Origin of the sequence: Burkholderia sp. Ax-1720, from assembly GCF_011753035.1 — a bacterium.
GTDB lineage: Bacteria > Pseudomonadota > Gammaproteobacteria > Burkholderiales > Burkholderiaceae > Burkholderia > Burkholderia gladioli.
On record NZ_VWWK01000014.1, the window covers coordinates 1 to 85,829 of the forward strand.

The 85,829-nt window shown below is 65.5% G+C and carries 77 protein-coding genes and 3 pseudogenes; 36 read left to right on the forward strand and 44 right to left on the reverse strand.

Annotated features, from left to right (window positions below; genetic code table 11):
* The coding region (locus tag F3J18_RS06815) for an MFS transporter (RefSeq protein WP_166912121.1) at positions 1–400 on the reverse strand (400 nt) is incomplete at its 3' end.
* Positions 401–529: 129 nt separating this feature from the next.
* Here F3J18_RS06815 and F3J18_RS06820 point away from each other — a divergent pair.
* A complete protein-coding gene (locus F3J18_RS06820; RefSeq protein WP_166912123.1) occupies positions 530–1,534 on the forward strand; it encodes a LysR family transcriptional regulator in 1,005 nt (334 codons plus the stop codon).
* Here F3J18_RS06820 and F3J18_RS06825 read toward each other — a convergent pair.
* From F3J18_RS06825 to F3J18_RS06845, 5 genes are all read right to left on the reverse strand, one after another.
* Positions 1,473–2,072 (reverse strand): GNAT family protein, encoded by a 600-nt coding sequence (locus F3J18_RS06825; RefSeq protein WP_166912125.1) that lies wholly within the window; start codon positions 2,070–2,072, stop codon positions 1,473–1,475. The two genes, F3J18_RS06820 and F3J18_RS06825, sit on opposite strands and share 62 nt — an antisense overlap.
* The gene (locus F3J18_RS06830; RefSeq protein ID WP_166912127.1) at positions 2,073–2,732 is read right to left on the reverse strand and encodes a hypothetical protein; all 660 of its coding nucleotides are present in this window, start codon (positions 2,730–2,732) and stop codon (positions 2,073–2,075) included.
* Positions 2,716–3,402: a signal peptidase I gene (gene lepB / locus F3J18_RS06835; RefSeq protein ID WP_166912129.1), complete on the reverse strand. Its 687-nt coding sequence runs from the start codon at positions 3,400–3,402 to the stop codon at positions 2,716–2,718. The genes F3J18_RS06830 and lepB overlap by 17 nt, the downstream gene beginning before the upstream one ends.
* Positions 3,403–3,527: 125 nt before the next feature.
* Positions 3,528–4,031 (reverse strand): DUF417 family protein, encoded by a 504-nt coding sequence (locus tag F3J18_RS06840; RefSeq protein ID WP_025097372.1) that lies wholly within the window; start codon positions 4,029–4,031, stop codon positions 3,528–3,530.
* A gap of 76 nt (positions 4,032–4,107) precedes the next feature.
* Positions 4,108–4,644 (reverse strand): carboxymuconolactone decarboxylase family protein, encoded by a 537-nt coding sequence (locus F3J18_RS06845; RefSeq protein WP_025097371.1) that lies wholly within the window; start codon positions 4,642–4,644, stop codon positions 4,108–4,110.
* Between the two features lie 113 nt (positions 4,645–4,757).
* Here F3J18_RS06845 and F3J18_RS06850 point away from each other — a divergent pair, with 113 nt between their 5' ends.
* The 6 genes from F3J18_RS06850 to F3J18_RS06875 all read left to right on the forward strand — a co-directional run bounded on the left by F3J18_RS06850 (position 4,758) and on the right by F3J18_RS06875 (position 11,744).
* The gene (locus tag F3J18_RS06850) at positions 4,758–5,738 is read left to right on the forward strand and encodes an AraC family transcriptional regulator (protein ID WP_166912131.1); all 981 of its coding nucleotides are present in this window, start codon (positions 4,758–4,760) and stop codon (positions 5,736–5,738) included.
* Positions 5,739–5,975: 237 nt separating this feature from the next.
* Complete coding sequence (gene fae, locus F3J18_RS06855; RefSeq protein ID WP_166912133.1) at positions 5,976–6,500, forward strand: formaldehyde-activating enzyme; 525 nt, start codon at positions 5,976–5,978, stop codon at positions 6,498–6,500.
* Between the two features lie 65 nt (positions 6,501–6,565).
* A complete protein-coding gene (locus tag F3J18_RS06860) occupies positions 6,566–7,612 on the forward strand; it encodes an aldo/keto reductase (protein ID WP_166912135.1) in 1,047 nt (348 codons plus the stop codon).
* 21 nt (positions 7,613–7,633) lie between these two features.
* Complete coding sequence (locus F3J18_RS06865; protein WP_166912137.1) at positions 7,634–9,082, forward strand: NAD-dependent succinate-semialdehyde dehydrogenase; 1,449 nt, start codon at positions 7,634–7,636, stop codon at positions 9,080–9,082.
* Between the two features lie 244 nt (positions 9,083–9,326).
* Entirely contained in the window at positions 9,327–10,664 is a 1,338-nt protein-coding gene (locus F3J18_RS06870; RefSeq protein WP_240154687.1) for an MFS transporter, read from the forward strand.
* A gap of 174 nt (positions 10,665–10,838) precedes the next feature.
* Positions 10,839–11,744, forward strand: a complete 906-nt coding sequence (locus F3J18_RS06875; protein ID WP_025097365.1) for a LysR family transcriptional regulator — start codon at positions 10,839–10,841, stop codon at positions 11,742–11,744.
* Here F3J18_RS06875 and F3J18_RS06880 read toward each other — a convergent pair.
* Positions 11,735–12,370, reverse strand: a complete 636-nt coding sequence (locus tag F3J18_RS06880; RefSeq protein ID WP_166912141.1) for a cupin domain-containing protein — start codon at positions 12,368–12,370, stop codon at positions 11,735–11,737. The genes F3J18_RS06875 and F3J18_RS06880 overlap by 10 nt on opposite strands.
* Positions 12,367–12,999 carry a glutathione S-transferase gene (locus tag F3J18_RS06885; RefSeq protein WP_166912143.1) on the reverse strand — a complete coding sequence of 211 codons (633 nt, stop codon included), beginning with the start codon at positions 12,997–12,999 and terminating at the stop codon, positions 12,367–12,369. Before F3J18_RS06885 ends, F3J18_RS06880 begins: the two co-directional genes overlap by 4 nt.
* A 294-nt stretch (positions 13,000–13,293) precedes the next feature.
* On the opposite strand from F3J18_RS06885, the gene F3J18_RS06890 reads away from it, so the two are divergent.
* Positions 13,294–13,995 carry an SDR family NAD(P)-dependent oxidoreductase gene (locus F3J18_RS06890; RefSeq protein WP_025097362.1) on the forward strand — a complete coding sequence of 234 codons (702 nt, stop codon included), beginning with the start codon at positions 13,294–13,296 and terminating at the stop codon, positions 13,993–13,995.
* A 65-nt stretch (positions 13,996–14,060) separates the two neighbouring features.
* Here the strand turns inward: F3J18_RS06890 and F3J18_RS06895 are convergent, their stop codons facing one another.
* Both F3J18_RS06895 and F3J18_RS06900 read right to left on the reverse strand, forming a co-directional pair.
* Positions 14,061–14,948 (reverse strand): LysR substrate-binding domain-containing protein, encoded by an 888-nt coding sequence (locus F3J18_RS06895; protein ID WP_166912145.1) that lies wholly within the window; start codon positions 14,946–14,948, stop codon positions 14,061–14,063.
* 374 nt (positions 14,949–15,322) lie between these two features.
* On the reverse strand, positions 15,323–16,069 hold the full coding sequence (locus tag F3J18_RS06900) for an SDR family oxidoreductase (protein ID WP_166912147.1): 747 nt from the start codon (positions 16,067–16,069) through the stop codon (positions 15,323–15,325).
* Positions 16,070–16,200: 131 nt separating this feature from the next.
* On the opposite strand from F3J18_RS06900, the gene F3J18_RS06905 reads away from it, so the two are divergent.
* The 7 genes from F3J18_RS06905 (at position 16,201) to F3J18_RS06935 (ending at position 22,785) form a co-directional block, all read left to right on the forward strand.
* Positions 16,201–16,749, forward strand: a complete 549-nt coding sequence (locus tag F3J18_RS06905) for a MarR family winged helix-turn-helix transcriptional regulator (RefSeq protein ID WP_166912149.1) — start codon at positions 16,201–16,203, stop codon at positions 16,747–16,749.
* 187 nt (positions 16,750–16,936) lie between these two features.
* Positions 16,937–17,332, forward strand: coding sequence for a tautomerase family protein (locus F3J18_RS06910; protein WP_166912151.1), 396 nt, complete (start codon positions 16,937–16,939; stop codon positions 17,330–17,332).
* Between the two features lie 219 nt (positions 17,333–17,551).
* On the forward strand, positions 17,552–18,886 hold the full coding sequence (locus tag F3J18_RS06915; protein WP_166912153.1) for an MFS transporter: 1,335 nt from the start codon (positions 17,552–17,554) through the stop codon (positions 18,884–18,886).
* 164 nt (positions 18,887–19,050) lie between these two features.
* The gene (locus F3J18_RS06920) at positions 19,051–19,566 is read left to right on the forward strand and encodes a thiamine pyrophosphate-binding protein (protein WP_166912155.1); all 516 of its coding nucleotides are present in this window, start codon (positions 19,051–19,053) and stop codon (positions 19,564–19,566) included.
* 8 nt (positions 19,567–19,574) lie between these two features.
* Complete coding sequence (locus F3J18_RS06925) at positions 19,575–20,180, forward strand: thiamine pyrophosphate-dependent enzyme (protein WP_166912157.1); 606 nt, start codon at positions 19,575–19,577, stop codon at positions 20,178–20,180.
* A gap of 200 nt (positions 20,181–20,380) precedes the next feature.
* Complete coding sequence (locus F3J18_RS06930) at positions 20,381–21,301, forward strand: LysR substrate-binding domain-containing protein (protein ID WP_025097349.1); 921 nt, start codon at positions 20,381–20,383, stop codon at positions 21,299–21,301.
* Between the two features lie 122 nt (positions 21,302–21,423).
* Positions 21,424–22,785 carry an MmgE/PrpD family protein gene (locus F3J18_RS06935; RefSeq protein ID WP_166912159.1) on the forward strand — a complete coding sequence of 454 codons (1,362 nt, stop codon included), beginning with the start codon at positions 21,424–21,426 and terminating at the stop codon, positions 22,783–22,785.
* 101 nt (positions 22,786–22,886) lie between these two features.
* Here F3J18_RS06935 and F3J18_RS06940 read toward each other — a convergent pair whose 3' ends face one another.
* A complete protein-coding gene (locus tag F3J18_RS06940) occupies positions 22,887–23,834 on the reverse strand; it encodes a GlxA family transcriptional regulator (RefSeq protein ID WP_025097347.1) in 948 nt (315 codons plus the stop codon).
* Between the two features lie 259 nt (positions 23,835–24,093).
* Here F3J18_RS06940 and F3J18_RS06945 point away from each other — a divergent pair, with 259 nt between their 5' ends.
* The 4 genes from F3J18_RS06945 (at position 24,094) to F3J18_RS06960 (ending at position 26,726) form a co-directional block, all read left to right on the forward strand.
* Positions 24,094–24,903 (forward strand): SDR family oxidoreductase, encoded by an 810-nt coding sequence (locus tag F3J18_RS06945; RefSeq protein ID WP_166912161.1) that lies wholly within the window; start codon positions 24,094–24,096, stop codon positions 24,901–24,903.
* Between the two features lie 30 nt (positions 24,904–24,933).
* Positions 24,934–25,803 (forward strand): type 1 glutamine amidotransferase domain-containing protein, encoded by an 870-nt coding sequence (locus tag F3J18_RS06950; RefSeq protein WP_166912163.1) that lies wholly within the window; start codon positions 24,934–24,936, stop codon positions 25,801–25,803.
* A 388-nt stretch (positions 25,804–26,191) separates the two neighbouring features.
* Entirely contained in the window at positions 26,192–26,437 is a 246-nt protein-coding gene (locus tag F3J18_RS06955) for a type II toxin-antitoxin system ParD family antitoxin (protein WP_096751910.1), read from the forward strand.
* Entirely contained in the window at positions 26,427–26,726 is a 300-nt protein-coding gene (locus F3J18_RS06960) for a type II toxin-antitoxin system RelE/ParE family toxin (RefSeq protein WP_166912165.1), read from the forward strand. Before F3J18_RS06955 ends, F3J18_RS06960 begins: the two co-directional genes overlap by 11 nt.
* 289 nt (positions 26,727–27,015) lie before the next feature.
* Here the strand turns inward: F3J18_RS06960 and glgX are convergent, their stop codons facing one another.
* Both glgX and F3J18_RS06970 read right to left on the reverse strand, forming a co-directional pair.
* Positions 27,016–29,271, reverse strand: a complete 2,256-nt coding sequence (gene glgX, locus F3J18_RS06965; RefSeq protein ID WP_205195337.1) for a glycogen debranching protein GlgX — start codon at positions 29,269–29,271, stop codon at positions 27,016–27,018.
* Positions 29,272–29,454: 183 nt separating this feature from the next.
* Complete coding sequence (locus F3J18_RS06970) at positions 29,455–30,141, reverse strand: hypothetical protein (protein WP_166912167.1); 687 nt, start codon at positions 30,139–30,141, stop codon at positions 29,455–29,457.
* Positions 30,142–30,165: 24 nt separating this feature from the next.
* On the opposite strand from F3J18_RS06970, the gene F3J18_RS06975 reads away from it, so the two are divergent.
* From F3J18_RS06975 to F3J18_RS07000, 6 genes are all read left to right on the forward strand, one after another.
* Positions 30,166–30,927, forward strand: coding sequence for a DUF892 family protein (locus F3J18_RS06975; protein WP_166912169.1), 762 nt, complete (start codon positions 30,166–30,168; stop codon positions 30,925–30,927).
* 205 nt (positions 30,928–31,132) lie between these two features.
* Positions 31,133–34,645: a response regulator gene (locus F3J18_RS06980; protein ID WP_166912171.1), complete on the forward strand. Its 3,513-nt coding sequence runs from the start codon at positions 31,133–31,135 to the stop codon at positions 34,643–34,645.
* A gap of 16 nt (positions 34,646–34,661) precedes the next feature.
* Positions 34,662–35,516, forward strand: a complete 855-nt coding sequence (locus F3J18_RS06985) for a CheR family methyltransferase (protein ID WP_166912172.1) — start codon at positions 34,662–34,664, stop codon at positions 35,514–35,516.
* A 5-nt stretch (positions 35,517–35,521) separates the two neighbouring features.
* Positions 35,522–36,142, forward strand: a complete 621-nt coding sequence (locus F3J18_RS06990; protein WP_166912174.1) for a chemotaxis protein CheB — start codon at positions 35,522–35,524, stop codon at positions 36,140–36,142.
* Entirely contained in the window at positions 36,142–37,269 is a 1,128-nt protein-coding gene (locus tag F3J18_RS06995) for a hybrid sensor histidine kinase/response regulator (protein WP_166912176.1), read from the forward strand. The genes F3J18_RS06990 and F3J18_RS06995 overlap by 1 nt, the downstream gene beginning before the upstream one ends.
* Positions 37,270–37,320: 51 nt before the next feature.
* The gene (locus F3J18_RS07000) at positions 37,321–39,714 is read left to right on the forward strand and encodes a PAS domain S-box protein (protein WP_240154503.1); all 2,394 of its coding nucleotides are present in this window, start codon (positions 37,321–37,323) and stop codon (positions 39,712–39,714) included.
* 25 nt (positions 39,715–39,739) lie between these two features.
* On the opposite strand, the gene F3J18_RS07005 is transcribed toward F3J18_RS07000, so the two are convergent.
* The gene (locus tag F3J18_RS07005; RefSeq protein WP_166912180.1) at positions 39,740–41,113 is read right to left on the reverse strand and encodes a sigma-54 dependent transcriptional regulator; all 1,374 of its coding nucleotides are present in this window, start codon (positions 41,111–41,113) and stop codon (positions 39,740–39,742) included.
* 359 nt (positions 41,114–41,472) lie between these two features.
* Here F3J18_RS07005 and F3J18_RS07010 point away from each other — a divergent pair, with 359 nt between their 5' ends.
* From F3J18_RS07010 to F3J18_RS07020, 3 genes are all read left to right on the forward strand, one after another.
* Positions 41,473–41,871 carry an FKBP-type peptidyl-prolyl cis-trans isomerase gene (locus tag F3J18_RS07010; protein WP_013691373.1) on the forward strand — a complete coding sequence of 133 codons (399 nt, stop codon included), beginning with the start codon at positions 41,473–41,475 and terminating at the stop codon, positions 41,869–41,871.
* A gap of 867 nt (positions 41,872–42,738) precedes the next feature.
* The gene (locus F3J18_RS07015; RefSeq protein ID WP_166912182.1) at positions 42,739–44,094 is read left to right on the forward strand and encodes a hypothetical protein; all 1,356 of its coding nucleotides are present in this window, start codon (positions 42,739–42,741) and stop codon (positions 44,092–44,094) included.
* Complete coding sequence (locus F3J18_RS07020) at positions 44,091–45,200, forward strand: hypothetical protein (protein WP_166912184.1); 1,110 nt, start codon at positions 44,091–44,093, stop codon at positions 45,198–45,200. The genes F3J18_RS07015 and F3J18_RS07020 overlap by 4 nt, the downstream gene beginning before the upstream one ends.
* Before the next feature lie 324 nt (positions 45,201–45,524).
* Here the strand turns inward: F3J18_RS07020 and F3J18_RS07025 are convergent, their stop codons facing one another.
* The 3 genes from F3J18_RS07025 to F3J18_RS07035 form a co-directional block, all read right to left on the reverse strand.
* Positions 45,525–46,262, reverse strand: coding sequence for a DUF5677 domain-containing protein (locus tag F3J18_RS07025; protein ID WP_166912185.1), 738 nt, complete (start codon positions 46,260–46,262; stop codon positions 45,525–45,527).
* A gap of 20 nt (positions 46,263–46,282) precedes the next feature.
* Positions 46,283–47,047: a hypothetical protein gene (locus tag F3J18_RS07030; protein ID WP_166912187.1), complete on the reverse strand. Its 765-nt coding sequence runs from the start codon at positions 47,045–47,047 to the stop codon at positions 46,283–46,285.
* 316 nt (positions 47,048–47,363) lie between these two features.
* Positions 47,364–47,942, reverse strand: a complete 579-nt coding sequence (locus F3J18_RS07035) for a TetR/AcrR family transcriptional regulator (RefSeq protein WP_166912189.1) — start codon at positions 47,940–47,942, stop codon at positions 47,364–47,366.
* A gap of 247 nt (positions 47,943–48,189) precedes the next feature.
* On the opposite strand from F3J18_RS07035, the gene F3J18_RS07040 reads away from it, so the two are divergent.
* From F3J18_RS07040 to F3J18_RS07050, 3 genes are all read left to right on the forward strand, one after another.
* Positions 48,190–49,242: an alpha/beta hydrolase gene (locus F3J18_RS07040; protein ID WP_166912191.1), complete on the forward strand. Its 1,053-nt coding sequence runs from the start codon at positions 48,190–48,192 to the stop codon at positions 49,240–49,242.
* Between the two features lie 216 nt (positions 49,243–49,458).
* Entirely contained in the window at positions 49,459–50,088 is a 630-nt protein-coding gene (locus F3J18_RS07045) for a cysteine hydrolase family protein (RefSeq protein WP_025097330.1), read from the forward strand.
* Positions 50,089–50,553: 465 nt separating this feature from the next.
* Positions 50,554–51,963 carry an amidase gene (locus tag F3J18_RS07050; RefSeq protein ID WP_166912193.1) on the forward strand — a complete coding sequence of 470 codons (1,410 nt, stop codon included), beginning with the start codon at positions 50,554–50,556 and terminating at the stop codon, positions 51,961–51,963.
* A gap of 91 nt (positions 51,964–52,054) precedes the next feature.
* Here F3J18_RS07050 and F3J18_RS07055 read toward each other — a convergent pair whose 3' ends face one another.
* The 10 genes and pseudogenes from F3J18_RS07055 to F3J18_RS07095 all read right to left on the reverse strand — a co-directional run bounded on the left by F3J18_RS07055 (position 52,055) and on the right by F3J18_RS07095 (position 61,065).
* The gene (locus tag F3J18_RS07055) at positions 52,055–53,755 is read right to left on the reverse strand and encodes an amidase (protein WP_240154504.1); all 1,701 of its coding nucleotides are present in this window, start codon (positions 53,753–53,755) and stop codon (positions 52,055–52,057) included.
* A 600-nt stretch (positions 53,756–54,355) separates the two neighbouring features.
* Complete coding sequence (locus F3J18_RS07060; protein ID WP_166912195.1) at positions 54,356–54,607, reverse strand: PAAR domain-containing protein; 252 nt, start codon at positions 54,605–54,607, stop codon at positions 54,356–54,358.
* 21 nt (positions 54,608–54,628) lie between these two features.
* Complete coding sequence (locus F3J18_RS07065) at positions 54,629–55,159, reverse strand: hypothetical protein (RefSeq protein WP_240154505.1); 531 nt, start codon at positions 55,157–55,159, stop codon at positions 54,629–54,631.
* 185 nt (positions 55,160–55,344) lie between these two features.
* The gene (locus F3J18_RS07070; protein ID WP_166912197.1) at positions 55,345–55,689 is read right to left on the reverse strand and encodes a hypothetical protein; all 345 of its coding nucleotides are present in this window, start codon (positions 55,687–55,689) and stop codon (positions 55,345–55,347) included.
* Between the two features lie 277 nt (positions 55,690–55,966).
* Positions 55,967–56,107 (reverse strand): annotated as a pseudogene (locus F3J18_RS07075) (PAAR domain-containing protein); the annotation flags it as partial.
* A gap of 61 nt (positions 56,108–56,168) precedes the next feature.
* Positions 56,169–56,750, reverse strand: a complete 582-nt coding sequence (locus F3J18_RS07080) for a hypothetical protein (RefSeq protein WP_166912199.1) — start codon at positions 56,748–56,750, stop codon at positions 56,169–56,171.
* Positions 56,722–57,675: pseudogene (locus tag F3J18_RS07085) on the reverse strand (cell wall hydrolase); the annotation flags it as partial. The pseudogene F3J18_RS07085 and the gene F3J18_RS07080, both read right to left, overlap by 29 nt.
* A complete protein-coding gene (locus F3J18_RS38090; RefSeq protein ID WP_240154506.1) occupies positions 57,560–58,018 on the reverse strand; it encodes a hypothetical protein in 459 nt (152 codons plus the stop codon). The pseudogene F3J18_RS07085 and the gene F3J18_RS38090, both read right to left, overlap by 116 nt.
* A gap of 52 nt (positions 58,019–58,070) precedes the next feature.
* Positions 58,071–60,578 carry a type VI secretion system Vgr family protein gene (locus tag F3J18_RS07090; protein WP_166912201.1) on the reverse strand — a complete coding sequence of 836 codons (2,508 nt, stop codon included), beginning with the start codon at positions 60,576–60,578 and terminating at the stop codon, positions 58,071–58,073.
* 334 nt (positions 60,579–60,912) lie between these two features.
* The gene (locus F3J18_RS07095; protein ID WP_166912203.1) at positions 60,913–61,065 is read right to left on the reverse strand and encodes a hypothetical protein; all 153 of its coding nucleotides are present in this window, start codon (positions 61,063–61,065) and stop codon (positions 60,913–60,915) included.
* Positions 61,066–61,537: 472 nt separating this feature from the next.
* Between F3J18_RS07095 and F3J18_RS07100 the strand changes: the two genes are divergently transcribed.
* Positions 61,538–62,071, forward strand: a complete 534-nt coding sequence (locus tag F3J18_RS07100; protein ID WP_166912205.1) for a heme-binding protein — start codon at positions 61,538–61,540, stop codon at positions 62,069–62,071.
* Between the two features lie 206 nt (positions 62,072–62,277).
* Positions 62,278–63,195, forward strand: coding sequence for a LysR family transcriptional regulator (locus F3J18_RS07105; RefSeq protein WP_166912207.1), 918 nt, complete (start codon positions 62,278–62,280; stop codon positions 63,193–63,195).
* Positions 63,196–63,320: 125 nt separating this feature from the next.
* Here the strand turns inward: F3J18_RS07105 and F3J18_RS07110 are convergent, their stop codons facing one another.
* Entirely contained in the window at positions 63,321–64,067 is a 747-nt protein-coding gene (locus tag F3J18_RS07110; RefSeq protein ID WP_166912209.1) for an SDR family oxidoreductase, read from the reverse strand.
* A gap of 493 nt (positions 64,068–64,560) precedes the next feature.
* Here F3J18_RS07110 and F3J18_RS07115 point away from each other — a divergent pair, with 493 nt between their 5' ends.
* Positions 64,561–64,917, forward strand: a complete 357-nt coding sequence (locus F3J18_RS07115) for an antibiotic biosynthesis monooxygenase (protein WP_098151269.1) — start codon at positions 64,561–64,563, stop codon at positions 64,915–64,917.
* A gap of 37 nt (positions 64,918–64,954) precedes the next feature.
* On the opposite strand, the gene F3J18_RS07120 is transcribed toward F3J18_RS07115, so the two are convergent.
* The 6 genes from F3J18_RS07120 to F3J18_RS07145 form a co-directional block, all read right to left on the reverse strand.
* Positions 64,955–65,980: an oligopeptide/dipeptide ABC transporter ATP-binding protein gene (locus tag F3J18_RS07120; protein ID WP_166912211.1), complete on the reverse strand. Its 1,026-nt coding sequence runs from the start codon at positions 65,978–65,980 to the stop codon at positions 64,955–64,957.
* Positions 65,977–66,966, reverse strand: a complete 990-nt coding sequence (locus tag F3J18_RS07125; protein WP_166912213.1) for an ABC transporter ATP-binding protein — start codon at positions 66,964–66,966, stop codon at positions 65,977–65,979. Before F3J18_RS07125 ends, F3J18_RS07120 begins: the two co-directional genes overlap by 4 nt.
* A gap of 1 nt (position 66,967) precedes the next feature.
* Positions 66,968–67,867, reverse strand: a complete 900-nt coding sequence (locus tag F3J18_RS07130; RefSeq protein ID WP_025097319.1) for an ABC transporter permease subunit — start codon at positions 67,865–67,867, stop codon at positions 66,968–66,970.
* Between the two features lie 13 nt (positions 67,868–67,880).
* Positions 67,881–68,819 (reverse strand): ABC transporter permease subunit, encoded by a 939-nt coding sequence (locus F3J18_RS07135; RefSeq protein WP_166912215.1) that lies wholly within the window; start codon positions 68,817–68,819, stop codon positions 67,881–67,883.
* Between the two features lie 13 nt (positions 68,820–68,832).
* A complete protein-coding gene (locus F3J18_RS07140; RefSeq protein ID WP_025097318.1) occupies positions 68,833–70,449 on the reverse strand; it encodes a peptide ABC transporter substrate-binding protein in 1,617 nt (538 codons plus the stop codon).
* Positions 70,450–70,845: 396 nt separating this feature from the next.
* A complete protein-coding gene (locus F3J18_RS07145) occupies positions 70,846–71,058 on the reverse strand; it encodes a helix-turn-helix domain-containing protein (protein ID WP_166912217.1) in 213 nt (70 codons plus the stop codon).
* Positions 71,059–71,076: 18 nt separating this feature from the next.
* Here F3J18_RS07145 and F3J18_RS38095 point away from each other — a divergent pair.
* Positions 71,077–71,193: pseudogene (locus tag F3J18_RS38095) on the forward strand (SDR family oxidoreductase); the annotation flags it as partial.
* 37 nt (positions 71,194–71,230) lie between these two features.
* Here the strand turns inward: F3J18_RS38095 and F3J18_RS07155 are convergent.
* The 3 genes from F3J18_RS07155 to F3J18_RS07165 all read right to left on the reverse strand — a co-directional run bounded on the left by F3J18_RS07155 (position 71,231) and on the right by F3J18_RS07165 (position 74,561).
* Entirely contained in the window at positions 71,231–72,787 is a 1,557-nt protein-coding gene (locus F3J18_RS07155; RefSeq protein ID WP_166912221.1) for an FAD-dependent monooxygenase, read from the reverse strand.
* 268 nt (positions 72,788–73,055) lie between these two features.
* Positions 73,056–73,688, reverse strand: a complete 633-nt coding sequence (locus F3J18_RS07160; RefSeq protein ID WP_166912223.1) for an NAD(P)H-binding protein — start codon at positions 73,686–73,688, stop codon at positions 73,056–73,058.
* Between the two features lie 42 nt (positions 73,689–73,730).
* Positions 73,731–74,561, reverse strand: coding sequence for an SDR family NAD(P)-dependent oxidoreductase (locus F3J18_RS07165; RefSeq protein ID WP_166912225.1), 831 nt, complete (start codon positions 74,559–74,561; stop codon positions 73,731–73,733).
* A 95-nt stretch (positions 74,562–74,656) separates the two neighbouring features.
* On the opposite strand from F3J18_RS07165, the gene F3J18_RS07170 reads away from it, so the two are divergent.
* On the forward strand, positions 74,657–75,277 hold the full coding sequence (locus F3J18_RS07170; RefSeq protein ID WP_166912227.1) for a TetR/AcrR family transcriptional regulator: 621 nt from the start codon (positions 74,657–74,659) through the stop codon (positions 75,275–75,277).
* An 82-nt stretch (positions 75,278–75,359) separates the two neighbouring features.
* Here the strand turns inward: F3J18_RS07170 and F3J18_RS07175 are convergent, their stop codons facing one another.
* From F3J18_RS07175 to F3J18_RS07205, 7 genes are all read right to left on the reverse strand, one after another.
* A complete protein-coding gene (locus F3J18_RS07175; protein WP_025097309.1) occupies positions 75,360–75,581 on the reverse strand; it encodes a YXWGXW repeat-containing protein in 222 nt (73 codons plus the stop codon).
* Positions 75,582–75,657: 76 nt separating this feature from the next.
* Positions 75,658–76,809 carry a DUF1501 domain-containing protein gene (locus F3J18_RS07180; protein ID WP_166912229.1) on the reverse strand — a complete coding sequence of 384 codons (1,152 nt, stop codon included), beginning with the start codon at positions 76,807–76,809 and terminating at the stop codon, positions 75,658–75,660.
* A gap of 2 nt (positions 76,810–76,811) precedes the next feature.
* Positions 76,812–78,302 (reverse strand): DUF1800 domain-containing protein, encoded by a 1,491-nt coding sequence (locus F3J18_RS07185; protein ID WP_166912231.1) that lies wholly within the window; start codon positions 78,300–78,302, stop codon positions 76,812–76,814.
* 178 nt (positions 78,303–78,480) lie between these two features.
* Positions 78,481–78,810, reverse strand: a complete 330-nt coding sequence (locus F3J18_RS07190; RefSeq protein WP_013691346.1) for an H-NS histone family protein — start codon at positions 78,808–78,810, stop codon at positions 78,481–78,483.
* Positions 78,811–79,090: 280 nt separating this feature from the next.
* Entirely contained in the window at positions 79,091–81,301 is a 2,211-nt protein-coding gene (locus F3J18_RS07195) for a glycoside hydrolase family 3 C-terminal domain-containing protein (RefSeq protein WP_025101624.1), read from the reverse strand.
* A 413-nt stretch (positions 81,302–81,714) separates the two neighbouring features.
* Complete coding sequence (locus F3J18_RS07200) at positions 81,715–84,600, reverse strand: GH92 family glycosyl hydrolase (RefSeq protein ID WP_240154735.1); 2,886 nt, start codon at positions 84,598–84,600, stop codon at positions 81,715–81,717.
* Between the two features lie 544 nt (positions 84,601–85,144).
* On the reverse strand, positions 85,145–85,591 hold the full coding sequence (locus F3J18_RS07205; protein WP_345892518.1) for a periplasmic heavy metal sensor: 447 nt from the start codon (positions 85,589–85,591) through the stop codon (positions 85,145–85,147).
* Positions 85,592–85,829 lie beyond the last annotated feature (238 nt).

The following is an 85,829-nucleotide window of genomic DNA, read 5'->3' on the forward strand; positions in this document are numbered from 1 at the left end:
GTGCCCGCGCGTCGGGGAAGGCCGCGCCGAGCAGGGCCAGCGAGGGCGGCACGCACAGCGCGGCGCCCACGCCCTGCAGCACGCGCGAGGCGATCAGCAGGGCCGGCCCGTTGGCCACCCCGCAGCCGATCGAGGCGCAGGTGAACACGGCGAAGCCGGCCACGAACACGCGGCGCGCGCCGAAGCGGTCGGCCAGCGCGCCGGCGCTGAGCAGCAGGCTCGCGAAGGCCAGCGTATAGGCGTTGACGATCCATTCGAGCCCGGCCGCGTCGATCGACAGGGCGTCGCGCAGGCGCGCGAGCGCGACGTTCACCACCGTGACGTCGATACAGACGATGACGAAACCGAGGCTGGTGGCGAGCAGCGCCAGGCGCGGCGAGCGATGCGGGGAAGCGGGCATGAGACGGAATCCGGGGTGAGCGTGCCAGGGCGGATCGGTTGATCCACGGGGTTCGGCGCCCACTGTATTCCCTAAGCAAAACTGGATAAATGGGCCAATCCTTGCAAGAGAATCCACTAATATTGCGCAATGGACCTACTCAAAGCGATGACCGTCTTCGTGCGCGTGGTCGAGAGCGGCAGCCTCAGCGCGGCCGCGCTCGCCTGCGACCTGTCGCCGACCATGGTCGGCAACCATCTCCAGGCGCTGGAGGCGCGGCTCGGCACGCGGCTGCTCCATCGCACCACGCGCAAGCAGCAGCTCAGCGCGTTCGGCCAGGCCTATTACGAGCGCTGCATCGAGATCCTCGGCCTGGTCGACGATTCGGAGCGCCTCGCGCTCGATCATCTGGCGACGCCGCGCGGGCGGCTGCGCGTGACCGCGCCGGTGGTGTTCAGCAACGAATGCCTGATTCCCTCGCTGGCCGATTATTACGCGCGTTATCCCGAGGTCAGGCTCGACGTGGTCGCCACCGATGCGCTGACCAACCTGATCGACGACGGCTTCGAGGCGGCGATCCGCGTCGGCGCGCCTGGCAGCGAGGATGTGGTGGCGCGGCCGCTCGCGCCGTACCGGCTGATGCTGTGCGCCTCGAAGGCCTATCTGAAGGCGCACGGCGTGCCGGCGACGCCGGCGGACCTGGCCGCGCATCAATGCCTGAGCTATGCCTATCCGCCGCGCTCGGAATGGTACGCGGCCAAGGCCGAGTGGCTGCTGGACGGGCCCGGCGGGCAGGCGGGCGTGCCGATCGAGGGCCGGTTGCGGATCGACAATTCGGAGGCGCTGCGGCGCGCCGTGCTGGGCGGGCTGGGGATCGCCATGCTGCCGTCCGTGCTGGTCGGCGACGATATCCGCGCCAAGCGCCTGGTGGAAGTGCTGCCCGATTACCCCGCGCCCGAGCGCGCGCTGAACCTGCTCTACCTGCCGGAGCGGCAGATCTCGCCGAAGCTGCGCAGCTTCATCGATTTCATCGTCGAGCGCTTCGGCGCCGATGCGATCACCCGGCTGGAATCGGTGTATCGGCGCGCGAGCCTCAAGCCTTCGCCAGCAGCCGCTCCAGATGCTCGCGGGTCGCGGGCCACTCGTCGTCGATGATGCTGAAGCGCACCGAGTCGCGCTTGCGCCCGTCCGGCATGATGCGCTCGTGGCGCACGATGCCTTCCTGCCTGGCGCCGATGCGCAGGATCGCGGCGCGCGACTTCTCGTTGAGCACGTCGGTGGTGAACTGCACGCGCACGCAGCCGAGCACCTCGAAGGCATGCATCAGCAGCAGGTACTTGCATTCGGTGTTGGCGCCGGAGCGCTGCATCGAGGCGCCCAGCCAGGTGTGGCCGATCTCGAGCTTGCGGTTGGCGCGGTCGATCTTCCAGAAGCGCGTGCTGCCCACCACGCGGCCGGTCTCGCGATGGACGATCGCGAAGGGCATCACGGTGCCGGCACGCTCGCCCTCGAAGGCCTTCGCCAGATAAGCCTCGACCGTGTCCGGCCCGGGCACGTTGGTGACCTTCAGGTTCCAGAGTTCGCCGTCCGCGGCGGCGGCCAGCAGTTGCTCCGCACCGACGGAACTCAGGGGGCGCAGCTCGACCAGCCGGCCGGTCAGGGTGGGGGTGTCGATCATCGTGGATTCAATCATTCAATGCTTCGGGCGCCACGCGTCGAAGCTCACGGGCCGTTGGCGATCGGCCTTGATCACGCTGGCCTGGTCGGGCAGCAGCGCGTCGGCGTCGGGGCGGGGATCGGGATTCAGCTCGCTGCTGTGGACGATTTCCTGGTGGAACAGCCAGCCGCGCCGAGCCGCATCGTAGTGGAACGTGATGTTGTCGCTCCAGTGGTTCGGGCCGGCGGCCACGCCGTTCTGGACCGAGAAATAGCGGTGCTTGATCGCGAGGCCGTTGTCGTCCAGATCGAGGTAGGGGTCGCCCGACACGCCGCCCTGGTCGGCGCGCATCACCACGAAATCATTGCGGGCCGCCAGCGCGTAGCGGCCGTCGGCGCCCTGCGTGATCAGCAGCAGCGGGCGCGCGGAAGGGCGTGCTTCGGTATCGGGGATCCGGTGCACCACCACCAGGTAGTCGGTGCGTCCCGCGTCGGTCAGCGAGCCGGCCAGGTGATCGAGCACTTCATAGCCGGCGGGGACCAGCTTCTGTACGGCGGCCGGCAGTTCGGGATTGTCTGGGCAGCGCGAGGGTGCCGTATCGCAGGCGGCCCGGGCCGCCGCGCTGAACAGCGTGGCGGCCGCGGCGAGCCCCGCCCATGCCGCGTGCCGGCGGCGCGCCTCAGCCCAGCGGCGCATCGAGGCGGCGGCCGAAGCGATCGAGGCGAGGCAGGTAATCGCGGCTCGGGTCGAGCGAGAAGGCCACGCGCCGCGCGCGGCCCATGATCTCGTCGCGCGGGAAGAAGCCGAAGTAGCGCGAGTCGGCGCTGTTGTCGCGATTGTCGCCGAGCATCAGGTACTGGCCCGGCGGCACCACGATCGGGCCGAAGGATTCGCGCGGGCTCGGCGCCTCGGGCGAGAGGCGCACCGTGTGCGGCGCGCCGCCGATCCGCTCGGCCAGGTACTCGCCCGGCGAATCGGCATCGCTGCGCAGCAGGTTGCTGCCGATCGGGCGGTAGTCGGCGCGCTTGCCGTTGATGGTCAGCACGTTGTCGTGCATCGCCACCGTGTCGCCGGGCAGGCCGATCAGGCGCTTGACCAGCAGCTCGTGCGCCGCCGCCGAGTCGATCGTGACGATGTCGCCGCGCTGCGGCTCGTGCAGCCGCGCGAGGCGCAGGTGGGTGAAGGGGATGCGGATGTCGTAGGCCATCTTGTCGACCAGGATCCGGTCGCCGATCCGGATGGTCGGCAGCATCGAGCCGCTGGGCACCACGTTCCAGTCGGCCACCGCGCTGCGGAAGACCACCATCAGGAACAGGAAGGCGATGAAGCCCTTGTTGGCTTTCCACAACCTGACAATCATGCGCATCTTGCTGTAAGCCGCCGGGCGGCCCGTGTTTCGTGTATGCGGACTATACCCGAAGCGCGCCGCCGGCAACGCGCGGCCGCCTCGCTGGCGGCCAGTCATGGCGGGCGCGCGGTGCCGGCCCGGAATCAGTCGACCCGATGCAGCGCGATGCGTACTGACTGGCGCCAGATGTCCTCGCGCAGCAGGTAGAACGAGGCGGCCAGCAGCACGATGTCCTTCATCAGGAAGGGAACGTTGCCGACCATGGCCGGGAAGCCGCCGGCCGACGCCGCCCAGCCGCCGGGCATGAACGGAATGATGGTGACGGTCGCCACGAAGGTACCGACCGAGCCCAGTGCGCCGAGGGCGCCGAGGCGCTTGTCGCGGAAGCCGGCCAGGATCAGCAGGCCGAAGCTCCATTCGCAGACGCCGAGAAACCAGCTCGCGCCGCGGATCCCGAACACGGGATAGAGCCAGCGGATCAGCGGCCCGTTGCTGATGTAGGGGATCAGTACCTGAGCCTCGTAGGCGAACCACTTCTGGTAGCCGAAGAAGAAAAACATCACGACCATCGACAGTCGGACGATCGGATAGGCGTAGTCCCGTTGAATCAGGTCGGAACGGGCAAGACGGTCAATGAGCGCATCCATGCGGGCAGGAAGGAGAGAAAGAGAGGAGGGCGGGGCGCGCCTCGCATGCCGCGGCGACGCGCCCGTTCGGATCGGCTTACTTCGACGGGAAGTCCAGGTCCGTGTCGTTGATCCGGTTGAAGGTGTTCGTGAACACGGTCAGGCCGATCGCTAGCGAGAGATCGGCAAGCTGGGCCTCGGTGTAGCCGGCGGCGCGAATCGTCTCGACTGCGGCCGGCTCCAGCGTGCCGCGCGTGCTCATCACGAGCTCGACGAAGTGCAGCAGGGCATCGAGCTTCGCGTTGCCGGTCGGCTCCTTGGCGCGGATGCGGCGCAGCGCGTCGGGCGCGAGGCCCGCCAGCCTGCCGAGCATCGCGTGCGCGGCGACGCAATAGTCGCAGCCGGTGAATTCACTGACGGCCAGCTTGACCGCCTCCAGCTCCTGGCGGCTCAGGCTGCCGCCGGCCAGCGCGGTTTCGGCCTGCAGCACGCTCTTCAGCGAAGCGGGCGCGAGATGACCGAGCGTGGCGAACAGGTTCGGCAAGCTGCCGCCGGCGAACTTGCGGACCGCGGCGTAAGCGTCGGCGGTGTCGCCCGTGGCGGTATCGACGGCGGGGAAGAGGATGCGGCTCATGGTGTGCTCCTGGGTTTCGTTGGTTGAGGAGCCCTCACTTTATCGATCGATAGTGAGCTTTACGATAACGAATAGGCTCAATAAAATGCTCCAAAGTATCAGGGGAGAGAACGATGTCGGTGTCGAAGGACTGGCTGAGCCGTCTGCTGGAAATCATGACTGTGAGGGGCGAACTGGAAATCCGCTGCGCCTATGGCGCGCCGTGGCGGATCGCCTACGAGCCGTCGCCGCCGGGCGAGATCCCGTTCCATGTGCTGCTGGCCGGCTCGGCGGTGCTCGACTGCCCGGGCGGCGAAACCCGGGCCCTGCATGCCGGCGACATCGTGCTGCTCTCGCACGGCTCGGCGCATCAGTTGCATGACGGCAGCGGCAAGCGGGCGCTCGCGGAACACCGCTACGAGGACGTCAACGTGGTGGTCAGCGAGAACGCCGGCACGCAGGCGCGGCTCGACATGCTGTGCGGCCGCTTCGCGATCGCGCCGCCGCACGACCGCCTGGTGCGTGAATACCTGCCGGCGGCGCTGGTCGTCAGCACGCGCGCCGGGACGGCGGCGTCGAGCGAGACCTCCGCGCAACTCGAAAGCCTGACGCGGCTGATGCGGATCGAGTCGGTCGGCGAGCGCCTCGGCGGCCATGCCATCCTCGATGCGCTCTCGTCGATGCTGTTCGCACTGACGATCCGGCTGGCCAGCGAGCAGGGCGACGCACCGGCCGGCCTGCTCGGCCTCGCGGCGTTGCCGCGCCTGGCACCGGCGGTGTCGGCGATGCTCAACGAGCCGGCCCGGCCCTGGACGGTGCCGGAGCTGGCCGAACGTTGCAGCATGTCGCGCGCGACCTTCCTGCGCCAGTTCCAGAAACGCCTCGGCCGCAGCGCGCATGAGCTGCTGCTCGACCTGCGCATGAGCCTGGCCGCGAATGCGCTGCGCGATCCGCAGGCCAGCACCGAGCGGATTGCCGAAGCGGTCGGTTACCAGTCCGTCGCGGCGTTCCGGCGCGCGTTTCGCGAACGCACGGGGGCCACCCCGGGCGCGGCGCGGCGCGGCCACGCCGGCACGGGCGGGACTGGCGCCGCCTCGCCCGGGATCGAGGGCTGAGGCTGCCGGCCCTCGCTTGCCGCCTCGTCCGGTTTATCCAACTTGCTGCTTCCTTCGCTCCCTCCATCCCCGCCGTCCTTGCCAGAAGCGCCTCCCGGCACTCGCATCCCTCGTCGCCTCGGTAGTCCTCCCGATATGACCCAATCTCATAGCCCCGATCAGGAAACATCGTTTCGTCGCTCGCAACGGCGCTGTCGATAATCGCCCCAACTCAAACCCGAACGACGAGACACCGCAATGACCGCAACTCCCCGCAAGTCGCTCTACATCGGCGAAGGCTTCGAAGGCCCCGGCGTGAACCTGGCGCACATCAACGTGCTGGTCGGGCCGCGCGAGGGCCCGGCGGGACAGGCGTTCTCCACCGCGCTGGCCACGCCCTCGGCCGGCCACGCGCCGTTCGTGGTGATCGCGCAGCCGGGCGTGCCGACCAAGCCGCTCACGCTCTACGTGAACAAGGCGCAGATCGCCAACGACTTCCACGGCAACGCCACCTGGGGCGCCTCGCAGGCCGGCATCGCCAAGGCCGTGGCCGAGGCGCTGGAAAGCGGCACGCTGCCGCCCGAGGCCGAGAACGACTGGGTGGTGGTGACGGCGAACTGGGTGAACCCGCAGACCGACGACCTCGACGCCGTGTTCGAGAACAACTACCGCGCCTGCCGCAACGCGATCGTCGCGGCGATGGAAGGCCTGCCGCTGCGCGACAAGGTGTTCGCGGCCGCGCGCGAAGTCTCGAACCCGTTCTACACGCCCAAGAAGAGCTGACCGGCGCGCCGCGCCGGCATCGACACGAACATGCCGCGGCCGAGCGAGCCGCGCCTGGAGGAAACATGGAATACGTCCGCCTCGGCCAATCCGGCCTGAAGGTCTCCCGCCTGTGCCTGGGCACCATGAACATGGGCACGCCGCAATGGAAGCCCTGGATCTTCGACGAAGCGCAGAGCGAGCCGATCGTGCGCCACGCGCTGGAGGCCGGCGTCAACTTCATCGACCTGGCCGATTTCTACTCGACCGGCGTGGGCGAGGAAGTGGTGGGCCGCATCCTCAAGCGCGCCGCGCGCCGCGAGGAAATCGTGGTGACCACCAAGGTCGGCTACGACATGGGCGCCTACCCGAACGCGGGCGGTCATTCGCGCAAGCACGTGCTGGACGGCATCGACGGCTCGCTCAAGCGCCTCGGCATGGACTACGTCGACATCTACATGCTGCACTACTTCGACGTGAACACGCCGGTCGAGGAAACCATGAGCGCGATGCACGACATCGTGCGCGCCGGCAAGGCCCGCTACATCGGCGTGTCGACCATGTACACCTGGCAGTTCGCCAAGATCATGCAGGCCTGCGAGCGCAACGGCTGGGACAAGCCGATCAACATGCAGCTGCAGCTGAACCTGGCCTATCGCGAGGAAGAGCGCGAGATGGTGCCCTACTGCATCGACCAGGGCGTGGGCGTCTCGGTATTCAGCCCGCTGGCGCGCGGCCTCTTGACCTGCGATGCGCAATCGACGCGCAACCAGACCGACTTCTTCACCGCGCAGATGTACGGCGATCCGGCCTCGCGCGCGATCGCCGAATCGGTGGCCGCGGTGGCGCGCCGTCGCGGCGTGGCGCCGGCGCAGATCGCGCAGGCCTGGGTGCTGGGCCGCCCCGGTGTGTCGAGCATGCTGGTGGGCGCCGACACGGTGGCGCAGTTCGACAGCGCGCTGGCCGCGCTGGGCACCAAGCTCGGCGAGGAGGAGCTGTTCGAACTCGAGCGCAACTACACGCCTTGCGACTTGATCAACGACTACACGGCCGGCCGCCGCATCGCGCGTGAAGCGCGCGCGGCGCAGGGCGAGTTCGTCGGCGATTTCCCGCCGGTGCCGGAAGCCGCCTGAGCACGACGCGAGGACATCGAAATGAGCGAATTCCTGAAGACGGGCCACTACATCGGTGGCGAATGGCATGAGCCGCGCGGCGGCGAGGCCACCTACGCGGTGCTGAACCCGGCCACCGGCGAGACTGTCGCCGAAGTCGCGCGCGGCGGCGCGGCCGAGACTCGGCACGCGATCACGGCGGCCGAGCGGGCCTGGCCCGCCTGGCGCGCGCTGACCGCCAAGGAGCGCGGCGCGCGCGTCAAGCGCTGGGGCGAGCTGATGCTCGAGCATCGCGACGCGCTGGCCGAGCTGCTCACGCGCGAGCAGGGCAAGCCGCTGGCCGAGGCCAAGGGTGAGGTGGGCTACGCGGCGAGCTTCTTCGAGTGGTTCGGCGAGGAAGCCAAGCGCATGTACGGCGACGTGATCCCGAGCCCGAAGCCGAACTCGCAGATCGTGGTGACCAAGGAGCCGGTGGGCGTGGTGGCGGCCATCACGCCCTGGAATTTCCCGCTCGCGATGATCACCCGCAAGGCCGGCCCCGCGCTGGCGGCCGGCTGCACCATGGTGCTCAAGCCGTCCGAGGAAACCCCGCTGTCGGCCTTCGCGCTGGCGGTGCTGGCCGAGCGCGCCGGGATTCCGGCCGGCGTGTTCAACATCGTGTCGGGCGACGCGGTGGCGATCGGCGGCGCGCTGACCGAATCGCCGGTGGTGCGCAAGCTCTCGTTCACCGGCTCGACGCGAGTCGGCAAGCTGCTCGCCAGGCAGTCGGCCGACACGCTCAAGAAGCTCTCGCTCGAACTGGGCGGCAACGCGCCCTTCATCGTGTTCGACGATGCCGATCTCGACGCGGCGGTGGAAGGCGCGATCGCCTCGAAATTCCGCAACACCGGCCAGACCTGCGTCTGCGTGAACCGCTTCCTGGTGCAGGACGGCGTCTACGAGGCCTTCACCGGCAAGCTGGCCGAGGCGGTGCGCAAGCTGCGGGTGGGCAACGCGCTGGCCGGCGAGGTCGACCAGGGCCCGCTGATCAACGCGGCCGCGCTCGACAAGGTGGAGCGCCACGTCGCCGACGCGACCGGCCACGGCGCGCGCGTGCTGACGGGCGGCCGGCGCCATGCGCTGGGCGGCACCTTCTACGAGCCGACCGTGCTGGCCGAGGTGGCCGCCGACGCGCTGATCGCCGAGGAGGAAACCTTCGGCCCGGTGGCGGCGTGCTTCCGCTTCTCGACCGAGGAACAGGCGATCGCCGCCGCCAACGACACGCCGTTCGGCCTGTCCGCCTACTTCTACACGCGCGACCTGGGCCGCGCCTGGCGCGTCGCCGGGGCGCTGGAGAGCGGCATGGTGGGCGTCAACGACGGGATCATCTCGACCGAGGTGGCGCCCTTCGGCGGCGTCAAGCAGTCGGGCCTGGGACGGGAGGGATCGAAGTACGGCATCGACGAATACGTCGAGCTGAAATACACGCTGATGGCCGGTCTCGGCCGATGAAGCCCGGAAGGGCGGCCGTGCCGGAAGGTGCGGCCGCCCTTTCGGCATGAAGCGCGCCGCGGGGGGATTCGCGGCGCGGGCCGCGCGCCCGGGCGACCGGGACGCGACGGCGGCGCAGGACGCAGGCGGCGGGCGGCACGCATCGAGGCGGCCCGGCGCGGCGCATGACGCACACAACCACAACAATGTTGGAGGCAGCTTGAATCAAGTCAATGTGCAAACCGGCGCGGTGCCTGCCGCCGCCATGCCGCTGGCGCGCGGCACCAGCACGCCGCAGAAACCGATGTCGCTCGACGACGTGCCGCTCAACGCCTTCCACCTGAAGATCGCCGGCCTGACCTTCGGCGCGCATCTCACCGAGGGCTACACGATCGGCACGATCGGCTACGCGCTCACCGCGCTCGGCCGGCAGATGCCGCTCGACGCGTTCTGGATGGGCGTGATCGGCAGCTCGGCGCTGATCGGCATCTTCCTCGGCAGCCTGATCTTCGGCTGGCTGTCCGATCGCATGGGCCGCCAGAAGATCTTCCTGACCAGCTTCGTGATCATTACGCTGGCCGCGGCCGCGCAATTCTTCGTCACCTCGCCGGCCGAGCTGGCGCTGCTGCGCATCGTGATCGGCATCGGCATGGGCGGCGACTTCACGGTCGGCCACGCGATCCTCGCCGAGTTCTCGCCGCGCAAGCATCGCGGCGCGCTGCTCGGCTCGTTCAGCGTGATCTGGACCGTCGGCTACGTGGTGGCCAACGTGCTGGGCCTGGTGTTCGCCGATGCCTCGCCGGGCGCCTGGCGCTGGCTGCTGGCCTCGGCCGCGGCGCCGGCCTTGATCGTGCTGCTGGCCCGGCTGGGCACGCCCGAATCGCCGCGCTGGCTGCTCGGCAAGGGCCGCGCCGCCGAGGCGCGCGCCATCGTGGCCAGGCATTTCGGCAGCCACGTGGTGCTCGACGGCAGCGGAGAGGCGCATGTGTCCCATGGTTATGCGCGCCTGTTCCGCCCCGACCTGATCCGCCGCACCCTCTTCAACTGCGCGTTCTTCGTCTGCCTGGTGATTCCGTACTTCGCGATCTACACCTTCCTGCCGACCATCCTCAAGACCATCGGCCTCTCGGAAGGCTTCGGCGCGGACCTGCTGCTCAACGGCCTGCTGGTGCTGGGCGCGGTGATCGGCATCTGGCTGACGATCCGCCTGTCGCGGCGCGGTTTCCTGATCGGCTCGTTCGCCGTGTGCTGCGCCTCGCTGGTCGCGCTGGCGGTGCTGCCGCATTCGGCGGCGCTGGGGATGATCGCCGCCTTCAGCCTGTTTACGCTGACCATGTCGGCCTTCAGCAACCTGGTGGGCGTGTTCCCGCCGGAATGCTTCCCGACCGAGGTACGCGCCTGCGGCGTGGGCCTGGCGATCGCCTGCAGCCGGCTGGGCTCGGCGGTCGGAACCTTCCTGCTGCCGGTCGGCATCGCCACCCTGGGTTTCCACGTCACCATGTTCGCGCTGGCCGGCGTGCTGCTGGCGGGCATGATCGTGTCGATCGCCTGGGCGCCGGAAACCAAGCACCTGACGCTCGACGAGGCCTCGGCCGGCCACTGAGCGGGGCGCGAAAACTGGAGAGCCTGGGAGCAACGAGCGGGCGGGACGCGCGGCGGCGCGTCCCGCCCGCCTCGCATGGCGCGCGCGCCGATATAATCCGGCCCATCGCGCTTCCCTCCGACCCAGACGGCGCCGCCTCGCGCGCCGTCGCCCGTCCTCACCGACCGCCGCGCCATGACCGATCTACGCAAGCTGAGCTTCGAGCAACTCCTGATCTACATCGCGGTGGTCGAGACCGGCTCGCTCACGCGCGCGGCCGAGCGGCTCGGCATCGGCAAGACCGCGGTCGGCAAGCACGTGCAGCGGCTCGAGGACGAACTCGGCACCACCCTGATCGCGCGCACCACGCGGCGCATCCACGTGACCGAGGCCGGCGCCTCCTTCTTCGAGGCGGCCCGGCGCCTGGCCGAGCTGGCCGACGAGGCAGTGTCCTCGGTCAACCCGGCCGCCGAGACGCTGCGCGGCACCTTGCGCGTGGCGGCCTCGGTCGAGTTCAGCGCGATCGTGCTCGCGCCGGTGCTGGCGGGAATGCGCGAAGCGCATCCGGAGCTGCGCATCGAGATGGTGTCGGGCGACCGCTTCATCGACATGCTGGCCGAGGGCGTCGACGTGGCGATCCGGCTCGGCGAGCTGGCCGATTCGAGCCTGCGCGCGGTGACCGTCGGCAAGTATGAAAAGTGGCTGGTGGCGAGCCCCGCCTGGCTCGCGCGGCATCGCCTGCCGGGCGACGTCGCCGAGGCGGCGAGGCTGCCCTTCGTCGGGCTCTCGGTGCTGGCGCATCCCTTGCGCTGCCAGTTGCGCAAGGCCGGCGGCGAAACCCTGGTGCTCGATTTCGCGCCGGGCCTGCTGGCCGACACCATGTACGCCTGCCGCGCCGCCGCGGCCGAAGGCGCCGGGCTGGCCTGGCTGCCCGATTTCGCGGTGCATGCCGATATCGCCGCGGGCCGGCTGGTGCGTGTCCATGCCGATTGGGCCGGCCCGGCGATGGCGATGCACGCGCTGCTGCCGCCGGGCCGGCACACGCCCCCGAAGGTCCGGGCGCTGATCGACCGTCTCAAGGCGCATCTCGCTCAGGGCTGATCCGGCTGCGCGAGCAGATGGCCGTGGCGCAGCAGGATCACGGCCGGCTGGTCGGCGAAGGGCTCGTGATGCGTGCCGGGATGCAGGCGCATCCAGGTGCCGGCCGTGAGCCGTTCCTCGCCATCGCGCAGCGTGCCGCTCAGCACGAAGATCTCCTCGCCCTGGGGATGCGTGTGATCGCGCGTGCGCGCGCCGGGCGCCCAGGCCACCAGGCTCAGGCGATGCCCCTCGCTCGGCAGCGGCACCACCTGCATGTGCGCGTGGCGGCCCGCGAGCCATTGCCGCTGCGCGGCGCGCTCGATCGCGGTGCCGCCGGGCGCGGCGCCGGCTTCGCGATAGACCAGCACTCGCGCGCCTTGCGGGCCGGCGCGCAGCGTGAGCGCCTCGCCCGCGTGCGTGACGAAATCGTCCCTGGCGAGCGGCTCGCCGGAAAGATCGGCGCTGCCGCGCAGCAGATAGAGGTCGTGTCGCGAGCCGCCATCGAGTTCGAGGCGCTGCGAAGGCGCGAGATCGACCACGCTGCTGCTGCGCGTGGCGCTCGCCTCGCTCAACTGGACGATCGCTCCTTCCTTGCCCGGCACGGCATCGAGCTCGATGCGCGCGCGTTCGATCAAGCCCGTGTTCATACCGCCTCCTGATCCGATGTCGGTGCGTCGAAGCCGATCGGCGAGCGCACGAAGGGCACGAAGCCCGGCAGCGCCTCGACCCGCTCCAGCCAGCGCGTCACGTTCCGGCAGTTCGAACGATCCACCTTGCCTTCGCCGGCACGCGCCACGTAGGCGTAGATCGCGACATCGGCGATGGTCGGCGCGTTGCCGGCGAGCCAGTCGCTGCCTGCCAGTTCCCGGTCGAGCGCGGCCAGGAAGGCCTCGCCCTTGGCGATCGCCTCGGCGGGATCGCGCGGCAGCTTGAACAACTGGATCGCGCGGGCCGCCGCGAGGCCGTGCGCCACCTCGCCCGAAGCCGCCGACAGCCAGCGCTGCACGCGTGCCGCGCCGCTCGCGTCCTCGGGCAGCCAGGACGGGCCGTGCTTGCGCGCCAGGTAGACCAGGATCGCGGTCGAATCGACGATCACCTGCTCGCCGTCGACCAGCGCCGGCACCTGGCCGAGCGGGTTGATGCGCAGGTACTCGGGCGATTTCTGCTGGCGCTGGCGCAGGTCGACCTCGTGGACCTCGTGCTCGACGCCGAGCAGCGAGAGGAATAGGCGAACGCGATGCGAGTGGCCGGAAAGTTGGAAGCTGTGCAGTTGCATGGGATGTCCTTGATCGGTTGGCTGGATGGTCTGGCGGTCGCTCGACCGTTGAAGCCATTCTCGACAAGGTCCGGGGCCCAATAAACGAGCCGGAAGGCGACTGAGTATCCGCGATTCGCGAACAATGCCGCCTGGCCGCCGCCGGGCGCGGCCCGGCCGGCGGGGCCGCCTGCAGCCGGCGGCGCGATCCACTATGCTCGGCGGACGGCCGGCAGGCGGCGCCGCCCAGGCGGGCGAGCCAGCGATGCGTTCCGATCGCGCCGGCGCCCTCGACACTCCATCCACGGTGACACCATGAGCGACATCCCCTATCGCAATGCCCTCATCATCGGCACGGGCCCCGGCATCAGCGCCTCGCTGGCGCGGCTGCTGCGCGAGGCCGGCCTGCAGGTCGCGATCGCCTCGCGGCATCCCGAGCGGCTCGCGCCGCTGGCCGCCGAAACCGGCGCGATCGCGCTGCCGGTCGACGCCAGCGACGCGGCCCAGGTCGAACGGCTGTTCGAGCAGGCCGAGGCGCGCATCGGCGCGCCCGAAATCGTCGTCTACAACGCCAGCGGGCGCCTGCGCGGGCCGATCGCCGAACTCGACGCGGCCCAGGTGGAGCAGGCACTGGCCGTCTCGGCGATGGGCGCCTTCCATGCCGTGCAGCAGGCGGCGCGGCGCATGCTGCCGGCCGGCAAGGGCGCGATCCTGTTGACCGGCGCCACCGCCGGGGTGAAGGGCTTCGCGCTGTCGGCGCCGTTCGCGATGGGCAAGTTCGCGCTGCGCGGGCTGGCGCAGAGCGCGGCGCGCGAGCTGACGCCCAAGGGCATCCACGTCGCGCATATCGTGGTGGACGGCATGGTGCGCTCGGAACAGCGCCCCGATCCGGCCGACGCGCCCGACAGCACGCTCGACCCCGACGCGATCGCGCGCGTCTACGCGGACCTGCTGCGCCAGCATCGCAGCGCCTGGTCCTGGGAGATCGAGGTGCGGCCCTGGACCGAGAAGTTCTGAACTCGGGCGTGATGACGTGATGACGTGATGGCGAAGGCGGCGCGGCGGCTCGCGCCGCGCGCCGTTCAGGCCTGGGCGGCCTGGCTGCCTGCCGCCTGCCCGCGCAGCCAGGCGACGAAGGCCCCGACGTGCTCGTCGTTGAGCCGCTCGGGCGCGATGTCGAGCCAGTAGCCGTAAGGGCCGATCGCCTCGACCGGCGAGAGCGGCACCAGGCTGCCCTCGGCAATCTCCTCCTCGATCATGCCCAGGTCGACCACCGCCAGCCCGGCGCCCTTGCGCGCCGCGTGGATCGCCTGTTCGAGCGTGGAGAATTCGATGCCGTCGCCGATCTGGGCCACCGGCACGCCGGCCTGGGCGCACCAGTCGGCCCATAGCGTGAGGCGCTTGCCCTCGTGCAGCACGTGCAGCGACGGCACCCGGCCGAACAGCGAATCGAGCGGCAGCCCGGCGTAGCGCGGCGCGCCGACCAGCGCGTGGCGCTCCATCATCAGCCGCTCCGAGAGCATGTCGGCCCGCGCCGCGCGGCCGAAGCGGATATGGCAATGGCAATCGTCGCCGGGCTCGGTGCGGATCGACAGGTCGACCTCGGGCAGCGTCTCGAACAGCGTGCCCAGGCGCGGCGAGAACCATTGGGTGGCGAAGGTGGGCGGCACCGAGACGGTCAGCCGGCGCTTGCGCCCGGGCTGCACGGCGGTGATCTCGAGCACGCCGCGCTCGATGGTGTCGAAGGCCTGCTCGATGAAGGGCAGCAGCAGCATGCCGGCGGCGGTCAGCTTGACGCCCTTGTGGTCGCGCTCGAACAGGCGCGCGCCGACGCTGTCCTCCAGCAGGCGGATCTGCCGGCTCACGGCGCCCTGGGTGACGCACAGCGAGGTGGCGGCGCGGTTGAAGCTCAGATGACGGGCGGTCTCCTCGAAAAAACGCAGGGCAATCAGCGAAGGCATCCGCCGCATGATTCATTCCTTTCTGTCGTCTCGCGCCGGCCCGTCCGGGCGATGTTCGCGCCGGAAAACACGGGCTGGCGGAGCTTTATGGCAGAAAAGCGGGAGCAGCGGCAGGCAGTGTAAACCCGAGCCTCTCACGGCGTTGACGCGGCGGCTTCGTGGGGCGATGGCGCGGCGGCCGGAAGGGCTTGCGGCGCGGGGTGATCGAGGGGCTTGCGCGGGCGATCCGCGGCTTGCCTGGCCCGTCGATCCGCGCACCGATTTCCGGACGCGACCGTGATCGCGTCGGACGGATCCGATGCGCGCGCCCGCCATTTCTCGGGCGCTCGGCGGCCGGCCGGGATAGGCGGCCTCACCGCCTTCGCGAAGGCGCCGCCGCGGCATCAGACCTGGGCGATGCCACCGTCGACGAAGATCTCGCTGCCCGTCACGAAGCTGGCCGCGTCGGAGGCGAGGAACGCGACCACGTTGGCCACCTCCTCGTCGCGGCCGGTGCGGGCCAGCGGCATGACGTTCGCCGCGTGCTCGAAGAACCCGCGCCGCTCGCTCTCGGTGGTGCCGGTCTTTTCATGGCCCGGCGTTTCGATGACGCCGGGGCTCACGGCGTTGACGCGAATGTCGCGGCCCCGCAGGTCCGCGGCCCAGGTGCGCGCGAACGAGCGGACCGCGGCCTTGCTCGCGCTGTAGACGCTCCAGTTGCCGAAGCCCTTGCTGGCCACGATCGAGGCGTTGAGGATGATCGAGCCGCCGGGGCGCATCAGCGGCAGCGCCTTCTGCACCGTCCAGATCACGCCCTTGACGTTGGTGTCCAGCAGCGCATCCACGTGCGCCTCGCTCAGTTCGCCGAGCGGCGCCAGCGTGGCGAAGCCTGCGTTGGCGAACACGATGTCGAGATGCCCGTGCCGCGCCCGCACCTGTTCGTAGAGCGCATCGACATCGGCCGGATTCGCCACGTCGCCCTGGATCGGCGTGGCGGCGTCGCCGAGCGCGGCCGCCGCCGCGGTGAGTTCCCCGGCACGACGGCCGGTGATGTAGACATGCGCGCCCTCGGCGATCAAGGCCCGGGCGCTGGCCAGGCCGATGCCCGAGCTGCCGCCCGTCACGATCGCGACTTTGCCTGCGAGTTTCATCTGAAAGATTCCCTTGGAGTGGAGGTGGCTCGTCAATAGCTTGAGCCCTCAATTAAATAATTGAGGGCTCAAGTATATGGCGATGACGATCGGGCTTGTCAAATGGTGCTGTACTCAACCATTCTCTCGACATGGGAAAAAAACTTGTCATCGCGCCGGCGCCCGAAGCCGGCGCCACCGCGGCGGCCCGGGATCTTCCCGAGCCGCCGGCCTGCATCAATACCGCGCTGCGGCGGGCCGCCCGCCGCCTGGGCAACCTCTACGACGACGCCTTCGACGCGCTGGGCCTGAAGGCGACCCAGGTGGGGCTGCTGGCCGAGATCGAGCGCCTCACGGCCGCGGGGGACGGCGTGCCGCCCGCGCTGCAGGATCTGGCGGCGCGCCTTTCGATCCAGGTCTCGGCGCTCACGCATGCGCTGCGGCCGCCGATCCGCGACGGGCTGGTCGAGCTGTGGCAGGACGAACGCGACGGGCGCACCAAGCGCGCCGCGCTGACGCCCGCCGGCCAGGCCTGCCTGCGCGAGGCTTACGCGCATTGGAGCGAGGTCAATCGGCGCGTCGAGGCCGTGTTGGGCAAGGAGCCGGCCGCGGCGCTGCGCGCCCTTGCCGACCATGTGGCTTCGGACGATTTCCTCGCCGCGTATCGCGAGGCCGAGGCGGAAGGCAGCGGAGCGGGCTAGACCGCCAGGCTGGCGCGGGCAGGGCGCCGCTGCCCGCGCCCCGGGGCGATCACGAGACGAAGAGCGGTATCGCCTGTCCCGAATCCTTGCGGATTCGACATGGAAGGCGCGCGGCGGCGGATGCAAGAATCGGCTGCTGGCACCGGCGCCGTGCCGGCGCGACATCTTTTTCAGGAGGCTCGAACCCATGCCCTATCTGCAACTCGACGTGAACGACGCTTATTCGGTGGAGCAGAAGCAGCGGCTCGCCGCCGAGATGAGCGAGACCTATGCCCGCATGATGGAGGTGGATATCCGGCGCATCAGCGTGGCGATCCGCGAACTGGGGGCAGGCGGCGTGTGGCGCGTCGCCGAGGCCGGCGAGGCGCCCGTGCCGGTGGCCGTGATGATGCTCGACATCCGCAAGGGCCGGCCGCCGGAGCAGCGCATGGCGGTGGCCAAGGCGCTGTGCGCGCATTGCGTCGAGATCCTCGGCTTGCGCGAGGACCGGCTCAATGTCGAGTTCACCCAGCATTCCGGCGACGAGATGTACCACCCGGCGCTCGGCGGCTACAGCCCCGAGTGGACGCCCGGCGAGCAGTGAGCCGGTAGGTCGATTCGAGCGACCCGCTCCGCGGCGCGAGGCCGCCGGAGCATCGATGGCGCCGCCCGCCGGGCGGCTTTCATCGACCCTTAAGCCCCCCTTCCAGAAAAGCGTATTGGTCGCGAGCCGCTTTGCGAACAGTATGGCGTGCAAGCCATCGGCCCGGGCGCCACGAACCCGGGCACGCGGGCACAAGCACAACGGACTGGAGACGAGCGCATGGCGGCGATACGCCCACCTTCCCGGGAAGCCCTTTCCGGGATGGGCCCGAGCACGGTTTCGACCGCCCGGCCCCTGGCTTACCGGCGGTCCTGGTGGATCCTCGCCACGGCCGGCATCGCGTACTACATCGACCTGTTCATGCGCTACAACATTCCGACCGTGATCCCGCTGCTGCGCGAGCGGTATCACTGGAATGCGGCGACGGTCGGCTGGATCGACGCGGCCTTCCTGATCGCCTACGCGGCCGGGCAATTGCCGTGGGGGATCGTCAGCGAGCGCTGGCTGGGGGCGCGCTGGACGGTCAGCATCGGCACCGCGATGATCGCCGCGGCGAGCATCGCCTTCGCGGTGCATATCGACAGCGTTGCCTTGGCGATCGTTGCGCGCGCAATGATCGGGTTGGGTGCCGCGGCCGTCTGGGTGCCCGTCAATCCGATGCTGGCCCGCTGGTTCGCGCCGCGCCTGCGCGGCATGCAGACCGGCCTGCTGGCGATGGGCGGCGCGCTCGGCACCGGCGCCGGCGGCGCGCTGATGCCGATCTTCCTGAGCGGCAACGCGGCGATCCTTGGGCTATCGGCCACGCAATCGGGCTTCATCCTGTCGGCGGTGCCGGGGCTGGTCATGATGGCGGTGATCCCGCTGGTGCTGCGTGATCGTCCCGAGGAAGTCGGGCTGGCCTCGCTCGACGCGGCACCGCGATCCGGGCCTTCGTCGACCGAGCCGGGCGCCGCGCGCATCACGTTCCGCCGGATCATGCGCGGCTCGCCCTATCCCTACGTGCTCACGATCTCCTATTCCGGCTTCATCGTCTGCAAGTATTTCGTGTGGACCTGGTTCGCGGCCTTCCTGTCCGCCGGCTATCACGTCGACGTGATCCACGCGGGGCTGCTGTGGGCCTTCATCGCGGCCGTTCCCGCCGCGCTGTGCCAGCCGCTGGCGGGCCTCGCCTCCGACCGCTTCGGCCGCTCGCGAACCTTGCGCGCCTCGCTCTGCGGCGTGGCCGCCTTATGCGGCTTGCTGGCCTTGTGTTCGATCGCGGGGCCGGGCCGGGTGCCCGTCTCGATGGTGATGCTGGTCGCGGTGCTGTTCTCGGTGTTCGTCAACATGTGGGTGCTCGTCTGGCCCTACACGACCACGCTGTTTCCCACCTCGGCCGCCGGGCCGATCGGCGGCTTCATGAATACCGTCGCGCAAGTCGCGGGATCGCTGGCGCCGATCGTCTCCGGCTATTTCATCGACATGACGGGCAGCTACACCAGCGTATTCGTCTGCGGCATCGGCTGTGCCCTGGTCGGCCTGGCCGCGGCGCGCCATCTGCCGAAGGACGCCTGATGCGGCGTCCACGTTAACTTGGGCTTAAGCGCCCGTTCGGCAATCGCGAATTGAGTTCGCCGGCGCGGCGCGTCACGCTCTCGTCATCCGGGAACCGCATCCGCTCCAGCCTCGATGCGCCCGACAACGACCTTCCACTCACGACACCACAGGTTCAGTCCACCATGTCAACACACTGGCCCGAAACCCTTTTCGAGCATTTCAAATCGTCCGACGTGCGCCAGGTCGCCTATGTGCCCGACGCCGGCCACAAGCGGCTGATCGAACTCTGCGAGGCCGACGACGGCATCCACGCGGTATCGCTGACCACCGAGGAAGAAGGCGTGGCGCTGGTGGGCGGCGCCTGGGCCGGCGGCCAGAAGGCGGTGCTGCTGCTGCAGTCGAGCGGCGTGGGCAACTGCATCAACATGCTGTCGCTGCAGCACGAGTGCCGCATGCCGATCCTGATGCTCGTCACCATGCGCGGCGAGTGGGGCGAGTTCAATCCCTGGCAGGTGGCGATGGGCAAGTCGACCCAGGACGCGCTCGAATCGGCAGGCGTCTACGTCTATCGCGCCGACCAGCCCGACGAGGTCGCGCCCACCGTGCAGGCCGCGCTGAACTTCGCCTTCCAGACTTCGCGCATGGTGGCCGTGTTGATCGGCCAGCGCGTGATCGGCACGAAAAACTTCAAAAAGTGAGCAGAACCATGACCCAAACCTCGAAGCCCCTGGATCGCCGTGCCGCGGTCCGGCGCATCCTGCGCGATCGCGCCGATCGCGTGCTGGCCGTGACGAGCCTCGGCAATCCGACTTTCGACGTGGCCGCGGCCGGCGACACCGCGCAGAACTTCTATCTGTGGGGCGCGATGGGCGGCGCGGTCGCCTTCGGGCTGGGCCTCGCGCGCGCGCAACCGTCCAGGCGCGTGATCGTGTTCGTCGGCGACGGCGAGATGATGATGGGGTTGGGCTCGCTCGCGACGGTGGGCGTGGATCATCCGGCCAACCTGTCGATCGTGGTGATCGACAACGGCCATTACGCCGAAACCGGCATGCAGCCGGCGCACGCGGGGCGCGGCGTCGACCTGACGGCGATCGCCCGGGCCGCCTGCATCGCCGAGGCGCGGACCGTCACCACCGAAGGCGAACTCGAGGACGCGGTGGAGAGCCTGCTGAACGGTGCCGGGCCGGTGCTCGCCACGGTCAAGGTCAGCACCGATCCGGCGCCGGTGCAGTTGCCGCCGCGCGATGGTCCTTACCTGCGCAGCCGCTTCCGCGAAGCGCTGCTCGGCGCCGCGGCGCACGCGAGCCAGTAGGGCGCGGCGTCGTTTTTTCCTGCCGCGCGATGCATGCCGTACCTCGGCGTGCATCGCACGGACAAGGGCTCGAAAAAAATCACTTGGCAGCCCTATCTTCGAGGCCGATCGCCGCCGGCCTGCATGGAATCACGCATGTTTCGCCCTTCCGTTTGTTGATAAGATCCGCGGATTCGTTTCGCGCCCGGGAAGGATGAACCATGGCCATGCATTTCGATCTGGTCGATCTGCGCCTGATGAGCAGCATCGCGGAAACCAACAGCCTGACGCGCGGCGCCGAACGTTCCTGCATGTCCGTGCCCGCGGCCAGCACGCGCATCAAGAATCTCGAAGAGAGCATGGGCACCAAGCTGCTGTTCCGCACCAGCCAGGGCGTCACCCTGACGCCGCCGGGGCAGGCCTTTCTCCATCACGCCAGGATGGTGCTGTCGCAGCTCGAGCAATTGCGCGGCGACATGCAGGAATACGCGCGCGGCATCAAGGGGCATATCCGGCTGTTCGCGAACACCACGGCCACCACGGAGTTCCTGCCCGCCGACCTGCGCGATTTCCTGGGCAGCCATCCCGATGTCAGCATCGGCATCAAGGAGCGGCTGAGCCCCGATATCGTGCGGGCCGTCAGCGAGGGATGGGCCGATGTCGGCATCGTGGCCGGCGACGGCCGCGCCGACTCGCTGATGACGCTGCCCTATCGACAGGACAAGCTGATCCTCGCCGTCAATCCCTCGCATCCGCTCGCCGCGCGCGCCTCGATTCCGTTCGCCGACGCGATGGGCTACGACTTCATCGGCATGCCCGAGGCCAGCGCGATCCACGGCTTCCTGAACCGCGTGGCCAGTGAGATGCACAAGAGCCTGCACGTGCGCATCGAGGTCGGCAATTTCGAGGCGCTGTGCCGGATGGTGGAGGCCGATATCGGCATCGGCGTGCTGCCGCTTTCGTCGGCGGTTCGTTATGTGCGCGCCATGGATGTGCGGCTGGTCGAGATCGAGGATGCCTGGTCGATCCGGAACCTGGTGATCTGCTTCCGCAGCCTCGAGCTGCTGCCGTCGTTCACGCGCGATCTCGTCAACCAACTGACGAGCCGCGCCGGTTCCGCGGATGCGCTGCCGCTCGCCTGAGCCTGAGCCGCTTGAACCAGGGGCTTAACGGCTCCTTAAATCCCCGTTTGCAAAGCACGAATTGTCGGCGGCCTTCGGCTGCGTCAGGCTAGCTGGTCTCCATTCCCGGCCTTCCGACATTCATGACCCACACCGAGATCCTCGCCAGCTTCGCCGCCGACCTGCGCTACGAGCAGATTCCCATCGAAGTCATCAGGAAAACCGAGGACCTGTTCCTCGACTGGTACGGTTCCGCGCTGGCGGGCCGCACGGGGCGCCCGGTCGAGGCGATCGAGCGGCTGGCCGCGAGGTTCGGCCCGGCGAGCGGACCCTGCGAGATCCTGCCGTTTCGCCGCTCGAGCAGCGCGCTGTTCGCCGCGCTGGTGAACGCGGCGGCCTCGCACTTCGCCGAACAGGACGACCTGCACAACAGCTCGGTGCTGCATCCGGCCACCGTGGTATTTCCGGCGGCCTGGGCCGCCGCCCAGGAGTTGGGGCGCAGCGGCCGCGAATTCCTGGCCGCCTGCGTGGCGGGTTACGAGGTCGGCATTCGCGTCGGCGAATTCCTCGGGCGCTCGCATTACCGGATCTTCCACACCACCGGCACGGTCGGCACGCTGGCGGCCGCCGCCGCGGTCGGCCATCTGCTCCGGCTCGACGGCGCGCGCATGCTGCATGCGTTCGGCTCGGCCGGCACGCAGGCAGCCGGCTTGTGGGAGTTCCTGAAGGACGCCGCCGATTCGAAGCAGTTGCATACCGCCAAGGCCGCCGTGAATGGCCTGCTGGCCGCCTACCTGGCAGCCGACGGCTTCACGGGTGCCGCGAACATCCTGGAAGGCGAGAAGGGGATGGGCGCGGGCATGTCGGAGCAGACCTTCCCGGCCCAGCTCGTCGATCGCCTGGGAACGCGCTGGGCGCTGGTCGAAACCTCGTTCAAGTTCCATGCCTCGTGCCGCCACACGCATCCCGCGGCGGATGCGCTGCTGCATGTGCTCGACCGGCATGCGCTGCAAGCGGAGGATATCGAGCGCGTGACGACGCACGTGCACCAGGCCGCGATCGACGTGCTGGGCCCGGTGACGCGGCCGCAAACCATCCACCAGGCGAAGTTCTCGATGGGTACCGTGCTGGGGCTGGTTGCGCGCTATCGGCATGCCGGCGTGCACGAATTCGACGAGCATTATCTCGATGCCGATATCGCGCGCTTTCGCGAGCTGGTCCACATGGAACTCGACGCCGAGGTCGATGCCGCCTATCCGTCGCGCTGGATCGGCAAGGTGACCGTCGAGACGCGGGATGGCCGGCGCTTCGAGGGGCGCGTCGACGAGCCGAAGGGCGATCCCGGCAATACCCTGTCGCGCGCGGAACTCGAACACAAGCTGCGCACGCTCGCGAGTTATGGGCAGGCCGCGAGCGAGGCGGAAATCGATGCGTCGATCGCGGCGATCTGGCGTCTCGCCGAGGCGGCTACGGTACCCAGGCTGCTGCCCGAAACGCGCGGATGAGCATGGCATCGCCGGGTCGGCCGGCGATGTGACGGTCTGCTGGCGGGGAGGGGCCGAGCGAAGCGATCCGGTGCTTCGCGCCGACCGAGCCTGCTCGAACTTCAGGCCGTGAGCGGCGCGTTGCCCGCGGCTCGCTGGATGGTCTGCGGTGCCTGGCCGAAGGCGCGCAGGAAGGCCTGGCGCATCCGCTCCCGATCGCCGAAGCCGGTTTCGCGCGCGATGACCTCGATCGGATGGCGGGTGGTTTCCATCATCAGGCGCGCGGCCTCCACGCGCAGCCGCTCGACCGCCTTGGCGGGCGATTGGCCGGTTTCCTCGCGGAACACGCGGCTGAACTGGCGCGGGCTCAAGTGTGCGGCTTCCGCCAGCCGCTCCACGGACAGATCGCTGGCGAGGTTTTCCTGCGCATAGGCGAGCGCCATCTGGACCCGATCGGATCGCGCATCCAGTTCGAGCAGGGCCGAGAACTGCGATTGCCCGCCGCCGCGCCGCTGGTACAGCACCAGCTTGCGGGCCACGCCGCGCGCCGTCTCCAGGCCAAGATCGCTCTCCACGATGGCGAGCGCGAGATCGACGCCCGCGCTCATGCCGGCCGAGGTCCAGATCTGCCCGTCCACCACGAAGATGCGGTCCTCGTCGAGCTGGACCCCTGGATACTGCTTCTTGAAGTTGCGTGCATGGAGCCAGTGCGTGGTCACGCGCTTGCCTTCCAGCAGGCCCGCTTCGGCCAGCACGAAGGCGCCCGTGCAGATCGAGGCCACCCGCCGCGAGTGCTGCGGCGCGCGGCGCGTGTAGTCGAGCAGCGCGGCCGAGGGAAGCCGGCATTCGTTGTCGCCGGCGACGATCAGCGTGTCGTAGCCCTCCTCGGCGAGCGGCTCGCTCTGCACCGAGAAACCCTGCGAGGAGGCCACCAGGCCGCCGTGCTCCGAGACGATGCGGAAGCGATAGACCTCGTCGCCGTGCAGCAGGTTCGCGTACTCGAACACGCTGGCCACGGCGAGCGCCAGCGACTGGAAATTGGGGTAGACGACGAGACCGACGGAATGCATGGCGTTTGACAGGGCGAATGTCCGGATTGATTGAATCTAGCACGATGCGGACATGATCGAGCGGGGTGCCCGTCGCGCTACTTTTCGTCGTTTCCCTTTCGATTCCCTGTCATTCGGCGTTCCTGCCGTCCATGCCGGCCTTCCTGCCAGCCATGTCCTAAATCATTGCATATCCGACATTGAGGATGGGCGCGGTCACGACCAGAATTCCCTTCACGAACCGGCACCCAGCCGGATCACCCCAACGAAAGGAAAAGACATGACTGCCTCGACGAAAGGAATCGCATTGATCACGGGCGCCTCGGCCGGCATCGGCGCCATCTACGCGGACCGCCTGGCCAAGCGCGGCTACGACCTGATCCTGGTGGCGCGCAACCAGGATCGCCTGGACGCCCTCGCCGGCCGCCTGGCGGCCGAAACGGGCCGCTCGGTCACGCCGCTGGCCGCCGACCTCAACGACCGCGCCTCGCTGGCGAAGGTCGAGAGCGTGCTGCGCGAGAACGCCGGCATCACGATGCTGGTGAACAACGCGGGCATCGGCTCGGTCGCCTCGGTCCTGAATGGCGATGTCGACGCCATGGAGGACATGATCAAGCTGAACATCACCGCGCTGACGCGGCTGACCTACGCGGTGGCGCCGGCCTTCGTGGCGCGCGGCGCCGGCACCATCGTCAACATCGGCTCGGTGGTGGGGATTGCCGTGGAAATGCTGAACGGCGTCTACAGCGCATCGAAATCCTATGTGCTGAGCTTCGGCCACGCGCTGCAGCGCGATCTGGCGGGCAAGGGCGTGCGCGTGCAGTCGGTGCTGCCCGCCGCGACCGCGACCGAGTTCTGGGACGTGGCCGGCTACGCGAAGCAGAAGGAAGCGGCCAGCACCATGACCGCCGAGGACCTGGTGGATGCCGCCCTGGTCGGGCTCGACGCGGGCGAACTGGTGACCATCCCGACCCTGCACGACGGCGAGGGCTGGACGCGCTGGGAAGCGGACCGCCGCGCGCTGGCACCGCAGTTCGCCAATGCCCAGGCCGCGCCGCGCTACGTGCTGGACGCCAAGGCCGGTGCCTGAATCGTTGCCCTTTCCTGAAGGATTCCCATCATGAAGAACCTGTTCAAGATCGGTGCCGCCCTGCTGACGGCGGCCACCACCTTCGCCGTTCCCCTTGGCGCTTCCGCGCAGTCGCGCGGCAAGGTGCTGGTGGTGATGTCGAGTGCCCATCAACTCGACCTGCGCGACGGCAAGAAGTACCCGACCGGCTACTACCTCAACGAATTCGTGGTGCCTTACCGCAAGCTGGTGGAGGCGGGCTACGAGCCGGTGATCGCCAATCCGAAGGGCGACATGCCGGCGATGGACGCGAATTCGAACAACAAGATGTTCTTCGGCGACGACGACGCGGCGCGTGCCGATGCGCTGAAGTACGCGCAAGGCATCGCGCAGCTCGAGCACCCGAAGACGCTGGCCTCGGTGGTGGCCGAAGGCACCGGCGGCTATGTCGGGCTGTTCATCCCGGGCGGCCACGCGCCGATGGTGGACCTGCTGGAAGACCGCAACCTCGGCAAGATCCTGCTGGGCTTCCATGACAGCGGCCGCCCCACCGGCATCATCTGCCACGGGCCGATCGTGCTGCTCGCCGCGCTGCGTGATCCGCATGCCTTCGTGCAGTCGATGATCGCCAACGACGGCAAGGCCAATGCCCTGGCGAGCGGCTGGCCGTATGCCGGCTATCGCCTGACGGTGTTCTCGACCGGCGAGGAACAGGCGCTCGAAGGGCCGAACGGGCTGGGCGGCAATGTGCAGTTCTATCCGGTGAATGCCCTGGCCGAAGCCGGCGCGCATGTCGACTCGGTGGCGAACTGGCACAGCAACGTGGTGGTCGATCGCGAACTGATCACGGGGCAGCAGCCGATGTCGGCGCCGGAGTTCGGCGATGTGCTGGTGGAGAAGTTGAACGCGCGGGTGCGCTGAGGGGGGAGGGGAGGGGGCTGGACGGGAGATGTCCGGCTGCCCTCGTGTTTGTGGCGATCGCGATATCACTTTGAGAGATCGACAGCCGCTCGCGGTTTCCCCCGATATCAGATCGGAACGCGAGCCTGATTGCGGTTCTGGACTTCCACTGGAAGGCCGGCGAGCAATCATGAGCCAGCGGCGTCTAGCATTCCCCGGGCAGTCCAAACTATCGCGCCGTCCAGATCTCTTTGAAGCGGGTTACAGGGGGTGTGTGTTTGGCGGCCGGTTAGGGCGAGGCAAACGTGGCTCACCTCATAACGATGCTTATCGCGGGTCCGACTGCGGACGCTGTCCCGAGTGATACCAAATTTTGGTATATGATTGAAACCTCATGAGGAGGTGCACGATGCCGCGGAATACATCGATCTCGCTGGGGGATCACCTGACCCAGTTCGTGGATACCCAGGTCGCGTCCGGGCGCTATGGCTCGGCCAGCGACGTGGTTCGGGCCGGTTTGCGGCTGCTCGAGACGCAGGAAACCGAGCTAAAGGCCTTGCAGGAAGCACTGCGCGCAGGTGAGGCATCCGGCGCGCCGGCGGCCTTCGACGGCAAGGCGTTCCTTGCGCGCATGCGCGTCAAGCATGTGGGCTAAGGCACGGGCGGTGCGACTGACGCCGTTGGCCGAGGCGGATCTCGAGGATATCTGGACCTACACGTTCGAGCAGTGGTCACTCGAGCAGGCCGAGCGCTACGTGGGCGACCTGGTTGAGGCATTCGAGCGCTTGGCACGCGGCGATTGGGTAGGGCGATCTAGCCGCGCGAGCGATGACTATCGGCGTTACCTGGTGGGGTCTCACGTGGTCTTCTATCGGGAAACGCAGGCTACCCTGGACGTGATTCGCGTGCTGCATCAGCGCATGGACGTCGACCGGCATTTGTAGCGGGACACGACCGAGCTTGCGGCTCGCGCTGGCTCGACGAGTCCCATGGGGAAACGGCTGGTCTGAGGAGGCCGAGCGTTCAAGACCTATATCGATCACTCGGGAGAGACCATGCAATGCGATGCATCGGTCGAATTCGAACGACTCCAGGCCGCCGTCGAGGCCTTGGAGGCGGCCAATCCCGTTCAGGTCGTGCAAGTGCTGCTCGGGCCAATCATGACAAATCAAGACGTCATGAATTATATGGAACCCGTTTCCCCTGCGCGCTTCCTCGGCCGATAGGCCGGCTTCACTCGGCGTTGTCGGTCAGCGCCGTCTCCAGGCGATCGAACACACGCTGCGTCGCGGCGCTCGGCGCCTCGAGCGCGAACAGCAGCAGCGAGCGTCCCGTCACCTGGTAGACGTCGCCGCTGCGCAGTTCGGGCAGCGCGTCGCGCACGGGCACATTGGTGTCGAGCAGGCAGGTCCAGTGCTCGCCTTCCGGGATCTCGGGCAGGGTGAAATCCACCACGTCGAAATGCGCGTTGAACACCAGCAGCAAGGTCGCGTCGGACGCCGCCTTCACGATACCGCTGGCCTGCGCGCGCCCGTCGATCACCAGCCCGAAGCAGCGCATCGAGGCATCGTCCCATTGCGCCTGCGTGAGGTCCTCGCCCGCCGGTGAGAGCCAGCGCGCATCCGTCACGTCGAGCGCCGGGTTGTGCTCGCCGGTCAGGAAGCGCCCGCGACGCAGCACCGGCAGGCGCTGGCGCAAGGTGGTCAGCTTGCGCACGAAGTCGGCCAGCGCGCGGCCGTCCTCGTCGATGCCGGGCCAGTCGATCCAGCTGATCTCGTTGTCCTGGCAATAGGCGTTGTTGTTGCCGCGCTGGCTGCGGCCGAACTCGTCGCCGCCCAGCAGCATCGGCGTGCCCTGCGAGAGCAGCAGCGTCGCCAGCATGTTGCGTTTCTGGCGTTCGCGCTGCTCGCGGATGTCCGGATCGTCGCTGGGGCCTTCCACGCCCATGTTCCAGGAGCGGTTGTCCGAGTGGCCGTCGCGGTTGTCCTCGCCGTTGGCCTCGTTGTGCTTGTCGTTGTACGAGACCAGGTCGTTCAGCGTGAAGCCGTCGTGCGCGGCGATGAAGTTCACGCTGGCCCAGGGGCGCCGCCCGCGATGGTTGAACTTGTCGCCGGAGGCAGTGATCCGCCGGGCAAGCTCGGGCGCCATCGCCTCGTCGCCCTTCCAGAAGGCGCGCACCGTGTCGCGGAAGGTGTCGTTCCATTCCGACCAGCCCGGCGGGAACCCGCCCACCTGATAACCGCCGGGCCCGCAATCCCAGGGCTCGGCGATCAGCCGCACGCTGGCGAGCAGCGGATCCTGGCGGCAGGCGTCGAGGAAGCCGCCGCCCTCGTCGAAGCCATGCGGCTCGCGGCCGAGGATGGTGGCGAGATCGAACCGGAAGCCGTCCACCTTCATTTCCGCCACCCAGTAGCGCAGGCTGTCGGTGACCATCTGCAGCACGCGCGGGCAGGACAGGTTGAAGGTGTTCCCGGTGCCGGTGTCGTTGATGTAGTAGCGCGGCTGGTCGGGCATCAGCCGGTAATACGATGCGTTGTCGATCCCCTTGAACGACAGCGTCGGCCCGCGCTCGTTGCCTTCCGCCGTGTGGTTGTACACCACGTCGAGGATCACCTCGAGGCCGGCGTGATGGTAGCGGTCCACCATCTCCTTGAATTCGGCCAGCGAGGCCTGCTTGTCGGCGAAATAGCGCGGGTCGGCGGCGAAGAAACCGATCGTGTTGTAGCCCCAGTAGTTCGTCAGGCCCTTGTCGAGCAGGTGGCTGTCGTTGACGAAGGTGTGGACCGGCAGCAGCTCGACCGTGGTGACGCCGAGCCCCTTCAGGTAGTCGATCACCTGCTCGTGCGCGAAGCCGGCGAAGGTGCCGCGTGCCGCCTCGGGCACCTCCGGGTGCATCTTCGTGAAACCGCGCACGTGCGCCTCGTAGACGATCACGCGATCGGGCGCCAGGCCGTTGCGATCGGGATGGGTCCACGAGAAGGTCGAGTCGACCACCTTGCATTTCGGCACGAAGGGCGCGCTGTCGCGTTCGTCGAAGGACAGGTCGCCGTCGGGCGAATCGAGCGTGTAGCCGAAGATCTCGGGGCACCAGACCAGCTCGCCGACATGCACCTTCGCATACGGATCGAGCAGCAGCTTGTTGGGATTGAAGCGATGGCCGCGCTCGGGTTCGTAGGGGCCGTGCACGCGATAGCCATACACGGCGCCCGGCGCCAGGCCCGGCACGAACACATGGAACACCTCGTCGGTGTATTCGGGCAGCTCGATGCGTTCCAGCTCGGTCTTGCCGTCCTCGTCGAACAGGCAAAGCTCCACCTTGGTGGCGTGGGCGGAGAACAGCGCGAAATTCACGCCTTGCCCGTTCCACGTCGCGCCGAGCGGGAAGGGCTGTCCTTCCTGGATGGCGCGGGCGAAGCGGCCCTCGCGGGAAGCGGGCGGCGTCGCTCGTTCAGCGGTGGTGGACTGCGGGATATCGAAGGCGGTGGACATGGCAAGGCTCCTGAAGGGTGCAGGAGCCGAGCAAAAACCGGGCCGCGAATGGCATCGACGCGATCCTCGCGCCGGGCGGCGCCGGCTTGGCCGATTCCGTCGGCGCGCCGTGTACGAAATACAAGAGCACGGCACCGAACGCGGTGCCGTGCTCGCGGCCCGGGCGCTGCCGCGTCGAGCGGATCAGGCCGTGCCGTGCGCGCCCGGCATGCCGCCGTCGGCCAGCGGGCGTTCGCAAGCCGCGGCCGCGTCGAGCGCCGGCAGGCGCGCCGGGTAGGGATCGTTGCGGCGCTCGGCCCCGTTCGCCTTGCCGGCGGCCGGGCGAGGCCGGATCAGCTCGCTCGCGGTGGGCATCGGCATCATCGTCATCGAGCTGATCGCCAGGATCCGCGCGGCCGCGAGGGTCGGCGCGGCGACCTGGCCCTGGCTGCGGCCCGTTTCCATGTCGACGATGTCGTAGCGCGGCATGTCGCCGAGGTTCGCCACGCTGGCCCGATGCACGATCCAGGTCCGGCCCAGGCATTCGAACGGCCTGGCGATCGATCCCGGGTTGCCCCCGGCGGCCTGACGTTCCGAGGGCGCGCCGCCCAGGACTTGCGCCAGGCCGAACAGGCTGCCTTCACCATGCTTTTCGTTCATATCCGATCCCGAATAAACCGATCCGACAAAGGGCGCTGCGATCTTGCCGAGGTCGCCGCGAAGCGGCAGCCGCTCGGCGCCGATGCCGCATCGGCCGCCGCCGGCCGAGCCTTCGTGTTGAAAATTGTTCATCGCTATTCCGGTTTTTGGCAAAAACTGCAAAGTCATCGCTATCCGCCGCCCGCGTTTTCGTGCGAGCAGCCGGGGGTAACTGGCGGTGTTTCGGTGCATGCCGAAACATAGGATGCGTGATACATGCGAGATCCGTGCCAGGTGGGAAGGGCTTGTCCGGGCGATGCCGATTTCCATCGGGGAGGCGAGGGCAGGGGCGGACGGTTCGCGCGCCCTGGTCCGGCGGGCGCGAAACCCGGTGGCACGACGATTGCTTTAAGTATGCGTCGCCGTTTAACCAACGAGCTCATCATGGCGCCCATCAGAACCATCGACCTACTTTTATTGCGCACCTTGTCGAAGTTTCACCACGCCGAGAAGCAGGCCGCCAGGCTGTTTTCGACGCTCTCGCGGCTGGCCGCCGATCCGGCGCTCGCCACCTGCCTGCAAGCCCGCCGCGAGGCGACGCTGCGGCGCCTGGCGCTCATCGAGATGCTGGCCGCGCAGTGCGCGATCGACTTGAATTCGACCAAATGCCTGGCCATGGAAGGCCTGGCCGAGGAAATCGCGGAGCTGATCGAGGCGGCCCGGCCCGGCGAGGTGCTGGACGCCGGGATGCGCATCATGGCGCGGCGGGTGATGCGCGGCGAGCAGGAAATGCTCGCCGATGCGCGCATGCTGGCCAGCCTGGCGGGCCGCTCGGACGTGCTGCGCTGGCTCGACCAGCCGGGCGAGGGCCAGGGAGAAGGCGAACGGGAGCCGCAAACGGCTGCCGACGGGAAGATCGGCCCGATCGCCGGCGGTCTCGCGGCCCTGGGCGGCGCCCCTGACGACGCGATGGACGATGCCGCCGTCGCGCGGAGGGCGGCACCGATGTCGGATGAAATACCGATGCGGATCCAGTAGCCCGCGAATACGTTTTCGAATAACAACGCGCCCGAAGGGAAACCCGCCCTTATCGCGGTGATTGTTTCGCGGATCGGTCGAGGCCTGTACAGTTCGACCTCTTGTGGGACGACGTGTGCCGGCCGGATCGACCAGTCTGCGCCACGCGGGGACGAAATCGGCTTGAAAGCCGATTCGAATGGGGTGAATCGATGAAAAGGCATACATGACCGACGCTATCGACCAGCGTTCCTTCCGCAGGATCATTCAGCGCAACATCGCGCTCCCGCTCGTGATGGGCCTGGTGAATGTCGCGGTGTTCATCGGCCTGGTGGTGTACCTGGTCTCGACCATGAGCTGGGTGGAGCATTCCGAGCGAGTCATCGGCGACGCCAACGAGATGATGCGGCTGGCCGTCGAGCGCCAGTCGTCGAGCCGGGGCTTTTTCATCACGGGCGACGAGCGCTTCCTGTCCCAGTACGAGGTCGGTGAGCGCCAGTTCCAGGCGGAGCTCGATTCCCTGGTGAAGCTGGTGCAGGACAATCCCCCCCAGGTCGAGACGCTCAAGCGTATCCAGGCGATCCATGCGCTGTGGAACCGCTCGATCGACGAGGTCATCGAGCTGCGGCGCAAGGGCGCCGACTACAGCGGCGCGATCCAGGCGGGCAAGGGGCAGCGCGAATTCGACGAGACGCGCCGCGAATTCACCTCCTTCCTGGACGTCGAGCTGGCCTTGCGCCAGCAGCGCAGCGCCGCCGCGCGCAGCCTGACGGCGGTGGTGGTCGGCACCTTCCTGCTGTTCAGCCTGCTGGTGAGCGGCGTGCTCGCCTGGCGCGGCCGCCGCGAGCTGCTGGAACTCTCCGGCACCTACGACGACGCGCTGCGGCAGGAGCTCGAACATACCGAGGTGCTGAAGCGGCAGGTCTGGGTGCGTTCGGGCCAGCGCCTGCTGGCCGAGAAGATGGTCGGGCAGAGCAGCCTGGCCTCGGTGGGGCAGGCCACGCTCGATTTCCTCGCCAACTATCTCGACGCGCTGGTTTCCGCCCTGTACGTGCGCGATGCCGCGGCCGGCGACCTGCGCCGGGTGGCGACGCACGGCTTCAGCCACGAGCAGGCGAGCGGCGGCAGCTTCCGGGATTCGGAGGGCCTGGTCGGCCAGGCCGCCTCGTCGCGGCGCACGGCCGTGCTGAAGGACATCCCCGCCACCTACCTCACGGTGACGTCCGGGCTGGGCAGCGGGGTGCCGCGCAATCTCGTGGTGCTGCCGGTGGTCAATGACGACGTGGTGAACGGCGTCATCGAGCTGGCCTTCATGCGCGACGTCCAGGACCGCGATCTCGAACTGCTGGAGCTGATCGCGAACAGCGCGGGCGGCTTCATCGCCGCCGCGCAATATCGCGAGCGCCTGCAGGAAACCCTGGCCGAGGCGCAGCAGCTCAACGAGGAAATGCAGGTCCAGCAGGAGGAACTGCGCGTCGCCAACGAGGGGCTGGAGGAACGGGGGCGCGCGCTGATCGATTCGCAGGCGCGGCTGCAATCCCACCAGGCCGAACTCGAGCAGACCAATACGCAGCTCGAGGAATACGCGCAGCGCCTGGAGCGGCAGAAGGCGGAACTGGTGAGCGCCCAGCAATCGCTCTCGGCCAACGCGGCGCGGCTCGAACAGACCAGCCGCTACAAGTCCGAGTTCCTGGCCAACATGTCCCACGAACTGCGCACGCCCTTGAACAGCTCGCTGATCCTGGCCCGCCTGCTGCAGGAAAACCGCGGCGGCAACCTGACCGACGAGCAGGTCCACTACGCGCAGACGATCCACAGCTCGAACAGCGACCTGCTGAACCTGATCAACGACATCCTCGATCTGTCGAAGGTCGAGGCCGGGCACATCGTGATGGAGCCCGAGACGGTCGTGCTGGATACCGTCATGCAGTCGATGCGGGAAATGTTCTCGCCGATCGCCGAGGGCAAGGCGCTGACGCTGAGCGTCACGCGCGCGCCGGGCACGCCCGGCACGATCGTGACCGATCACCAGCGGCTGGTGCAGATCCTGCGCAACCTGCTCTCCAATGCGCTGAAGTTCACCGAGCGCGGCGAGGTCGCCCTGGGCATCTCGGTGGATGGCGCGGGCGAGATCCGCTTCGAGGTTCGCGATTCGGGGATCGGCATCGCCGCGGACAAGCTCGAGATGATCTTCGAGGCGTTCCAGCAGGCCGACGGCTCGACCAGCCGCCATTACGGCGGCAGCGGCCTGGGCCTGTCGATCTCGCGCAAGTTCGCCGAGCTGCTGGGCGGGCGCATCGACGTGGTCAGCGAACCGGGCGCGGGCAGCGTGTTCACGCTGCGCCTGCCGCTGGACCTGGCCATGCCGGCCGCCGCGCTGGACCCGGCGCGCGCCGCGCAGCAGGCCGACGTCGTGGCCGCGCCGCAGGACGCGCGCGAGACGCTGCGCGCCACCGGCGTCGCGCCGGTCGCCGCGAGCCCCGTCGTCCAGCCCAACGCGGGCGGCCAGGGCGCGATGCTCGCGAAGCCCATCGCCGACGATCGCGACAACCGGCATCGCCCTGGGCGCCTGATCCTCGCCATCGAGGACGACCTGGTATTCGCGGGCATCCTGCGCGACCTGGTGCACGAACTCGACTTCGACTTCGTGCACGCGGCCGACGGCAGCTCGGGCGTCGCGCTGGTGCGCGACATGCAGCCCACGGCGGTCCTGCTCGACGTCGGGCTGCCGGATCGCTCCGGGCTCACCGTGCTCGAATGGCTGAAGAGCGATCCGCTCACGCGCCATATCCCGATCCATATCGTGGCCGCCACCGACCATATCGCGAAGGCCCTGCACCTGGGCGCCGCCGGCTACACGCTCAAGCCCGCCGCGCGCGCGACGCTGGAGGACGCGATCCGGCGCCTCGAGGGGCGCCTGCAGCATCGTCTCAAGCGCGTGCTGGTGATCGAGGACGACACGGCGATGCGCGAGGGCATCCGCGACCTGCTCACCAACGAGACCACCGAGATCGTGGCGGTGGACACGCTGGCGAGCGCCGTGGAGAACCTCAGCCTGATCGACTTCGATTGCGTGGTGACGGATCTCGCGCTGCCCGACGGCACCGGTTACGACCTGCTCGAAACGCTGGCGGCCGATCCGGCGCGCGCGCTGTTGCCGGTGATCGTCTACACGGGCCGCGCGCTGTCGGCCGACGAGGAGCACCGCCTGCGGCGCTATTCCAAGTCGATCATCATCAAGGGCGCCCGCTCGCCCGAGCGCCTGCTGGACGAGGTCACGCTGTTCCTGCACAGCGTCGAGTCCACCCTCGCGCCGGAACAGCAGCGCATGCTGCGCACCGTGCGCCAGCGCGACGACATCTTCGAGGGCTGCTCGATCCTGCTGGCGGAAGACGACGCGCGCAACATCTTCGCGCTCTCGCACGTGATCGAGCCGCTCGGCGCCAAGCTGTTCATCGCGCGCAACGGGCGCGAGGTGCTGGAGCTGCTCGAACAGGGGCACAAGATCGACCTGATCCTGATGGACGTGATGATGCCGGAGATGGACGGCCTGGCCGCGACGGCGGCGATCCGGAAGGACGCGCGCTTCATGCGCCTGCCGATCATCGCGCTGACCGCGAAGGCGATGGAGCACGACCGCATCCGCTGCATCGAGGCGGGCGCCGACGACTATATTTCGAAGCCGATCGATATCGACAAGCTGGTGTCGCTGTGTCGTGTCTGGCTGCGGCAGCGCTAGGATGGAGACCGCCGGCATGGAATCGCAATACCGTGACGACGAAGTCGAAGCGCTGCGCATGGATAACTTCGACATCGAGCTCAAGCTGCTGCTCGATGCGATCTACCTGAAATACCAGCACGATTTTCGCCACTACTCGCTGCCCTCGCTGCGCCGGCGCCTGACGCAGGCGCTGGCGGAATTCGGCCATCCGACGCTGTCGCAACTGCAGGACCGCATCCTCCGCCACGAGGACGAGTTCACGCGCCTGTTCCAGTACCTGACGGTGCAGGTCAGCGAGATGTTTCGGGATCCCGCCTATTTCCGGGCGCTGCGCGAGCAGGTGCTGCCGGTGCTCGGCACCTATCCTTCCATCAAGGTGTGGGTGGCGGGGTGCAGCAATGGCGAGGAGCTCTGGTCGCTGAAGATCCTGTTCGACGAGGAGGGGCTGACGGATCGCACGATGTTCTACGCGACCGACATCAATCCCGACGCACTGGCGCGTGCCGAGGCCGGCATCTACGCCGCCGACCGCATTCCGGGCTTCTCGCGGAACTATCTGGAGGCGGGCGGCAAGCGGTCCTTGTCGGATTACTACCATGCCGCTTACGGCGGGGCGCGCATCGCGTCCCGGTTGCGCGAGCGGGTGGTGTTCGCCGACCACAGCCTCGCGACCGACGAGGTGTTTCTCGAGGCGCACCTGGTGTCGTGCCGCAACGTGCTGATCTACTTCGAGCGCGAGCTGCAGGATCGGGCGCTGGCCCTGTTCGAGCGCAGCCTGGTGCGGCGCGGTTTCCTCGGCCTGGGGATCAAGGAGAGCCTGCGTTTCTCGGGCCAGCATCCGGCCTTCGAGGATTTCCGCGGGCGTGAACGCATCTACCGGAAACGCTGACGGCCATGTCGCTATCTGCTTCGTCTCCACCCGGCGCGCTGCCTGCTCCCGCCCGGCCGCCCTACGAGGCGGTCGCGATCGGCGCGTCGGCCGGCGGCATCGAAGTGCTGGCCGTCCTGCTCGGCGCGCTGCCCGCCGCGTTTCCCGCGATCGTGATGGTGGTGGTGCACCTGCCCACCGATGCGCCGAGCCATCTGGCCCAGGCGCTCGCGCGGTATTGCCTGCTTCCCGTGCAGGAGCCCGATGCCGGCGAGCCGCTGGCTGCCGGTCACGTTTACGTGGCGCCGCCCGATTATCATCTGCTGGTCGCCGACGACCTGACGGTGGCCCTGTCGGTGGATGCCCGCGTGGCCTTTTCCCGTCCCTCGATCGACGTGCTGTTCGAATCGGCGGCCCGTCGCTTTCGCCGCCGCTTGCTGGGCGTGCTGTTGTCGGGTGCCAACGACGACGGCGCGGCGGGGCTGGCCCGCATCCGTGCCGCGGGCGGCACCGCCTGGGTGCAGGACCCGGCCACGGCCGAAGCGTCCACCATGCCGCTGGCGGCCATCGCGCGCGGCGCGGCGGATGAGATTCTTTCTCCGCTCACCATGGCCGGCCGGCTGGCCGCCTTTTCCGCTTACTCCTGATGCAGACCATGGCTTCTGTCAACATTCTCATCGTCGACGATATCGCCCACAACATCACGGCCTTGCAGGCATTGCTGGCCCGGGATGGCGTCAACCTGCTGGTGGCGCAATCGGGAACCGCGGCGCTGGAGCTGTTGCTGGTGCACGAGGTGGCGCTGGCGCTGCTGGACGTCAACATGCCCGACATGAACGGCTTCGAGCTCGCCTCGCTGATGCGCGGCAGCTCGCGCACCGCCCATGTGCCGATCATCTTCCTGACCGCCACCACCGAGGAAGCCTCGCGCACCTTCCGCGGCTACGAGGCGGGCGCGGTGGACTTCCTCTACAAGCCCGTCAATCCGCGGATCCTGCAGGCGAAGGTGGATGTGTTCGTGCAGCTCGAGCGCCACAAGCGGCTGCTGGCCGAGGAGTTGCAGACTTCGCGCGCGCTGCTCGCGGCCAACGAGATGCTGATGGCGGTGCTCGGGCACGACCTGCGCACGCCGCTCGGCGCGGTGCTGTCCTCGGCGGAGTACCTGCTGCGCGAGCCGAACGGCCCGCAGACGGTGAAGGTGGCGAACCGGATCAAGAGCAGTTCCCAGCGCATGGCGCGAATGGTCCATCAGCTGCTGAATCTCGCGCGCCTGCAGGGCGGCAGGCTTCAGTTGCAGCGCGAGGCGGTGCAGCTCGGCACGCTGTGCCGCTCGATCGCGGACGAGTTCCGCGGCGGCGACGGCGGCGGCCGTGTCGAGATCGTCGAGCGCGGCGACGGCGCCGGCAACTGGGATGGCGACCTGCTATGGCAGGCGATTTCGAATCTCGTCAGCAATGCCTTGCAGCATGGCGAGCCGGACAGCGTGGTGACGGTGGAGGTGGATGGCGAGGCGGCGAACCGGGTGTCGATCAAGGTCCGCAATCGTGGCGTGATCGACGAGAGCCTCGTCCCGCATCTGTTCGAGGCCTTCGGGCCCGGCGCGGCCGACACGCCGCGCCGCGCCGGCTTGGGGCTCGGCCTGCACATCGTCGAGAAGATCGCCCAGATGCATCGCGGCACGGTGAAGGTCGTGACGGACGAGGCGGATCACACCAGCTTCCGTATCGAGCTGCCGCGCGCGGACGAACGCGACGAGACGGCATCGCGCGGGTAAGCCGATGGATTGATGGACGTGACGCAAGCTAGACAGATCATGAACAGTGCGATGAAACAGATATCCGGTTCGACGGTGGACTGGCAAAGCGGATGGATCGGCGAGACCGAGGACCATGCGATCTGCCTGCTGTCGCCCGAGGGGCGCATCCTGACCTGGAATCGCGGCGCCGAGCGCGCCTGCGGCTACCAGGGCACGGAAATCATCGGCCAGGATTTCTCCTCGTTCTATCCGGAGAAGGCCTGCGCCGCCGGCGCGCCGGCCGAGGCGCTGGCCGCCGCGGCCGAGCATGGCCGCCATGCCGAACAGGGATGGCGGGTGCGCAAGGGCGGCGCGCCGTTCTGGGCCGATGCCGTGGTGACGGCCCTGCGCAGTCCCGACAATGTGCTGCTCGGCTTCGTCAAGGTGCTGAGCGACGTCAGCAGCAGGAAGACCGCCCATGACGCGGCGCTGGAAAACGAACGCCAGTTCCGCATCCTGGTGCAGGGCGTGGTGGACTACGCGATCTTCATGCTGTCGCCGGATGGGCATGTGGTCAGCTGGAACCCGGGTGCCGAGCGCATCAAGGGTTACGCGTCCGGGCAGATCATCGGCTCGCATTTCTCGCGCTTCTACACCGAGGAGGACGTGGCCGCCGGCGTTCCCGAGAATGCGCTGGAAACGGCACGCCGGAACGGGCGCTTCGAGGCCGAGGGCTGGCGGGTCCGGCAGGACGGCAGCCGCTTCTTCGCGCATGTGGTGATCGACGCGATCCGGCACGAGGGCGAACTCGCCGGCTTCGCTAAGGTGACGCGCGACATCACCGAACGCCAGCAGGCGGCCGAACAACTGGAGCAGGCGCGCGTGGCGCTGTTCCAGGCGCAGAAGATGGAAGCGCTGGGGCGGCTCACCGGCGGGGTCGCCCATGATTTCAACAACGTGCTGCAGGTGCTGCGCGGCAACCTGGATCTGCTGATTAGCCGCCACGAAAGCGACCCCTGGACCATCGAGCGCCTGCAGAAGGCGATCGACGCGACCGAGCGCGGCTCCCGGCTGGCCACGCACCTGCTGGCCTTCGGGCGGCAGCAGGCGCTGCAGCCGGTGGTCGTGAACCTGGAGCGGCAACTGCGCGACATGGACGACCTGCTCAGGCGCACGCTCGGCCAGTCGATCGACATCGAGACGCTGGTGGCGCCGGGGCTCTGGCACACCATGATCGACCCGCATCAGTTCGAGAACGCCGTGCTCAATCTCGCGGTGAATGCCCGCGAGGCGATGCCCGAAGGCGGGAAGCTGACGCTCGAGCTGGAGAACGAGGCGCTCGACGAGCGTTACGTGGCCGCCGAATCGGACGTGCCGCCGGGGCAGTACGTGATGCTGGCCGTCACCGACAACGGCGTGGGCATGCCCGCCGAGATCCTGGCCCGCGCCTTCGACCCGTTCTTCAGCACCAAGTCGGAAGGCGCCGGCACGGGGCTCGGCCTGAGCATGGCCTATGGCTTCGTCAAGCAGAGCGGCGGCCATATCCGCATCTACAGCGAGGTGGGCTACGGCACCACGGTGAAGGCCTATTTCCCGAGGTCGGCCGGGTCGCCCGTCGGCGCGGCGCGCGCGAGGCCCGGCGCGGTTCATCAGGGCAGCGAGACGGTGCTGGTGGTGGAGGACGATCCTTCCGTGCAGTCGACCGTGATCGACACGCTGACGGGCCTGGGCTACGACGTGCTGAAGGCCAACGACGCGCTGCAGGCGCTGGCCGTGATCCGCAGCGGCGCGCATATCGACCTGCTGTTTACCGACGTGGTGATGCCCGGGCCCTTGCGCAGCCCGGAGATGGCGCGCCAGGCCAAGCAGTTGCTGCCGAACCTGAAGATCCTGTTCACCTCGGGCTACACGCGCAATGCGATCGTCCACGGCGGGCGGCTCGACCCCGGCGTGGAGCTGCTGAGCAAGCCCTATAGCCGCCAGCAACTCGCCACCAAGCTGCGCCAGATGCTCGCCGCGAGCGGCGAGCCGCCCGTGTTGGCCACCGTGGCCGCCGTGGCCGGCGAGGCGGCGCCGAGCAGCCCGCCGCCGCAGGATGCGCCGGCATGCGGCGAGGCCGTGGGCCGGCGGGTGCTGGTGGTGGATGACGACGTGGATTCGCTGGAGGCGACGGCGATGCTGCTGGAAATGGGCGGCCACGTCGTGCTGCGCGCGGAGGATTCGCGCCGGGCCCTGGCGGTGCTGGACAGCGAGGCTTGCGACATTCTCCTGACGGACCTGGCCTTGCCGGACGTCGACGGCATGGAGCTGGCGCGGCAGGCGGTGTTTGCGCATCCGCACCTGCGCGTGATCTTCGCGTCCGGGCACGTGGTCTCCAAGGCGGTGGACCTGGGCTTCGCCTGGACCGCGTTGCAAAAACCCTTCGACGCGGATCAGCTGTTCGGCGCCGTGCAGAAGATATCGCGGGCGCAGCCGACGGCGTGATCCGGCGCGCCGTGCGAGCGTGCGTTCAGGCCATCTGGTCGCCGCTCGCCACGTCCTCCTCGAACAGCGCGAGCCGGTTGTAGAGCGTCTTGAGGCTGATGTCGAGCACCTCGGCGGCGTGGGTCTTCACGCCGCCGCATTTGGCGAGCGTGCCGAGGATCATCTGGCGATCGAGTTCGTCCAGCGGGGCGCCCAGCTCGACCGATATCGAGTCGCCGAACTCGGCTTCGTTGCCGGCCACCTCGACCGTGATCGGCGGCGGCAGCGTCTCGATCAGCTCGCCGTCGCTGAAGATGCGGGCGCGCTGCACGAAGTTGCGCAGCTCGCGCACATTGCCCGGCCATTTGACATTGGCGAGCGCGGCCAGGGCGGCGGGGGCGAAACGCATCTCGCTGCCGGCCTGCTCGTTCAGTTGCTCGAGAAACGCGCGGGCCAGCATGGCGATGTCGTCGCCGCGCTCGCGCAGCGGCGGCAAGGTGATGGGGAACACGTTCACGCGGTGATAGAGATCGGCGCGCAGCCTGCCGTTGGCGATCGCGGCCTCGGGGTCGAGGTTGGTGGCCGCCACGATGCGCACGTCCACGTCGAACTCCTTCAAGCCGCCGAGCCGCGTCACGCGCCCGGTTTCCAGCACGCGCAGCAGCTTGACCTGCGATTCCATCGGCATCTCGGTGATTTCATCGAGGAACAGCGTGCCGCCGTGGGCGCGTTCGAAGAAGCCCTTGTGCTGACGATCGGCGCCCGTGAAGCTGCCGCGGTCGTGGCCGAACATCTCGCTCTCCACCAGGTTCGCGGCGATCGCCCCGCAGTTGATGGCGAGAAACGGGCCGGTGCGGCGCAGGCTCAGGTCGTGGATGGTGCCCGCGGCGAGTTCCTTGCCCGTGCCCGATTCGCCCTTGAGCAGCACCGAGGCGCTGGTCCTGGCGACGCGGTTGATCGCGTCGTACAAGGTCTGCATGGGCGGCGAGGTGCCGAGCATGCGCCCGAAGCGGCCGAGCTGCTGGAGCTCCTGGCGCAGCGAGTCGATCTCCGCGCGCAGGGCGCTCACGCGCGGCAGCCGCGAGAAGATGCGCGTGAGCCGCTGCATGTTGACCGGCTTGACGAGGTAGTCGCTCGCGCCGCGGCGCAGCGCGTCGATCGCGGTTTCCAGGCTCGCATGGCCCGTCATCAGGACCATCTCGCAGTGCGTGCCCTTCGGGAGATCCTTGAACAGATCCATGCCGTTGCCGTCGGGAAGCATCAGGTCGCACAGGATCAGGTCGGGGGGATTGCCCGCGATCAGGCGGCGGGCTTCCGCGAGCGTCGCCGTGGTTTCGCAGCGCAATTGCTGCGATTGCGCCAGGGCGGCGAGCATGTCGCGGGAATCCGCGTCGTCTTCGACAACCAGTACGTAGGACACGAATACTCCAGGGGTGGATCGAATAGGCCGTGGCGCAGGCCGGGTTGTGCTGCGGGTGGCGATATGCCGGAACTCGCGGTGTGGCTGTTAAAACTTCGATGCTGGATCGAGAGGCGCGAGGGTATCGGAGGCACACCGATTCCCGAGCATGTAAAAAGCGCGCAATCATACAGCGCGCTTGTAATCCGTTCCGCCTCGATGCCGTTTCCACGGCTGCGCGGCGGGCCGGCACCTGCACCCCCGCGCTTGGGCGGACGATTCAAGCAAGAGCCGGGCCTGCCGCGCGTCGGTCGCCGGATCGGCGAGACCGTCACGCGCTGCCGATATAATGGGCGCGCCTTTCAACCATGGGATATCGAATGAAATCACTGATCGCTTTGCTCGCTGCATCGTCCTTCGCCGTGTCCGCGTTTGCCGCCAACGTCGTCGAGAAGCTGCCCTCGGGCGTGGTCGTCGAAACCCTCAAGGCGGGCACCGGCGCGCAGCCGACCGCCAGCGACGTGGTGCGCGTCAACTACGTCGGCACGCTCGCCAACGGCACGGAGTTCGACAACTCGGCCAAGCACGGCGGCCCGGCAACCTTCCCGCTCGGCGGCGTGATCCCGTGCTGGACGCAAGGCGTGCAGAAGATGAAGGTGGGCGGCAAGGCCAAGCTGACCTGCCCGGCGGCAACGGCTTATGGCGATCGCAGTGTTGGGGTGATTCCGCCGAATAGCCAGCTGACGTTCGAGGTGGAGCTGCTGGGGATTGGGCAGTAACGCTCGCTCAGTCACTCACTCAGGATATGTGTGCAGGAGCCCGGCCTTGGCCGGGCTTTTTTGTGTCTGGGGATGCTGGGTGGTGGGCTGGGTAGTCCAATCGATGGCGTAATGAGCTACCAATGCATGTGGTTGTTATTCTGAGCAATGGCAGCAACCGGCCACTTTCTGCCGCTTACCATAAGGATAGAGCGGCCACCCGAACGGCGGCTTCTCTCTGGAAGCCGCCGGGTCCTCAACGCGCAGGTACAGGTTCAGACGTGAGGCGCCCAGAGGGCTGCCTCGGCGCTTCTATAGGCACTTGCGCCACCATTTGAAAAATCGAGCAGTCCTTTTGCCTCATAGAAAGATACAAAACTACTTTAAAGATTGTCCGGCGATGGCCGTTAAGACGCATGCGAATGGATTGACCAAGGTGGGCTCCGCTTGGTGCCGGTCCTGTGCTGCATCAGATCGGGCCGGTTTCTTGAGATGCGTCTATGACTCAACCGTCCGTTCGGGCAGGACGAAACAGAACGTGGATCGTCGGCCTCTACAATATCGAGGCAAATTCCAGGTGGCCGCAGACCCGGCGTCGGACCGACCTGTCTATGCGCGCCCTAAGCCTTCTTAAGAGAACAAACGCATGTACAGCAAACAAGCCACCGCTCTACAAAGCTCGAAAGGGGGGGCGTCGGACGCACGAGATGATGTACTTCGACTCATGCCGCCACTGGCGGACCAGATCGTCGAAAAGGCGATCGACAACATGACGCGCAAGCTAGTGGCCGGTTATCGAAACAAAAAAAGGCGAAGCCCAACTCGAAGCATACGGACCATATCGCAGAAACAAAAGAAGCGCTGGCCGCCGTCTCTGCCGAAAGCGTCATGGCTGTCGCCAATCGCGGCCAGTCGTGGAAGGAGATGATCGCGAAAAGCATGAGCGCCGGCATCTCGTCGCTCGCGACAATTCAGTTCGATGGTGAGTTTAAGGTCAAGGGTGGACAACGACCCGATGACTTCAACAGCACCATGCCCAACTCGCCAGGCGTGTACGTGGTGTATGACGATAGAACTGGTAAGCCCGTGTACGTCGGCGATAGTGGGGATATGCGCAGCCGTTGGTACGCTGGGCATTTCAACGAATATCAGCAGGGACAACGCGAAGGTCAAGATCGTTATAAGCTGGCGGACGTGATGGAAAGTGGCTGCACCGTCAAGTACATCCGCATGGAGTCGAAGGAAACCGCTGCGGCGCTCGAGGCGCACTTGATTAGCGAGAATTTCAGTCACTTCAATGGTGTGAGCAAGACCTCGAAGAAGTTGACCGAAGCAGAGCAGCAAGCGCGCGATGCTGCGCTCGAAGAAGGTATGCTCCTCAACAAACGCGAGGAACTTTCGACTGAGCAGGGGTCACGCAGCAATCGGGAAGCTAAAAAGTTGAAGAACGCCTCGGGCGGCACAGCGGCGCTCGTCGCGGGGGCCGCTGCCGAGGCAATGGCGAATGTTGGATACGACGTGATCGAGCGCCTCACCACCACGATCATCAAAGTTGTGAAGAATGAGCTGGTCGATGTTTTTCGTGGAGGAAGGACCAGACTGTCGAAGCGGCTGGAGCGCATGCTCCGCGCGGTGCTGGATGTTCTCGTGGGCGTGCTACAAGCTCCGTTGCAACTGCTGCGCGGCATCGTCGAGTTCGTTGTTAACGCGCTGTCAAAGGCAATCGGTCAGATCTACAATCTGGCACGCAACCTGTTCGATCTCGCGAATGGCGCGTGGAACCTGTACAAGGGCGCGCAGAGCATGTCACGCGAGGATCTAGTGCGCAAGATCAGCGAGACGGTCATTGTCAGCGGCACATTGGTTCTGTGGGATGCGTTGGACCCGGTCATCGAATCAAACCTGGCCGTTCTAGGGCCGTTCGCTCCTTATGTGTCGTCGGCCATAGTAGCGTTGGGATTCGGTCTCTCCAGCTTTGGGCTGCAAAAGGTCGTGACATACATCATCGACACGATCATCGCATTCAAGCAAGGTTTCCTAGAAACATTGGACGCCGCGCGAGCCACGAGCGAGCAATTGATCCGCGTAGCAGAGCAGGACTTGCAGATGTTGGCGGATCTACGCGAGTTCGCGAAAGTTTCCATGCAGACTATGGAACGACTTAGCACCCATACGAAAACGCTTTCGCAGCATCAGGCGATCGAATCGTTCGACATCTCCCCGCTGCTGCCGAAACGCGCTTGATCCCCAACACTGCCATGAATTTTTTTATCAGTCGCCTCATTCCTACATCTACGATCGTGTCCAACGCCCTCAGCGCCAGTTCATCTATGCCGCATCCTGATCCGGCGCAAAATGGACAAGCGACGCAAAGTGAGCTCCTGCTGCCGCAAACCGACGAACAGAAACTCAAGCACCTTTTTGCGGAGCTTGAGAGTGCCTTGAAATCTCTGGATAAGGCCGAGGCTCAGAGTAGAGCGGCCAGAGAGAAACTCAAAGGGTTGCAGGACACACTGGATGATCGAAGCACGTGGGACGCCTTCAAAGGCGCGTTCAACGGGCAGACCGACAAGGAACTGGCCGAAAATATTCAGGTACTTGGGCAGAGCATGGAACTTACGCAGAAGGTCGTGCGCGTCATGCTCAAGGTGCAGACGCAAAAAGGCCGCCTGTTGAACGCCTTCAATGACGCGCTCGTGGACAAGATCACGAAAATTCAAGCAGATACTCACACGCTTGACGGAAATCAGCGTGCCGCCGCGCTTACTTTTTTGGGTGAGCTGCAACAGCAGGTACAGGAGCAGATTCGCCGGCAGAACTTAATCGAACAGCACGACGATACACTTCAAGATCTGATTCAATGGCAGTTTGAAAAACGTAATGAGGATGCGGCTCTGACAGAGCTACTCGAACAACAACAGACCAGGCGCGAGCGGTGGCAAGATCAGAAAGATACACTCGATGCCCGTACCGAACACCAGCTTCAAACCCTAGAGAGCGAAACAGCAACATTGAAGCAGGCAGTAATAGATCTCGATCAATGGCGTCAAGCCCGATACAAAGCGGACGATGATCTGAGTACACATATAGCCGAGGCCAAGCAACAATCCACTCAGCAGCTTACGCGAATTTCGGACTCCATCGCGACGATTGCGGCAACCCAGTCCACGCAGGAGCGCCTTGCACTGGCGATCCATGAGCGCGTCGATGACCTTCAGACGCGCGTAACCACATTGGAGCGCGTGCAGGCACAAAGAAAGTCGCTTCCCGCCGTGCTAATGCATCATGGCATGTCGCTGTTGGCACTGGGCGTGGCTGTAGCCGCGTTGATTAAATCACTGTGTGTCTGAAGGAAATGCGAGTTAGCCTGCAGCGTGACTCGCACACGCGACCTCGGATTGAGAGTCCGCTGAGCCGTCGTACCATTTAATCAATGGACCGAGTGAGCGTTGACAAGTTGATCACTTACATCACTGTGTGGCCCGCCAGCAGTTGATCATATGGTGCGCACGGTACTGCGAACGGCTGCAGCCGGCCACTTTCCGCCGTTCAGGATCGCCGACACACGGTCATTCAAGCGGCTGCTCCACTCAAGCAGCGGACGTTCATGCTCGAAACACTCGGGCTGATCGTCCGCCTCTGTGATCGTTAGCGCGGCCAATGGCTAACGGCGGCTAGCGCGTCACACTCTTGTCGACGACATTGCCCCACTTCTGATTCATTGCTGCAAAAACTAACTCGAAGTGATTGTCGGGGAATTTGGCAATTTCGCCGAATTGATGGGTCGCGTCCATCAGTACAAGCAGCGCGGTGGAGACGACCGACTGTACAAACTCGGGCAAATCGTCCTGCTTGTAGACCATGCTCTTTTCGCCCTGATGGCGCAGTGCCAAGACCGCCAAATCGTTATGAGAGAAAGCGCACAGCATCGAATACGGCCCAATCAAATGCCATAAACCTGCGGTTCCAAGGTCGTCGCTGATTTTTTTCGGCTTGCGCCCCGTTGCACGCAATTTTTCGCACTCGCTATCGCAAATTTCGTAGCTTTTTTTTATTGGATCTTTCAGATGATCAGGAATATTCGGGTCAGCCAGTATTCCTTCGTAGACGCGCCGTTCGCCTCTCAATTTCTCGTACTTCATTTGATCGGCGTAGCCGACATCCGACTCAAGCATCTTCATCGCTACAAGTGCCTCGATCATCGACCGGACATGCGTAGCGGAATGCGTACTCATATGGGCATTCGCGAGTTGCAATGTCGCTTCGAATTGCTCTGCGATCGTCAGTACCAGGCTGACCCGCAAACGGTCCGGCCCACCTCTCGGTGGACGCGAGCGAACAATGACGCTTCGAAGATCGTCAAGAATTTGCCCCGACGTGTTGAGAAGTTGCGCGACCGTTATTGTGTTCATCGTCTCTAGCCTTCGGGAGGTCAATCTTTTGCCAATCTCTTGCCGGACATATAAGCGTCGAAACTTTCGATTTGCTCGTCGTCAGGGGGATCGGCCGTGAAGTCAAAATGACGAATACTGTCCGCAATGTCGCGGCGGCTAACATAGCCCATGCTGTATTTTCCATTCTCTAACTCAAAATCCAGAGAACCGCACCAGTTGTTGATGCGCCCATAACCCGGCATAAGCGCTGCCTGCTTGGGATTGCCGCTGACTTCGTGTTTCGCAAGCGACACGCGAACCCACTCCAGACGTGTGAACGGGATGTAGGTATGTCGGCGTTGCTTATCAAGTTCCTCCACGATCGCTTCGTCATTCAGCACCCGCTCGATCTGCTCGATCCTGATTCTTAGTCCCAAATGCGAGCCCGCCTTGTCCCGCTCTCTCAGCGACGCCAATTTCTGTTTAAGCCCGTGGTTTCTTTGCCACGTGATGATTTCATGCGCACGCTGTCTCCAAGTTCGCAACAATTCATAAGCCGCGAAAATCCACATCTGCGACTGTGCGAGCAAAAAATGCGTGTCAGCCGGTGTGGAGTCTGTCTCGAACAGTTCTCGCAACACCTTGTATTCCAGTGACATAAGAAACTGATCGACAAGGTTTAGGTTTTGCGCCTGAGAACGCAGATACATATCGTCGGAGAAAAAAACAAGGTTCGACAGCGATTGGTAGAGCGCCATATTGTTGATTGACTCCGGAGGATCGTATCGCGGGCCTTCGTCGTGTTCCTCGAAATCCTCGTCCATGTTCGATCCTCCGTGAATCGTCGAAACAGGCGTACTCGCTGCCGTCCAATTTTATCGCGTGGCGTCATTTCTGGACATACAAGGCCGTTCCGATTCGCGAAGCGTCCATATGGACGCTGAAACCCGAACGATAACTGAAGCCGCTGAGTCGTCGGCCGATTCGATGGGTGCGAGCGGCGGGTGCAGTTTGGAATCGGTCATTGCGGCGGAGGGTGTCCGAACGACGGTAGCGGGTCGAAAGCAGCCCGTCACAACTGGCTGCTTTCGACCTTGAAACCCTACCCGATCCAAGACGCATGCAGCCCGCTACCCACCCTCACTTCGGCAAGAGCCCGCACGCACGGTAACCATCGATCAACGCGTCGAACAATGGCAGGTCCGAACGACCGCGCGCGACCAGTTGCGCACCGGCCACCGCGGCAAAGATCGCGCGCGCCTGCCGTTTTGCTTCTCGTGGACCCACCAAGTCCGCATCCAGAAGGGCCTTTTCCAGCCATTCGATGTTGACGTCCGCGAACGCCTGGGCTTCCTTCTTCACGATGTCGGGCAGGTCGTCGTACTCGGCGGTCATGAAGCTCGCCAGACACATGCGGTTGCCGTTCTCGAGCGACTTGCGAAACGTCTCGGCGGGATACCTGCGCAGCCGTTCGAGCGGGTCTTTCGCCTCGCTCCAGAGCGTGTCGAGCGTCACGGCCGCGTCTTCCCGGTAGCGCCGTGCCACCGCGGCCGCTAGTTCGGCCTTGCCCGGGAAATGATGGTAGAGGCTCGCCGCCTTGATCCCGACCTCTTCGGCCAGATTGCGGATGTTCAGGCCGCCGTAGCCGTGTGCCTGCGCCATCCTGGTAGCGGTCACCAGGATCTTCTCGCTGGAATTCACGCCTGCCTGGCTTTTCATGGACTCGCCGATAAAAGGTGTTGACGAGCCGCAGTATAGCTTCTAGCATTGAATCTAACAAACGTTAGGTAGCTTTGTTGCCTGGCTCGATCCTGCTGTCATCGATTTCCGTCGAAGGCACACCGTAACGTCCGAGATCTTTCGTCTGATGTGACCTGTCCACTGCCTGCAATCAGGTGCGAGGGCTGCGGGAAACCATCGCGGAGCCCTTGATGACATCACCTTTTTACCTTGGGGTTGTTTAGACATGTCCCATCTATTCGACATCGGGCGCCGCCGCCTGTTGAACAGCACGTCGGCCCTGGCCGCATTGAGCCTGCTCGATCTGGCCGGCGCGGCCTCGGCGCGGGCCGCGTCGCGTTACACCACCTCGCCGCGAACGGCGACGCCGGCCGCGTCGGCCTCGTTTGGCCCGATCCGCCAGATCGACGCCGGCCGGCTCAACATCGGTTACGCCGAAGCGGGCCCGGAAAACGGCCCCGTCGTGATCCTTCTGCATGGATGGCCGCACGACATCCACAGTTTCAGCGAGGTGGCGCCGATCCTGGCTGCCGCCGGCCACCGAGTGATCGTGCCGTATCTCAGGGGATACGGATCGACCCGCATCGTCTCCGCGGACACGCCGCGCAACGGCCAGCAGGCGGTGTTCGCCGCCGATGTCATTTCGCTGATGGAAGCGCTGAGGATTGAGCGCGCGGTGCTCGCTGGCTTCGATTGGGGCGGGCGCGCGGCGAACATCATCGCCGCGGTTTGGCCCGAGCGTTGCCGAGCGCTGGTGTCGGCTAGCGGTTACCTGATCGGCAGCCAGCAGGCCAATCGCAAGCCTCTGCCGCCGCAAGCCGAACTGCAGGCCTGGTTCCAGTATTACTTCGCCACCGAACGTGGTGCCGAAGGTTACGCCGAGCATCGCGACGAATTCAACAAGCTGGTCTGGCGCAACGCCTCGCCTCGGTTCAGGTTCGACGACGCGACGTTCCTGAGGACGGCGCAGGCCTTCGACAATCCCGACCATGTCTCGATCGTCATCCACAACTATCGTTGGCGGCTGGGATTGGTCCAGGGCGAATCGCAGTTCGACGACTTGGAACGACGGCTGGCCCTGGCGCCGACGATCGCGGTGCCCACCATCACGCTGGAAGGCGACGCGAACGGCGCGCCGCATCAGCCGCCGGCCGCCTATGCGAAGCAGTTCACGGGTAAGTACCAGCACCGTGACGTCACCGGCGGCATCGGCCACAACCTGCCGCAGGAAGCGCCCGGGGCATTTGCCGATGCGGTCCTGCAGGTCGTGAAGCTCTAGCCTGCCAGGCCGCGACTGGCCGTGCTCATCGGCTGCCGTCGCCCGGCGACGTGGTTACCACGCCGGCGCGTGCGAAGCCGGCCGCTGGCGTTGCCGAGATTCCCCAGTCGCGATCCTGGGCCGCCGTCCGCACGAACCACCGCAATCGCTCGCACCCTTGCCTTGTCCCCAAGCTTGACGGCCGTCCCTGGACGGTCTTTTTCCGGAGTCAGCAACATGTCCCAGCCAGTACCGCGTCGCGCCTTGATCGTCATCGACGTGCAGAACGAATACATTGACGGCAATTTCCTGATTGAATATCCGCCGGTTTCGTCGTCCTTGCCGAAGATCGCTCAGGCGATCGACGCCGCCAATGCGCACCAGATCCCGGTCGTGCTGATACAGCACGTGCTACCCGCCGATGCGCCGATTTTCGCGGCGGGCAGCGCCGGTGCGCAGTTGCACCCGGTGGTCGCCGAGCGCCGCCACGATCGCGTCGTGACCAAGGTGCTGCCGAGCGCATTTTCCGGTGCCGGTTTCGAGGACTGGCTGAAGGAACGCGAGATCGATACCTTGACGGTGATCGGCTACATGACGCAGAACTGCAACGACGCTACCATGCGCGACGCCATGCACAAGGGTTACCGAGTCGAGTTCCTGCCCGATGCGGCCGGCTCGCTGTCGTACCGGAACAAGGCAGGCCACGCGAGCGCGGAGGAGATGCATCGGATCATCACCGTCATCATGGAGTCTACCTACGCGGCCACCATGTCGACCGACGAGTGGGTGGAAAACCTGAAGCACCCGACGCCCGTCGCGAGCGACAACATCTACTACTCCAACCTCCGCGCGCACGGAAAGATGTAAAGCAGGCGTGCGCCACAAGGCGGGCTGCGATTGCGCGGCCTGCCTCACGCTTTTCAGCGGGGGTAGCGGTATTCAGGTCGAGACATTTCGCCAGTCGCTCGACAGCAGCAATCATCTGTGTCCCGCACGCTTCACGACCACTGAGTGCGACGACCTGCCCGACATATCCGGTTTCCTCGGCAACGTTCCGAGCGAATGAGTCGGGCCTCGATTTTCATCTGTATTCCTACTGAAATATCCGTTCGCGATATCGATTACGCGCCTGCCTTCGTGCCAGGCTCGGGCGTGCTCGAGTGATGCTTGAGCTCATGGTGATCGTCTCGCCCGTCGGTATTGCCATCCAACCTGGTCAGCAAAAAATTCTTGACGACCTACATCGCAACGCTTAATGTTCAATCTAACAAACGTTAGGTAGTTAGTGAGCCTGCTTTGTTGTCCACGTCCCGACCCTTTTGAAGGCTTGCCATGAGCATCGAACTCATCTCCCAAGACGCAACCCGTCTCGCTGAACTGATTCGCAACAAGGAAGTTTCCCCGGTGGAGGTCGTGAAAGCGCATCTCGACCGCATCGAAGCCGTCGATCCCAAGCTCAATGCCATCGTCACGCTCGCCGATGGCGCGCTCGACGCCGCGCGCGCGGCCGAGCAAGCGGTGATGAATGGTGAAGCACTGGGGCCGCTGCACGGCGTGCCCTTCACGGCGAAGGACTCGATCGACACCGCCGGCGTGATGACGCAGCGTGCCTCTCCGATCTTCAAGGGCCGCGTCCCGGACACGGATGCCACGGGCATCGCACGCATGAAGCAGGCCGGCGGCATCCTGCTCGCGAAAACCAACCATCCGGAATTTTCGTTCTGGATCGAAACCGACAACCTGCTGTCGGGACGCACCCTTAACCCGTGGAACCTGGAGCGCACGCCTGGCGGCTCGAGCGGTGGCGAATCCGCGGCCATCGCGGCGCTGATGTCGCCGCTCGGTCTGGCCACCGACATCGCAATCTCGGTACGCGGCCCGGCGGCACTGACCGGTCTCGTCGGCCTGAAGGCAACGCACGGGCGGATTCCGATGACCGGTGTCTGGCCGCGCCTGCCGCGTCGTTATTGGCACCTCGGCCCGATCGCCCGGACCGTTCGCGACGTTGCCCTGGCCTATTCGCTGCTGGCCGGCCCCGACGGCCTGGACGGCTATTCGACGGCCCCGATCAGCGTTGATACCGGCGTGAGCGCCAAGCCGGGCCGTCCGCTGCGGGTGGGCTGGCTGGTCGACGAATTTGCACCGGTGGACGCCGAAGTCGCGGCAACCGTGCAAGCTTCGGCCGAAGCGCTGAAGAGCCTCGGCATCGCGGTGGAGCCGGTGAGCATTCCGGTGCTTACGCAGATCAACGCGCTGGAGCTGCTCTGGAAGATCCAGTTGATGGAAACCAAGCCCGCGTTCAAGCAGGTCACGGCTGGACACGAGGAAAAGATCTTCAAGCACGTCCAGGGCATCTACGATGCGCCGGAAACCTCGATCGCCGATTTCGTCGACGCGGAGCAGAAGTCGGAACAATTGCGCGACGGCTTTTCCGAGTACTTCCAGAAGTACGACGCCCTGATTTGCCCGGTGTTGCCGGTGGCGGGACACGGGCACGATTCCGATCTCGACATCAACGGTCAAGCGGTATCTGCGCTGCACGTCATGGATCCGACCGCGCCGCTGAACGTGACCGGCCTTCCCGGGATGACGCTGCGCTTCGGCACCAGCAGCGACGGGCTGCCGATCGGGGTGCAGATCGTCGCGCCGTGGATGGCGGAATCGACCCTGCTGCATCTCGCTTCGCTGCTCGAAGCGGTGAGCCCGGTGCGTGGCCTCCATCCCGACGTGTCGAAGCTCTAATCGATCCTGGATCCTCTATCCCTTCGTCGGGAATAGGGGATGGTAAGAACGTGGCGCGAATCTTTTCGCGCCACGCGTGTTTTGAAGCTCGTCAGATTTGCGGATGCAAATTCCGCACGGGACTCACCGATTCAAGTATCGAAGCCACCCGAAGGATCGTGCGCTCGGCATACCAACGCGAAACCAGTTGGACTGCGATCGGCATGTTGTCGTCGCTGGTTCCGAAGCGCATCGACAGCGCAGGCAATCCCGACAGATTGAACGGTGCCGTGGCGGTCACCATGTGCCAGGCCGGTACGGTCACGCCGTTGATCACATACTCGGAGAGGCCGTGCAACGGGGCATGAATCGGCGTCACCGGGCAGAGGAAGGCGTCGTAGTTCTCGAAGAAGCCGGCGAATATGTCCTTGTAACGCTCCGTGGCCTGCTCGGCGGCGACGTATTCCACGAGAGACGGGTCGGGTGCCTCGAGGTAGGTGGCAATGCTTTTGGACAGTAGCGCCTGGCGGTCTCCGACGAACCGCGCGAAATACGCTTGCCTCTCAGGAATGGTGAACCTGGAGTAGATTTCCAGGCTGTTCATTTGCTCGAGCGCTGGGAGTCGAACCTCTTCGACAACGCAGCCTTTGTCTTGCAGCGCGCGGGCGGCAGCCTTGACCGTCGCGGCGACGTCGGGCGCCACCGGACCAAACCCGCGCCCCGCCAGCCAGCCGATACGCAACGGGCGAGAGGATTGACGCTGTGCGTCGGCATTCATGTCCAACGGACCTTCGCCATATCCATCGATACCATCTGGTCCCGCGAGGACCGAGTACGACAGGGCGATGTCTCGGACGCTACGTGCCAAGGGGCCGACATGCCAGCAACGTCGCGGGGCTTGTGGCCAGTGTCCGGTGGTCGGAATGCGTCCGAGCGTTGGCTTGAATCCGAGAATGCCGGTATGCGCGGCCGGGCCACGGATCGAAATACCCACGTCGCTGCCAAAGCCGAGCGGTGACATTCCCGCCGCAATCGCGGCCGCTTCTCCACCGCTCGACCCGCCGGGCGTGTGAGCGAGATTCCACGGGTTATTGGTTCTCCCGGTCAGCAGATTGTCGGTTTCGATACCGAAGGAAAACTCGGGCAGATTGGTTTTCGCCATCAGGATCGCGCCGGCCGCCTTCAGGCGCGAGACACCGGTTGCGTCCTCGGTGGGGATGCGCCCCTGGTAGAGCTTCGAGCCACGTTGCGTTGGAACGCCGGCGGTGTCGATTGCATCCTTGGCGGTAAAGGGCACGCCATGAAGCGGACCCAGGGTGGAGCCGTTCATCACGGCGGCTTCCGCAAGCTTTGCGTTCTTCAGCGCCTGATCGCCGAGCAATGTCACGATCGCATTCAACTTCGGATTCACGGATTCGATCCGATCAAGATGCGCCTTCATGACCTCGACAGGTGAGACCTGCTTCGATCGAATCAAGGCGGCCAGCTCCGAGGCATCCTTGTAGTGCAAGGGGGAATCGGTCTTCTGAATGGGCAGGCTTACCGGATGGAGCGAGGGACCTGCAGGGGCCTCGGTGGTGGATTGGGCGATAGCGCTCCTGGAAGTGGTGAGCATCGCGGCGGCCGCGCCGACGGTCGCAAGAACATCCCGGCGTGTAACAGTCATCAGTTTTCCTTCGACAGAGGTGCAGTGGTTCTGTCCATGGATGATTCGGCGCGCCTTGTCCGCAAGTTCGAGCGCGCATGGGCACGTGTATGTCCAGAACCCGGTTGATGAAGCATTGGCCAACGTTTTCGGTGTCGATGCGTACATGGCAGACGTCGCCTGTTTCACGGCCGGTCGACCACGCACATGCATAGGTTACGTCATAACTAACTAACAGTTGGTAGTTTTTTGTGGGTGGGGATCTCGTGTGCTTCGTCGGTATGTTTTGGTGTGGCAACCGCCGAGCGATGACTTTTCAGGCTTCGATGCTCAAGGTCCGATTCGCCGGCAGCCCCGTTACGCGTATCGAGCCATGGTCGGTGGACGCGTGGCGGGCGCTCCGGCGCCGGACGGCTTCGATCGGGCGTTGATGTCTGGGCGGTATGCGCCACCCAACACAATCAATTACCCTTGAAATCCGGCTTGCGTCCCTCGGCGTCTGCCTTGCGACCTTCTGCAAAGTCCCGTGTGTGGAAAAGCCGTGCAAATTGGGAATCTAATTGAACCAAGGCTGGTGTCTCGGTCGAGATCATCGCGAGGTGTGATGATTCCGATGTGGTTTGGAAAACCTAAGTGGTTTTTCAACTCCGCATTGATATCGAAGACGTACAACCTCAGCGCCGGAGTCGCCAGCAGGCCGTCTGACAGATTCACAGTGTCAAGGACCCGGCCGCGCTGGTCCAATACGAGGACCTGAGAATGGTGCGGCTAGATGAGGCTCGAAAAGAGACGGCACTCGCATGTCGCATGATGGCCATGTCGCGCGATCGGCACGCCTGCGTCCGTTAATGACGTGTCGCCCTCTTCGATGACATTGGGCGACACGTTTGGATGCCTCGGACAGGAAACGCGATCTCCCTTGTGGGCGACGTACCGGCCATCGCATTTCATCGTCTGCGGCCCGGTTTCCACTTTGCCGCCGTAGTCGGTGTCGTCGCCGACGCGGATTAAGTTCATCACCGGCGAGCGCTAGGCAGAAGTTCAGCGAATTTCGCACGGGACGATTGCTTTCGAGGTTGCAATCACCTTGCCAGATCTATCGTCAAGGACAAATTCCTTTTCCTTGCATTCTTCAGGAAGAGAAATCGAGGCCGAAATGTGGTATCTGGCAATCAAGAGGCGGCTGTCCGGTTTGGTAGTCAATTCGGTTAAATAACGCCTGCCGTCTCTCGTTCGAGTAGGCGAGTCGCCGCCGGACGAAAACATATCGAGAGCGTTGGAGTCCTTTCCGCTGGTTAAGTCAGATAGGGAAAAGTGTATGCATTCCGTTCCGCAGCTATGTCGGCCGATAAAGTATTTTCCTGCGAAATTCACATGGGGATTGTCGACCAATTTCCCTTCGTCGTCTCGCCAGCCGTAATCGGTTTTTTTGTAATAGCTAGGAATAACGAGGTTGCCGGTGAATACTTTGGCGTTGTATTGCGAGAGGTGATCTTCGAGCCCCTCGGCATGAGCGAAAGTTTCCGCTAAGATGGAAATCAATAATATAAAGGTAGTTGTTTTTGATTTCATGTTTTTCCCTTAATGAGATCATCAAGTTCGCCGTAAGATGCGGTAAGGCTATTCAGCCTGGCTTCCACTTTGTCGAGGTGATCAGTGTCATCGCCTATTCCGAAAAGATCTATCATCGCTGTCCGAATAAAAAGTGGAGAGGGTTTCTAAAAATAGCTTCGCTAGTGTATTGAAAATGATTCGAGCTATTTGTTATTGAGCTTAACTTTGCAGTGTGAATCAGTAATTTCCTTGGAGTCTTCCTCGCTCATCAATGTCCATGTGGTCATTTTGGGATTAAATGCAATTGCAATTTTTCGGTCGGAAGTCTGATAGAAGTAGCTGCCATCTGTTGCGGGGTATCGGACGCCGTCAATGATAATTGAAGCGCCGGGGTCGCGAGTGTCGATTACAACAACCCCATATTTGCCAAATTGGCAAATGTAGGATTTTCCTGGTGTTGCTTGTTTTTCATGGGTTGATTTGGCTGAGGATGAATTCGACGAAAGAAAAAATAATAACGATAAAATTGCAGTTAATGTGTTTTTCATAAAATTTGTGTTTCACGTTCGAAATCATTCACTTTCGATGGCTAGCGAAATTGCATAAGGTGCAGGTCGGTATGGTTCTAGTTCTGGCGTGGCCCCGTGATAATGCATGGAGATCCCTTTTCCGTAATATAGCCTGGATGATGCATTGATCCATGGTAAGTTGACGGCATCTGAATAGCTCGAATTCGCGTAGTTTAGGTTCGTTCCAACCGAGGATGGGTCCCCGTTCTCTCGTTCGCGCAGATGGTAGTCGACTAGATTATTGACCCTTTGGCTTAGACACGTCCGGATGCTTCGGACAGGAAATGAGGTCTCCCTTGCTGGCGACGTACCGGCCGTCGTATTGCATCGTCTGCCGCCCGGCTCCCACTTTGCCGCCGTGGTCGGTGTCGTCGCCTATTTGAATGAGATTTATCATAGCCAACTGGACTTTGATACGCCGACTCTGTAGATCGGCAGCTGGTGACGTGGTGGATATACTAGTTTCCCAAGTTGCGGCTAACCGTTTTTACATCGCCTTTTTGGTTAATGTACGTGATGGTTATTTTATTTTCGACAAATTCCACTTTTTTTACGGCATCGTCCAAATCTTGTTCCTTGTTAGTGTCGAGTCTGATTGTGAGGGCGGGTTTGGAGCCTTGCTTGGAGTAGATGCGATAAATCGAGAGTGGGTTTCTCGAGATGCTGGCTGCAAGCTCGTTGTGCAAGTTATAGCTTATTATTCTCGGGAATGGCCCTCCTGATCCCTTTTCTGGGCTGTAAAAGTAAGTCGCCGAGCATTCTGGGCCACATGGAAAAATGATAACGAATACCCCGGATTCTAGTTTTATGCCGGACGGCGCGAACGGGAAGGAAATCAATTCCTTCTTTTTCATGTCGGTGACCGCCGAGACAGTGCAGTTTGTGCCACCATCTTTATCTGAGCATTCAGTCGATATTTGAACGTCCGAATTTTTGAAATTCGTGTGTTCGTTTAATTGCTCGCTGTGCGAGCAAGAAATAAACAGAAAAAATGCCAGTGATGCGACAAGGCTATTTTTTGTAAAATTTGAAATATTCATCGGAGATTCCTGGTGGATTGGGAATTTGCTTTGCAGGGTCCGCAAAGGAAGGTAGCGCTTTGTAGTTGGCAGGGTCAGTCGCATGCAGAGCTGCCTGAGCTCGGGGGCTGTAATAGTTGATGGCACTCGGAACAGGATTGGAAGAAGCTGGGGCGCTCACGACCTCTTCCGCAACCTGTTTGCACTCCTCCCAGGCAGGACCGCTCGGATTTTGAATTGCAGCATAGTTACCGGGATCGACTTTACTTGACCAGCACGTGAACTGTAGATGGGCGGTGACGACTGATTTGTAGGTTTTCCCCCAGATCCCACTTTCCACGCGGTTGCGGATCACCCATGCGACCGCCTCTTTCGATATGCGATTTTGGCCCCGAGACTCTCCATACAGCGTTTTTGCAAGGTATGTCACGTCGTCAGTGTCAGTTTGGCTGAGTATCAAGAAATTTCCTGCAATTCCAACCGGATGGAAATGCCAAGGGTTCGGTTGCGTGGGGAATCCGTCCACCGTCGACACCTGCTCCCACCACTGCAACTTCCCAATCCGTTCAATCTCCGTCTTCCACAGCCACAGCAACTTCTTCATCAATGGCGACAGCGCCTCCCATTTGCCCAGGCCACCGCCCCATTCGCTTTCGCACCGTACCACCAGATGCGATAGCGCCTCAGCCATCCACGGCGTCTCCAGCGCGTGCTTCAGCTCCAGCGCGGTGACCTTCCCATCGTGGTCCGTGTCGATCGCTTTCTCGAGATTCGTGATCAGCGGGCCGGCATTGACCGTCGCCGCGTTCGCCTCGAACTCGGTCTTGCTTTCATCGGCCAGGTACAGCTCGGTGACATGGATGTAACGCTTGAGCATATCGATCGGCATGATGCTGCTGTTGTCGATCAATTCGAAGCCCGGCCAGTCCCACGGCCCGCACATCCGGGTAGTCCTGCTCCGGATATTTGCTGTCCAGCCGGTACGCCACCACCTCGCCATCGGCGATCACGCGAATTCCCGCGTCCTGTTTGAGGTGTTTGGCGGTGTTCTGGTCGAAATGGACGCCGCCGTGCCACATGCCATTCGCGCCCAGCGGATAGAAGCCGTCCTCGGCAGCGGCCAACGCCTTCATATAGGTCATCGGGGCGCTCCCGTCGCTCTTGTCGACAGAGGCGAAGGGAAAGGCCCAGGCGAGCGGCTTGTACGGTTCGGGCGCGCTCGATGTGGAAGATGGGTTCGACGGTTTGGCGGGCGGGCTAGGGTTCCCTGATGAATGGCGCTGGCTCATGGCGATCGGAATCTCTCGTTCATTTCTTATCGTGAGGGGCGGTGCAATACGTTCAGCCCGAGAACGGCGTGCCGCGCCCATCATCTCCGGCGATCGGCGTGGCCTGCAGCTTGTCGCGGATCGTCCTGCTCGCCCCGCCAAGCTTGTTCCACGTGACGCACTTTTCCAGGATCTGGCCCGTCGTCACATTCTCGATGACACCGCCCTTGATGCTGATGTACGAGCCGCCGGCACCAATCCATACCTCGTTCGCAGCGGTCAGCACCAGCCGACCGTTTGCGCTCTCGATCTTCACATCCTCCAGGCCCACCACCGACAACGGGCCGCCCTGCGCCTGGATATCTACCGGTCCCTTCGCCGCAAAGATCTTGATGCCGAGATTTTGTGCGAACACGCTGACCTTATCGAGCACGCTGGCGAGCAGGGATTTTCCCGCCGCCAGATTGATATTCTCGCCGGCCGCCGCATTGACCTGTTGCGTCGCCGTGAGATGCACTGACTGCTGCGTGGACGTCGCAATGCCCTCGGGGCTCGACAGCAGCATGACCGGCCTCGAAAAGCCGTTGGCGTTCCCGGTGCCACCGCCGGCCGTTCGGCCGCTACCCGCCGTGCCAGCTATCGTCTTCTGCGTCCCGTCCGTGAACGACTTCAGCGCTTTCTGCCCGGCTTGCAGGCTCTCGGCGCGATTCGTCTCGCTTGCGCTCGAGGCTGTCTCGAACACGGCTTCCACACGTGCCAGCGATTCCGTTGCGGCAGTCACATTCAGCGGTTGGTCGCTTGCCGGTTGTGTCGATACATAGAGCCCCTGCTCGGCACGCACGGCGCCGTACGCGTTGGACTTCAAATCGAAGCCGTTACCGAGGAACGCGCCACGGGTGTTGTCCGAATGGTCGACAAGATGACCGAGGTGAAGATGGGAGTGATAGCTCGTGGTGTAGAGGTGAACGCGGTTTTGACCCGTGGCATCGTCCATGACGAGCTGGTTGAAACCGTCGCCGCCATACTCCCGGGATCGGAAGCCCGACAGCAGGCCGTGCGTGTTCCACACCGGCATCGTCGATCCACCGTGTAATCGCGAGATGATGACCGGCCGGTCGCAGTCGCCGTTCACGAATCCCAGCAGCACCTGATCGTCCTTGCGCAGCGGGAAGTAGCCGCCGCGCTTCGCACCCGCGTCCGGCATGGCAGCGCGAATCCAATTCGTCGATTTCAGCTTCGGGTGGCTTCGACTGTTCGTCGTCCGAACGCGGACCCGATTGCCTTCGTCCGTCAGGATCTCCTCATCGCTGTCTGTCACGACGACGGCTGTCTGGAGATGCATCTCCGGCTTCTGGTGCTCGAAAGGGCTGCGGAAAGGCGTGCGGCGGCGCTGTGCCTCGATTTCAACCTGGATAAAGCCAACACCGCCGTCGCCGTGCCTGACGGCGGCGCCAGCGCCGGCCGCGCGCGCCTGTTCGACCTCGTTGCGCAGGCTGCGAGGAAACCGCGTCAACGCGTCGATGCCGGGGATATTGTTCTGAATCAGCCAGTCACTGGCGATGATGGACAACTCGCGATCTTTCGGCGGCAGCTTGTCCAGAATGGGATGGCCGGTCAGCTTGAACCAGTAGCCGGGCAGGGCATAGCGCGGGCTACCGACGGCGAAATAGCGTTTCGCGCGGGACGCCCATTCTTCCGTGCGGATGCGCGCCTGTTGCTCGCCCATGCCACTGTTCGACCAGGCCTGCGAGCCCGTGTAGAGGTAGTCCTCTCCCTGCCCGGGCAACTCGTCCAGGTCGGCAGCCGGCGTGCTGATCCGCTGATCGGCATTCGGACGTTTGTAGTCGGCCGCGCCGAGCGTGAGGCACTCGCTCTGTACGTCCTGCTGCTCCCCGAGCTGAGTCAGGCCGTCGAACTCCTCGTTCATGCTCGAGTGGCTGAATTTCATGTCGCCGCCGGGAAGCGACGGGCCGCAATACAGATCGTCCATGACGACGACTTGGTGCGACTTCCCATCCTGCGCGAAATCGAATCGCGGGAACACGCCGACCTCCTCCATGCTGCGATGGACGAAATTCCAGTCGGTTTCCCACTGCACGCGGTGCGAGTACGAGCGCATCGCGGCGCGCAGCTCGAACTTGTACTGCCCGTTCGCCTGGGGATGCTTGTCGAGCACGTCGCTCAGAATCTGTGAGCCGTTCGCTTCTTGCCAGTCGCGTCGATCGCTGCTCAGATTCAGGAAACTCAGCCAGGATGAGAAGTGGACCTGGAAATAGGAAACCGAGCCATCGCTACCAAGACGGCGAGCGCGCTGCACGTAGCCGTGGATGGGCAGATAGTTTCCGTCGGTTTGCTGAATCCAGAGCGTGACTGGCTGCATCAGCAGCGTCTTGAATTGAATCGAGTTCCCGCTCGTCGACAAGGCATCGACAACCACCTCGAAATTTCGGCCGAGCCGCGCCTTGAACTTTACGTACAGTGGAACGAGCGCGTCCTTGCCGATTGGCGTGTCGAGTTTGACGAGCCGTTCGTACTGGGTGTAACGAGCTCCGAGCAACTGTTCCAAGGCCTTGATAGCCATGAGGAAACTCCGAATCTGTTGGACCGGAGATGAGCCATCCCGGGCAAAACCGGTCGCAATATTATTGGCATTGGCCTAAGCCACCGAGACAGCGGCTCATGGCGCAATTCCGGTGGCGTTGCTCCTCTCAAAGCGCAACCAAACGATTTGAATCGACCCACGATATTCTCGAATCGCTGAGAAAAGACGCCAGCCGATGTCACCATGAGCATGCGAAAGCTGCTTGATGGAACTACCGTGTGCTGGCATGGCACCTTGCGTGGCGCCTGGCGTTTTTGCGCATCGGATTTTCCATTCTAGGATTCGCCGCGGCGTGAGCGACTGATCTTCCGCATCATCCCCGCCGCGACCAATCCACGCACAGCACCCCCAGCGATACCAGCGCCGCCAGCGCCGCCGCGACCCCCGCGCCCGGTTTCGCATCGAGCAGCGTGGCAGCCAGGGGCAGCGCCGCGGCGGTCTTGAGGAGCGTGCGGTGTCGGTTCATGCGGGAATCCTCCTATCGTGGCGAGATGCGTCCCGGCGCCGGCTCGCTCCGGAGGGAGGTGGGGAAGGGCGGGCTCGATTCGCCGAGCGGCGAAGCGGATCACGATGCAAGGAGAGTTTAGGAAGCGACGCGCGAGGCATGAAGCGCGGCGGCGTCAGGAGGCGGATGACGCGAGGTCATGCTTTGGGTGGGACTGTCTGTCCGGACACTTTACGACGCAATTCCAGCCCGATTTCCTCATTTCTTGAGGATATGTATCTCGGATTTGACGAATTCATTGGAACCGGATCACGCGGCATAATCGGCCACGACAAGACTGATCCGAGGTGTAGCCGCTGCCCGACGATCGACCGTGATTCAGATTGATAATAAAAATTGCTTGCCTGAGAGAACGCAATAAATCGTCTGGTTTATATCGTGAAGCCCATCGGAGAATTATCCGGTGGGACGCGTAATTATTCTTGGAGAAAACATGTCGGGAAATAAATATACGGTCGCCGCAGTCTCGCTCCTGGCCGTTGGTACTCTGTTTGTCGAATCACCGGCCGTTGCCCAGGTGTCGATTAGTGGTTATACATTGCCGATGAATATCGCACTCGACGGTGCGCTCGAGGCAGTCCGCGCCTGCACGGCAAAAGGATACGCCGTCACGGCGACGGTGGTGGACGTGGCCGGAACGCCTGAGGTCGTGCTGCGCGGCGATCACGCCGTCATTCACACCAAGGACTCCTCCTATCGCAAGGCCTACACGGCGGTGTCGATGGGGCCGATTTTCCACTTCGATCGCACCAGCCAGTTTTGGGATGTTCTCGCGAAGTATCCGCCGATTGGCGCGCAATCGCTGGCATCGACCCCGAATGTCACGGCCTTGCCGGGTGGTGCGGCAATCAAGCTGCGGGATGAAACCATCGCCGCGATTGGCGTTGGGGGATCCCCTGGCGGCGACAAGGACGAGGAGTGCGCGATGGCAGGTGTGAAGAAGATCGAAAGTGAATTGATGCCTTGAAAATCGTCGGCATTCAATGCGAAATATCGATCGCATGAGTTGAAGCAGGGGGCGAACCCGCCGAACTCCAGGCGGTGTGCGCCCCCATTTTCATGTCGATGCCTCGAAGCTGAATTGTTCATTCTTCTGCATTGGAAAATACCCATCGTTATCGCGATGGATCCATTACAATATTTTTTTCCGTTTTCGGAGGCTGTTCAGGCGCCATGGATAGGTTGGAAGCTATGGCGATGTTGCTCGCCACTATCGAAACGGGCAGTTTTTCTGCTGCCGGAAGAATGATGAATGTACCGGTGGCCACGCTGACGCGTAAAGTCACGGATCTCGAGGAGCAATTAGGTACGCGCTTGCTCATGCGAACGACGCGCAAGTTGAGTCTGACGGATGCGGGGCTCGCTTATGCGGTGACGGCGCGGCAGATCCTGGATCTGGTGAGTGAACAGGAGCGTGAGGCGACGGGCGAATTCACGGCGCCGCGCGGAGAACTGGCCATTACCACACCGGTGCTGCTTGGGCGGCTTTACGTGCTGCCTGAAATCATGAATTTCCTGGCGCTGTTTCCGGAGATCGACGTGAAATTGACTCAATCGGATCGCAATGTCGATTTGGTCGATACGCATGTCGACGTCGCGGTTCGTATCGGCCGCCTGCCCGACAGCAACATGATTGCGACGCGGATTGGCGCATTTCGAACGGTGGTCTGTGCCAGCCCGGCCTTGCTGAGGGAACGTGGCGTGCCTCGAACGCCGGCCGAGCTCGCAAGGCTGCCCTGCGTGATGTACAACGGCCCGATGCTGTCGCCGGACTGGACATTCCGATATCCGGATACGGGGCTCTTGGTCACTGTCCCGATTTCGCCTCGGCTCCAGGTATCGTCCGCGGATTCCGCGGTGGATGCAGCCGTTCGCGGGTTCGGATTCACACAGTTGCTGCACTATCACGTCGCGGAGGCCATCGACGCCGGGGAATTGGAAATCATTCTGGACACGTTCGAGGTCGATCCTGTCCCGATACAACTCGTGCACGTCTTCCGCAGCGTCATGCCCCTGAAGCTACGGCGCTTTCTCGATTTCGTGACGCCGAGACTCAGGGAGTCCTTCTCCCGATTCACCAAGTCGGCATGATCCCGGCAGACCAATCGATCAATCGGAAGCAGCCTGCCGTTCGTGGATCAGGCAGGCGGCAGGCTGGATTCGGTTGCCGCGTCGCTGCAACCTGGATGCATTCATTGTTTCGCCGGCAAGGCGCATCAGAACTGGGTCAGCCCGCCATCGACAACCAGCTCGGTGCCCGTGGTGTATGACGAATCATCGCTTGCCAGGTACAACGCGGCCTTCGCCAGTTCAATCGGTTCCCCGAAGCGCTTGAGGGCAATTTTCTGCGTGACGTCGCCGGCGACTTGGGAAAGAGCATCGTCAGGCAAGCCGATCTTGCTGTAGAACGGCGTCGCGATCGCGCCGGGGCTCACGGCATTGACGCGGATGCCGCGAGGCGCCAGTTCCGCGCCCAGGGTGCGCACGAGTGAGCGAGTCGCGGCCTTGGTGGCGGCGAGAATCGACAAGCCCGGAAATCCGATCGTATTGAGGAACGAGGTCGTGACGATAATGCTGCCGCCGTTGGCGATGATCGGAGCCGTCTTCTGAATGGTGAAGAAGGTGCCGGTGAAGTTGAGGGAGAGGTTGTTCGCGACATACTCCTCCGTTATCGCTTCGAGCGGGGCGACCGTGCTTGCGCCGGCGTTGGCGAACACCACGTCGATATGGCCGAATTTCGTTCGCGCCTGTTCAACTGCGTGCGCGATGTCCGCCACCTTGCGGATATCGGCACGAACCAGCAGGGCCGTCCCGTTGAGCTCCCTGCCTGCGGCGGCCAGGCGTTCTTCATTCGAACCAACCAGCACCACATTGGCGCCTTCGGCCTGGAAGAGTTTCGCGGTTTCCAGGCCGATGCCCGACGTGCCGCCGGTTACGAAGGCCACCTTGTTCTTGAGCTTCATTTTCGTCATCCAGTAAAAAATATTCTGGTCATCCAGTGATGACTGTCGAATGTCATTGAATGGAAGGCATGTCGTAGACCTTTGAGCGTTGTCGATCATCGGTTTTTCGACGAGCACCTCGCGTGATTCGAATCATGCACGTAGTCGCTGGATGGCGGAATCGACTGAATTCGCGCAACATTTCGTCGGAATTCGAAGAAATATCGGGTGACGCGTCACTGGCCGGGGTGACGATCAATTCGCATAGCTGACGATGGCCGATGGCCGATGGCGGCATGCGGCGCGTGCGGCGGGTTGTGCGAACGTGGGGCATCGGCCGGGGAAGGGGCGGCGGTCGCGCGAATTCGAGCAACCGGATAGTCGGAATTGCCGAGGCCGAGTCGGCGATAATGCCGGCAAGAGAGCCGAGGGCATGACGAGAAGAGCTCGACGTCAGCCGAACTGGCACGAACGGCCCAGTTTCATTCTTCCGCCTTCAACCCAAACCCACCCCATGTACTCCTCCACCTTCATCTTCGCCGCCGGGCAGTTCGACGACACCTTCCACCGCCTCGACAAAGCGATCGCGGACGCCGCAAAAACGATTCCGGGTTATCTGGGGGAGGAGACATGGGAGAACGCCGCCACGGGCCTGACGTCCAATGTGTATTACTGGGAGTCGCTGGAAGCACTGCAGGTTCTGATGAAAAACCCGGCGCATCTTGAGGCGAAAGCCGCCCAGGCGAACTGGCTGGACGGCTATCAGGTGATCGTTTCCGAGGTGATCCGCACTTACGGTGACAGCAAGCTCGCGCATCCGCTGGCGGCGCGAGGCACGGGGCCGCAAGTGGGCGAATCGAGCGGGACCTGAGCGACGATACCGCGCTCATCCCGCATGTCATTGAGCCTCAGGCCACACCCGCCCGAATACAAGCCACCCGCGCCGCCGACCCGCCACGCACTTCCGGCAGCGGCCTGTCCTGCGCGCAAGCCTCGATCGCATCCGGACACCGCGTTCGAAACGCACAACCCGAAGGCGGATTCATCGGCGAGGGCATCTCGCCGGAAAGCAGCAAGGGCCGCCGCGCGCGCTCGCGTGCCGGATCCGGCGTCGGCGCCGCCGCCAGCAGCGCCTTCGTATAAGGATGCTGAGGCACGCCATACACATCATGCCGAGCCCCGAACTCCATCACGCGCCCGAGGTACATCACCAGCACCCGCTGGCTGATCGCCTTCACCACCGCCAGGTCATGCGCCACGAACAGGTAGGATAGCGAAAGCTCCCGCTGCAGGTCGCGCAGCAGGTTCACGATCTGCGCCTGGATCGACACATCCAGCGCCGACACCGGCTCATCGCAGATCACCAGCCGCGGCTCGCCGATCAACGCACGCGCGATGCCGATACGCTGGCACTGGCCACCCGAGAACTCATGCGGATAGCGCATCAGATGATGCGCATTCAAGCCCACGCGCTCGAGCATGGTTCGCACGCGAAGCCGGATCTCCTCCCGCCCGAGCCCCGGCTGATGCGTCACCAGCGGCTCCGCCACCACCTGCTCGATGGTCATGCGCGGGTCCAGCGAGGCGAGCGGATCCTGGAAGATCATCTGCATCTCGCGGCGCATGGTGCGCGTATCGCGGCGCGAGCCCGACACCATCGTCTCGCCGCGCCACTGCACGCTGCCATCGGTCACCGGCACCAGCCCGATCAGCGCCCGCGCCAGCGTCGACTTCCCGCAGCCCGATTCCCCGACCAGACCAACCGTCTCCCCCCGACGCACGTCGAACGACACGCCATCGACCGCGCGCAGCGTCCCCTTGCCCGACCACGGATACCCACCGAGCGGCACGCGAAAATGCACCTTGAGATCGCGCACGGCCAGCAGCGTATCGGCCGTCGCGGCATTCGTTGAAGCGAGTTCGGCGGTGCTCATCGCAGGCCTCCCGTGATTTCCGCAATGGGCCGATGGCAGGCGCGCACCGCGCCGGCTTCCGAATAGACCGTCAGCTCGGGGCGATCCTCGCGACAGTGCGCCGAGGCGTAGCCGCAGCGCTTGGCGAACGCGCAGCCGTCGCTGCCCTGGCCGGGCATCGGCGGGTTGCCGGGGATCGCGATGAGCGGTGCGTCGTCGGGCGCGTCGAGGCGGGGCAGGGCGTTGAGCAGGCCGATCGTGTAGGGATGCGAGGGCGCGGCGAAGATGGCCTCGGCGCTCGCGTATTCCACGGTGCGGCCCGCGTACATCACCATCACGTCGTCGGCCAGGCCGGCCACCACGCCCATGTCGTGCGTGATCAGCACGATCGAGGTGCCGCGCTCGCGGTTCAGCTCGCGCAGCAGCTCGATGATCTGCGCCTGCACCGTCACGTCGAGCGCGGTGGTGGGTTCGTCGGCGATCAGGATCTCCGGCTCGGAAAGCAGGGTCATCGCGATCATCACGCGCTGGCGCATGCCGCCCGAGAACTCGTGCGGATACATGCGGATGCGGCGTGCCGCGTCGGGAATGCGCACCGACTCGAGCGCCTCGATCGCGCGGCGCGTGGCGTCCTTGCGCGAGATCTTCCGGTGCAGCTGCAGGGTTTCCGTCATCTGCCGCTCGATCGTCAGGAACGGATTGAGCGAGGTCATCGGGTCCTGGAAGATCATGCCGATCCGGTTGCCGCGGATCTCGTTGAGCTGGCGCGTGTTCATGCCGAGCGGGTCGGCGTCGCGGTAGCGCGCCTCGCCGCTGGTCGAGCCGTTGCCGGCCAGGAGGCCCAGCAGGGCCATCACGGTCTGGCTCTTGCCCGAGCCGGATTCGCCGACGATGCCGAGCGTCTTGCCGGCTTCCAGCGAGAACGACACGCCCGAGACGGCATCCACCGGCGGGCCGTCGCGGCGCGTGAAGCGGACCCCGAGATTATTGACTTCCAATAGCGCCATGTCAGCGGTCCTTCGGATCGAGTGCGTCGCGCAAACCATCCCCGAGGAAGTTCACGCAGTAGAGCGTCACGCAAAGCAGCACGGCGGGCGCCAGCAGCAGCCAGGGCATCGCGTCGAGCTTCTGCGCGCCGTCCTGGATCAGCATGCCCCAGCTCGTCATCGGTTCCTGCACGCCCAGCCCGAGGAAGGACAGCACCGATTCGGTGAGGATGATGCCCGGCACGCTGACGGTTGCGTACACAACCACCACGCCGAGCAGGTTCGGCACGATATGGCGGCGCACGATGGTACCGGGCGTCACGCCGATCGCGCGCGAGGCGTCGACGAATTCGCGGGTGCGTAGCGACAGCGTCTGGCCGCGCACCACGCGCGCCATGTCCAGCCAGGAGAAGGCGCTGATGGTCAGCACCACCAGGATGAAGGAGCGGCCGAACAGCGTCATCATCAGGATCGCGATCAACAGGTAGGGGATCGCGTACATCATGTCGACGATGCGCATCATCACGGAATCGGTGCGCCCGCCCGCGAAGCCGGCGATGGCGCCCCAGGCCACACCGAACAGGCCGGACACCAGGGTGCCCAGCAGCCCGACCTCGAGCGAGACGCGCCCGCCCACCAGGGTGCGCGCGAGCAGGTCGCGGCCGAGTTCGTCGGTGCCGAACCAGTGCAGGCCGGCGAGCGTGGGCGGCAGGCTGATCGAGGACCAGTCGCTGGCGGTGGGATCGTTGGGCAGCAGCAGCGGGCCGACGAAGCAGGCCAGCGCGATCACGATCAGCAGCGCCAGGCTGAACATGGCGGCGCGGTTGCGCACGAAGCGCGCGGCCGCCAGTTCGAGCGGCGTGCGCGAGCGCACCGGCGCGTCGGCCGGCTTGGCTTCGGCGGGAGTTGCGGCAGGCGTCATGGTTGCGCCCCTCTCAATAGCGGATGCGCGGGTCGAGCCAGGCATAGGCGAGGTCGACCAGCAGGTTGAACAGCACCGCGCAGACGGTGGTCAGCACCACCAGGCCGAGCACCAGCGTGTAGTCGCGGTTGATCGCGCCGTTCACGACCAACTGCCCGAGCCCGGGCAGGGCGAACACCGATTCGGTGACCACCGCGGCGGTGATCGAGGAGATGCAGACCGTGCCGAACAGCGACACCACCGGCATCAGCGCCGGCTTGAGCGCGTGGCGCAGCACGATGGTGCGTCCCGGCAGGCCCTTGGCGCGCGCGGTACGGATGTAGTTGCTCGACAGCGTCTCGATCATCGAGCCGCGCATCACGCGCGCCAGCAGCGAGACGTTGATCAGCGTGAGCAGCAGGATCGGCAGCACGCGATACTGCCAGCCGCCGTCGCCCCAGCCGCCCGCGGGCAGCCAGCCATGGCCCTCGGAGGTCTTCAAGGCGATCGCGAAGATCAGCACCAGCACCGGGCCCAGCACGAACGGCGGGATCACGTTGCCGAAGTTGCCGATTAGCATCACGAAACGATCGATCAGGCTGTCGCGGCGCACCGCGGCGACGGTACCGAGCAGCACGCCGAGCACGATCGCGATCGGGATCGAGATGCCGCCCACCCCGAGGCTGACCGGCAGGGCCTTGCGCACCAGGTCGTTGACGGACCAGTCGACGTAGCGGAACGAAGGCCCGAGATCGCCGTGCAGCAGCGAGTTCAGGTACAGCAGGTACTGCTTCCACAGCGGCGCGTCGAGGTGGTACTTCGCGTTCAGGTTCGCGATGGTGGCCGCCGACAGCTGCTTCTCGCTGTCGAACGGCCCGCCCGGCGTGAAGTGCAGCAGCAGGTAGCAGACGGTGATCACGGCGAGGATCGTCGGGATCGCCCAGAGCGTGCGACGCAGTGCGTAGGCCAGCATGATGCGTTCCGCCTCAGTGCTTGATCAGATACATGTCTTGCGAGGCACGCATGTCGATCACGTTGCTCAGCGAGTAGCCGCCGACATAGGACTTGACGAGGCGGTCCGCCGAATACTGGAACAGCGGCAGCATCGGGTAGTCGTTCATCGCCAGGTCGTGCGCCTGCGTCAGCAGCGCGGTGCGCTCCTTGTCGTCGAGCTTCTGGTTGGCCTGGTCGATCAGCTGGTCGACCTTCGGATTGCAGTAGCCCACCGTGTTCTGCGCGCTGCCACAGCGGATCAGGTCGAAGAAGGTCATCGCGTCGTTGTAGTCGGCGAACCAGCCGTCGCGCGCCATCTCCACCTTGCCGTCGTGGCGCAGCTTCATCAGCACCTTGAATTCGACGTTCTCGAGCTTGGCGGTCACGCCCAGCTTGGTGCGCCATTCCGATGCGGCGAACAGGGCCACCTTCTTGTGCAGGTCGCTGGTGTTGTAGGTCAGCGTGAAGCTCAGCGGGTTGGCATCGGAATAACCGGCTTGCTTGAGCAGGTTCTTCGCGTAGTCGACGCGCTTGGCCATCGGCCAGGCGGCCCAGTCGGGCTTGAACGGCTGCACGCCCTTGGTGCCGTTCGGCATCAGGCCGTACATCGGCACTTCGCCGGCCTGCGTGAGCCTGGAGGTGAGGATGTCGCGATCGAGCACCATCGACAGCGCCTGGCGCACGCGCTTGTCCTTGAAGGCCGCGTCGCTGTTCTTCATGTAGAAGTAGTAGGTCGCGAGCTGCAGGCCCGGGCGCAGCTCCTTGCCGAACTGCTTGTTGACCTGGTTGAACACGCCGGCGGGGATCGAGTAGGTGTAGTCGATCTGGCCGGACTGATACATGCGCATTGCCGTATCGTCGCTTTCGATCGGCAGGTAGGTGACGTTCTTGATCACCACCTTGCCGGTGTTCCAGTACTTGTCGTTCTTGGTCGCGAGGATGCGGTTGTTCGGCTGCCAGTCCACCAGCTTGTAGGCGCCGTTGCTGACGATGTTCTGCGGACGCGTCCAGGCGTCGCCGAACTTGGTCACGTCATCCTTGTTGACCGGCACCAGCGGGGCCATCGCGGTCAGTTCCGGGAAGAAGGCCACCGGGTTCTCGGTCTTCACCTCGAGCGTGTACGGGTCCACCGCGCGCACGGCCAGCGCCGAGGGCGGCTGCTTGCCGGCGATCACGGCCTTCGCGTTCTTGATGAACTCCACCAGGATGGTGTATTTCGAGCCCGTCTTCGGGTCCACCACGCGCTGCCAGGCATAGACGAAATCGGCCGCGGTCACCGGCTGGCCGTTGCTCCACTTCGCGTCGTGACGCAGCTTGAACACCCAGGTATCGGGCGACGGGTGCTCCCACGATTGCGCGACGCCCGGCACCAGCTTGCCGTCGGCGTCGATCCGGGCCAGGCCCTCGAACAGGTCCAGGCCGATGGTGTTGCCGGTCCAGGATTCGATATGGGCGGGATCGAGCGACTCGACCTCGGCCGGCACCTGGCGCGTGATGTCCTGCTGCGCGGCCAGCGTGACGTTCGCCGGGACGTTGACGGCAGACGCGGTGGAGGCCGCGGTGAGGGCGAGCGCGGCCAGCACGGCCGCCATGGCATGCGTATGTTTCATCGTGTGCGATTGACAGAGGGAACGAGGGGAGCGGATGCGGATTTACCGCGTGCGACGCCGGGGATATTTACGAATGAGACGAAAGAAGGGGCCCATGATGCTTGTCTTTCATATTAGTAATCCTGGTCATTCTCCGGGCGGAAATCCCGTCGATATCAGGGATTACCCGCGCCACGGCCGCTCTCTATGTGCTTACCGGCCACGGCATGGGACGCCGCATGCTTACAGTGGAAGGAACCATAGCAGACCGAAATCAGGTCGTCAAAAAATGTTTGATGAAAAATAACTAAATTAGATTGATATGGAGGAGGGTGTCTGTTCCGGCTGCGTTATCGATGTGAATCGCCTGGTTTTCATTTTGATTGCAGCGAGCGTGATAAAGAACGCCGGGACGGATCATCGGACACGGTCCTGCTCCGAATAGCGCGTCGAGAAACTGCGCGCGGCGATCAGCACCGGCAGCAGGGCCTGCCCCATTTCAGTCAAACGATATTCGACCCGCAAGGGTTTTTCGGCGAAATCGATTCGCTCGATCAGGCCGTCGTGCGCCAATTCGCGAAGATGCTGGGTCAGCATCTTTTGCGAAATGCCGGGCAGGTCGCGTTTCATCCGCAAGGTGCGCAGCGCCGGGTCGGCAGCCTGGAGGAGATCGCGAATGCCGTCGCCTTCCTCGCGAGCCCGCTGGCGAGCTATATCACCGGCGTCAACCTGCGTATCGACGGCAGCCTGTCGCCTGGCTTGTGAGCTTGCCGTGGCTTCCGTGCCGGGGCAGCCATGGCGTTCACAGGTCGCCTGTATCCCCCGGCTCGCCGAACCACTGGCCGAGGGCTTGTGAAAGGCCCGCTGCGTCCGACGGCGAGTCGGTTGCCCATGCAACGAACCCGTCAGGCCGCACCAGCACCGCGCGCAGCCCCAGCGAATCCCTTGCTTCGCTCGCGACACCGGCCACGCGCCCTTGCCAGCGACGCACTTCAGTCAGCCGTTGCGGATCGCGCTCGAAATCGAGGAACAAGCCCTTGCCGTCGCGCAGCAGGCTGCCGGCCAGGGTCCCGTCGCCCAGTTCGAACTCCGGCAGGCTGCATCCCATCAAGGGGTGTCCATCGCCAAGCGGGTAGCGCAACGATAAACCCCATACGCGCTCGGCAAGGTACGCGGCGCCGTCATCCGTCGCCGCCAGGTCGCGCATGATGGCCGCCAGGGCGCGCGTGCTTGCCGTCGGCCGCATCAAGGCCACCTGCGCGCGCGACCAGTCGAGAATGCCGGCGCCTACCGGATGCCGCTCCGCTTGATAGCTATCGAGCATCGCCTCGGGCGTGTCGCCGCGTATCGTCGAGGCCAGCTTCCAGGCCAGGTTCATCGCGTCGCCGATGCCGAGATTGAGTCCCTGCCCGCCCAGCGGCGAGTGGATATGCGCGGCATCGCCGGCAAGCAGAACGCGCCCCTGGCGATACCTGCGCGCCTGGTAGGCGCGATCGGTCCAGGTGCTGGCGAGCAGCAGGCGAGTCAGTTCGACGTCGACACCCGATACGCGGCGCAGCACGGTTTGCGCATGCTCCAGCGTGATCGGCTGGCCTCGATGGCAAGCGCCGCCGTCGAAGTCCACCATCGCGATGGTGCCGGGCGGCGTGAAGGTATACATGCCATTGGGCGTGTAATGCCGCCCGGGGCGCAGCGCGTGCGGATCGCGCAGCTCCGCTTCGACCGAATAGCCGGTGAACTCGGGATCGGTGCCGGCGAAGGCGATGCCGGCCAGCTTGCGAACCGTGCTGCGCCCGCCATCGCAACCGACCAGCCAGCGCCCGCGAAAACTCTCGCCGCCGGCGCGAACGCTCACGCTGTCCTCGCCGCCGAGCAGGCGATCGACTTCGTGGCCGCGCCGGATCTCGGCGCCCATCGCGATGGCCCGCCGAGCCAGCACGGTCTCGAGCATCTCCAGTTCGACGGCCATGCCTTCGCCGGCCGGGCTCGGCAGCCGATACGGCCAGCGCGAGCTGTCGATCGCGTCGTGATGAAACTGGATGCCGGCGAAGTGGCCGCCGGGCTTGCGCGACTGGCCGGCCCAATGCGGAGCCGGGGCGGGCTGGTCCGACGCGTCGCGCGCCTGTTGCGCGGCCAGCAGCTCGTCGAGCAGGCCACGCCGATGGAAGGCTTCGAGCGTGGCGACCGACAGGCCGCGCAGCCCGAACGGCAGGCGCTTCAGCGGCGCTTGCGGGGCTTGCGCGCGCTCCAGCACCAGCACGGAAAGCTTGAACAGGCGCAGTTCGCAGGCGAGAAACAGCCCGACGGGGCCTGCGCCCGCGATGACGACATCATGAGAATTGAGGGTGTGATCGTGCATGAACGGCTCCATTGTCGAGGTTCGACCGGAGCGTTTCTCAGGCTGAGCGCCACACGGACGAACGGGAGGAAGCCTGGACGGCGTTCCATGTTCGTCGCGGGGATCTCATGCACGAGGCCAAAGACCAGAGCTTTCGTTACCGAAAGGACTTGGGCTTACCAAACCAAGTCTGCCTTTTCCGACACGGCTTTATATCATCGCGGCGGGCGCGGCGCAATGGCCTGCCGGCACGCGATAGTCAGGTTACCGAAGCGACGGCGTTGGAGTTTCAGTTCATGTCCTGCGAATGGATCCAGCGGCAACCCGGCTGCGCGGCGAGCGCCGCGTCGAGCAACGCGGCGGCGATGGAATCGGCGGGATTCACGCGCCATTTCCTCGGCAGCACGGGCGCCAGGAGCCGGACCAGCTTCAGCGCCGCGCCTTCCGCTTGCCGGCTCTCGTTGCGCGGCCCGTCGATCAGGCTGGGCCGGCAGATCGTCAGCGAGCGAAAGCCGATCGCCTGGATATCGCGCTCCACCTCGCCCTTGGTTCTCGGATAGAAGAATCGGGAGCTCGGCGACGCGCCCATCGCCGTGACGATCGCGAAGGTCGGGACGCCCGCATCGTGCGCGGCCTTGGCGAAGGCCAGCGGCAGTTGGTAGTCCACATGAATGAAGGCGGCCTTCGAGCCGGCCTTGGCCTGGGTGGTGCCCAGCGCGCAGGCGACGGCATCGAGCTGCTGCGACGCCAGCGCCGGCACCCAGTCGTCGAGCCGCGCCACGACGGGGTTCAGCAGTTTTGCGTCGGGCGGCAGCGGCGTTCTTGTCGGGGCGACCACTTGGGAGAACGCGCGGCTATCGAGCGCGAGCTTCAAGGCCCGGCTTCCCACCAGGCCGGTGGCACCCAGCAGCAACAGCTTCATCTTCCCGTTCTCCTTTTCATGCTTGCGCGCGCGGCGACGAACTCAGGCTTGCGGCTGCCCTTGCGCCGCGATCGTGACGGCTTCCCAGCGATCCCAGTTGCTCAGGCGCGAAGCATAGACCGCGCGGAATTTCTCGACCACCTTGGTTCCGATCGCCAGGCGCAGGGGCGGTTCCTCGGCATCCACGGCGGCGAGGATCGCCGCGGCCGTGGCGGCCGGATCGCCGAAGTCCTCGGGCTTGAAGGAGGATCGTACCGCCTGCCTGACCGAATCATAGGCGGCGATGGCCGGCGCGGATGCCGTCGCGGCGCGAAACCCGGTCGCGAAATGTCCCGGCTCGATGATGGTGACCTTGATGCCGAGCCCGGCCACTTCGCCGGCCAAGGCTTCCGACATGGCTTCGAGCGCGAACTTGCCGGGCGTGTAGCTGCCGCCGGTGGGAAAGCCGATGATGCCGCGGATGCTCGACACGGTGAGCACATGGCCGCTGCCCTGCGCACGCAGGATCGGCAGCGCGGCCTGGATGACCGACAGCGCGCCGAACACATTGGTATCGAAATTGGCCTTGACCTGCTCGAACTCCAGTTCCTCGATCGCGCCCATGTAGCCATAACCGGCATTGCAGAGCACCACGTCGAGGCGCCCGAAATGCCGGTGCGCCTGCTCGAGCGCCTCGAACACGGCGGCGCGATCGGTGACGTCGAGCGCCAGCGCCAGCACCGCATCGCCATGCGCCGCGACGAGTTCGTCGAGCGCTGGCGCGTGCCGCGCGGTGGCGACGACCTTGTCGCCGCGTGCCAGCGCGGCCTCCGTCCAGACGCGGCCCAAGCCGCGCGAGGCACCCGTGATGAACCAGACCTTCGACCCTGCCATGACGAACCTCCCTGGTGAGTATTTTGCACTGAGTGCAAAATGTAGCACTCAGTGCAAATTTGTCAAGAAGCGCGTCAACCGGCAGACTGGCGGCCATGGTTGATACTGAAAACGCCCCCAACGATCTGCGTGAACGCAAACGCCAACTGACGCTCGACCGGATCGCCGAAGTCGGCCTGAAACTGTTCGTCGAGAACGGCTATGAGGCGACCACGCTCGATGCGATCGCGGCCGCGGCGGGGATCTCGCGGCGCACCTTCTTCCACTACCTGAAGTCGAAGGAGGAGGTGCTGCTCGCGCACGAAAGCGGCAAGTTCCCGCAATCGCTGCGGCCGACCTTCCTGGCGCAGTCGCCGAAGCAATCGCCGCTGGCGACGGCGCGCAAGACGCTGCTGGCGCTCGCCGGGATGTACGAGACCCGCGAGTCGATCCTCGCCGACCGCGTGCTGCGCTCGATCGAGGCGCTGCGGCTGCGCAAGGAGGCGCTGCTGGTGCAGATGGAGGATGTGCTGGCCGAGGCGATGTACGAGCGCTGGCCGGATCCGGCGCGGCGGCAGGCGCTGCGCCTGGACGCGATGATCGCGATCGGCACCTTGCGGGTCGCCAAGGAGAACTGGCGGCGCGAGGAAGCCGCGCGTCCCCTGACGCACTACATCGACGAGGCCTTCGGCCTGCTCGGGCAATTGTCGAAACGGGAGCGCGACCTGGTCGATTGAGGCGCCGCGCATCCACAAGCGGAAACGGCGACGCACCTGAAGTGCGTCGCCGTTTTCATATGGAATGCGAACGACCGGGCGATCAGTAAACGGCCTTCCAATGCCCCGGGACCCATTCCCAGTGATTGCCTTCCCAGCGGTAATGCCCCTTCACCCAGTGATAGCCGGGCGCCGGCGCGGCCGGTATCACCTCCACGCGCGGTTCCGGCTGCGGCGGTCGCACCGGCTCGACCACGCAGGCCGAAAGCAGGGCCGCGCACAGGCTGGCGGTGAAGGCGGCGATGGTTTTGGATCGGATCGTCATGATGCATGTCCTCCCAGGACTGTTATCGATCTGTTCTTGAAACGCCGGCTTGCCGGCCGGCACGCAAGCGGGCGCTTCAGGCGTGAACCAGGCCCGTCATCGGTCGGCTCGCGGCCGGGCGCTCGAACAGCGCCGCGCTGGCGCGTTGCGGATCGAGGCGCAGCGTCTCGGCGGCGGCGCCGGCGATCAGCGCGTCGAGCGAGGCGGTCGGCTTGAGGTCGCGGCCTTCGTAGAGATCGGCCTGGCGCAGGCCGGGCCAGTCGGCGATCACGCGGCCGCCGGCCACGGCGCCGCCGAGCAGCATCGCCACCGAGCCCTGGCCGTGATCGGTGCCGCCGGTGCCGTTGGCGGCGGCGGTGCGGCCGAACTCGGTGGCCACCAGCACGGTGGTGTCGTTCCAGACCGGGCCCAGCCCGTCGCGCAGCGAGGCCAGCATCGCGTCCAGCCCCTTCAGCACGTTGGCGAGGCGCGCGTTCTGCGCGCTGTGCGTGTCCCAGCCGCCGGTCTCGATCATGGCGATGCGCGGGCCGTCGTCGCGCGCGAGGAAGCTCGCCGCCAGCTTGCCGACGCTGGCCGGGTCCTGCCGCGCGCCGGCGTCGTGCGCCAGGCCGCGTGCCTGCATCGCCGAGGTCCATAAAGGCCCGAGCTGCGCATCCTGCTCGTAGAGCGAGGAGACGCGCGTGAGCAGATCGTCGGGCGCGCCGGGCAGGCCCGAAGGCGCATAGGAGGTGACGCGGGCCGGCCCGCGCAGCGCGGCGGGCACGGTGGGCGCCAGTGCGATCGCGTTCTCGCGCGTGGCCGGCAGCATCGCGACGAGCCGGTTCAGCCAGCCGTCCTTGACCTGGTAGGGCGACAGGCCGCCCGTCTCCAGCACGTTCTGGCCGTCGAAATGCGAGCGGTCGCGATAGGGCGAGGCGATCGCGTGGACGAACAGCGCCTGGCCGCCCTGGTACATCCGCGCCGTCTGCACCAGCGAGGGATGCAGCGCGAAGCTGCCGTCCAGGCGCGCGGCCTTGGCGGGGTCGATCGCGAGCTCGCCGCGCAGCCGGGCGTAGTCGGGCTCGGCATAGGGCACCAGGATATTGAGTCCGTCGGCCGCGCCGCGCTGGATCACGAACACGAAGCGGCGATCGCTGGCGACGTTGGCGAACGCGAGCCGCGGCGCGATCAGCAGGGTGCCGGCACCGGCGGCGACGGTGCCGAGGAATCGGCGGCGGGAAGGCAGCATGTTTACCTCCGTTGGAAGTCGGGCGAGACGAGCAGCAGCGCCAGCGCGGTGGTGGAACTTTCGGCGCGCGACACGGCGGTGGCGGTGGCGTCGCCCAGCGTGCCGGCGAACAGTGTGTTGCCGAGCTGGCGCGCGTCGACGCGATCGCCGGTGCGCGCGGCCAGGCGCTGCGCGACCTCGACGCGGCGCACCAGCGCGTCCGGCGCGGCCCAGCTCGCGGCGATATCGTCGTAGCCGGCGGGCGAGCCGGGGCGCCACACGGGCTGGCCGAGCTGGGTCAGCAGCGGGGCGGCCTTGAGGCCGTCGAGCGAGGTCCAGCCGAGCCCGCGCAGCGAGGAGAGCGTCCAGTCCCAGGGCGTCTTGAACTTGGCGGCGCTCGGCGACCAGGCCTCGGGCGCTTCGACCAGCGCGCGATAGACGGTCGGCAGGTCGCCGCCGCTGCGCTCGAAGGCTTGCGCGAGCCGCTCGGTCAGCGCGGCGGGCGGATCGTCGGCAACGAAATGACGCGCCAGTTGGAAGGCCAGGTGGCGCCCCGTGGCGGGCGCGCGGGCGAGGTCGCCGAGGATCGCGAGCGCCTGTGCTTCGCCATCCTGATCGTAGCGGCGGCCGAGCACGCTGCGCGTGCCGGGTTCGTGCAGCGCCGGGCGGAACACGAAGCTGCCCGGCGGCGCATCCTTGGGCTGCGGGCCGCGCACGCCGGCCACGCTCCAGCCGGTCAGGGCGCGCGCGAATTCGGTGACGTCGGCCTGGGTGTAGCCGCTGCGCACGCCGAGCGTGTGCAGCTCCATGATCTCGCGCGCGAGGTTTTCGTTGAGGCCGCGCTTGCGGGCCGGGTCGCGTGCGTCGGCGCGCATGGCGGCGCGGCTGTCGGGGCCGACCGAGCGCGTCTGGTCCAGGAACAGCTGCATGGCGGGATGCTGCTCGGCCGCCACCAGCAGGTCCTCGAAACGGCCGAGCACGTGCGGGCGGATCGCCTCCAGCTCGAAGGCGCCGGCCAGCCCCGCCACCTGCCCCTTGTCCACCGACACCGCGAAATGATTGGCCCAGAAGTGCACCAGCCGTTCGACGAAGGGCGTCGGCGTGCTCAGCGCGCTCTCGACGCGCGCATCGACGGCATCGCGATAGACCGCCACGCTCTCGCGGCGAATCATCTGGTTGAGGGCCTGGCGTGCAGCCTGCGCGGGGTTCTGCGTCGCGCCGGGTGCGGCCGACGAGGCCGCCGCGAGCCTGGCGGCCGGTGATGTCGCGGGCGGCATGGACGCGGCCTCGCCGGCACTGGCGGCGCGAAATTCGTTGCGCTGCGCGCCGAAGCGTGTAGCCAGCGCGACCGCGCCTGGCGTTTCGGCCCAGGCCGCCGGGCGCGCTTCATAACGCGCGAACTGGTCGAGCAGCCAGGCTTTCGGATCGGCGGGGGCGCTGTCGTCGGCGCGCGCGCCGAGGCCGAAGCGGTTCAGCGCGATCGCGGCGGCGGTAAGGCGGGGCGGAACGTTCATACGGAGTCCTGCCGGCGTGGATGATCTCCATTAAACGGAGCACGCCGCGAAATCCGTCGCGTCGGGCGAAAATTTTTTCGGGCGGCCTGCGCAAGACCGCCCGGTCTACATCAACGGCCGGCGCGCGAGGGCCGGCAGGGCGCCGGCGTGGGCAGTTCGCGCGTCGCGGGCCCGGCGATCAGTCTTCGCCTGGCCACCAGGGTTTCGGCGCGCGGTCGATCAGGTAATCGTCGAGTTCCTTGCCTTGCAGCCATTTCGGGCGCGGGCCGCGGCCCGACCACGAATTACCCGAGGACGGGTCGTAGTATTTGGCGGGCGCGGCGCGACGCATTTTCGCCGGCTCGCGGAAACCGGCCGCACGCAGCAATTCGTCTTCGGTAATACCGTATTGCTCTACCTGATCCTTGAGAGTCGAAAGCAGGCCACGCTTGCCTTCTGTCTTGGCCTCGGCGATCTGGCGGTCGAGTTCACGCAGCTGCTCTTCGAGAACGTTGAGGTTATTGCTCATTGTGGGTGGGCGAGTGTCGATAGGGCGCCATATTACTAGGCTCGGGGCACATTTTCACATATACCGGCAATCTGCCTGATTCATTCGAGGCATTTAATTACATGCGATTACCCGAAGCAAGGGATTTATTGCACCCGGCGGGATGGGCCGTTGCGCGGCACGCATCCCTTTGCAGCGCGATGAATGCGCCGATAAAAAACGGCGGGGCGGGCCAGAAGGCCCGCCCCGCCGGTATTTCGGGGTCCGGACGGCGTCGCCCGCCGCCGTCCGGCCGGTTCGATCAGCGCTGTTGCAGGCGGATGTCGCGCGACGAGGCGCCCACGTAGACGCTGCTGCCCGACACGAAGCGCCACTTGCCCTGCGTGTCGTCCCACACGCTCTGCATGCGCGGCGTGACGATCACATTGACGCGGCGCGACTCGCCCGGATTCAGGCGAACCTTGTCCCAGCCGACCAGGCGGCGCGGCGGCTCGTCCTTGTACGGCACACCCAGGTAGACCTGCGGAATCTCGGCGCCGGCCACGCGGCCGCTGTTGCGGACCGTGAAGCTCACGTCGAGCAGGTTGCCCGGCAGACGCAGCACCGACAGGCCCGAGTACGCGAATTGCGTATACGAGAGCCCGAAGCCGAATTCGAACATCGGATCGATGTTCTTCGCGTCATACCAGCGATAGCCCATGTCGAGCTTCTCGCTGTAGACGGGATTCGGATCGAAGCTGCCGTTGCTGCCCCAGGTCGGCGTGTCCTGGTCGCGCGCCGGGAAGGTCACCGGCAGCTTGCCGGAAGGATTGACCTGGCCGAACAGCAGGTTGGCGATCGCCTTGCCGCCGCCGTCGCCCGGGAACCAGGCCTCGACGATCGCCGAGACATTGTCCTTCCACGGCATCAGCACCGGGTTGCCGCTCTCGACCACCACCACCGTGCGCGGGTTGGCGGCCGCCACCGCCGAGACCAGCGCATCCTGGTTCGACGGATTGGCGAGCGAGAGGCTCTGCAGGTCGCCGAAGTCCTCGCCGGCCGGCTGCGCGACCACCACGATCGCCACGTCGGACTGCTTGGCGAGCGCCGCGGCCGAGTCGATCTCCTGCTGCGTGTAGGCGCGGAACGGTTGTTGCTGGTCGCTGTTGCCGGCGAAGCTGACCTGCGCGCCCGGCGCGAGCTGCTGGATCGCGGCGACGATCGGCGTATCGAGCTTGAGCCAGGGGTTGTGCCACCAGCCGCAGCCCGTCGAGCTGCCGAACTGCAGGCCGCCGCAGCCGGCGAACGAGCCCGTCACCGGGTCGCGCGTGTTGCCCGAGCCGCCGCCGGAGAGCACCGCCGCGTCGGCATGGCCGCCGATCACGGCGATCCGCTTGAGCGCCGAGGCGACCAGCGGCAACTGGTTGCCCTCGTTCTTCAGCAGCACCATCGACTGCTCGGCGGCCTTCTGCGCGAAGGCGTTGCCGGCCGCGAAATCGACCGTGCCGCTCTTGGCGGGATGATCGACCAGGCCGAGCCGGATCATGGTGTAGAGCTTGCGCCGCACCATGTCGTCGAGCCGCACGGTGGACACCGAGCCGTTCGCGATCGCCTGCTTGACGGCGGCCGGCGTCAGGTAGACGGTGGCGCCGACGTCCTCTTCCTCGTCGAGCCCGGCGTTGATCGACTTCGCCGTGCTGTGCGCCGCGCCCCAGTCGGACTGGACCTGGCCTTCGAAGCCCCAGTCGTTCTTCAGCACGGTGGACAGCAGGTAGGTGTTCTCGCAGGCATAGTCGCCGTTCAGGCGGTTGTACGAGCACATCACGCTGCCGGGACGCGCGCGCTTGGCGGCGATCTCGAAGGGCAGCAGGTAGATCTCGCGCAGCGTGCGCTCGTCGATCTGCGTGTTGCCGCCCTGCCGGCCGTGTTCCTGCTCGTTGCCGGCGTAGTGCTTGATGGTGGCGATCACTTTTTCGCGCTGCGTGCCGTCGGTGCGCTCGGCCAGCAGGTCGCCGGCGAGCTGCGGATCCTCGCCGAGATACTCGAACAGGCGCCCGCCGCGCGGCTCGCGCGCGAGGTTGGTGCCGCCGCCCAGGCCCATGCCGAATCCTTGCGCGCGCAACTGCTGCGCGACCTGCCGGCCATAGGCGTTGGAGAGCTGGCGATCCCAGCTGGCGGCCACCGCGATGGTGGCCGGGAAGGTGGTGCTGGGTTGCGAGGTGCTGCCCGAGCCGGTCGAGGAATCGGCCATGTTCAGGTCGGGGATGCCCAGGCGCGGCACGCCCTGGATATAACCGGCGCCGCCGCCGGGCACCGCGCTCATCTCGTACTGCGAATGAATCAGCTGCAGTTTTTCATCGAGCGTCATCTTGCGCAGGAGCACGTCGGCCCGGATTTGCGCGGCGATCGAACCGACCACGTCGAGGCTCGACGGCGTGGGCGGGAAGTTGATGATGTCGGGGGCGCCGGCCGCATGGGCACCGGCGAACGCGAACGCCGCCACGGCGGCGGCCGACCAGAGTCTGACCTGCATGTCTCTCTCTCCGTTTGGTTCTGGTTGGGTGTCTCTGATGCAGGAAGCGACAACGGATGCAACGCGGAACGCGGTCCGCGTGTGCCGCGACGGTGCGCACCGTCGCGACGGAGTGGAGAATCGACGTGGCCAGTGTGATGTAGGAAACCTCCACCGGCTTCGATAGTAGGAATGTAGTCCGACTACAGCATCGGTGTTTTCCCTCAATCCTCGGATCTTTCTTCGTGGTGCCGATGTCGTCTCTTTTTCGAGCGGAAAAGCTTCCCGAGAGGTATCGAAAAAGGAATGTAAGAAGTGCCGAAAAACCAGGCGGGGCGCGGGATATGCGCGAAGGGGAAAATTTCGCGGAGGGGGAAGTGAGAAGGCCCCGCATCGCCATCGACGATGCGGGGCCTTGCCGGGTCATGCCGTCATCACGAGTTCGTCATGCCGATCCCGAACACGTGCATCTTGCCGGCGCTGACCTGGCGCGGCAGCGTGATGCTGGTCACCACCTTGCCCAGCGGCACCGGAATCTTCTGCGCGAAGATGTAGGTCTTCACGTTGTCCTGCTGGCCGCTGGCCGAGTTGCGATAGGCCATCGTGACGGCCACCGTCGAGCTCGGGCTCGCGCCGCCGCCGTTCAGGGTCCAGTCGTCGAAGCTCAGCGTGACCGCCTGGCTCGAGCCGTCCGCGAAGTTCAGCTGCGCCGTGCCCTTGCTCGGGCCGTTGTTGGCCGAGCCGAGCACCACCACGCCGGTGCCCACCGAGCCCGGCGGCAGCATCACGGTCTGCCCGACGGTGACGGTGTTGTCGAGCGTGAGCGGGCCGCCCGCCACCGCCACGCTGGCGCCGGCCACCGCGAACGGCTTGCCCGGCTGCACGCCCGCCGCCGTCAGCGCATTCAGCGAGTAGCTGAACAGGCTGCCGTCGAAGTCCGCGCCCTGGCCGTCGCTGTTGGTCGCGCCGTCCGCGCTGAAGCCGCGGTTGTTGTAGCTGTCGGCCGCGTTGATCGCCACCGGCACGCCGAACGACGGCGGCTGCTTCTGGCTGCCCCATTGCGAGGGCGAACTGCCCATCGAGAAGTGCAGGGTGGCGCCGTTGGCGATGTCGTCGTAGGCGACCCAGGCGGTGTCGTGGGCACGGCCGTCGATCGACAGCGAACGCACGTAGCTCGAGTTCGGCGCGCCCGCCGCGCGGATCCGCCAGGTGCGGCCGTTGCCGAGCCGCACGTCGATCTGCGGGAACTGCGGGCTGCCGATCGCCAGGCCCGCCACGCCCGGGATCTGCGGGTACAGGCCCAGCGCGCCCCACACATACCAGCCCGACACGGCGCCGAGGTCGTCGTTGCCCGGCAGGCCGTCGGGGCCGGTGCCGAACGCGGCGGCCATGATCTGCTGCACCACGCGCTGCGTGCCCGAAGGCTGCGCCGCCCAGTTATAGAGCCAGGGCACCTCGAAGGTCGGCTCGTTGCCCATGTAGAAATTGGGCAGGCTCAGGCCGGCGTTGAGCACCGTGAAGAACTGGTCGAGCCGGGACGTCACCGTGCTGTTGCCGCCGAGCTGCGCGAACAGGCCCGCCGCGTTGTACGGCACCATCCAGGTGTACTGCTCGGCATTGCCCTCCACGTAGTTGTCGCCGCTGCTCGGCGTTTCCGGGATCCAGGCGCCGTTCGACTGGCGGCCCGCGATCAGCGGCGGCGTGAGCGAGGTGTTGAGCAGGTTCTGCCAGTAGGCCGAGCGGCCCAGCAGCATGCGCTGCGTGGCGGTGTCGCCCAGTTCGCCGGCGAAGCGCGAGATCGCGAAGTCGCTGCTCGAGTATTCGAGCGTCGACGAAGCCTGCCCCCACTCGCCGCTGGTGATGTAGCCGGTCTGCAGGTAGCTGGCGCGGCCGCCATTGGTGGTGACGTTGTTGCAGGCGGTGCCGGGGATGTTCGCCATCTTCACCATGTGCTGCAGGGCCGATTGCGTATCGAAGCGCCGCGCGCCGAAGGCATAGGCGCTGGAGACGATCAGCGAACCGGCATCGCCCGGCATCACGCCGTCCTCGACGTTGTCGTTGACCCAATGCGGGATCGCGCCGCACTGGTCCGCGTCGTTGACGAGCGACTGGATCATGTCGCTGGTTTCCGACGGGTTGAGGATCGACTTCAGCTGGATCAGCGAGCGGTAGATGTCCCAGCCCGAGAACGACGAATACTGTGCCTGCTGGCCCTTGGCGACCTGGTGCACGGTATTGTCGAAGCCGATGTACTGACCGTTCACGTCGCTGAAGATGCTGGGCGCCCACAGCGCGTGATAGAGCGCCGTGTAGAACTTCTTCTTCGCGTCGGCGGTGCCGCCCGCCACGCGGATCGCGTTGAGGCGGTCGTTCCAGGTGCTGTCGGCCTGCGTGCGCACGCCGTCGAAGTCCCAGCCGCGATTTTCCGCGTCGAGGTTGGCCTTCGCGTTGGCGACGCTGACGTAGGAGATGCCGATCTTCATCTTCACCGTCAGGCCCGAGCGGAAGCCGAGCTGGGCCACGCCGTGCGAGATCGCGGCCGAGGTGAAGGGCCGGTCGAAGGCCGCATAGAAGTAGACCGGCACCGGCACCGAGTTGCCGCAGAAGCCGCCGCCCACCGTGCTGCCCGAGATCACGCTGTCGGACACCTGCGTGATCGAGCCGGTGGTGGAGGTCTTGGTGTTGGTGCGCGTGGCGTCCAGCACCAGCAGCGCGGGCTTGCCGGCCGGGTAGGTGAACTGGCCGAAGCCGGTGCGCAGGGTGGCGGTCAGCTCCACCTTGATCTGCGAATCGAGCAGCACCGAGTAATAGCCCGGCTTGGCCGTTTCGTTCGCATGACTGAAGGTGGGTACCAGCTGGGTGAAGTCGGTGGTGGGCATCACCGGGAATTCGCCGTTGTTGCCGCCGCAGCCGGCACCCGGCATGTGCGTCACGCTGAAGCCCTGGATCGAGTTGATGTCGTAGTAGTAGCCGGCCGGCGAGCCCGGCTCCTTGCTGCTGTTCGGCGCCGGCGTGGTGTTGGTGTCGGGCGCCCACTGCACCATGCCCGAAGGCAGGCCGGCAGCCGGCTCGACACTGCCGGCCTGCCCGGCCGGCACGGGGTTCGGCGAGTTGCTGGCCAGCGTGCCGATCAGCGGATCGACGTACTGGGTCAGGGACAGGCTGCGGTTGTCGTCGAGGTTGGTCGTGTCGGCCGCGGAGGCTGACGGACGCGCCGCCAGTATCGAGGCGGCGCCACCGCTGCCGCCGTCGTCTCCCCCACACGCGCTCACTGCGCAGGCCACGGCCAGTGTGGCTGCGAGCGTCGTGAATCGATTCATGATCGTCTCTCTCTCCATTCTTCTTTGCTTCTTGCGTATCGACGATTCGAACGATCGAACCGCCGGCTCGTCGCGACTCCTGCTTCGTTACAAGGTCTTACTGTCTTGCTGCGTCGTAAGACTAGGATTCGGACGAATCCGCCGTCAATCGAATAAACACAGTTGTAATATTTTTCTTAGATTTACTAAACGATACGCAACGTGACGAAACGCGGCGTCGTTGTGCTCAATGCCGGCGACGCAGAAAAACACGGCGAAATTTGCGGCGCTGCGTCGTGACGGCCATCGATTCGATGAAGCGAAAAACGCGTGGCGCGAGCCATCGCGATCGCATCAGAACGCGGGCAGTTGGCGCGCGATTCGCGTGATGGTCACAGGGAAGGGAGGAGGGATTCGCGCGGCTGCACGAGCGTGCTGCTGCGCATGCACATCGGGCCAGGCGGGAGGACGGAACGGTCCGTCGAGGCGAGATTGTCGGCAGCCGTGCGAAGCGGCTTCGCACGGGATGCGCGGCGTGTTGCGCCGCGCATCCCGTAGCTTCACGTCACTGACGCGGCGGGATCGGCGCGCGTGCCGCTCCCGAGCGCCATTGCCCGCTGTGCCGCAAGCCGTCGACGAAACGCTGGCGTTCGTCGGGCGACAGCGTTTCGGCGAAATCGACCACGTTGCTCTCCACCTGGGCGCGCAGGCGCAGGTCGGCATCGCGCGTGCGCGCGAGCGCCTCGTCCACGGCCGAGCGATCGAGCTGGGGCATGGCCAGCAGGTCGAGCACGTCGCGGCGGCCCTCGCGGGCCTCGCGCACATAGACGCGGCCGTCGCGGCGGGCTGCCTTCAGCGCCTCGGCGAATTGCTGCTGCCGTTCCGGCGGCAGGCCCTCGGCGGCGAAGCGCAGCGCGGTCCTGGCGGTGGGCGCGCCGCCGGCATGATGGCGGGAGAACCACTGATAGGCGCCGCCGGCGATCGCGCCGAGCAGGAACACGTTCAGCACCACCGAGTGGCGGGGGTCTTGCTGCTCGGCGATATCTAGGCCGGCGAGGGCGGCCGGCAGGGCGGCGCGGCGTGTTTCGGCCGGCGCTTGTCATTCCGGCGCGGCCGCCCCTTGTCAAACCCGCGCGTTTTCGCGAAGATAGCCGGCACCGTTTCCCTGACACGGCCGCCACGGCCGCTTCCGACAACAATGCCGAGACATCCCGAATCCCCGCGCGGCCGCGCCGCGCTCGCCGTCTTCA

Excerpts from the sequence above, each read along its gene's own strand:
- F3J18_RS06980 (WP_166912171.1), top strand. The coding sequence starts at position 31,133 with ATGACCGACGCTATCGACCAGCGTTCCTTCCGCAGGATCATTCAGCGC.
- F3J18_RS06885 (WP_166912143.1), bottom strand. The coding sequence starts at position 12,999 with ATGCAACTGCACAGCTTCCAACTTTCCGGCCACTCGCATCGCGTTCGC.
- F3J18_RS06900 (WP_166912147.1), bottom strand. The coding sequence starts at position 16,069 with ATGAAACTCGCAGGCAAAGTCGCGATCGTGACGGGCGGCAGCTCGGGC.
- F3J18_RS06995 (WP_166912176.1), top strand. The coding sequence starts at position 36,142 with ATGCAGACCATGGCTTCTGTCAACATTCTCATCGTCGACGATATCGCC.
- F3J18_RS06875 (WP_025097365.1), top strand. The coding sequence starts at position 10,839 with ATGACCGATCTACGCAAGCTGAGCTTCGAGCAACTCCTGATCTACATC.
- F3J18_RS07070 (WP_166912197.1), bottom strand. The coding sequence starts at position 55,689 with ATGAAAAACACATTAACTGCAATTTTATCGTTATTATTTTTTCTTTCG.
- F3J18_RS06860 (WP_166912135.1), top strand. The coding sequence starts at position 6,566 with ATGGAATACGTCCGCCTCGGCCAATCCGGCCTGAAGGTCTCCCGCCTG.
- F3J18_RS06960 (WP_166912165.1), top strand. The coding sequence starts at position 26,427 with ATGTGGGCTAAGGCACGGGCGGTGCGACTGACGCCGTTGGCCGAGGCG.
- F3J18_RS07190 (WP_013691346.1), bottom strand. The coding sequence starts at position 78,810 with ATGAGCAATAACCTCAACGTTCTCGAAGAGCAGCTGCGTGAACTCGAC.
- F3J18_RS07185 (WP_166912231.1), bottom strand. The coding sequence starts at position 78,302 with ATGAACGTTCCGCCCCGCCTTACCGCCGCCGCGATCGCGCTGAACCGC.
- F3J18_RS06850 (WP_166912131.1), top strand. The coding sequence starts at position 4,758 with ATGTCGGTGTCGAAGGACTGGCTGAGCCGTCTGCTGGAAATCATGACT.
- F3J18_RS06920 (WP_166912155.1), top strand. The coding sequence starts at position 19,051 with ATGTCAACACACTGGCCCGAAACCCTTTTCGAGCATTTCAAATCGTCC.
- F3J18_RS07130 (WP_025097319.1), bottom strand. The coding sequence starts at position 67,867 with ATGACGCCTGCCGCAACTCCCGCCGAAGCCAAGCCGGCCGACGCGCCG.
- glgX (WP_205195337.1), bottom strand. The coding sequence starts at position 29,271 with ATGTCCACCGCCTTCGATATCCCGCAGTCCACCACCGCTGAACGAGCG.
- F3J18_RS06830 (WP_166912127.1), bottom strand. The coding sequence starts at position 2,732 with ATGCGCCGCTGGGCTGAGGCGCGCCGCCGGCACGCGGCATGGGCGGGG.
- F3J18_RS06930 (WP_025097349.1), top strand. The coding sequence starts at position 20,381 with ATGGCCATGCATTTCGATCTGGTCGATCTGCGCCTGATGAGCAGCATC.
- F3J18_RS06895 (WP_166912145.1), bottom strand. The coding sequence starts at position 14,948 with ATGCGGCGGATGCCTTCGCTGATTGCCCTGCGTTTTTTCGAGGAGACC.
- F3J18_RS07155 (WP_166912221.1), bottom strand. The coding sequence starts at position 72,787 with ATGCACGATCACACCCTCAATTCTCATGATGTCGTCATCGCGGGCGCA.
- F3J18_RS07055 (WP_240154504.1), bottom strand. The coding sequence starts at position 53,755 with ATGTACGCATCGACACCGAAAACGTTGGCCAATGCTTCATCAACCGGG.
- F3J18_RS07180 (WP_166912229.1), bottom strand. The coding sequence starts at position 76,809 with ATGCTGCCTTCCCGCCGCCGATTCCTCGGCACCGTCGCCGCCGGTGCC.
- F3J18_RS06990 (WP_166912174.1), top strand. The coding sequence starts at position 35,522 with ATGTCGCTATCTGCTTCGTCTCCACCCGGCGCGCTGCCTGCTCCCGCC.
- F3J18_RS06915 (WP_166912153.1), top strand. The coding sequence starts at position 17,552 with ATGGCGGCGATACGCCCACCTTCCCGGGAAGCCCTTTCCGGGATGGGC.
- F3J18_RS06845 (WP_025097371.1), bottom strand. The coding sequence starts at position 4,644 with ATGAGCCGCATCCTCTTCCCCGCCGTCGATACCGCCACGGGCGACACC.
- F3J18_RS06905 (WP_166912149.1), top strand. The coding sequence starts at position 16,201 with ATGGGAAAAAAACTTGTCATCGCGCCGGCGCCCGAAGCCGGCGCCACC.
- F3J18_RS07040 (WP_166912191.1), top strand. The coding sequence starts at position 48,190 with ATGTCCCATCTATTCGACATCGGGCGCCGCCGCCTGTTGAACAGCACG.
- F3J18_RS07000 (WP_240154503.1), top strand. The coding sequence starts at position 37,321 with ATGAAACAGATATCCGGTTCGACGGTGGACTGGCAAAGCGGATGGATC.
- F3J18_RS06955 (WP_096751910.1), top strand. The coding sequence starts at position 26,192 with ATGCCGCGGAATACATCGATCTCGCTGGGGGATCACCTGACCCAGTTC.
- F3J18_RS07030 (WP_166912187.1), bottom strand. The coding sequence starts at position 47,047 with ATGGACGAGGATTTCGAGGAACACGACGAAGGCCCGCGATACGATCCT.
- F3J18_RS07165 (WP_166912225.1), bottom strand. The coding sequence starts at position 74,561 with ATGGCAGGGTCGAAGGTCTGGTTCATCACGGGTGCCTCGCGCGGCTTG.
- F3J18_RS06935 (WP_166912159.1), top strand. The coding sequence starts at position 21,424 with ATGACCCACACCGAGATCCTCGCCAGCTTCGCCGCCGACCTGCGCTAC.
- F3J18_RS06945 (WP_166912161.1), top strand. The coding sequence starts at position 24,094 with ATGACTGCCTCGACGAAAGGAATCGCATTGATCACGGGCGCCTCGGCC.
- F3J18_RS07045 (WP_025097330.1), top strand. The coding sequence starts at position 49,459 with ATGTCCCAGCCAGTACCGCGTCGCGCCTTGATCGTCATCGACGTGCAG.
- F3J18_RS06925 (WP_166912157.1), top strand. The coding sequence starts at position 19,575 with ATGACCCAAACCTCGAAGCCCCTGGATCGCCGTGCCGCGGTCCGGCGC.
- F3J18_RS07200 (WP_240154735.1), bottom strand. The coding sequence starts at position 84,600 with ATGAATCGATTCACGACGCTCGCAGCCACACTGGCCGTGGCCTGCGCA.
- F3J18_RS07120 (WP_166912211.1), bottom strand. The coding sequence starts at position 65,980 with ATGAGCACCGCCGAACTCGCTTCAACGAATGCCGCGACGGCCGATACG.
- F3J18_RS07105 (WP_166912207.1), top strand. The coding sequence starts at position 62,278 with ATGGATAGGTTGGAAGCTATGGCGATGTTGCTCGCCACTATCGAAACG.
- F3J18_RS07145 (WP_166912217.1), bottom strand. The coding sequence starts at position 71,058 with ATGAAACGCGACCTGCCCGGCATTTCGCAAAAGATGCTGACCCAGCAT.
- F3J18_RS06840 (WP_025097372.1), bottom strand. The coding sequence starts at position 4,031 with ATGGATGCGCTCATTGACCGTCTTGCCCGTTCCGACCTGATTCAACGG.
- F3J18_RS06940 (WP_025097347.1), bottom strand. The coding sequence starts at position 23,834 with ATGCATTCCGTCGGTCTCGTCGTCTACCCCAATTTCCAGTCGCTGGCG.
- F3J18_RS07010 (WP_013691373.1), top strand. The coding sequence starts at position 41,473 with ATGAAATCACTGATCGCTTTGCTCGCTGCATCGTCCTTCGCCGTGTCC.
- F3J18_RS06975 (WP_166912169.1), top strand. The coding sequence starts at position 30,166 with ATGCGAGATCCGTGCCAGGTGGGAAGGGCTTGTCCGGGCGATGCCGAT.
- F3J18_RS38090 (WP_240154506.1), bottom strand. The coding sequence starts at position 58,018 with ATGAGCCAGCGCCATTCATCAGGGAACCCTAGCCCGCCCGCCAAACCG.
- F3J18_RS06865 (WP_166912137.1), top strand. The coding sequence starts at position 7,634 with ATGAGCGAATTCCTGAAGACGGGCCACTACATCGGTGGCGAATGGCAT.
- F3J18_RS07090 (WP_166912201.1), bottom strand. The coding sequence starts at position 60,578 with ATGGCTATCAAGGCCTTGGAACAGTTGCTCGGAGCTCGTTACACCCAG.
- F3J18_RS07115 (WP_098151269.1), top strand. The coding sequence starts at position 64,561 with ATGTACTCCTCCACCTTCATCTTCGCCGCCGGGCAGTTCGACGACACC.
- F3J18_RS07175 (WP_025097309.1), bottom strand. The coding sequence starts at position 75,581 with ATGACGATCCGATCCAAAACCATCGCCGCCTTCACCGCCAGCCTGTGC.
- F3J18_RS06910 (WP_166912151.1), top strand. The coding sequence starts at position 16,937 with ATGCCCTATCTGCAACTCGACGTGAACGACGCTTATTCGGTGGAGCAG.
- F3J18_RS07110 (WP_166912209.1), bottom strand. The coding sequence starts at position 64,067 with ATGAAGCTCAAGAACAAGGTGGCCTTCGTAACCGGCGGCACGTCGGGC.
- F3J18_RS07125 (WP_166912213.1), bottom strand. The coding sequence starts at position 66,966 with ATGGCGCTATTGGAAGTCAATAATCTCGGGGTCCGCTTCACGCGCCGC.
- F3J18_RS06820 (WP_166912123.1), top strand. The coding sequence starts at position 530 with ATGGACCTACTCAAAGCGATGACCGTCTTCGTGCGCGTGGTCGAGAGC.
- F3J18_RS07100 (WP_166912205.1), top strand. The coding sequence starts at position 61,538 with ATGTCGGGAAATAAATATACGGTCGCCGCAGTCTCGCTCCTGGCCGTT.
- F3J18_RS07080 (WP_166912199.1), bottom strand. The coding sequence starts at position 56,750 with ATGAATATTTCAAATTTTACAAAAAATAGCCTTGTCGCATCACTGGCA.
- F3J18_RS06950 (WP_166912163.1), top strand. The coding sequence starts at position 24,934 with ATGAAGAACCTGTTCAAGATCGGTGCCGCCCTGCTGACGGCGGCCACC.
- F3J18_RS07135 (WP_166912215.1), bottom strand. The coding sequence starts at position 68,819 with ATGCTGGCCTACGCACTGCGTCGCACGCTCTGGGCGATCCCGACGATC.
- lepB (WP_166912129.1), bottom strand. The coding sequence starts at position 3,402 with ATGCGCATGATTGTCAGGTTGTGGAAAGCCAACAAGGGCTTCATCGCC.
- fae (WP_166912133.1), top strand. The coding sequence starts at position 5,976 with ATGACCGCAACTCCCCGCAAGTCGCTCTACATCGGCGAAGGCTTCGAA.
- F3J18_RS07195 (WP_025101624.1), bottom strand. The coding sequence starts at position 81,301 with ATGCAGGTCAGACTCTGGTCGGCCGCCGCCGTGGCGGCGTTCGCGTTC.
- F3J18_RS07065 (WP_240154505.1), bottom strand. The coding sequence starts at position 55,159 with ATGAAATCAAAAACAACTACCTTTATATTATTGATTTCCATCTTAGCG.
- F3J18_RS07160 (WP_166912223.1), bottom strand. The coding sequence starts at position 73,688 with ATGAAGCTGTTGCTGCTGGGTGCCACCGGCCTGGTGGGAAGCCGGGCC.
- F3J18_RS07050 (WP_166912193.1), top strand. The coding sequence starts at position 50,554 with ATGAGCATCGAACTCATCTCCCAAGACGCAACCCGTCTCGCTGAACTG.
- F3J18_RS06985 (WP_166912172.1), top strand. The coding sequence starts at position 34,662 with ATGGAATCGCAATACCGTGACGACGAAGTCGAAGCGCTGCGCATGGAT.
- F3J18_RS06825 (WP_166912125.1), bottom strand. The coding sequence starts at position 2,072 with ATGATTGAATCCACGATGATCGACACCCCCACCCTGACCGGCCGGCTG.
- F3J18_RS07095 (WP_166912203.1), bottom strand. The coding sequence starts at position 61,065 with ATGAACCGACACCGCACGCTCCTCAAGACCGCCGCGGCGCTGCCCCTG.
- F3J18_RS06890 (WP_025097362.1), top strand. The coding sequence starts at position 13,294 with ATGAGCGACATCCCCTATCGCAATGCCCTCATCATCGGCACGGGCCCC.
- F3J18_RS06870 (WP_240154687.1), top strand. The coding sequence starts at position 9,327 with ATGCCGCTGGCGCGCGGCACCAGCACGCCGCAGAAACCGATGTCGCTC.
- F3J18_RS06880 (WP_166912141.1), bottom strand. The coding sequence starts at position 12,370 with ATGAACACGGGCTTGATCGAACGCGCGCGCATCGAGCTCGATGCCGTG.
- F3J18_RS07140 (WP_025097318.1), bottom strand. The coding sequence starts at position 70,449 with ATGAAACATACGCATGCCATGGCGGCCGTGCTGGCCGCGCTCGCCCTC.
- F3J18_RS07025 (WP_166912185.1), bottom strand. The coding sequence starts at position 46,262 with ATGAACACAATAACGGTCGCGCAACTTCTCAACACGTCGGGGCAAATT.
- F3J18_RS07015 (WP_166912182.1), top strand. The coding sequence starts at position 42,739 with ATGGCTGTCGCCAATCGCGGCCAGTCGTGGAAGGAGATGATCGCGAAA.
- F3J18_RS07035 (WP_166912189.1), bottom strand. The coding sequence starts at position 47,942 with ATGAAAAGCCAGGCAGGCGTGAATTCCAGCGAGAAGATCCTGGTGACC.
- F3J18_RS07170 (WP_166912227.1), top strand. The coding sequence starts at position 74,657 with ATGGTTGATACTGAAAACGCCCCCAACGATCTGCGTGAACGCAAACGC.
- F3J18_RS06970 (WP_166912167.1), bottom strand. The coding sequence starts at position 30,141 with ATGCACCGAAACACCGCCAGTTACCCCCGGCTGCTCGCACGAAAACGC.